At 46.8% G+C, this 114649-nt stretch carries 102 protein-coding genes, 1 rRNA gene, 1 pseudogene, 2 riboswitches and 1 other annotated feature; of the genes and pseudogenes, 28 read left to right on the forward strand and 76 right to left on the reverse strand.

Annotation, left to right across the window (positions count from 1 at the left end; translation table 11 throughout):
• Window positions 1-799: 799 nt before the first annotated feature.
• The 7 genes from J2X75_RS28405 to J2X75_RS28435 form a co-directional block, all read right to left on the reverse strand.
• Window positions 800-2176, reverse strand: coding sequence for an NCS2 family permease (locus J2X75_RS28405; RefSeq protein WP_047841443.1), 1377 nt, complete (start codon window positions 2174-2176; stop codon window positions 800-802).
• A gap of 171 nt (window positions 2177-2347) precedes the next feature.
• Window positions 2348-2447: riboswitch (purine riboswitch) on the reverse strand.
• Window positions 2448-2849: 402 nt separating this feature from the next.
• Window positions 2850-3101 carry a hypothetical protein gene (locus J2X75_RS28410; RefSeq protein ID WP_307539971.1) on the reverse strand — a complete coding sequence of 84 codons (252 nt, stop codon included), beginning with the start codon at window positions 3099-3101 and terminating at the stop codon, window positions 2850-2852.
• Between the two features lie 243 nt (window positions 3102-3344).
• Window positions 3345-4883 (reverse strand): glutamine-hydrolyzing GMP synthase, encoded by a 1539-nt coding sequence (gene guaA, locus J2X75_RS28415; protein WP_091018677.1) that lies wholly within the window; start codon window positions 4881-4883, stop codon window positions 3345-3347.
• 362 nt (window positions 4884-5245) lie between these two features.
• On the reverse strand, window positions 5246-7609 hold the full coding sequence (locus tag J2X75_RS28420) for a transglutaminase-like domain-containing protein (protein WP_310342725.1): 2364 nt from the start codon (window positions 7607-7609) through the stop codon (window positions 5246-5248).
• Window positions 7596-8861, reverse strand: a complete 1266-nt coding sequence (locus J2X75_RS28425) for a DUF58 domain-containing protein (RefSeq protein WP_310342728.1) — start codon at window positions 8859-8861, stop codon at window positions 7596-7598. Before J2X75_RS28425 ends, J2X75_RS28420 begins: the two co-directional genes overlap by 14 nt.
• Window positions 8858-9847 (reverse strand): AAA family ATPase, encoded by a 990-nt coding sequence (locus J2X75_RS28430; RefSeq protein ID WP_310342732.1) that lies wholly within the window; start codon window positions 9845-9847, stop codon window positions 8858-8860. Before J2X75_RS28430 ends, J2X75_RS28425 begins: the two co-directional genes overlap by 4 nt.
• A gap of 103 nt (window positions 9848-9950) precedes the next feature.
• On the reverse strand, window positions 9951-11252 hold the full coding sequence (locus J2X75_RS28435) for a polysaccharide deacetylase family protein (protein ID WP_310342735.1): 1302 nt from the start codon (window positions 11250-11252) through the stop codon (window positions 9951-9953).
• Window positions 11253-11492: 240 nt separating this feature from the next.
• On the opposite strand from J2X75_RS28435, the gene J2X75_RS28440 reads away from it, so the two are divergent.
• From J2X75_RS28440 to J2X75_RS28465, 6 genes are all read left to right on the forward strand, one after another.
• A complete protein-coding gene (locus tag J2X75_RS28440) occupies window positions 11493-12140 on the forward strand; it encodes a DedA family protein (protein WP_017690726.1) in 648 nt (215 codons plus the stop codon).
• A 173-nt stretch (window positions 12141-12313) separates the two neighbouring features.
• A complete protein-coding gene (locus tag J2X75_RS28445; protein ID WP_310342738.1) occupies window positions 12314-13828 on the forward strand; it encodes a spore germination protein in 1515 nt (504 codons plus the stop codon).
• A 24-nt stretch (window positions 13829-13852) separates the two neighbouring features.
• Complete coding sequence (locus tag J2X75_RS28450; protein ID WP_310342740.1) at window positions 13853-15055, forward strand: Ger(x)C family spore germination protein; 1203 nt, start codon at window positions 13853-13855, stop codon at window positions 15053-15055.
• A 7-nt stretch (window positions 15056-15062) separates the two neighbouring features.
• On the forward strand, window positions 15063-15299 hold the full coding sequence (locus J2X75_RS28455) for a hypothetical protein (RefSeq protein WP_091018692.1): 237 nt from the start codon (window positions 15063-15065) through the stop codon (window positions 15297-15299).
• A 20-nt stretch (window positions 15300-15319) separates the two neighbouring features.
• A complete protein-coding gene (locus tag J2X75_RS28460; RefSeq protein ID WP_310342743.1) occupies window positions 15320-16444 on the forward strand; it encodes a GerAB/ArcD/ProY family transporter in 1125 nt (374 codons plus the stop codon).
• Window positions 16445-16490: 46 nt separating this feature from the next.
• A complete protein-coding gene (locus tag J2X75_RS28465) occupies window positions 16491-17597 on the forward strand; it encodes a GerAB/ArcD/ProY family transporter (RefSeq protein WP_310342745.1) in 1107 nt (368 codons plus the stop codon).
• Window positions 17598-17735: 138 nt separating this feature from the next.
• On the opposite strand, the gene bcp is transcribed toward J2X75_RS28465, so the two are convergent.
• From bcp to J2X75_RS28485, 4 genes are read right to left on the reverse strand one after another with little or no spacing between them, the layout of a single operon-like run.
• On the reverse strand, window positions 17736-18200 hold the full coding sequence (gene bcp, locus J2X75_RS28470) for a thioredoxin-dependent thiol peroxidase (RefSeq protein ID WP_310342748.1): 465 nt from the start codon (window positions 18198-18200) through the stop codon (window positions 17736-17738).
• 44 nt (window positions 18201-18244) lie between these two features.
• Window positions 18245-19030: an ABC transporter permease gene (locus tag J2X75_RS28475; protein WP_091018699.1), complete on the reverse strand. Its 786-nt coding sequence runs from the start codon at window positions 19028-19030 to the stop codon at window positions 18245-18247.
• 5 nt (window positions 19031-19035) lie between these two features.
• Window positions 19036-19830 carry an ABC transporter permease gene (locus J2X75_RS28480; RefSeq protein WP_062837592.1) on the reverse strand — a complete coding sequence of 265 codons (795 nt, stop codon included), beginning with the start codon at window positions 19828-19830 and terminating at the stop codon, window positions 19036-19038.
• A gap of 1 nt (window position 19831) precedes the next feature.
• Window positions 19832-20878 carry an ABC transporter ATP-binding protein gene (locus tag J2X75_RS28485; protein WP_036614079.1) on the reverse strand — a complete coding sequence of 349 codons (1047 nt, stop codon included), beginning with the start codon at window positions 20876-20878 and terminating at the stop codon, window positions 19832-19834.
• Window positions 20879-21090: 212 nt separating this feature from the next.
• Here J2X75_RS28485 and J2X75_RS28490 point away from each other — a divergent pair, with 212 nt between their 5' ends.
• Both J2X75_RS28490 and J2X75_RS28495 read left to right on the forward strand, forming a co-directional pair.
• The gene (locus J2X75_RS28490; RefSeq protein ID WP_091018703.1) at window positions 21091-22134 is read left to right on the forward strand and encodes an LCP family protein; all 1044 of its coding nucleotides are present in this window, start codon (window positions 21091-21093) and stop codon (window positions 22132-22134) included.
• A gap of 131 nt (window positions 22135-22265) precedes the next feature.
• Complete coding sequence (locus J2X75_RS28495; RefSeq protein WP_150364256.1) at window positions 22266-23585, forward strand: glutamate-1-semialdehyde 2,1-aminomutase; 1320 nt, start codon at window positions 22266-22268, stop codon at window positions 23583-23585.
• A gap of 171 nt (window positions 23586-23756) precedes the next feature.
• Here J2X75_RS28495 and J2X75_RS28500 read toward each other — a convergent pair whose 3' ends face one another.
• A complete protein-coding gene (locus J2X75_RS28500) occupies window positions 23757-25088 on the reverse strand; it encodes an aminotransferase-like domain-containing protein (protein WP_397384468.1) in 1332 nt (443 codons plus the stop codon).
• A gap of 222 nt (window positions 25089-25310) precedes the next feature.
• Here J2X75_RS28500 and J2X75_RS28505 point away from each other — a divergent pair, with 222 nt between their 5' ends.
• The 5 genes from J2X75_RS28505 (at window position 25311) to J2X75_RS28525 (ending at window position 31561) form a co-directional block, all read left to right on the forward strand.
• A complete protein-coding gene (locus J2X75_RS28505) occupies window positions 25311-26246 on the forward strand; it encodes a DMT family transporter (protein ID WP_310342764.1) in 936 nt (311 codons plus the stop codon).
• Between the two features lie 27 nt (window positions 26247-26273).
• Window positions 26274-26587, forward strand: a binding site (T-box leader).
• A 140-nt stretch (window positions 26588-26727) separates the two neighbouring features.
• Window positions 26728-27723: a tryptophan--tRNA ligase gene (gene trpS, locus J2X75_RS28510; protein ID WP_310342767.1), complete on the forward strand. Its 996-nt coding sequence runs from the start codon at window positions 26728-26730 to the stop codon at window positions 27721-27723.
• 127 nt (window positions 27724-27850) lie between these two features.
• Entirely contained in the window at window positions 27851-28957 is a 1107-nt protein-coding gene (locus J2X75_RS28515; RefSeq protein WP_310342770.1) for a GerAB/ArcD/ProY family transporter, read from the forward strand.
• Window positions 28938-30407 (forward strand): spore germination protein, encoded by a 1470-nt coding sequence (locus tag J2X75_RS28520; RefSeq protein WP_310342773.1) that lies wholly within the window; start codon window positions 28938-28940, stop codon window positions 30405-30407. Before J2X75_RS28515 ends, J2X75_RS28520 begins: the two co-directional genes overlap by 20 nt.
• On the forward strand, window positions 30404-31561 hold the full coding sequence (locus J2X75_RS28525) for a Ger(x)C family spore germination protein (RefSeq protein ID WP_310342776.1): 1158 nt from the start codon (window positions 30404-30406) through the stop codon (window positions 31559-31561). The genes J2X75_RS28520 and J2X75_RS28525 overlap by 4 nt, the downstream gene beginning before the upstream one ends.
• A 90-nt stretch (window positions 31562-31651) precedes the next feature.
• On the opposite strand, the gene J2X75_RS28530 is transcribed toward J2X75_RS28525, so the two are convergent.
• From J2X75_RS28530 to J2X75_RS28595, 14 genes are all read right to left on the reverse strand, one after another.
• A complete protein-coding gene (locus J2X75_RS28530; RefSeq protein WP_310342781.1) occupies window positions 31652-32068 on the reverse strand; it encodes a sensory rhodopsin transducer in 417 nt (138 codons plus the stop codon).
• A gap of 302 nt (window positions 32069-32370) precedes the next feature.
• Window positions 32371-33579 (reverse strand): rhamnogalacturonan acetylesterase, encoded by a 1209-nt coding sequence (locus J2X75_RS28535; RefSeq protein ID WP_397384470.1) that lies wholly within the window; start codon window positions 33577-33579, stop codon window positions 32371-32373.
• 97 nt (window positions 33580-33676) lie between these two features.
• Window positions 33677-34516, reverse strand: coding sequence for a carbohydrate ABC transporter permease (locus tag J2X75_RS28540; RefSeq protein ID WP_091039044.1), 840 nt, complete (start codon window positions 34514-34516; stop codon window positions 33677-33679).
• 2 nt (window positions 34517-34518) lie between these two features.
• A complete protein-coding gene (locus J2X75_RS28545; protein ID WP_091039042.1) occupies window positions 34519-35421 on the reverse strand; it encodes a carbohydrate ABC transporter permease in 903 nt (300 codons plus the stop codon).
• Between the two features lie 139 nt (window positions 35422-35560).
• Entirely contained in the window at window positions 35561-36844 is a 1284-nt protein-coding gene (locus J2X75_RS28550) for an ABC transporter substrate-binding protein (protein ID WP_249913786.1), read from the reverse strand.
• A 221-nt stretch (window positions 36845-37065) separates the two neighbouring features.
• Entirely contained in the window at window positions 37066-38619 is a 1554-nt protein-coding gene (locus J2X75_RS28555; RefSeq protein WP_310342798.1) for a response regulator, read from the reverse strand.
• The gene (locus J2X75_RS28560) at window positions 38594-40381 is read right to left on the reverse strand and encodes a sensor histidine kinase (protein ID WP_310342800.1); all 1788 of its coding nucleotides are present in this window, start codon (window positions 40379-40381) and stop codon (window positions 38594-38596) included. The genes J2X75_RS28555 and J2X75_RS28560 overlap by 26 nt, the downstream gene beginning before the upstream one ends.
• Before the next feature lie 251 nt (window positions 40382-40632).
• Window positions 40633-41955: an SGNH/GDSL hydrolase family protein gene (locus J2X75_RS28565; RefSeq protein WP_310342803.1), complete on the reverse strand. Its 1323-nt coding sequence runs from the start codon at window positions 41953-41955 to the stop codon at window positions 40633-40635.
• 303 nt (window positions 41956-42258) lie between these two features.
• Window positions 42259-42549 carry a hypothetical protein gene (locus tag J2X75_RS28570; RefSeq protein WP_124118739.1) on the reverse strand — a complete coding sequence of 97 codons (291 nt, stop codon included), beginning with the start codon at window positions 42547-42549 and terminating at the stop codon, window positions 42259-42261.
• 229 nt (window positions 42550-42778) lie between these two features.
• Window positions 42779-43642, reverse strand: a complete 864-nt coding sequence (locus J2X75_RS28575) for an inositol monophosphatase family protein (protein ID WP_197997992.1) — start codon at window positions 43640-43642, stop codon at window positions 42779-42781.
• Between the two features lie 107 nt (window positions 43643-43749).
• Window positions 43750-44751 (reverse strand): UV DNA damage repair endonuclease UvsE, encoded by a 1002-nt coding sequence (uvsE, locus tag J2X75_RS28580; protein ID WP_310342810.1) that lies wholly within the window; start codon window positions 44749-44751, stop codon window positions 43750-43752.
• 155 nt (window positions 44752-44906) lie between these two features.
• The gene (locus tag J2X75_RS28585; protein ID WP_036614107.1) at window positions 44907-45230 is read right to left on the reverse strand and encodes a hypothetical protein; all 324 of its coding nucleotides are present in this window, start codon (window positions 45228-45230) and stop codon (window positions 44907-44909) included.
• Between the two features lie 30 nt (window positions 45231-45260).
• The gene (locus J2X75_RS28590; RefSeq protein WP_310342815.1) at window positions 45261-46361 is read right to left on the reverse strand and encodes a D-alanine--D-alanine ligase; all 1101 of its coding nucleotides are present in this window, start codon (window positions 46359-46361) and stop codon (window positions 45261-45263) included.
• A gap of 137 nt (window positions 46362-46498) precedes the next feature.
• Window positions 46499-47497, reverse strand: coding sequence for an amidase domain-containing protein (locus J2X75_RS28595; RefSeq protein WP_370511462.1), 999 nt, complete (start codon window positions 47495-47497; stop codon window positions 46499-46501).
• 383 nt (window positions 47498-47880) lie between these two features.
• Between J2X75_RS28595 and acnA the strand changes: the two genes are divergently transcribed.
• Window positions 47881-50595 (forward strand): aconitate hydratase AcnA, encoded by a 2715-nt coding sequence (gene acnA, locus J2X75_RS28600; RefSeq protein WP_310342817.1) that lies wholly within the window; start codon window positions 47881-47883, stop codon window positions 50593-50595.
• 140 nt (window positions 50596-50735) lie between these two features.
• Here the strand turns inward: acnA and J2X75_RS28605 are convergent, their stop codons facing one another.
• From J2X75_RS28605 to J2X75_RS28625, 5 genes are all read right to left on the reverse strand, one after another.
• Entirely contained in the window at window positions 50736-50945 is a 210-nt protein-coding gene (locus tag J2X75_RS28605; RefSeq protein WP_074093413.1) for a hypothetical protein, read from the reverse strand.
• Between the two features lie 13 nt (window positions 50946-50958).
• Complete coding sequence (locus tag J2X75_RS28610) at window positions 50959-51519, reverse strand: VanZ family protein (RefSeq protein WP_310342819.1); 561 nt, start codon at window positions 51517-51519, stop codon at window positions 50959-50961.
• A gap of 27 nt (window positions 51520-51546) precedes the next feature.
• Window positions 51547-52410, reverse strand: coding sequence for a M15 family metallopeptidase (locus J2X75_RS28615; RefSeq protein ID WP_310342821.1), 864 nt, complete (start codon window positions 52408-52410; stop codon window positions 51547-51549).
• 99 nt (window positions 52411-52509) lie between these two features.
• Window positions 52510-53598 carry a HAMP domain-containing sensor histidine kinase gene (locus J2X75_RS28620; RefSeq protein ID WP_310342825.1) on the reverse strand — a complete coding sequence of 363 codons (1089 nt, stop codon included), beginning with the start codon at window positions 53596-53598 and terminating at the stop codon, window positions 52510-52512.
• Window positions 53591-54286, reverse strand: a complete 696-nt coding sequence (locus tag J2X75_RS28625; protein ID WP_150364265.1) for a response regulator transcription factor — start codon at window positions 54284-54286, stop codon at window positions 53591-53593. Before J2X75_RS28625 ends, J2X75_RS28620 begins: the two co-directional genes overlap by 8 nt.
• An 84-nt stretch (window positions 54287-54370) precedes the next feature.
• Between J2X75_RS28625 and J2X75_RS28630 the strand changes: the two genes are divergently transcribed.
• The 4 genes from J2X75_RS28630 (at window position 54371) to J2X75_RS28645 (ending at window position 57713) form a co-directional block, all read left to right on the forward strand.
• Window positions 54371-55321 (forward strand): helix-turn-helix transcriptional regulator, encoded by a 951-nt coding sequence (locus J2X75_RS28630; RefSeq protein ID WP_310342834.1) that lies wholly within the window; start codon window positions 54371-54373, stop codon window positions 55319-55321.
• Window positions 55322-55394: 73 nt separating this feature from the next.
• Window positions 55395-56213: a zinc ribbon domain-containing protein gene (locus tag J2X75_RS28635; RefSeq protein ID WP_310342836.1), complete on the forward strand. Its 819-nt coding sequence runs from the start codon at window positions 55395-55397 to the stop codon at window positions 56211-56213.
• 465 nt (window positions 56214-56678) lie between these two features.
• Window positions 56679-56846: a hypothetical protein gene (locus tag J2X75_RS28640; RefSeq protein ID WP_167483866.1), complete on the forward strand. Its 168-nt coding sequence runs from the start codon at window positions 56679-56681 to the stop codon at window positions 56844-56846.
• 177 nt (window positions 56847-57023) lie between these two features.
• Window positions 57024-57713, forward strand: a complete 690-nt coding sequence (locus J2X75_RS28645; RefSeq protein ID WP_310342839.1) for a hypothetical protein — start codon at window positions 57024-57026, stop codon at window positions 57711-57713.
• Between the two features lie 530 nt (window positions 57714-58243).
• Here the strand turns inward: J2X75_RS28645 and thiC are convergent.
• The gene (thiC, locus tag J2X75_RS28650) at window positions 58244-60028 is read right to left on the reverse strand and encodes a phosphomethylpyrimidine synthase ThiC (protein WP_310342943.1); all 1785 of its coding nucleotides are present in this window, start codon (window positions 60026-60028) and stop codon (window positions 58244-58246) included.
• A 421-nt stretch (window positions 60029-60449) separates the two neighbouring features.
• A riboswitch (TPP riboswitch) is annotated at window positions 60450-60563 on the reverse strand.
• A 148-nt stretch (window positions 60564-60711) separates the two neighbouring features.
• Complete coding sequence (locus J2X75_RS28655; protein WP_017690772.1) at window positions 60712-61455, reverse strand: IclR family transcriptional regulator; 744 nt, start codon at window positions 61453-61455, stop codon at window positions 60712-60714.
• A 359-nt stretch (window positions 61456-61814) separates the two neighbouring features.
• On the opposite strand from J2X75_RS28655, the gene J2X75_RS28660 reads away from it, so the two are divergent.
• Both J2X75_RS28660 and J2X75_RS28665 read left to right on the forward strand, forming a co-directional pair.
• A complete protein-coding gene (locus J2X75_RS28660) occupies window positions 61815-62840 on the forward strand; it encodes an alpha/beta hydrolase (RefSeq protein ID WP_310342844.1) in 1026 nt (341 codons plus the stop codon).
• 148 nt (window positions 62841-62988) lie between these two features.
• Complete coding sequence (locus J2X75_RS28665; RefSeq protein WP_310342847.1) at window positions 62989-64269, forward strand: Fe-Mn family superoxide dismutase; 1281 nt, start codon at window positions 62989-62991, stop codon at window positions 64267-64269.
• Window positions 64270-64418: 149 nt separating this feature from the next.
• Here J2X75_RS28665 and J2X75_RS28670 read toward each other — a convergent pair whose 3' ends face one another.
• The 8 genes from J2X75_RS28670 to J2X75_RS28705 form a co-directional block, all read right to left on the reverse strand.
• Window positions 64419-64643, reverse strand: a complete 225-nt coding sequence (locus J2X75_RS28670; protein WP_091039003.1) for a hypothetical protein — start codon at window positions 64641-64643, stop codon at window positions 64419-64421.
• Between the two features lie 71 nt (window positions 64644-64714).
• On the reverse strand, window positions 64715-65569 hold the full coding sequence (locus tag J2X75_RS28675; protein ID WP_310342849.1) for a lipoate--protein ligase family protein: 855 nt from the start codon (window positions 65567-65569) through the stop codon (window positions 64715-64717).
• A gap of 189 nt (window positions 65570-65758) precedes the next feature.
• Window positions 65759-66352 (reverse strand): GTP cyclohydrolase I FolE, encoded by a 594-nt coding sequence (gene folE / locus J2X75_RS28680; RefSeq protein WP_036668229.1) that lies wholly within the window; start codon window positions 66350-66352, stop codon window positions 65759-65761.
• A 57-nt stretch (window positions 66353-66409) separates the two neighbouring features.
• Entirely contained in the window at window positions 66410-66673 is a 264-nt protein-coding gene (locus J2X75_RS28685; RefSeq protein ID WP_017690778.1) for a YneF family protein, read from the reverse strand.
• A gap of 165 nt (window positions 66674-66838) precedes the next feature.
• A complete protein-coding gene (locus J2X75_RS28690) occupies window positions 66839-67870 on the reverse strand; it encodes an HD-GYP domain-containing protein (protein ID WP_307540045.1) in 1032 nt (343 codons plus the stop codon).
• A 15-nt stretch (window positions 67871-67885) separates the two neighbouring features.
• Complete coding sequence (queG, locus tag J2X75_RS28695) at window positions 67886-69766, reverse strand: tRNA epoxyqueuosine(34) reductase QueG (protein WP_310342853.1); 1881 nt, start codon at window positions 69764-69766, stop codon at window positions 67886-67888.
• A 171-nt stretch (window positions 69767-69937) separates the two neighbouring features.
• On the reverse strand, window positions 69938-70522 hold the full coding sequence (lepB, locus tag J2X75_RS28700; RefSeq protein WP_074096722.1) for a signal peptidase I: 585 nt from the start codon (window positions 70520-70522) through the stop codon (window positions 69938-69940).
• A 345-nt stretch (window positions 70523-70867) separates the two neighbouring features.
• The gene (locus J2X75_RS28705; RefSeq protein WP_017690782.1) at window positions 70868-71293 is read right to left on the reverse strand and encodes a GNAT family N-acetyltransferase; all 426 of its coding nucleotides are present in this window, start codon (window positions 71291-71293) and stop codon (window positions 70868-70870) included.
• Window positions 71294-71713: 420 nt separating this feature from the next.
• Between J2X75_RS28705 and J2X75_RS28710 the strand changes: the two genes are divergently transcribed.
• On the forward strand, window positions 71714-72325 hold the full coding sequence (locus tag J2X75_RS28710) for a superoxide dismutase (RefSeq protein WP_150364015.1): 612 nt from the start codon (window positions 71714-71716) through the stop codon (window positions 72323-72325).
• A gap of 127 nt (window positions 72326-72452) precedes the next feature.
• Here J2X75_RS28710 and J2X75_RS28715 read toward each other — a convergent pair whose 3' ends face one another.
• The 5 genes from J2X75_RS28715 to acpS all read right to left on the reverse strand — a co-directional run bounded on the left by J2X75_RS28715 (window position 72453) and on the right by acpS (window position 77405).
• Complete coding sequence (locus tag J2X75_RS28715) at window positions 72453-74180, reverse strand: DUF2326 domain-containing protein (RefSeq protein ID WP_310342859.1); 1728 nt, start codon at window positions 74178-74180, stop codon at window positions 72453-72455.
• A complete protein-coding gene (locus J2X75_RS28720; RefSeq protein ID WP_310342862.1) occupies window positions 74171-74446 on the reverse strand; it encodes an ABC-three component system middle component 6 in 276 nt (91 codons plus the stop codon). Before J2X75_RS28720 ends, J2X75_RS28715 begins: the two co-directional genes overlap by 10 nt.
• Entirely contained in the window at window positions 74385-75365 is a 981-nt protein-coding gene (locus J2X75_RS28725; RefSeq protein WP_310342866.1) for an ABC-three component system protein, read from the reverse strand. Before J2X75_RS28725 ends, J2X75_RS28720 begins: the two co-directional genes overlap by 62 nt.
• Window positions 75366-75618: 253 nt before the next feature.
• On the reverse strand, window positions 75619-76977 hold the full coding sequence (mutY, locus tag J2X75_RS28730) for an A/G-specific adenine glycosylase (RefSeq protein ID WP_310342869.1): 1359 nt from the start codon (window positions 76975-76977) through the stop codon (window positions 75619-75621).
• Window positions 76978-77006: 29 nt separating this feature from the next.
• Window positions 77007-77405, reverse strand: coding sequence for a holo-ACP synthase (gene acpS, locus J2X75_RS28735; RefSeq protein WP_076216711.1), 399 nt, complete (start codon window positions 77403-77405; stop codon window positions 77007-77009).
• A gap of 249 nt (window positions 77406-77654) precedes the next feature.
• Between acpS and J2X75_RS28740 the strand changes: the two genes are divergently transcribed.
• On the forward strand, window positions 77655-78470 hold the full coding sequence (locus tag J2X75_RS28740) for an alpha/beta hydrolase family protein (protein WP_310342873.1): 816 nt from the start codon (window positions 77655-77657) through the stop codon (window positions 78468-78470).
• Window positions 78471-78631: 161 nt separating this feature from the next.
• On the opposite strand, the gene nadE is transcribed toward J2X75_RS28740, so the two are convergent.
• The 3 genes from nadE to J2X75_RS28755 form a co-directional block, all read right to left on the reverse strand.
• Entirely contained in the window at window positions 78632-79441 is an 810-nt protein-coding gene (nadE, locus tag J2X75_RS28745; RefSeq protein ID WP_047841401.1) for an ammonia-dependent NAD(+) synthetase, read from the reverse strand.
• 138 nt (window positions 79442-79579) lie between these two features.
• Window positions 79580-80014: a BrxA/BrxB family bacilliredoxin gene (locus J2X75_RS28750; RefSeq protein ID WP_091038991.1), complete on the reverse strand. Its 435-nt coding sequence runs from the start codon at window positions 80012-80014 to the stop codon at window positions 79580-79582.
• A gap of 221 nt (window positions 80015-80235) precedes the next feature.
• The gene (locus tag J2X75_RS28755) at window positions 80236-81930 is read right to left on the reverse strand and encodes a two-component system sensor histidine kinase NtrB (protein WP_310342878.1); all 1695 of its coding nucleotides are present in this window, start codon (window positions 81928-81930) and stop codon (window positions 80236-80238) included.
• A gap of 195 nt (window positions 81931-82125) precedes the next feature.
• Between J2X75_RS28755 and J2X75_RS28760 the strand changes: the two genes are divergently transcribed.
• Window positions 82126-83394: a BaiN/RdsA family NAD(P)/FAD-dependent oxidoreductase gene (locus J2X75_RS28760; RefSeq protein WP_307540062.1), complete on the forward strand. Its 1269-nt coding sequence runs from the start codon at window positions 82126-82128 to the stop codon at window positions 83392-83394.
• 176 nt (window positions 83395-83570) lie between these two features.
• Here J2X75_RS28760 and J2X75_RS28765 read toward each other — a convergent pair whose 3' ends face one another.
• From J2X75_RS28765 to J2X75_RS28785, 5 genes are all read right to left on the reverse strand, one after another.
• The gene (locus J2X75_RS28765) at window positions 83571-83954 is read right to left on the reverse strand and encodes a hypothetical protein (protein WP_150363991.1); all 384 of its coding nucleotides are present in this window, start codon (window positions 83952-83954) and stop codon (window positions 83571-83573) included.
• 112 nt (window positions 83955-84066) lie between these two features.
• Window positions 84067-85314: an ABC transporter permease gene (locus tag J2X75_RS28770; protein ID WP_310342882.1), complete on the reverse strand. Its 1248-nt coding sequence runs from the start codon at window positions 85312-85314 to the stop codon at window positions 84067-84069.
• Window positions 85315-85335: 21 nt separating this feature from the next.
• On the reverse strand, window positions 85336-86067 hold the full coding sequence (locus tag J2X75_RS28775; RefSeq protein ID WP_310342885.1) for an ABC transporter ATP-binding protein: 732 nt from the start codon (window positions 86065-86067) through the stop codon (window positions 85336-85338).
• 160 nt (window positions 86068-86227) lie between these two features.
• Complete coding sequence (locus tag J2X75_RS28780; protein ID WP_310342945.1) at window positions 86228-86551, reverse strand: type II toxin-antitoxin system death-on-curing family toxin; 324 nt, start codon at window positions 86549-86551, stop codon at window positions 86228-86230.
• A gap of 124 nt (window positions 86552-86675) precedes the next feature.
• Window positions 86676-88007: an MFS transporter gene (locus J2X75_RS28785; protein ID WP_310342888.1), complete on the reverse strand. Its 1332-nt coding sequence runs from the start codon at window positions 88005-88007 to the stop codon at window positions 86676-86678.
• Window positions 88008-88352: 345 nt separating this feature from the next.
• Between J2X75_RS28785 and J2X75_RS28790 the strand changes: the two genes are divergently transcribed.
• Window positions 88353-88814, forward strand: coding sequence for a MarR family winged helix-turn-helix transcriptional regulator (locus J2X75_RS28790; RefSeq protein ID WP_017690799.1), 462 nt, complete (start codon window positions 88353-88355; stop codon window positions 88812-88814).
• A gap of 100 nt (window positions 88815-88914) precedes the next feature.
• Here the strand turns inward: J2X75_RS28790 and J2X75_RS28795 are convergent, their stop codons facing one another.
• The 3 genes from J2X75_RS28795 to J2X75_RS28805 form a co-directional block, all read right to left on the reverse strand.
• Window positions 88915-90420, reverse strand: a complete 1506-nt coding sequence (locus tag J2X75_RS28795; protein ID WP_310342948.1) for an MDR family MFS transporter — start codon at window positions 90418-90420, stop codon at window positions 88915-88917.
• Between the two features lie 121 nt (window positions 90421-90541).
• Entirely contained in the window at window positions 90542-91114 is a 573-nt protein-coding gene (locus tag J2X75_RS28800; RefSeq protein ID WP_036614167.1) for a GNAT family N-acetyltransferase, read from the reverse strand.
• A gap of 199 nt (window positions 91115-91313) precedes the next feature.
• Window positions 91314-91610 (reverse strand): hypothetical protein, encoded by a 297-nt coding sequence (locus tag J2X75_RS28805; RefSeq protein WP_036614170.1) that lies wholly within the window; start codon window positions 91608-91610, stop codon window positions 91314-91316.
• A gap of 185 nt (window positions 91611-91795) precedes the next feature.
• Here J2X75_RS28805 and J2X75_RS28810 point away from each other — a divergent pair, with 185 nt between their 5' ends.
• Window positions 91796-92293 (forward strand): GAF domain-containing protein, encoded by a 498-nt coding sequence (locus J2X75_RS28810; protein WP_210110374.1) that lies wholly within the window; start codon window positions 91796-91798, stop codon window positions 92291-92293.
• Window positions 92294-92441: 148 nt separating this feature from the next.
• Here J2X75_RS28810 and J2X75_RS28815 read toward each other — a convergent pair whose 3' ends face one another.
• From J2X75_RS28815 to J2X75_RS28845, 7 genes are all read right to left on the reverse strand, one after another.
• Window positions 92442-93218 carry a MerR family transcriptional regulator gene (locus tag J2X75_RS28815; RefSeq protein ID WP_307540075.1) on the reverse strand — a complete coding sequence of 259 codons (777 nt, stop codon included), beginning with the start codon at window positions 93216-93218 and terminating at the stop codon, window positions 92442-92444.
• Between the two features lie 367 nt (window positions 93219-93585).
• Window positions 93586-95010, reverse strand: a complete 1425-nt coding sequence (locus J2X75_RS28820; RefSeq protein WP_310342897.1) for an aldehyde dehydrogenase family protein — start codon at window positions 95008-95010, stop codon at window positions 93586-93588.
• Between the two features lie 241 nt (window positions 95011-95251).
• Window positions 95252-95674 carry a universal stress protein gene (locus tag J2X75_RS28825; protein WP_310342900.1) on the reverse strand — a complete coding sequence of 141 codons (423 nt, stop codon included), beginning with the start codon at window positions 95672-95674 and terminating at the stop codon, window positions 95252-95254.
• Window positions 95675-95692: 18 nt separating this feature from the next.
• A complete protein-coding gene (locus J2X75_RS28830) occupies window positions 95693-96913 on the reverse strand; it encodes an MFS transporter (protein WP_310342903.1) in 1221 nt (406 codons plus the stop codon).
• A 228-nt stretch (window positions 96914-97141) separates the two neighbouring features.
• Window positions 97142-97594: a helix-turn-helix domain-containing protein gene (locus tag J2X75_RS28835; protein ID WP_310342906.1), complete on the reverse strand. Its 453-nt coding sequence runs from the start codon at window positions 97592-97594 to the stop codon at window positions 97142-97144.
• 191 nt (window positions 97595-97785) lie between these two features.
• Entirely contained in the window at window positions 97786-98142 is a 357-nt protein-coding gene (locus J2X75_RS28840; RefSeq protein ID WP_310342909.1) for an SdpI family protein, read from the reverse strand.
• A 208-nt stretch (window positions 98143-98350) separates the two neighbouring features.
• Entirely contained in the window at window positions 98351-100705 is a 2355-nt protein-coding gene (locus tag J2X75_RS28845) for a heavy metal translocating P-type ATPase (protein ID WP_310342912.1), read from the reverse strand.
• A 227-nt stretch (window positions 100706-100932) separates the two neighbouring features.
• On the opposite strand from J2X75_RS28845, the gene J2X75_RS28850 reads away from it, so the two are divergent.
• Window positions 100933-101304, forward strand: coding sequence for an ArsR/SmtB family transcription factor (locus J2X75_RS28850; protein ID WP_310342915.1), 372 nt, complete (start codon window positions 100933-100935; stop codon window positions 101302-101304).
• 153 nt (window positions 101305-101457) lie between these two features.
• Here J2X75_RS28850 and J2X75_RS28855 read toward each other — a convergent pair whose 3' ends face one another.
• From J2X75_RS28855 to J2X75_RS28905, 11 genes and pseudogenes are all read right to left on the reverse strand, one after another.
• Window positions 101458-102618 carry an AI-2E family transporter gene (locus J2X75_RS28855; RefSeq protein WP_036614215.1) on the reverse strand — a complete coding sequence of 387 codons (1161 nt, stop codon included), beginning with the start codon at window positions 102616-102618 and terminating at the stop codon, window positions 101458-101460.
• A gap of 312 nt (window positions 102619-102930) precedes the next feature.
• Window positions 102931-103965, reverse strand: coding sequence for an LLM class flavin-dependent oxidoreductase (locus J2X75_RS28860; RefSeq protein WP_091018801.1), 1035 nt, complete (start codon window positions 103963-103965; stop codon window positions 102931-102933).
• 159 nt (window positions 103966-104124) lie between these two features.
• Complete coding sequence (locus J2X75_RS28865) at window positions 104125-104436, reverse strand: ArsR/SmtB family transcription factor (RefSeq protein WP_017690814.1); 312 nt, start codon at window positions 104434-104436, stop codon at window positions 104125-104127.
• A 114-nt stretch (window positions 104437-104550) separates the two neighbouring features.
• Window positions 104551-105132 carry an NAD(P)H-dependent oxidoreductase gene (locus tag J2X75_RS28870; RefSeq protein ID WP_310342921.1) on the reverse strand — a complete coding sequence of 194 codons (582 nt, stop codon included), beginning with the start codon at window positions 105130-105132 and terminating at the stop codon, window positions 104551-104553.
• Between the two features lie 166 nt (window positions 105133-105298).
• Window positions 105299-105721 carry a MarR family winged helix-turn-helix transcriptional regulator gene (locus J2X75_RS28875; protein ID WP_310342924.1) on the reverse strand — a complete coding sequence of 141 codons (423 nt, stop codon included), beginning with the start codon at window positions 105719-105721 and terminating at the stop codon, window positions 105299-105301.
• 188 nt (window positions 105722-105909) lie between these two features.
• On the reverse strand, window positions 105910-106587 hold the full coding sequence (locus J2X75_RS28880) for an NAD(P)H-dependent oxidoreductase (RefSeq protein ID WP_310342927.1): 678 nt from the start codon (window positions 106585-106587) through the stop codon (window positions 105910-105912).
• A gap of 212 nt (window positions 106588-106799) precedes the next feature.
• A complete protein-coding gene (locus tag J2X75_RS28885) occupies window positions 106800-108545 on the reverse strand; it encodes a methyl-accepting chemotaxis protein (protein ID WP_310342931.1) in 1746 nt (581 codons plus the stop codon).
• 195 nt (window positions 108546-108740) lie between these two features.
• Complete coding sequence (locus tag J2X75_RS28890) at window positions 108741-109199, reverse strand: 2-thiouracil desulfurase family protein (protein ID WP_192136472.1); 459 nt, start codon at window positions 109197-109199, stop codon at window positions 108741-108743.
• A 59-nt stretch (window positions 109200-109258) separates the two neighbouring features.
• Window positions 109259-110542: a hypothetical protein gene (locus J2X75_RS28895; RefSeq protein WP_310342934.1), complete on the reverse strand. Its 1284-nt coding sequence runs from the start codon at window positions 110540-110542 to the stop codon at window positions 109259-109261.
• On the reverse strand, window positions 110539-111117 hold the full coding sequence (locus tag J2X75_RS28900; protein ID WP_310342937.1) for an RNA polymerase sigma factor: 579 nt from the start codon (window positions 111115-111117) through the stop codon (window positions 110539-110541). The genes J2X75_RS28895 and J2X75_RS28900 overlap by 4 nt, the downstream gene beginning before the upstream one ends.
• A gap of 223 nt (window positions 111118-111340) precedes the next feature.
• Window positions 111341-112080: pseudogene (locus J2X75_RS28905) on the reverse strand (class I SAM-dependent methyltransferase).
• 162 nt (window positions 112081-112242) lie between these two features.
• On the opposite strand from J2X75_RS28905, the gene J2X75_RS28910 reads away from it, so the two are divergent.
• Together J2X75_RS28910 and J2X75_RS28915 are read left to right on the forward strand one after the other, a co-directional pair.
• Window positions 112243-113601 carry an MATE family efflux transporter gene (locus tag J2X75_RS28910; RefSeq protein ID WP_310342939.1) on the forward strand — a complete coding sequence of 453 codons (1359 nt, stop codon included), beginning with the start codon at window positions 112243-112245 and terminating at the stop codon, window positions 113599-113601.
• Between the two features lie 380 nt (window positions 113602-113981).
• A complete protein-coding gene (locus J2X75_RS28915; RefSeq protein ID WP_307540107.1) occupies window positions 113982-114404 on the forward strand; it encodes a hypothetical protein in 423 nt (140 codons plus the stop codon).
• Window positions 114405-114564: 160 nt separating this feature from the next.
• Here the strand turns inward: J2X75_RS28915 and rrf are convergent.
• A 5S ribosomal RNA gene (rrf, locus tag J2X75_RS28920) occupies window positions 114565-114649 on the reverse strand; the annotation flags it as partial.

Here is a 114649-nt window from a genome sequence, read left to right on the forward strand (position 1 = left end):
TCCTGAGCCAGGATCAAACTCTCCAATAAAGTATTGAAAAGAGCGATAAGCTCATTTTGAATCTGACGAGATTAAAAATCTCATTTGTGCTCCAGCCGATTCAAGCCAAGGCTTGTTTTCAACTTTCGCGTTCATTCTGCAAGCAGAATGTTTACTCACTCGTTGTTCAGTTTTCAAAGATCAAACTTGTTTTGTTACCGAATTTCGTTCTCTTCAGCAACTCTTATATAATACCATGTCCGAACCAACTTTGCAAGCTCTTTTTTTCAAGGTTCTTTCGAAGCTTATTTCATTTGCTTGCCGCACCGTGTATCTCGTGTTTTTTTGGCCGGAAATAGAATATACCATGTACAGTTATGGAATGCAAGTCTTTTTTCGATAAACAATAAATTCTTATAAATGAGTACTCTGTAGACCTTTTACAAGTATCTCCTTATAGCCGGCCAAATGATACATCTGCGCACTAACTTTAATGATCGGAGTGATTAACTTACATACGCAAAAAGTTTTTCACATGATCCCTAATTCAATTATAGAGAAACACATGTTGTATACAGTACAGACTCATCACGTTATAGAAACTTATTAACCGATGATTTCATTGGATAAACAACCAACAAATCATAGATCTTTATATTCATTCCTTCTATATAGAAGAAAAACATTTCTGAGATTCATTTTTCCCAAGAAAAGAATACAAAAAAAGCGAAAGCTCAGGGGCTAATCCCGTGGCTTCCGCTTTTTTCATATATAAGGTAACAAACTTATCTCCGTATTCTTCATTAAACCTAATGTACGCTTACTCCCCGCCAATAAATACATATCGGCAGACTACAATGAGCGCCAAGATCCACATAAGCCAGTGAATTTTCACTTTACGCTCTGTAACCAAGTTACTGAACACCGCCAGAATCACATAAGATACAATACCTGCGGAGATCCCGTTTGCGATTCCGCCTGTGAAAGGCATCAATACAATCGTAAGGAACGCGGGGAAAGCTTGTAGGAAATCATCCCACTCGATGCTACGCACTTGACTCATCATAAGCACACCCACGATGATCAATGCCGGAGCCGTCGCAGCGGATGGAACAACCAGCGCAAGCGGAGCGATAAACAGAGCCAAAATGAACAACAAACCTGTCGTTACCGAAGTCAGTCCTGTACGTCCACCTGCCTCAACACCTGAAGCACTTTCAACGTATGCCGTAATGGTACTTGTGCCGAGTGCAGCACCTGCGCTGACACCAACTGCATCGACGAGCATCGCTTTGCCGATCGTTTTCTCGCCTTTTTTCTTATCCTTCATAATCCCCATACGTGTTGCAGTACCTACCATGGTACCAAACGTGTCGAACAATTCAACGAAGGTAAAGATGAAGATGATCTCGAACAATCCGAGACTGATAGCACCTTTCAAATCTAGCTGTCCAACCGCCAGATCACTGAAATTAGGCAACCAGCTTGCGCCTGAAAGACCACTCAGATTCGTAACGCCCATCGGAATACCAATCAGCGTTGTTGCTACGATCCCGATCAGCAGAGCGCCTTTGACGCGCATAACCATCAGTATAGCAATAAGGAGCAAACCAATCAGAGCCAGCAATGCATCGTGATGTGTTACAAAGTTGCCCAATGACAGGTTAAAACTGCTACCTGGAATCGGCTGACTCAGATCTGCGTCTGGTGCAACATTAACTGTTACAGCCACGAGATTAGCAAGTTTGAAACCGATAATGGTAATAAAGAGACCGATACCAACCGTTATGGCCATTTTGATCGACTGCGGAACTGCAACAAGCAGCATTTGCCGAATCTTCGTCACAGTCAAAATAATGAACACGATACCGGAAAGGAAAACCGCTCCGAGAGCTGCTTGCCAAGTAATTGCTCCATTCGAACTTAGAACGACAGTCATGAAGTATGCATTCAATCCCATACCTGGTGCAAGCGCGATCGGAATATTCACGAACAATCCCATAATAATAGTCATTAATCCGGCGCCGACGGCTGTTGCAAAGAATACTGCATTATCCGACATCCCCGCACCGGCTTGTCCCAAGAACAACGTATTCACAAAAAGAATGTAAGCCATTGTCATAAACGTAGTGAGACCCGCAACAATCTCCGTTCTAACATTTGTTCCGTTTTCTTTTAATTTAAAGAAACGATCCATAATTACTAACTCCCCCTTAGAGATGTTGAAGCCATATTGAAAAACGACAAATGACCCTGATGAAGATTCTTCACCCAGGGTTCAGCTGACAAGGAGTGGCATGATGCCTTTACTAAGAACAAAAAAAATTCTAATGTGCGTGATGTCCCCGCAATCATGTAGAATTCATGTGCTTAGCCTTCTCCTCTTCGTAGCCAGATCATTAGGGTGATCTCGTAGAGACTCCCAGGCCAATCCCCAGGATTATACGAATAAGTATGCGCTATTTGTTTGTTTCCCATCACTATTTTAGGAGGGCAGTATGTTTTTGTCAATGAGAAAAACGAATATTAATCTCACCCTTGTATAATATCGTTCGTATTATTTAACAGATTGAACCAGTTCAGCGGTTTACAACCCAATTGAATGCGCTTTTTTCGGTGAATTCTCAATGGGATATGTCCATTCTTTCAGGCTGAAAGTTCCACAGGATAACATAAAAAGCTAACCTGATCAAAGAGCAGAAGCGCTCTAATCAGGCTAGCTTATGTTTCTGATGCGTTTTTAGCAATCAGGTGAATGATGATCTAGGAATAACGATGTCTCGTATTCCGAAGGCATATACTCATTAGGTGTATGGAGCAATTTGCGACATGTTCCAGAGCATTTTTTTGCCGGATCAGTCCTATGTTAATTATATCTCTGTCTGCGGAGTATCCTGTATCTCTTGTTGTTCCTGATTCGCGTTCGTTGTTGAGTCAGAGGATAACTCCTGGTTTCTGGTCTGATCGGAAGAAGCATCCGCTGCCTCTAAGTTCACAAATGGAAAGTCTCCAGAACCGGAAGCTAGGTCTTGCATACCTGAACCGCATCCTGCCAGCATCACCATCAGAAACGCACTTCCAATGCCCATCTTCCATTTGCTCATATAGTCGGTTTTACGCATACATTCAATTCTCCTTTCAGTAGCCATATAGCTCTTAGTATGTACTTATTGTACAGGCTGGACCTGAAAGGATCATGAAGCGAGCTTTAAAATGGGATTAATTTTGAGAGTGTACTATTTGTAAAAAAGTACCCTAATGAAAACTTGATCACAATATTCATCTTATAAAAAAAACGCCCTTTTATTTGCGAAATACCGCAGATAAAAGAGCATTTTTTTAATCTATCGTTCAGAGTCTATACCCTACTCCCACTCGATCGTTGCAGGTGGTTTGGATGTTACATCATAGACGATACGGTTTACGTTATCAACTTCGTTAACGATCCGTACGGAGATTTTCTCCAGCACATCCCAAGGAATACGTGCCCAGTCCGCAGTCATACCGTCGATGGATGTTACTGCACGGATACCTACAGTGTAGGAATACGTACGCGCATCACCCATAACGCCAACACTCTTCATGTTAGGCAGGGCTGTGAAGTACTGCCAGATTTCACGGTCGAGACCGGCTTTGGCAATCTCTTCACGCAGGATGTAGTCTGAGTCACGAACAATTTTAAGTTTCTCTTCGGTAACCTCACCGAGAACACGGATCGCAAGACCTGGACCAGGGAACGGCTGACGGTGTACAATTTCGTCCGGCAGGCCACACTCGGTACCGACTTTACGTACTTCATCCTTGAACAACGTGCTCAGCGGTTCGATCAGTTTGAAATTCATGTCTTCAGGCAGACCGCCCACGTTGTGGTGGGATTTGATCGTTTGTGCAGTCGCTGTACCACTTTCCACGATGTCCGTGTACAGTGTACCTTGCGCCAGGAATGCAAAATCATCGAACTGCTTGGATTCTTCATCAAATACGTAAATAAACTCGTTACCGATGATTTTACGTTTTTGTTCTGGATCATCCACGCCAGCCAGTTTGGACATGAAGCGCTCTTGTGCATCAATTTTGACAACTTTCATGTCGAATTTGCCGACAAACGTCTCCATTACACTTTCTGCTTCACCTTTACGCAACAGACCGTGGTCGATAAACATACATGTCAGTTGATCACCAATGGCTTTGTGAAGCAATGCAGCTACAACGGAAGAATCCACACCGCCGCTAAGCGCACACAGTACTTTACTGTCGCCCACTTTTTCACGAATGTCTTTGATGGTGTCATCGATGAATGTCTCCATCGTCCAGTTACCTTCGCAACCACAGATTTCGAACAGGAAGTTACGAATCATGTCGTTACCGCGAACAGAGTGACGTACCTCAGGGTGGAACTGAACAGCATACAATTTACGCTCATCGTCACTCATGGCAGCGATTGGCGCACTTTCCGTGCCTGCATCCAGTTTGAAACCTGGAGGAAGTGTAACCACATGGTCACCGTGACTCATCCATACCGTATGTTCGCCTTCAATACCTTTTGCCAGTGTAGATCCAGCAGCAAACTCAAGGTCTGCTTTACCGTACTCTCGCTTCTCGGAACGTTCTACTTTACCTTCGAGCTGTTGGGCCATAAGCTGCATTCCGTAGCAGATACCAAAGATTGGCAAGCCTAGGTCATAGACACCTGGGTCCACGTGGGGAGCATTCTCAGCGTATACGCTGGACGGCCCACCTGAAAATACGATTCCTTTTGGTGCCATTTCTGCGATCTTTTCCGCCGGTGTGTTATACGGCAAAAGCTCGCTGTATACGCCAAGATCCCGGATTCTTCTGGCGATTAACTGATTGTATTGGCCCCCAAAGTCAAGGACAACCACAATCTCATTCTGCTTATTCATAACCGTGCCTCCCTCAATTCAATGAAACTAATTATACGCAACGACAAAACATACCGTCAAGGAAAGGCGAAACTCCTTTTTTCGACATATCAAAACAGGATTACCAAATGCCTTTAGATATGAAATTCCGAATACAAAAACTTGGCAGCAAGATGCTGGTTCAAGTGTATGATCGTGGAAAGACGCCTCGTTCGCAGCGCAGCGCGAAAGGCGTCTTATGTATGGCATGCGGCGATGAACCAAACGCTGCATTTAAAACAGTGCGCCAGCAATGGCGATCTTCATCTGCCCACAAGCGGCCAAGCTTTATTGGAAATTGATAGCGATTGTATGCTTTGGTGTAACGTTGTAACATCCTTGTGTTACAACGCCTGCAACCGCCGGGCCAAACGAAGTGCCCGGCGCAGGAAGTCCAGACTGTCCGCGCGCAGCGGACGGTCAGGCCCATACAGCAGCCGTTCCCAGTCGGCTGCAAACCGCGCGATGTCCGCGCCGTCCGCGCCTGCGGCCAAAGCTGGTGACGCTGCATATTCACGCAGCGTCATACCCGGCGGCCGCGGGCCGTACCGGCGCGCGAGCGCGGCCCAGACCGGAGCGGCGGCACCCAGCAGCCGCTCGCGGTCCGGAAAGCTGCTGCGCGGCCACGCCAGCAGCAGCCCTAACTGCAGCGCGGGGCGTAGCCGCCGCATGCGGACCAGAGCAACGGCGCCCAACAGGGCCGCTGCCACAAGGGCTGCCGCGAGCCATGGCTCCGCGGCAATGGCCCGTGTGCGGGCGAGCAGCCATGCGCCCGCGTTAGCCAATCCGCCGCTCATATACGGCGGATTCTCCGCAACAGGCTGTGGTTCGGCGAGCGCTGCGACACTTTCGCCCGTGCCTTGAGCCATGGTGAAGCCTGGCGTGGCCTCAAACGGCATCCAGCCTGCACCCGGAAAATACACTTCTACCCAGGAATGTGCATCTCCCTGTGAAATCACATACTGACTGGGCACATCCGGGTCAGCAACTCCAGGACCAAAACCTTTAACCCAGCGTGCGGGGATACCTTCCGAACGAAGTAACACAATCATAGCTGTGGAGAAATGATTGCAATACCCCTGCCGGGTGACGAATAAAAAATCGTCCACAAAATCTGTTCCTCGCGGTGGCATACGGGTATCCAACGTATACTCGGCATGAGCAGCCAGATAAGTCTTTACAGCTTGCACAGCGTCATACCGGGTCTCACTGCCTTGAATGATTTCCTTGGCAAGCGTCTGCACTCGACCGGGGAGTGATGCAGGCAATTGCAGATAGGTCCTCCGAATGGCTGCCGGATCTTTCCCTTTATTCGTTTCCTCAAGCAGACGTAACTGTTCAGCTGTTGCGACAGGAACCATGACGTCTGCCGAATAATGTTTAACCATCTTATCGTTTCCGGAGCCTGCGAGCCACAATGTTGCCGAATCGCGATTAGACAGCAAAGAAAACATGTTTTCCTGATTATCCTTGTTCTTATCCTGGAACGATACGTTGACCGGTATGCCCCCGGTAAAGAGTGGATTTGGTCCTTTCCACTCTCGCTGCATCGAGACGGTTTGGCGAATGCGACTCCAATAGGTTGGATTCTCCCAACCATCAGCACGCAGCATTCCGGATGGACTTGCCGTTTCAAAGCTCTGACCCGGGTCACTCCAAGTACTACCGTTATAATATGAACGGGTCTCCCCTCGCCAATACGTCACTTCCGGACTCTTTGCTATAAAAAAGATGGAATTCCCCGGCACCAACGGCGCTCCCATAGGCGCGTCCGCTGTACTATATCCCGTGACCGCTGTTGCAGCAGGGATACTACTGTGCTGTGTATAACCTGCCCAGCGAGCTATGCGTTCACCCATCTGTTCCAGAGATATGCGTTCCGGTTGAGGAATGGAAGCAAACTGGCCAGGTACCGCTGAGAAAAGCACCATACCTGCAGAAGCAACGATAGTTACTGCACTCCAGCGGCCATAGGGGCTGCCGCGATAACTCGGAGTAGTGACTCCTGCATTGAGACGTAATAGCTGGAGCAGAGCCTGAATAAGAAAAGTCCATAGGACAGACCGTATTACAGAAGCATACACATCCAGCCCCGCAAAAGATTCAAGCAAAAGCAAATAGAGCAGTGTTGCACTGCCAAACAGCATAACGCTTCGACGTAAGAATACGAGGGATTGCACAGAAGCCATGAGCATGCTCCAGCCGCACATCATGAACAACCCTCTCGTTTCTGTACTAATCGAGTGGAATCGCCAGTTATTTATAAAAGTGTCCATATCCGCTGAAAATATTCCCGGATAAGCGACAGCCCAACGGGCAGGATCACTTCCTCCGTACATCAGACATAAAGCAGCGAGTGCAATGAATAATCGGATCAGTACCCCGGTGATCCATCCTGTACGAATTAACCCCGCGAGCAACAATGCTCCCGTTAATCCCGTCATTACGGACAAGAACCGTTCACTGCCCTGCTGATCTGATGATGTAACAGGATATATCCACTCCAGAGACAGTATAAGTAAAATGGCCGAAATAAAAATTTTGTACAGGACAGGTACGCTAACATATCCCTCATCCTTTATATCCGTCACAGAACTCTGGTTCGCAGCTTGATGTACAGCATAGGCCAATTCCATTCTCGTACGGGCCGTTGACTCTAAGTCGGCCTTAGTGGAATTGGGTTGCTGGTTACCATTACGCTCCCACATCCGTTACCTCCACCTTTCCCAATGAAGATAACGCAACGTCTGTAACCGTGTGGATCGGCACCCCACTGTGACGAAGCCGCTCCAAACTTAAGCTGTCATATCCCAATCCATTCATCAATCTATCCGTTGATCCTAATTGGTCCTGGTTCGCTTCAGTCAATTGCACCTCTACACGATAACCCGACCCTATTGCAGTTATGATCCATTCGGCCAGAACCGGGTCCATCTTGCCTGTGAGAACCACAATTCGTGACCCGCTCGCCAGTCCATCCAGCATCTCCGTTCGGAGCGAAACAGAGCCTGATTGTGCTTTGGATATTCGCGCTCCCGCTAGCTTGTCCAGTCCATGATTCTCATCATCTGCATGGAACGGCCCATGTTGCCATTGATGTTGTTCATCATAGCTCTTATCGCCGCCTTCCATCCACAGATGATAAGGAATGTCATCCTGCTCAGCGGTATGAATCCAGCGGGCAGCTGCACGAACCACTCGTTCAAAAGCAGGTGCATCCATGTTCTCCCGTTGTTTTACGTCATACCCCGACGCGCCCTCATACACAAGGATACCCAGTGTGGCAAGATCCGTGGTATCGGGCAGAAAGGTCTGAAGTTTCCCCGTTTTGGCTGTACTTTTCCAATGAACTCGTCCCAGTGGGTCACCCTGCTGATATTCACGAAACTCAGGGCTACGGTTTCCCTGGCTATTTCTTCGATCCGACAGAGTCCCTTCGATCATCGCTGCGAATTCTATCGAATCACCCTTCCCCCAAGCCGTTGCTTGAGGAACAACAATCAGGGGTGTACCTCCTGCGGTCTCTGCGGAGAGGGTATTCCAGCCAAACATATCCCCCCAGTACAATCTGCCCGTATCCCATCTGTAGACTCCTCTGCGTAACCCAGAACATTCATATTGATAGGAAAATTGTCGCCGTGTTCCCGGAAAAATCAATTTGCGATGTACACCTGCAGGTGTGTTCTCACACAGAATGATCCATAACAATGGAATACGGCAATTGAATTCCAGCTCCACCAGAACCCGTACCTGCTCGCCTGCCTCAATCCGGTTCGCGTGTATTTTCCGACGGATGTGAATACGCCGTGGTCTGAACCAATGGAGAAGCAGACCTCCTGTGAACATCAAGAAAGCTATAACGGATAGAAACAACGCCGCTTTGCCCCCATGCCACTGATACAAGGAAGCAAAAGCCACCACCAAGACAGCACTCACAATCCGTTGTCCAAGCGCAGTCATTGCCTCCGTCCCCTTCCCTGTGATGCCATTTGTACAGGTACCGGGACCGATGACAATGCTTCTTCAATGACTTGTACTTGCCCCCAAACCTCCGCTCTGTTCTGGGCCTTCAATTGAATACGGTGGGAAAGGACAGGCACAGCTACCTCTTTCACATCATCCGGAATGACATAACTGCGTCCTTGAAGATAGGCAAATGACTGCGCCGAAGCCATCCAGGCCAGTGTTCCACGCGGACTGATGCCCAGTCTGACCGCCGGAAGGCTGCGAGAGGCTACAGCAACGGCCACCAGATACTGTTTGACGACGGGATCAACATGTACCTGTTTGACTTCACGCTGCATGGCTATGACCTCTTCAGCAAGCAGGACAGGGCGAAGTTCATCAAGCGCTTCTCTACCTTGCATGCGGGTTAACAATTCCAATTCCTGTTCCGGATCGGGATACCCCAGTCCAATTCTCATGATAAATCGATCCAGTTGCGCTTCAGGCAGACGGTACGTACCCTCAAACTGTAACGGGTTCTGTGTCGCCAGCAGAAAGAACGGGCGTGGCAAGGCGTAGGTTGTGCCATCAACCGTAATACGTCGTTCCTCCATTGCCTCCAGCAGGGCAGACTGAGTGCGTGGTGAAGCGCGATTTATTTCATCAGCCAGGACAACGTTGGACATGACAGGTCCGGGCCGAAACTTGAATTCAGCTGTATGTGGATTATAGATTGAAGTGCCCGTAACATCTGCCGGCATGACATCGGACGTGAATTGAATCCGGCCCATGGAGCAGTCCAGTGCAGAAGCAACGGCACGAACCAGCATCGTTTTCCCGGTACCCGGCACATCTTCCAGAAGTACATGCCCCCCACTGAGCATTGCAGTGAGGACATAACGAATCTCTGTTTTTTTGCCAATAATCACACTCTCAACACGCTTCATGACCCTGTTTAACAATTCAACAGCATGTTCATGTTCCATTCGGATATAAGACATTTCTCCTGATCTCCTTCCGTTCATCAGCATTCCTGAACCATAGTAATCTATGATTCAGTGTTGCCCGGAAGTAGAGAGAATAGTCCTGCAAGAATGACTTTCTTCAGATCATTTTATACTTAAATATGTTATTCATTGCCGAAATGGATCTGGAAGCGCCCGCCTTTACCGTCCACTCTGCTTCATTACTGGTTAAGGAATTCACCCTCAACCCCATCTGCTCCAGTAACTCACGTAATGGAACCCAGATGGTTCCACCATGACTCTGTACTGCCCCCGTTTCAATTGCCCCTGTTGTTGTCAGTGTTCCGCTCACACTGTCTGCATGAATCGTTCTTTCTTTCCATACTGCTATGGCTGTCCTTGTTTCAGAGTCCCAGCGAGTGCTGCCCCCGAATTTTTTCATAAAAGTACGCAAAGGCACCATGATTCGCTGACCCTCCATGCGGAACTCACCCGGTTGCAAGGTAGCCGCAGCCAATCCCACCTCTACCTTCAGCTTCTTGTTTGCAAGCCATAACGTCGCGTTCGCTTCTACATGCTCTGCGATCCAGGCCTTTCCCGGCGCCTTGCGGGCCTTATACTTACCATCTGGATGTACACGGAATTGAACTGGTTGATCTGTACTCTTTATGGTGTCAAAACGATATCCATGATCACGATAATATTTGATAATACCCGGAAGTGCTTTTACCGTTTCAGCATGTGCACCACCGTCATGCATCAGGACAATGACCGAACGTGCTCCCGCAGGTACTTTGGTCGAATTGCTGAGGATCTCTTTGGCCGGAACACCTTTACGCTTGGAATCCCCACTGTCGACGTTCCAGTCCATGACGGTGTATCCACCCAGTTGGAGCAAATCAAAATAACTCTGGTCAAAATGCCCGTAGGTACCGCCTGGTGCCCGCACCAGATTCGGGCGGAAACCGGTTATACGCTCCAGCACTTCCTCTGTCTGCTTGATCTGTTTCCAGAACACTTTAAAATCACTGTACAATTGTTCGTATTGATGGTTAAACGTATGATTGCCCAAAGCATGTCCATCCTCCACTAGCCCCCGGATTAACTCGGGATAACGCTCTGCCTGCTCACCCAGCACAAAAAATGTAGCCAACACCTTCTCCTTACGCAAAATATCCAATACTTCACGGGTATGGTTACCCGGTCCATCGTCAAAACTCAGATAGACTACCTTGTCTTGAGTATTCTTATCTTCCGAGATTGGATCACCTGAGCCGGAAGCAGAAGATGCATAAGCCGTGCCTGCATATACAGCAAATGCACATAACAATATCGTAATTCGCACGAGAATGACATACCATTGTCCAGATAAAAACGTATGTATGGTTGTTGCAGAATTTCCCCCTAATTCCTTGATTCTGAATTCCGGTCTCTGTACCATTTACGAATCGACCTCCACCGTCTCTAGTAATTTGCTGATAGACTTCAGCAGATTTGTTAGAATTATATGGAGGCTACATTGAAAAAAGACGTGATTTTGTTTAATATTTTTTCACAATTTGCTATCTAGCCTGATTGATTCTTCGCTTCAGATTAGGTAGCATAATGGACAGGCAGAACACATTAAAACACCTTGGAGAGTATTCATGCTCCCACCCCGTATTCAGGAGAGTGAAATCTATTGGAATTGCTTGAGAAGATCCAACATCTGTTTGGGTCCTACGGATACAGCGTATTGTTTTTTGGCTTGTTGCTTGAATTCATCGCACTTCCCTTTCCTGGTGAAACAACGATGGCTTACGCAGGGTTTCTCTCCTACAAGGGGCATCTCGACTTTGGAATCCTCACCATACTGGCTTTTCTGGGAACAACGATTGGCATGACAATCACTTATTTTATTGGAGCCAAAGCAGGACTTCCCTTTATAACACGATACGGAAAATGGTTTCTGCTGAAGCAGGACAAGCTCGATAAAACGCAAAAGTGGTTTGCCAAGTATGGTAATGCCTTAATCTTCATCGGTTATTTCATTCCGGGTGTAAGGCATTTCACCGGATATTTTGCGGGCATAGCCGCTGTTCCCTTTCGCAAATTCGCTCTCTACGCCTATTCAGGCGCACTGTTCTGGGTTGTACTGTTTCTGGGCATTGGCAAAATATTTGGCCCTCAGTGGAACGCCGTATTCCATCTGGCTCATCAATATGCAGCATATATCGTGGGAGGAATCGGCCTATTGCTTATCGTAGCCGTGCTCTATCGTTACCGCAAAGCATGGACAGCAAGATCCACCGTATCCAAGCCAGCCCCTGTTCGACAAAGACAAAAGTAAATTCGGACAAACGTCCACCTATAAAAGTAAGGAGCTGCGAGTCTTCGCAGCTCCTTTTTTTTCGTTTATACGAACAGTGTAAGAACGAATCATTCTTTTATTTTTTTGTGATAATCCGAATTCATCCCGGTCATACTAACTTGAAAATATAGGGTATATAGGGAGGCGAAGGCATGAGTGCATCGGTGCAGAACCATCAAGACCAGAAAAAGATCTCTCCGAATCTGAACGACAATACCGAATATTGCAAACAAGTGATGGGGAACAGCAACGACTTGATGATCCGACCTCTGCAATGTTTGCACAAATGGCCTGCTGTCATGTTGTACATCGATGGATTGGTGGATGTGAACATTCTGAATCACTCCATCATGGAATCGTTGTTGCAAAAGCGTGATCTCCCTGAATTCTCCGCAGACGATGAACATCTCAGCTACCTTCAGAATGATATTCTGATCGCCAGTGATGTATTGCTGGTGAACGATATGGAGGAGGTAATGAATGCACTTCTTTCGGGATCGGCTATCCTACTGCTTGAAGGATCTGTACGTGGACTAAAGATTGGCGCAGCAGGCTGGGAAGATCGTTCCGTTGGAGAACCAGTCTCCCAAACCGTCGTTCGCGGACCAATGGAGGGATTCAACGAAAACCTGCGGACCAATACCTCATTAATTCGCAAACGAATCCGCAACCCTCATCTCTGGATTGAAGAAAGAGAAATCGGCAGGGTTACCAAGACCCGTGTTGCCGTGCTCTATCTGGAGCATATCGTGGATCAGGAAATTGTAAAAGAACTGCGTCGAAGACTCGATGAAATCGATATCGATAGCATCCTTGAGAGTGGTTATATCGAGGAACTGGTACAAGACAAGACGGGGACGATCTTTCCCACGGTCTACAACAGTGAAAGACCTGATACCGTGTCTGCCGCTTTGCTTGAAGGGCGTGTTGCAATCATTGTGGACGGGACACCTTTTGTACTGCTCGTTCCTGCCTTGTTTGTTCATTTCTTTCAGTCTCCAGAAGACTATTATCAACGAGCCGATATCAGTACGCTGATTCGAATGATCCGATATCTAGCCTTTTTTATCGCCCTGCTTGCCCCATCCTTTTATATTGCCATTACCACGTTCCATCAGGAGATGTTGCCTACCAATCTTCTCATCAGTCTGGCAGCACAGCGAGAAGGCGTACCTTTCCCCGCTTTTATTGAAGCCTTACTTATGGAGCTAACCTATGAGATTTTGCGGGAAGCAGGCATACGGATTCCCAAGACGGTGGGTCAAGCCGTATCCATTGTCGGTACGCTTGTCATTGGTCAGGCAGCGGTAGATGCTGGGGTTGTATCCGCTGCGATGGTCATCATCGTATCCATCACTGCGATCTCCAGTTATGTAATTCCGGAAAATGGACTGTCCATCTCTGTACGTATTCTACGATTTGTATTAATGATCCTGGCCGCTGCCTTTGGCTTCTATGGCATCCTGATCGTGCTGTTAATTACCGTAACTCACCTCTGCAGCTTGCGTTCTTTCGGGGTGTCCTACATGTCTCCATTTGCACCTTTTATTCAGAAAGATCTTAAAGACACGATCTTTCGTGTGCCTTGGTCCCATATGAAAACTCGCCCACTCTCTACTCATGCAACTAATGAAGTCAGACAGTCCACCAAAAAAACGAAGCGGTAGAAATTCGGTAAGGAGTGCACATCCATGAACAGATGCTTACGCTTAATTTTATCCTTTGCCCTTCTGCTTCCTCTCCTTACCGGATGCTGGGATCGCCAGGAACTGAATGAACTTGGCATTATGCTGGGTCTCGGTGTGGACAAAGATGGCGATATGATCAAAGTGAGTGCTCAGGTCGTTGTTCCGAATGAGGTATCTTCCAAGGCAGGAGGAGGCAAAGGTACGCCGGTTACGCAGTATCAAGCATCTGCCGCCACTTTGTTCGAAGCGATTCAGAAATTAACGGAGACCAGTCCACGCCGCATATTCATGGCGCATATCCGAGTGCTGGTATTTGGCGAGGAATATGCGCGCAAAGATGGAATATACGACGTTATCGAAGCGCTAATGCGCGAACCTACGGCTCGACCTGATTATTACGTTATGGTGGCAAAGAATACAACGGCCTCCCATGTCCTTGATGTGCTTACACCTTTAGAGAATATTCCTGCGGAAAAATTGTTTAATTCCCTGGATGTATCCGCCAAGACCTGGTCCCCCACTACCACGGTAACCGGGGATGAATTAATGGATTTCATGATATCTCCCGGCATCCAGCCTGTCATTACGGGTGTAGAGATCCTCGGTAACAAAGAACAAAGTGGTTATAAAGAGAATATATCCACCATCCGGTCACCAGCCCGCCTCAATACAACGGGACTAAGTGTATTCCGGAAAGACAAGCTGATTGGATGGTTAACGGAGGATGAATCCAAAGGCTACAATTACATTCGTGATAATGTAGAATCTACTGTCAGCCACATGCCTTGCCGCAAGAAGGGCAACGTGACATTTAAGGCACTCCGCACCACAACGAAGAGAAAAGCCAAAATCGTAAATGGCAAGCCTGTCATCAATATTGATATCAAGAATGTCTCCTCCATAGGTGCAGTTGAATGTGGAATACGGATCGGTTCAATGAAAGTTCTCAAAGAACTGGAATCCGATAGTGAAGAACGGTTAATTGAACTGATGCAGGAATCTGTGCATTCAGTAAAACGCAAGTTTCATGTCGATATATTTGGTTTTGGACAGGAAGTGTACCATGCAGATCCCAAGTTTTTCAAGAAGATAGAGAATGACTGGGATAAATACTTCGAAGAACTGGATATCAAGTACAAAGCCAATGTGCAGATTAAACGTGTCGGTACACTGGATGATTCATTCAAAAATGAACTGAAGGAGTGAGGGAAGCATGTTGCTTACATTGGCGGTTATCTTCGTAGCAGTAATTATTGGCTGGGTTGATCTGCCTGGCCTCATTCGCCGGAAGGAGTGGAGAGAAACGGCTGTATACAGTGCAATGCTTCTTACAGCTACATTCTTCGGTGTTATTGCGTCCAATTTGTGGGAGTTCCCCAGTCCTCTGTATATCATTATGTGGATCTATGATCCCGTGAACCATTTATTAGCACGCTTGACTGGAACCTAGGTGAAGAGGGAGGGTATATCATGCTCGAAAAGGGACGGATCGGTACACGACAATTGTCCACCCTTACATTTATGTTAGTGGTAGGGGATATGATGCTGATCTATCCTTCCGTCATCACATCCTATGCCAAACAAGATGCGTGGATATGTGCTCTTATTGGCGTTCCGCTCGGAATGGCTCTCATGGCATTGATACTGAAATTGGGCACGATGCATCCAGGGAAAAACCTGGTGCAAATCTCCCGAAGTATTCTGGGGTTTTGGCCAGGTACCCTTTTTTCGTGCTTTTACTTGTTCTTTTTCATGATTGGCACATCCACACATACCCGGGAAGTCGGCGACTTCATGACGTCCCAAATATTTCAGTACACCCCTATTCGCGTCATCATCCTCATTTTTGTGATTGCCATTGGATGGGGGGTATATCACGGCTTGGAGACCATTGCGAGAACAAGTGAACTGCTCATGCCCCTCGTTGTACTGTTTATCGTGATACTCGCCTTCTGTCTTTTGCCACAGTTAGATACCAGTAAACTGGAGCCCATATCGGATACTGGTGTTGTCTCCATATCGCAAGGGATCCTTGTGAGTATCATATATCCTGTCGGAGAAACCATTCCCATTTTGATGGTTCTTCCCCATGTCGCAAACAGTCGCCATCGTATGCGTGACATCATCATCACAGCAGGATTCGGTAATTTGATCCTTGCCATTCTTGTTAGCATATCCATGCTCGTACTCGGCCCCTTTCTTACCCAACACAATATATATGCTTCATTTATTTTGTCTCAGAAGATTAGCATTGGCGGTTTCTTCGAACGAATCGAGGTCATCATGGCTTGCTCGTGGCTTATTTCTACCTATTTCAAAGCGATGATCTACTTATACGCCTTTATTGTCGGGTGTGCGGAACTCTTCAAGTTAAAGCAATTTAAAATGCTTATTTTGCCATCAACATTGCTCGTTTATGGAATGGCCAATCTCGTTGCGCCCAGCCTGACATTTATTATCATCACCATTGTTCCGTACTGGGTGGATTGGGACACCACGCTAGGTATCATTCTTCCGGGTATGCTGGTTCTCATAACGTTAGTAAAGTCGCGCAGAAAATCCAGTTCACACCCCCAGCCCTCGACTGAAAGATAATTCGGAAAGAGCTTTAGTATTAATCCACGAGAAGGAGCAGAAGAACATGTTGATGCAAGAAAAACTCACGATTCGGCAGTTCACCCTGCTCACTTTCCTGGTTATGATTGGAGATATGGTTCTGATCTACCCTTCACTCGTTACCGCAGTAGGCGAGCAAGACGCCTGGTTCTGTTCTCTTATTGGTCTGCCGATTGGTGTTGGCATCATGTGGGTTCTGTACAAACTACATCGAACACATCCTCAAATGTCTCTTTTTGAAATCTGTAACCAATTACTTGGGACCTGGGTAGGTTCCATGCTATCAGTTGCCTATTTATTTTATTTTGCCATAGGTGCAGCCATATGTGTCCGTGAAGTCGGTGACTTCATGACGACGCAAATATATCTGAAAACTCCCATTCGGGTCATTATTCTGATGATCATTTGCTCCCTGGCCTGGGGTCTTATCCATGGTTTTCGTACGATGGGGCTAAGCGCGGAACTATTAACTCCAATCGTTGTGGTATTTATTCTTTTTCTCTTTTTGGGGCTCCTGCCTCAAGCCAAAAGTGCAAATCTGCAGCCATACTTCAGTACGCCCTGGATACATCTTGTAGAGTCTAGCATACGCGCAGCGTTCACTTCCTTTGGCGAACTTATCATTCTCTCCGTGTTTCTCCCGTATGTGAACTCCGGGCCTCATTTCAAACGGGACTTCCTACTAGCGACCTTCTGTGGAGGGTTACTGTTAAGTTTGCTGCTACTCATCTCACTTATGGTGATGGGACCCACACTTACGCAGCACAGCATCTATATCTCATACGCCCTTTCACAGAAAATTAATATAGGTAATTTCTTTGAACGAATTGAGGCCTTCATGGCTATCGCCTGGTTAATTTCCACCTATTTCAAAAGTCTGTTATACCTCTTTGCCTTTGTGTTGGGAACAGCACAATTATTTCGATTAAACACATATAAGCCGCTCATTTTGCCTTCGTCCTTGTTGTTATTCGCCTTAGGTGTGCTGATCGCTCCAAATGTTATTTTCTATACAGATACGATCATGCCTGCTTGGGTAGACTGGGATATTACTGTCAGCTTCATCATCCCACTGTTCCTCTTGCTGGTTTATCGCATTCGTTCCCGGAAGAGTAAACCCATCCCCTCATGAAGCGGGTAACATCTGAAGCAGACGAACAAATTGTATTATAAATGGATAATAAAAAGGCCGCGTTCATGGCAATTTCCATGAACGCGGCCTTTTTATTATGAAATATATGCTTGGGTACATATAATGTGGAAGCAGTTACTATATAGCCTTCACAGCCTCAAGAGCAGCCTCAATATGTCCTTTGACCCGAACTTTGGACCAGTCCTTGATCAATTTCCCCTCTTCATCAATCAGAAAAGTGGAGCGAACCATACCCATGTATTCCTTGCCATACATTTTCTTCAGCTGCCATACACCGTATTGCTCGGCTACAAGGTGTTCTTCATCCGATAACAAGGTGAACGGCAGTCCATATTTGGCGATAAACTTGTCATGCTGTTTCATGGGATCGGTACTGATCCCGAGAATGACTGTGTTCAGCCCTTCAAATTCAGCATGTCGATCCCGGAAATCACAAGCCTGTTGCGTACAGGACGAAGTCATATCCTTGGGGTAAAAATAAAGCAGTACCCGCTGTCCGCGGTAATCCGAAAGCTTTACCGATTCTCCCGTACTGGACGGAAGCTCAAAATCCGGTGCCAATTCGCCTACATTTAACGTCATGTCAGTTCCTCCCTAATTTCCCCATGAATTGCTATAGGGCGTTATTATGAGCCTGCTCCGCGATACCGCTTCACGCCAAAATTCCACAAAAGCAAGCCCATGGAACCAAACACCAATCCCATCACAGGTGTAAGCAGCGCCATGCGATGCATCTCGGACCTTTCCAGGAACAAGGCTGCGGGATAGATGCCGACAAAGGCAAACGGAATGATCCAGGTTAACAGCACCTGAATGGCACGGTTATAGATCGTTACCGGGTATCGTCCATATCCTTGAATGTTATACATCAACGGCAGGATACCTGTTGGCGCGTCCGAATAAAAGGACAATGAAGTCAGGGTGGTGTAGATGCCGGCATAGATCATTACTGAGCTAAGTGCCAAAATAATCAAGGCAGGAATATGCCACCACTCCAGCACCAGGCCCATCTCTGCTCCGCTAAAGATCATGATGATCAAGCCGATAAACGAGCCCACCAGTGCAGGCGGGTCTACATTTTCAAGCAAGATCTGGAACAGATTATGTGCAGGGCGTGTCAGGATCCGATCCATCTCACCTTTGACGATGTACCGCTCACTGAATCCCCACAGATTGATAAAACAACTGAAGATGCCATAGGGCACCATAAAATATCCATAAACAAAGAGCACTTCACTCTCACTCCAGCCGCCCAGGTTATCCGTGTGGCGAAAGACCACAAAAATAAAGATCAGGTTGGTTGCCTGGAACAGCAGATCCGATAGGATCTCCACCCAGAAATCGGCACGGTACGTGAGTCGTGTTTTCATGTAATTCTTCAAATATTCCCAGATCAGACCCATATAGTACATATCTGTTATCCCCCTTGCACGAACAGACGCTTGCGCGCCTTACGCCAGATCAATACCATCGGAAGCAGTAACACGGCAAACCAGAACACCTGAATACCGAGTACATTCCAGATGGCGGTACCTTCCACTCTTCCAGTGAACACGGAACCGGGCAGATACGTAATGGCCTGAAAAGGCAATACTTTCATCACCGCGGACATCCAGCCTGGATACAGGCTGATCGGGATGATTAGACCGGAGAACAAATCAACCACGACGCGTTTCATACGCATCATGCCTTCATTGTTTTCCACAAAGAATGCCGCCAGTCCCGTTATCACATTAATCTGGGAGTTAATGAGGAAACTGAAGAACAGCATGACGAGAAAGCCAATCCAGGCCGATGGCGCCGTAGGCAATTCAACCGGGAACAGCAGAATGGCGATGAGCATCCCCGGAATCATGAGGAGCAGGAAGCGGAAGATACCTTCCCCAAGCCCTTGCATCATTTTGACCATAACGTAATTGATCGGCCTGATGAATTGAATCGCAATGGAGCCATCCCGTATATCTGCGGCAATCTCCCGGTCCAGGTTGTTAAAGTAAAACGCACGTGCCATCCAGGATACAGCGATGTAAGTGGTCATCTGCGCTGCCGTGAAGCCGCCCAGTTCACCACTGCTACCGTAAATGGCTTGCCAGGTAAAGTAATACACGCCGATATTCAGCGTATATATCAAAATGCCGGAGTAATAATTCACCCGGTATGCCAGCATCGTTAGAAAACGGATGCGCATAAAATCAATAAATGCACTATTCATCTCAGGATACACCCACCGCTTCTTTCCCTGCTCCCACAATCTCGGGACGCTCGGCGGAACCGGATTGGTAAATACTGCGCACAATCTCATCCGTGTTGATCTCAATAATCTGAATATCGGTAATATCCGCTTGTCCAACGACACGTCCGAGTACATCCGAAACGTTCAGTTCCAGCGGAATCCATACGGATGCGGACAATTCATTCTCAACCGTCCAACGTACAGGCAACGCAGCAGTCCACTCCTGCATCTGACTGATGTTGTGAGCTGAACCGAACTTGAAGCGGATCTCGCGCTCCTTACCCCACTGGGACTTGAGATGATCCAGACCTCCATCATAGATGATGTTGCCTGCATCAAGCATGATCACCCGGGAACACAGTGCCTCAATGTCCTGCAAATCGTGGGTTGTGAGCAGAATGGTCGTTCCATGCTCCTTGTTCATGTCTTTCAAAAAATCCCGAATTTCCGACTTCACCACAATATCCAAACCAATGGTTGGCTCATCCAGGAAAACAATACTCGGATTATGCAACAAGGCTGCCACTAACTCGCAGCGCATACGCTGACCAAGACTGAGCTTCCGCACCGGACGACTTAGCAGGTCCTGAAGCTGTAATCGCTCAACCAGTTCATCCAGCCGTTTACGGAAATCGACCTCTCCTACACGATATACTTTGCGCAATAAATGGAAGGATTCGATAACGCCAATATCCCACCACAATTGACTGCGCTGACCAAAAACAACACCAATATTCTGTACAAACTTCTCCCGTTCCTGATACGGAACATATCCACCAACCGATATTTGCCCTGAAGTAGGCACCAAAATGCCGGTTAACATCTTGATCGTTGTTGATTTACCGGCACCGTTCTCCCCAATATATCCGCATATTTCGCCCTGGGGAATCTGAAATGAAATATCATTTACAGCCAATACCTCTTGGTATTGACGTGCAAACAGGTCCTGGAACGCGCCCTTCAGCCCACCTCGGCTTTTCTGGACGCTAAACGACTTGCGCAAATCTTTGACATCAATCGCCAGCATGATTATACCTCACTTGGATTTTGTTGAAATTGCTTGTAGCCCAAAAAGAAATTATAATGGTATCAGTCAAAATTCAGCAAGCTTTAAAATAGTCTGGAGCCGCGTCATGCCCTTATGTTAGGAAAAGACGTGTACGGAAAGCTCCGACTAGATCTTACTTGAATACTCGAACTCGTTTTTTTATTTCATCTCAAATACAAAGGAGAGCTAGCATGACCAGAAAGACGAAGAGAACCATATGGATTTCTCTTGCCGCCTTCGTGTTAATTATTGGAGGAGCAGCGGCATATTATTTCGGTTCTATTCTCAATCAGTTGGACGGTTTGGCAAAAGACGGTGACGAATCACCATTCGCAGGTATCGAGAATGTGGAGAAAGTAAATACTCCTGACCCACCCAAATGGGAAGGTACAGAAACGGTAAATATTCTCGTTATGGGTGTCGATGCGCGCGGATTGAAAAAAGGTGAAGTTCCCCGCTCCGACAGCATGATGGTTGTATCGCTCGACCCACTTACCAAAAAAATCAATCTGTTCTCCATTCTGCGCGACACTTACGTCAATATTGACGGATATGGCAAGGAACGGATCAACACTGCCATCACCCATGGTCCTAATGCAGCGATGCAAGCTGCCGGCGACCTGCTCGGCATTCCTGTACAGTATTATGTGTATACGGATTTCCAGGGATTCATCAAATTGGTGGATGCCGTTGGCGGTGTTGATTTTGATGTGGAGAAAGACATGCACTATACAAGTAAAGCAGACAATAACGAATACGATATTGATCTCAAAAAAGGATATCAGCATCTGGATGGCGAGACAGCGCTCATGTACGTTCGTTTCCGTCATGATGCAATGTCTGATTTCGCTCGGTCCGAGCGTCAGCGTGAGTTGCTGAAAGCTGTAACAGCGAAAATGCAGTCAACAACTACCATTGCCAAACTGCCTTCCATACTGGAACAGGTTAATCCTTATGTGGATACGAATCTGACACTCTCCGATATGTGGAAGCTGGGTGGCCTCGGTTACCAGAGCAGCATGAACGGCAGTGAGCAGATTCCGCCAATGAACCTGCTGAAAGAAGAACGTACAGCAGGCGGTGCGCAAGTATTGACGGTTACCAATGAAGAGAAATTGAAGCAGCATATTCAGGATATTATTCACCCGCCTGCTACAACGGATGATAGTACGACCAGTACCGAAGATAAAACAGCCAGTGGTGACGATCAAAAGTCAGAACAACCGGCTCAGTAATCTAAACATGCAGAGGGCAGCCATTACGCTGCCCTCTCGTTGTGCCCGGCTATACTATTATGAGAAAATCATCATATCTTTCTGTGGCTTGTTAATTTATCATATTTTGAATTACGAAAGGAAGTTATCTTATGAATACATCACGTTCCCGTTCCGAACTTCTATACGCAGAAGCACTTGAGCATATTGTAGGAGGTGTTAACAGCCCTTCACGCTCGTTCAAAGCCGTTGGTGGCGGTGCACCTGTATTTATGAAAAAAGCCCAAGGCGCCCACTTCTGGGATGTCGATGACAACCGTTATATTGATTATCTGGCCGCTTACGGTCCGATTGTTACAGGACATGCCCACCCGCATATTACGCAGGCCATTACGGAAGCAGCAGCAAATGGTGTACTGTACGGTACCCCAACAGAACTTGAGATCAAGCTCGCCAAAATGCTGAAGGAAGCTATTCCTTCCATGGATAAAGTGCGTTTTGTAAACTCCGGTACGGAAGCAGTCATGACCACGATTCGGGTAGCTCGTGCCTACACCAAACGCAACAAGATCGTAAAATTCGCCGGATGTTACCACGGTCACTCGGATCTGGTGCTTGTGGCTGCCGGTTCTGGCCCTTCTACGCTAGGTATCCCGGATAGTGCAGGCATTCCAACCAGTATTGCGCAAGAGGTCATCACCGTGCCCTACAATGATCTGGACAGCCTCAAAGCTGCACTGGAGCGTTGGGGTGACGATGTTGCCGCGGTCATGGTTGAACCGATTGTGGGTAACTTTGGTATGGTTATGCCGGAGCCTGGCTTCCTGGAAGGCCTCTGTGCCATGACACGTGCTAACGGCTCACTGGTTATCTATGACGAGGTCATAACGGCTTTCCGTTTCCATTACGGTTCTACTCAAACGTATGCCGGACTCGAAAACCATGCGGAGATTGAACCCGATCTGACGGCTCTTGGTAAAATTATTGGTGGCGGCCTGCCAATCGGTGCTTACGGCGGACGCAAACATGTTATGGAGCAGGTTGCTCCACTCGGCCCGGCTTATCAAGCCGGAACGATGGCTGGTAACCCTGCATCCATCTCGGCTGGTATCGCATGTCTGGAGGTCCTGCAAGGCGCGGGTGTATACGAAGAGATGGAACGCCTTGCTATTGATCTGACGGCAGGTCTGCAAGCTTCTGCTGACCGTCATGGCATTGCACTAACGATCAACCGGATTCGTGGTGCATTCTCCACCCATTTCTGTGATCATCCGGTGACGAACTATGATCATGCCCAAGACACGGACGGAGAGCTGTTTGCTTCCTTCTTCCGTCACATGCTGGATCGTGGCATTAACCTCGCTCCATCCAAATATGAGGCCTGGTTCCTGACCACGGCTCATACAGATGAAGATGTTCAGGCTACATTGGAAGCCGCAGAAGCTTCCTTCAAAGCGATGGCTCAGGAATAAATTAGATTATTTCCATCTACAATATAGCGTACAAGCTGTATTGTAGATGGATAACAACTCAAGGAAAAGGCGTCCAACAAGTGATTAACTTGTGTGGACGCCTTTTGGTGTTTACGGACATCACTCTGATCGTTGTTTCCTGTGAATCAATTATGCTTCCGATTCTTCTAGTTATTTCTGCCTGATCTGAAGTTTCAAAATTTCCTCCCGGATCTTCTGTATCCCTTCCTCGATTCGCTGCTTCGGCACATTGGAGATGTTCAATCGCAGCATTTGATCCTCATGCGCCTGATATGTTCCCTCCGGATAATACCGTTCTGTCGTATCAACGATGACTCCGCGCTTTTGAAGCCGGGACAGTAGAACACGAAGCGGCATATCACCCGCCAAAGGTAATACGGTATGCTCCCCTCCTGTTCGAGGAGCCTCCATAAATGGAGCAAAGTCTGGATATGTGTCCAGTTGCTCATGCACCGTGTTCATCCGGGCAGCATAGCGGTTACGAATCACTTTCCTGTGATGAGCAAACATTCCGCTGTGGACATAGATCTCCAGAGCAGCTTGAGACAGAACGGAAGTGTCGATATCGAGCATTTTTTTGTAAGCCCCAAAAGATTGAATTAGTGGTGAGGGCAGAACAGCTACACCAATGCGGAGACCTGGAAACAAAATTTTGGAGTAACTCTTCAGATAGATGACCCGGCCTTCGGTATCATAGGACCATAGCGGGTCCTGTTTCGTATTGTCCTCCAGATCAGCCAGATAATCGTCCTCTACCAGATAGACATCGTACCGCTGTGCAAGCCGGATCAGTTTCTTTTTCTCAGCAGCAGTCAACGATGTGCCAATCGGATTGTGAAAGCGCGGCATGACATAGAAAAACTTGATATCTTCCTCAGCGAACTGACGTTCAAGCGATGCCCAGTCCAGCCCATTCAGGGCACGTCTCACACCGGCAATCGGCACATTCAATCCACTCAGTAGCGAGGGCATATTGTGATAGGTCGGTAGTTCAAGCAATACTTTTCTCTTTCCATTGGGAAAAGGCATCAATGCAAGTACAGCCAGTGCCTGTTGCACACCTGATGTGATAAAGAACTGCTCTGTTCTCGCAAACACCTGATAATCCGCAAACTGCTTCTGCAACAGCAGAATAAGCGAAGGTAATCCCTGATCCGTGCCATACATAAATAACTCTGCTTGCTTCTTCTCCATCGCCTGATCTACACAGTGACGAAAGTCTGCATAAGGGAACACCCTTGGATCGGGTGCAGCTGAAGCAAAGTCCAACGCTCCCTGCCAGTCCATGTCCTGAGCACCTGTCCCGTTCTGTACGGCATAATAACCGGATTGAGGTATGGCATACACCAAATGCCGCTGTTCCAGCCACTCATATGCACGAATAGCCGTGCTTACACTGCATTGATATTGTTCTGCTACAACTCGAACGGCTGGAAGACGGATGCCCTTATCTGCCCACTGGTGACGATCCTGCTGTTGCATCTGTTCCTGAATCCACTGCTTTAATGCTTCGGCAATCACTTCGTATTTCCTCACTGCACCCACCCCTCTCCCACAATTGTACCGCTACAGTTCATGCTTTTATCTATTGTAGCACGATGCACCTGGCAGTATATTGAATAAGGCCAGCACGTGCCTCGAACCTGACATATTTCAGGATAATGAAAGATAAAGCACTATGACTACTGTATTGGAGGAGCTTTTATGAACACAACACACACTCGGGGGTACGCTTATATCGCAGCTGTATTGTACGCGGCTATTATCGGTTTATCTTTTCTATTTGTTAAAATGACTGTCACTGTTGCACATCCCATTGATGTGCTTGCCCACCGATTCGCCCTGTCGCTGATCGTTGTCAGCATTCCTGTCATTTTTGGTTGGATCAAAATCCGACTTAGCCTTCGTGATCTGTGGAGAATCATTCCACTGGGGCTGTTATCTCCCGTCTTATTTTTTGCCTTTCAAGCCTTTGGACTCGTATCTTCCAACTCATCGGAAGCCGGTATTATTCAGGCTATGGCCCCTGTATTCACACTCGTTCTCGCTTCAGTTTTCCTGAAGGAGCGCACATCCACCACACAAAAGCTGTTCCTGCTTCTGTCTGTCGCTGGAGTCGTTTTTATTTTCATGATGCAAGGAAATGGCGTGTCAGTGGGTAACCTGAAGGGCATTGCATTATTGCTGTTATCCACGGTCTGTTTTGCAGGTTATGGTGTACTTGCGAGACCATTAACCCAGAAGTATAAACCCATGGAATTAACATGGGTCACGCTGATGGTTGGTTGTATTGTGTTTAACGCCGCTTCACTGATCCGACACGCTTCCAGCGGTTCCATGATGGACTACATCAAACCACTTGGAGATACATCCTATCTGGGTGCCCTTGCTTATCTGGCGATCCTCTCCACCATGATCTCCACCCTGCTCGCGAGTTATGCCCTGACTCATCTGGAGGCTTCCCAAATGAGTGTATTCAGCAACCTGTCCACACTCATCTCCATCGTAGGAGGTGCATGGATACTGCATGAACCAGTGGGTAGCTACCACTATATTGGTGCATTGTTGATTATCGCTGGTGTGCTTGGCACCAATATGAGCGGTCGCAAACATAGGCTGGTCAGTGGAATCAAAGCGTGATATAATTCTGGAAATTGTAAACATTTGTTATCCGCGATGATGAAGAGAAGTACATATGTCAGGATGCTACAGAGAGCCGGCGGCTGGTGGGAGTCGGTGCATCGGATATGTGGAAATGGGCTTCGGAGTTCCAAGTTGAACAAAGTCTGTATCCTTTCCTAGGAATACACACTTTCAGTAGGCGAGGCGGCATGTCCAGCCGTTATCCATGGACAGGATATCGATAGGCATGGAAGCTCATAAAAGAGCTCCTGGTAGATACCTCATCCGTATCCCTCAAGTGGGCCGCAACAGAGTGGCCAATGAAGGTGGCACCGCGAGGCACAAGCTTCGTCCTTTATTCTGTTCCCAACCGGGGAATGGGATAAAAGACGAAGCTTTTTTGATTTTTTTGCAGGCTGAAAGGAGGTGATGGTCGTGGAAGACGGCTGGTGGCGACAGCTCAATGTTGAAAAATCACAAAACCAAAGGAGAATAAACCATGAACAAAAACAAGGATATTATTTTGACAGGAGATCGGACTACCGGACAACTTCATCTCGGCCATTACGTAGGCAGCCTGCGCAGTCGGGTACAATTGCAGGAAGAGTACAAAACCTATATTTTACTGGCAGATGTTCAGGCACTCACCACCCACTATGATCAACCTGGCCTGATTGCAGATAGTGTTCATCAAGTCACGCTTGATTACCTCGCCGTAGGCATTGATCCGAACAAAGCTACCCTGTTCATTCAATCCATGATTCCGGAAATTGCGGAATTGACTGTGATCTTCTCCATGTTTGTTACCGTCAATACACTCCGGCATAATCCGACCATCAAGAGCGAAGCACGTGATCGCGGATATACCGACCTGTACTACGGATTTCTTGGATATCCGGTCAGTCAGGCTGCTGATATTGCATTCTGTAAAGCCACCCTTGTTCCGGCAGGGGAAGATCAGATTCCTCACATTGAGACAGCACGAAAATTGGTTCGCCGGTTCAACGAGTTATACGCTCCCATTCTCCCCGAACCCCGCATTTTGACCGGAGAGCGGCTTGGAGGACTGGATGGCGTTGGTAAGATGAGCAAAAGCATGGGGAATGCGATCTCATTAAATGCAAGTCCTGAAGATGTAAAAGCCAAATTGATCAAGGCCAAGACTGATCCTGCCCGCATCCATCGTTCTGATCCAGGACACCCGGATATCTGCCCTGTTTTTGCCTATCATCAGCTTTTCCGCAAGGAGAATGTAGACGAAATACATGCCAGTTGCAGTCAGGGTTCGATCGGATGTAAAGACTGCAAACAGATCGCAGGCAGTGCGATTAACGATCTGCTTACTCCTTTTCGTGAACGGCGAAATCAATATGAACAGCGAGTAGACGAGGTGAAAGAGATTCTTGTCGAAGGTACCCGCCAGGCTCGCAAAGTCGCGCGGGAAACGATGCTTGAAGTGCGAGAAGCCATGGGTATTCGTTATTTTGATCTCTAAACACAGAGATGGAGTCCGAATTACAGGATGGGACGCACCACATGATCTGCAGGCTTGCCTGTATGAAGCGCACAAATCACGTTAACACTGCTGAGGACAGTCTATCGCGAAAAGGGGCCTCCTCAGCATGAAACCTAGACAACCTTCTTTTTTGCAAGCCATGATGTTAATTATGTTATCCGTCGGCCTGATTAGCCACGTGCTGATCATTCCCGCCCTATTGAGTGCAGCCAAAAGGGATTCATGGATCTCGGTCCTGCTATCCGTAGGTCCCTACCTTGTATTTTCCCTAATGCTTGCCTATGTATCTCGTTTTCTCCAGCATCAAACCCTGCATGAATGGCTGACTTCACATCTGGGCAAGCCCCTCGGCTTTCTTTTCCGGATTGGGAACAGCCTCTTTTTCTTGTCCGTGATTTACTTCACCCTGCATGACACGACCACATGGGCCAAAACCAGTTACCTGACGGAGACACCCGTATTTTTTACAAGCATTGCGCTCATGTCGCTCTGTGCCTATGCAGCCTATAAAGGTATTCGTTCGCTGGCTTTTACAGCAGGACTGGTCCTCCCTCTCGTTGTACTGCTTGGCTTCTATGTTGCGATCGTCAATACCCAATACAAGGATTACAGTCGTCTGCTTCCTGTACTTGAACATGGCTGGCCTCCCGTGCTTCATGGCATGGTTTACAGCCTTGCAGGCATGTTCGAGCTGCTGCTCTTGTGGTACATACAACCTCATCTCTCCAAAAGGATTCGTCCATGGCAATACGTGATGCTCGCACTCGTCATTGCAGGTCTGACACTGGGGCCACTCATTGGTGCTATCGTGGAATTTAATCCTTTTGAGGCTGCCAAAATGCGTTATCCCGCTTTTGAAGAGTGGCGGATAGCCTCCTTGGGCAAATACATCGCGCAAACTGACTTCTTTTCCATCTACCAATGGCTCGCCGGCTCGTTTACCCGGATTAGTCTTGCCATGTATATTGTGGTGGAAATTTGGGATATTAAGAGCACCTCTAAAAGGAGGATCAGTTGTGTCTCTTTAGCCGTTCTATTTATACTCTCCATGCTGTACCGTCTAGACGATATCACATTCGAAAAGCTGCTTGTCGATTACATATTCCCGTTCAATCTCATCTATCTTAGCGGACTTGCTATAATCGCAACAACGGTTGCACTCATCAGCTCACGCCATCAGAGGAGGAAACATCATGGAGTACCCAACGATTGACAACACGTCCCATGAAACACTGCTTGCCTCTTTGAAAGAGCAATTCAACCCCTGCGCGGATGTTGTCATTCAAACTTTTCCAGCAAAAGATGAAGCTGATATGCCGATCATTATGCTATATTGCGATGGTCTGACGGATGCCAAACAAATCAATCAGTTTATCATTCCCCGGCTCGAGGAACATTCCCTGCTTGAAGAAGATGTGTATCCGAAAGAACTGGGCTTAACATTAAATCCAATAGAAGACCTTCAAGATACGGATCAATTAAATCTATTGCTTTTTAGTGGACAACTGCTGTTGATCTTCGGCAACGGCGATCAATCCTGCAGTTTGGATATTGCGAGCATTCCTGGACGCAACCCTGAAGAATCAGCCATTGAGTCTTCCATTAAGGGGCCTCGTGATGGATTTACCGAAGAGCTGAGTGTAAATATCGCACTCATTCGTAAACGGATGAAAACCTCTTCCATGTGCTATGAAAAATATGTTAAAGGTGGGCGAACTCAAACCTCTATTGGCCTATTGTATGTAAAAGACATTATAAATCCGGAGATCCTAAAAGAAGCACGTGAAAATATAGATAAAATTGAAGTTGATGGTATTATTGGGACTTCTGTTATGGAAGGAGCAGTTATGGGAGGCATTCGCAGTATCTTTCCTCTCACTGATAATACAGAGCGACCTGACTATGTCGTGGACTCGCTCTTAAATGGGCGTTTTGCTGTTCTGATTGAAGGTTCACCTGTTGCGATCATCGCTCCAACTACACTATTCAATCAATTGAAATCACCGGAAGATGAGAACACTCCTTTCTTCATTGTGACTTTTGAACGCATCCTGCGGATTTCCGGTTTGCTGATTGCTTGCTTTTTTCCTGGATTCTATATCGGCCTCACCAGTTTTAATGTGGAGCAGATCCCTCTCCCGCTTCTGGCAACGATTGCTGGTACTCGTATGGGGCTGCCCATGCCTGTAACACTGGAAGCCTTTTTAATGATTTTTATGTTCGAGTTATTCAATGAAGCTGGCCGCAGACTTCCTCGTGCTTTGGGCCAAACTGTCAGTGTGGTAGGCGGACTCATTATTGGAGATGCAGCTATTCGTGCCGGGATTACTTCTCCTACCATCATTGTAACGGTAGCGATTTCAGTTATCTCCAGCTATATTCTAGTCAATACGGTACTCAGTGGGGCTACTGCTCATGTGCGAATCGGGATGCTTATTGTTTCTTCCCTCCTTGGATTATTCGGTTTCATGCTTGGACTATTTGCCCTGTTGGTACACCTTGTATCCTTGGAGTGTTATGGCGTCTCCTATCTGTCCCCCGTCTCTCCCTATATTCCCGGCGACTTCACCCAAGCCGTATCCATGTACCCTTCCATGAAGAGAACCAAGCGTCCGGCCGCACTCCATACTCAGGATTCTACCCGTCGGAGGAAACGTCCGTGAGCAGATGGATTCAATTGGTGTGCTTGCTTATGAGCAGTCTGATCATGCTGACGGGGTGCTGGGATTCCAAAGAGGTCCAGAGCATTAACTTTATTACGGGAATAGGGATAGATTATAAGGATGACAAGTATATTGCTTACGCCCAACTAATCGATTTCTCCAGTATCGCCAAGCAAGAAGGTCCGACTTCGCGGGAAGAAAGCGATATCTGGATTGGGCGAGGCGAAGGCAAAACCTTAAGTATGGCTATTAATGACCTCTATCAAACTTCACAGCAACAAACACTGTGGACCCATGTAAAGGCGATTGTTATATCGAAAAATGCCCTGAGCGGGCGGCTGGGGGATATTTTTAACACACTGCTGCATTCGGGTCAGCTGAGATATACACCATGGATCTACGGCACGGAACAAAGCATACCCGATGTGCTTGCCCCCTCTGCCCTGCTGAACCAATCTACCCAGACCATTGAGCTATTTGAACCGATTAAGCTGTACAAGCAGCATTCTGCCTTCGAACCCATCCGTCTTCATCAGCTTCTTGACGGTATTCGTGAGCCTGCTTCGGTTATCCTATTACCCTCGATCACCAACAAGAACCAAACCTGGTTCAATGGAGATGAAGCTCCCCCCTTGGTTAAAACGGATGGATTTTTTGTCATTTCAAATGGCAGAAGTGAAGGGAAAGTGGCAGGGGAGGACGCAGATGGTACTCGATTCGTAAATTATAATCGTGTCTACCAGTACCCACTGTACGTTTATAAGAACGGGGGCCAAACTCCTGATCTCACACTTCGCCTCCATAACCCGCATACGAAAATTTCATCAAGGAAAGAAGGAAATGGGGTCATTTTCGACCTGATCACTTCGGTAAAAGGTGTCATTGTCGAGGATAACGGCTCCCACCAATCTCCTCGCACAATGGAGAAATCAGCCGAGAAACAGATCGAATCCGAAATTCGGACAACATTCGAAAAAAACAAATCACGGAAAATTGATTCCTATGGCCTAGCTGAACATCTGTATCGTCATGACCTTGCAGTGTGGAAAGAACAGGTTCAGCAACGGGCTGATCCCATCAAACGATTCAAACTTGGCAAAGTGGAGGTTCGTGTAAAAATCCTTAATGCCAGCACGTACAAATACACTGAGTAATACACAAAGAGGGCCAGTCACCTGCAGTGTGAATGCAAGGTTACTGGCCATTTTCTCTTCTACCTCTTGCTGGTTATCTTGCATTTCGTATCACGTCAGCGGATACGCCATAACACTCATCAAAGCCAATTCAGGCTGAGTCGTATCCAAACGGCTGTACTGGATGATGACGGGGATGTTGCTCGAAACCGTAATCGCATAAGGTACGCCCGGCGGAATTGACTGCTCTCCGGAGCGAAGCGATGCAGTGCGAATATGCTTTGTCCTTCTCGCTGGCACTTCAGCGACCACACCTTCGAGTGGTTCTCTGTCTTCAAAGTAAATCGTGATGTGCAGCTCCGCATCCGTGCTACTAGTGTTCAGTACACAGATACTCTCATGACTCTCAAGTGTACCTCGGCTCTCCGGGGGAATGTAACCATCCGGAATGACCCAGTAGGTGTGACCTGTAGCTGCTGAAACATTCTTACGGGCAGATGTGCCTGATTCTGTCTGGTCAGGTGTCATTGAAATACATCCTCCTTTTTTTGCGATTGCAATATAGGTTAAAAATCTGGTGGGCTCGCGGGGCAGTCGCTTCGGCGGACGGATCGGCTGTAGGCCGCTGTTGGCTCGGGATTTCTATTCCTTTCCCCTCAGCAGGGGAAATCCCGCTCCAAAGGCGGACGCTTCGCTCCCTCTACCCGATTCCGCCCTCCTCCGCTGCTACGCTCACCTGTTTTTTTAAAAGTTTATTGCCTTCGCTACTCGCTGGGCAACTTTGCTGGCTCGTTATTTAATTAACTCGCTTAATTATTAAAGGCATGAACCTACCGCAGATACATCTGCAGCGGTTGCAATTGCAACTCACGGATGGCTTGTGCCACCTGTTGGGCAAGGCGACGGGCGCCTCGTTCCTGAAAATGCGTGTTATCCTCCACGCCTGAGGGGAAGTTCACATACTCGCCTGGCAGCACCCACATAAAGTCGTCCTTGGTGCCTTCTACGCCTGCCTGCTCGAATAGAAGACGGCTGCGCTCAGCCAGATCGATCAGCGGAACATCTTCCTCTTCCGCCAACTCACTCACGGCGATGATATAATCGCCGTGGGTATCGGTCAATGTGCCATCATCCGCAAAATAGCGACGATGCACCGGGGTTATGAGCACTGGACGAGCCTTGGCTTCGCGTGCAGCATCGATATACTTTTTTAAATATTCCTTATATGTTGTGAATGGGTCCGTCCCACGTTCAGGGTCCGGCTTCTCATCGTTATGTCCAAATTGAATAAACAGAAAATCTTCAGGCTTGATTCGCTCCAGAATGGCGCTTAATCTGCCTTCATTAATAAAGCTGCGGGAACTGCGCCCTGACTGAGCGTGATTATCTACTGCCACATCATGTTTGAACTGTGCTGGCAATAACTGGCCCCAACCGCAATACGGATATCCACTTTCCGGCTGATCTGTTACGGTTGAATCCCCGGCAAGAAATACGGTCATGGTCTGATTCGCAAGAGTAATCTCCAAAGCATTAATTCTCGGTGCAGGACCGGAGAATGACAGACGAAGTCTGCCGCCGCGAACAACAACCGAGAATCTAACCTCTGCGCATTGTCCGGGAAGTGTGCGAATGGTTGGCAGTACAAGCCTGCCTTCACCAGCTTTCACGCGGGTCACTGTCTCAGCCAACTCATCACCTGCAACAAGTAATACTTGGTAGGTTCCGTCGGGAACATCCACGATGAACGATGCTTTGAGCGGAATACAGAAGCCTGAACGCAATCGGGCAGACATGGTTGTCTGCCCCGAATTGTTATGATGTTGTTTCGTGGGATCCGGCACATCGTCATCTCCGATGCGTTGTTTCTCATACACCAGAGATCCTGCCTCGAATCCGTATCCTCCCCGTTCCTCATATGCGGTTGTTGCAGTTACTTTCAGATAATCCTCTGTCTCATCTGCTCTTCCCGAGTCCGGTCCAAAGTTAAACTTCCAGCTGGTCACGGAAACTGCCTGGCCCTCTGCCGCTGCCCCCATGGCAACGGCCTGACTACCCTGAGCTTTATTCAAAAGCGATAACCTCCTTGGTTAACTTTCGTAAACGTTCATTCGGGCGAAGATACAGTAATCTGGCTTATCCTTTCAATCCGCTGGTGCTCATCCCTTGAACAATTTGTTTTTGGAAGATGAAGAACACAGCTACAACCGGAACCAGACTGACGATGGACATCGCGAACATTGCGCCCCAGTTGGAAGCAGATTCACTATCCAGGAACATTTTCAGCGCCATCGACACGGTGTATTTATCAGGCGAGTTCAGGTACAATACCGGACCGAGCAGATCCTCCCATCTCCAGTAGAAGGAGAAGATGGCTGCAGTCGCCAGAGAAGACTTGATCAGCGGCATAATAATCTGGATATACAGTCTGAATTTGTTACATCCATCGATGGTTGCAGCCTCATCCAACTCCTTCGGAATCGTTCGAATGAACTGTACCATCAGGAAGATGAAAAACGGCATTCCGAAGAATGTAGGTACAACGATTGGCAAGATAGTATTCAGCCAGCCGAGCTTCGTGAAAATGATGTACTGAGGAACCAATACCACGTCATGTGGCAACATCAGTGTTAACATCATCAAGGAGAACCAGAATGTACGTCCCTTGAAGTTAAGTCTGGCAAAACCAAAAGCGATCAGCGATGACGATATTACGGCACCGATCGTGGAAATAACCACGATTACAAGTGAGTTGGTGATGTAATCCATAAACGGTCTTCCAGCTGTGCCTTTCCAGCCATCCACATAGTTGCTCCAGATCCACTCCGCAGGAAACAGGGTATCCGCTGTGACGAAAATCGTACGGCTTTCCTTGAATGAACTGAATAGCATCCATAGGACGGGATAGAGCATCAGGAGGGCAAGAGCTGCAACGAACAGGTGATAAACGGGCCATTTTACATTTCTCCAAACCATCGTTACTTCCCTCCTTCAGATTCGTAGAACACCCAGTACTTGGATGTCAGGAACACAGCTACCGTGAGTATACCAATCATGATGAGCATGACCCAAGCCATGGCCGAAGCATAACCCATGTTGTTAAACATAAACGCCTGACGGAACAGATACAGGGAGTACAACATCGTACCGTCCATTGGACCGCCTTCTCCTTTGGAGATAATATAGGCAGGTACAAACGTCATGAATGCTCCAATCGTCTGCATAATCATATTGAACAGGACGATCGGGCTAAGCAGTGGCAAGGTGATGCTGAAAAATTTCCGTATAGGATTCGCACCATCCACACCTGCTGCCTCGTACATCTCAGTAGGGATATTTTTGAGACCAGCCAGGAAGATCAGCATGGACGAACCAAACTGCCACACAGACAGTGAGATGAGCATAACCAGGGACGCATTCGGGTCACCAAACCAGCTTATTGGCCCGATCCCGATTGCCGTTAGAGCACTGTTGATAACACCCTCATTACTGAAGAGGTTACGCCACATAATGGATACGGCCACACTACCACCGATAATGGATGGCAGGTAATACAGCGTCCGGTACGTTCCAATCATACGAGAGCCAGTGTTTAGGACCATCGCTACGAAGAGGGCAAAGATCAACCTTAACGGTACCCCAATGAATACATACAGAAACGTCACTTTGACCGAGTTCCAATATTTCGGGTCATCAAAAAACATTTTGGTGTAGTTATCAAGCCCAATCCACCGCGGAGAAGTGAATAAGTTATAACTCGTGAACGACATATATAAGGACACAAACATGGGGATGAGTGTGAAGCCCAGGAATCCAATAATAAACGGGCTTATAAACGCATATCCAGTTAAGTTTCTACGTAACGACGAATACTGCCTCAATGGAACGAACCTCCTTCATGGATCAGCTTGCTCCCTCATCCTTGCTTCGGTCATCTGGACGGGGAAAGGCCCTCGCATTCGCGAGTAGCCTTATTCCCGACCATCCCTGAAGTGGGACGAGCAAGCCATCATTCAACTGTTATTTATTGTTCGCAAGTACAGATTCGGCGTTCTTGCGGAATGTTTCTGCTGCCTGTTCAGGTGTAATTTTGCCAAAGTTCAACTCTTCAACCACATCTGCCAGAGCAGAGATTACTTCAGGTGAACCAACCGGTGGCGGAGAACTCATTGGTGAAGCTTTTGGCTCCATGGCTGCTACGAATTCAAAGACTTGTTTCGTTGCGTCACTCAGCTCAGGTGCGATAGCTTCTTTGATTGCTCCTGAAATTGGCACACCGCGCTCACCTTTGATCAGTTTATTGGCTTCCACGTCATTCACCCAGAAATCAATGAATTTAGCCGCTTCTTCCTTCACTTTGGAGTTGGACGTTACACCCCAATACATACTTGGTTGCATATAAAGTCCTTTTTCCATATCTGGTCCTGGCATTGGAGCGATTTCGAGTGGACGGTTCGCTACCTGTTGCAAGGCTACAAACTGGTTGGACCATTGCCATACGCCGATTCCTTTTTCCTTCACGAGATCTGATTCCTCTATAATGCCTTTAGTTTGGTTGGCTACATCCGGCGTAGGTGCTGCACCTTGCTCGATCATGCGGCGCATAAGTCCGAAGAACTCCACAAACAATTGGTCATCATCATAACCAAGGCCAGTTCCTTCTGCATTGTAAAGCGAATGTCCTTTGGTACGCAGGAAGTAATGGAAGAAGATATCAGGAGCTACCCCTCCATCCAAATACAGGCCTTTCTCTGCGGCTTGTTTACCCAGTGCTTCGTATGATTCCCATGTCATATTTTCAGGCATAGCTTCCGCTCCCGCTTTTTGAAGCAATGCAGGGTCATATTGGAAGCCCAGAACGTTAACACCGGCAGGTACACCGTATTGTTTACCGTTAATTACACCTGTGCTAATAACGTTCTCGGACACATCGTCCACTTTGATCTGATTGCCCAGATAAGGCGCTAGATCCTCAAGCTGACCATTCTGTGCATATTGGCTGATGTAGGAAATATCCATCTGAACGATGTCAGGCAACTGATTTGCCGCTGCTTGTGGTGCGAGCTTTTTCCAGTAGTCATCAAATGAAGCATATTCCACGTCGATTTTGACATTCGGGTTTTTCGATTTGTACAGGTCGATGACCTTCTGTGTATATTCATGCCGTGCATCCGAACCCCACCAAGCGATCCGCAGGGTAACCGATCCATCCGATGATCCCTGTTCGCTACCTCCACCTGAACTACACGCCGCTGTAAAAACGAGCAATGCAGCCATCATCAGGAATATTGCCTTTTTCACCATGCCAATCTCCCCTTTTATGTTGATATGGTTATGTGAAACGAGTTATCCTTTTATTTCTGATAACGCTTTCACAAACTTGTTAATGTCATTTTCGCAAATGTACGACCAGAGTTGAATACACAAAACCGTCTTGTTGGTTCAAAAAACAGAGGAGGACAACAGCCTCCTCTCGGCGCTGTTCGTCCTCCCCAGACATGAATTACATGATTGGTAGTCCATTGTTATATGCCGATCCTGCGGAATTCCGTAGGTGTCATACCGGTCCACTTTTTGAACACCTGACTGAAATATTGTGAATTCCCGCCGAATCCGAACAATTCAGCAAGCTCGAATACTTTCACATCCCCGCCTCTGCGAATATGGTCACATGCGCGTTCAATGCGCAGACGATTCACGTAATTGGAGAAATTCTCGCCTGTGACTTTTTTGAAAATTTTGCCCAAATAATCTGGATTCATATACAACATCTGATGGGCGACTCCATTGAGAGAGAGATCCGCCTCTCCATAATGACGATCCACGATATCCATCATCTTCTCCACGGCAGAAGACTGACGACTGATATGGTTTTTGTAATACCCGGAAGTTAATCGGGCCGCACTGCTTGCAACAAAAGACTTCAAACCAGATAACGTATCGATATGCGGCAGTTCTGCCATACGCTGGGTGAATTCCGTTGCCTCCTCTGGCGGACAGACATGAACCATCGCAGAATATAGCTGCACTACGTAAGAGCGAGTCACTTCAATTTCCAGCTGCTGACGCGATAATAGATCAAACAGACGATCCACCTCTACCGCTGTTTCCTCGGTATTGCCCGATTTGATCAACTGACACAGTTGCTCCGCATCCTGTTCTACATGTACGCCGTCGCATTCTCCGGCTAGAACCAGATCATTCTTCGTAATCAGCTTGCCTTCACCGATAAAAAAGCGATGGTTCAGATACTGCAATGCCTCACGAAACAAACGCCTGGACTGAATCATTCGATCTGCTTCACTCAGCGCAGCGGTCACTTCTAATTTGTATAGTCTGGTGAACGCGGCCCGAACCTCCTCAATGCTCTCCTTCAGTCCGGCCTGATCAGCTGAATCCGCAAGCAGGATGAGGAGTTTGCCTTCAATGGTTGTGCTTAACAGGACATGTGGGAGCAGGTCACTGGCAATGTTTTTGATCGCAAATAAATGACTGTAATCATGTTCATCTACAATTCGGAACAGCAGTAACCGAACTGTGTTCTCTTCAAGCTCCAGATCAAACAGCTCCTGATAATACTCCAGATCAACCGGCCCATAGGTTCGGTTGGTCATGAACTCCAGCAGAAATTGCTCCTTCACATGTGGAAGGACACGCTGCAATCGCTGTTTCATCTCACCGGCAACATGCTCCTTCACCTGAGCATCCTGATGTTCCTGCAACAGTTCAGTTAATGCATCATGGATCTGATTCTCGTTGCAGGGTTTGAGCAAATAATGCTTCACACCGTATTGCATCGCTCTGCGAGCATATTCGAACTCCTTGTAGCCGGATAACATGATGAAACGTACACCCGGATATGCTTCAGATGCCTTCTCTATGAGTCCGAGACCATCAAGACCTGGCATGGAAATATCCGTAATAATAATATCGGGTCTCGACTGCCCAATTTTGTCCAATGCTTCAATCCCGTTCCTCGCCGTACCCACCAATTCCGTTCCTGCTGCGGCCCAATCGACCACTTGGGAAATCCCCTCCAGAATGACACGTTCATCATCTACGAGCATCACTTTGTACATCGTCATCGTCCTCTCTGATCCAAGGTATGCTGATCGATACTACAGTTCCTGATCCGGGCTTGCTGCTCATCACCATTCCACCTTCATCACCGAAGGTCAGTCTGATTCGTTCCTGGATGTTAGATAACCCAATGCCCTGTCCTCTTGTCTGAATACGTCCTTCGTGTAGTTGTTCCAGGAATTCCGGTGTCATCCCCGGACCGTCGTCCTCGACTTCAATAATCACCTTATCTCCATCTGCTCTCGCCCGAATACGAATCCGGCAAGGGTCAATGCTTGGTTCGAGTGCATAATGTATGGCGTTCTCCACCAAAGGCTGTAATGTTAACTTTGGTATCCGCGCCGTTCCTACCTCTGGGGCAATTTCCATGTCGAAATCCAATCTTTCCTCAAAACGCGTACGCTGAATTGTCACGTAACTTCGGACAATGTCCAGCTCTCTTTCCAGCGTGATCCACTTCTCGGACATATTCACAGAGCTACGCAGCAGAAATCCGAGAGCCTCAACCATTTCCGAGATCTGTCGTTGCTTCTGTACTTTAGCCAGCCAGTTAATCGATTCCAGCGTGTTGTATAGAAAATGTGGATTAATCTGCGCCTGAAGCGCTTTCAACTCAGTCTCACGAATCACCAGTTGCTTGGCATAATTCTCATCAATTAATTCACGTATCCGTTGAAGCATCATCTTGAATGTGCGATGCAGCAGTCCAACCTCATTCTGTGGAGACATCGGAACATTGCCAAGTGCTGCCTCCTCCAACTTATCCAGATCTCCTTTTTCGATATTACGCATCTTTTTGATCAACTGCGCAATTGGATGGGTAATACTGCGAGAGAATCTCGCTCCAATGATAAGCGCCGCCAGAAAAATCATAATGAAGATCACCGTGACCAACTGTTTGACAAACTGGATCTTTTTAAACATCTGGTCAAACGGGGTTGTGTACAAATAGGTCCAATCCGTATAGGAAGAATGAGCACGAGCTACAAAGTGCCTCCCCTGCTCCAACATGGCAATTCCATAGGGCTGGGTGCGCTTCAGTTCAGATTCAATCTCGGCTTCACTGACGGCTGATTCTGTTGGATAGATCACTTCTCTTCCATCAGTAATCAGTAATTGGGAGTCCTCAGCCGGTTCTTGCATCTGGTCCTGTACAATTCGGTCCAGCCGGACGCGGATGATCAGTGTGCCGAGGTCCTCCAATGTAAATGCTCCGCCAATAAAGGATTTCACCTGTCGGACCGACAAGAGCCGGGACTGTTTATCCCCACTGGTATGCCAGGCATTGGATCCCGAGTATTGCTGTCCCAGTGCAACCAGTTCCTTTTGCTTCGACTCCGAAATTCCCTCCCGATTGCCTGCGGCCATAACGTTATTATCATTATCGATAAATAACATGGAATAGACGTATTTTTCGGAACCGGCATAGGCGACTAACCTGTTGGTAATTTTTTTACGTAATCCATTTTTCTCGTAACCCGTTTCGACCTTTTTCAGTTGGAGCAGATACTGCTGAAGCGGCTCGTCCGACATGACCTTGAAGGAGAGATTAGAAATTTCACGAAGTTGATTCTCAATACCTACCGAAGACATATTGAGGACCTGCGAGGATTTCTCATAGATCTGACGGTCATAGATACTGAACACATATCGGAGTACGGACGCATAAAACGTAAAGCTGATTAACATCAAAATTCCGATGAGAAGAATCGTTTTGTGATGAATCGGCAGTGTTGTGAAAGCGTTCTTAATTTTGTTCATCCTAAGCGCTCCTTTGGCTTGCGAGGGGTGCCTGTCATGCTATAGGTTAGTGGTTTTATTGTAAGTTATTTTCATATTTACACATCCATTGGTCATCTGACAAGATATATTTATGCAACATTTCAGGTCATTAGAGAAGGTATACATCTGTGTCAGCAACGCAAAAAGAACACAAAACAGCCAGAATACCTTGAACAGATCAAGGTATTCTGGCTGTTTGAATAACATCATGTTAAAACATGAAATACAATTTACGGATTAACAAAAACAGTTTTCAGCTTCGCTACATATTGCACATCAAAGCCAAGACCTTCAGCCACCATGGCAAGTGGTACATATGTTTTGGACTCTTTGCCTACCTTATTCAGGAATGCAGGTGTATCCACAGTAACCGATGCTCCATTTACCTTCACAGCATTGGCACCAATCTTCACAGCAACCTTTCGGTCTCCATATGTAATGGTTGCGGTTGAAGTTTTGTTATCCCACACCGTAGTAGCACCCACAGCGTTTACGATGTCTTGAATCGCCACAAAGTTTTTGCCGTTACGGATAATCGGTTTGTACGGAGTATTTAATGTTTTGCCACTCACAATAATATTCATTGGCTCACCTGTCGCAGGTGCAGTCAGCTTGGTGTAATCTCCCCAAATCGTTTTGGCAAATACTTCGGCAATGGCCGCATATCCAAATTGGTTCGGGTGGAAATCACGATCTTTGATCATATGTGTCATCGTACCTTCACCACCAACAAACTCCTTGGCCACGTGTGCGACTTTGACATCGGTACCTTGAGCAGTGAATTGTGCTGCAATGCCATCAATGGTCTGTGTGAAACCTTGGGATGCCTCCATCAGTTTGGCATACAGTGCCTTGCCTGCTACTTCTGGCATCGGTTGATACTGGTCAGCGATGACAATTTTAGCTGTCGGATTAATTTCATGGATATCATTAATCGTTGCACTAACATTGGCTGTATATGTTGCGAGTAATTCTTTTACCTTGGCTTGCAGATCCTGATCGCTCAGTTTGTCTGCTGTACCGAGAAGCTCAGATACATCATTTCCCCCAATGGTAATTGCAACCAGATTGGCCTGTGCTACACTCTCACGGATTGCAGCAGTATTGGCTCCGATCTGTCCCGCTCTTGGATCAGGAAGACTTGGTTGAATAGCTTCAGAAGTCAGCGTTTTGCCATCCTTAATTGCAGTAGTGAAGTTTTTCAGGCCACTGGTTTTCAATCCGGCAATCCCGTAGTTGTCCACTTGTGTACGTCCATGCAGCAAACCTTGCTCATGCAGACGTTCTACATAACCATAAGGCAATTCTTTTGTGTTGGGCTCATAACCTACCGTTATGGAATCTCCCAATGTGACAATGCGGAACTCCTTGGTTACGGCTACTGCATCTTTCTTCGCAGTCAGCGAAGCCTCGTTAGTACCTGCTGGTAATACACCGGTTTTGGTATCAGCCGCGTGTGCAGGCAATGCGGATGATGTAAAGAGCAGCATTCCTGCCAACATGCTTACCGTTAAACCGGCAGCAGTATTTTCCCATATACGTTTACGCTTCATTCAGGGTAACACTCCTTCTCGTGAATCTATAATTACACTAAATGTACGTGTTCAAAAAGGTCGGTTTTCAGTACCGAGAAGATGGGATGAAGCTAGGCATCCTTCGTAATCAAAAGCGGACTTTTTGAACAACCTCACTATTGTATAGTACATTGGTCATTCCAATGACATCAGTTGGTGTTACTCTATTCTATCATTTTAAAGTAGGTGTTGTCCTCTCTGCTGAGAGCACACATGAAATAACAGACTCCCTGATGGGGAGCCTGTTATTGGTTAAGCTCAGCTATGACGTTCAGTGATTAGTTAAGATTGCGGCTTATTCGAGTCCTCAGAATTTGAATGACCCTTGTCGCTCTCCGGTTTGTTCCCGATAGTTCGCTCCAGATATCGATCATAACGATCATCCACTTCGCGTGCCATCTTCCGGTACTTTAACGTTTCCTCGACAATTGGATCACGTTCTGTCTGGATTCGCACTTCATACTTGGGAGGAATCAGCTGGCGTTCACGCTGATCGGTGTCGCCGGACTCTTCCATGTCCCCTTCCGTCAGCATATCACTGAGCCGTCGTTCCAGTTCTTTGGATTCATCCATTGTTTTCGCTCCTTTAATCAAAGTCATACATGCGTTACCTATACTATTGGACGTCCACTTCGTGTACAGAATCATCTTCCGATCGCTGTTATCCCCAGATTTCTTTGATTCCCTTTTCCAAGGAAGAAATCAGGTGATAAAGGCGAGCACTTCGTTTCTTCAAATGCTTTCTGTCCCCTCCGTTAATGTACAATTACAGGTTATTAAAGCATCAATGAGTTGAACTAACTCACTCCAACCCGGTAGCCTTCGCTTCCTTCAGCACATCCGTCAGTGCATCATGGATTTTGCCATTGCTGGCAACGACATGGTTCACAGACAGTTGGTAAGGCGTTCCGATGGTATCGGTCACCTTGCCGCCGGATTCTTCAACCAGCAGCGCACCTGCGGCAATATCCCACGGTTTCAATCCAACTTCGGTGTAGGCGCTGAGGCGTCCTGCGGCAACATATGCCAGATGAAGGGCGGCAGATCCGCCTGCACGCAAGTTACGAACTTGCGGAGCAAGCGCCTGCACAGCGGCCATATTCAGTGGCAACGCAAAGGTTGTGTCTGCCGGGAATCCAACCGCAATCAGGCTCTGAGCCAGTTCTTGTTCACCAGATACAAGCATCCGGTTTCCGTGAACATATGCTCCTTTCCCTTTTTCCGCAACAAACATTTCATCACGGGAAGGGTCGTAGATCACGCCAACAATGACTTCACCATTGTGAGCCAATGCGATGGACACCGAATAAAACGGGAATCCGTGTACAAAGTTCGTCGTTCCGTCCACAGGATCAACAATCCACAGGAACTCTTCTTCCTCGGCCTCTTTCAGTGCTTTTGCCGAAGCTTCCGGTCCCGGTTCTACGCCTTCTTCACCCAGAATGGCATGGTGGGGAAAATGCGTAAGAATCAGGCGGCGGATCATCTGTTCCGCTCCTTTATCCACTTCGGTCACCAGATCTTGGGGTGAATATTTGGTGCCAAGTTCAGCTACCGTCCCAAGACGGCTTTTGATCCATTCGCCAGCTTTGGAAGCTGCATTAATGGCAACGGCAGTATAGCTTTTGCTTGTCACGACATAAGGTGTCTTTTCCTTCTCATTCAAAGCGTTCACTCTACTTTCTATATCAATCTACGAAAAGTTGAAATACTTGTTAAAAGTATACGCCCCACAGGTCGTAAAGTTTCTCGTTGCCCAGGCCCCTTTTGGCACTACGGATGAATGATGACGGTAGACTCGTCCACCCACTCCACACCCTCTTCGTGATAGAATGCCAGCTTCTGCATCAGTTGTACAAGTGCCTCATCTTTGCGTTTAGCCTCGATCATCACGTCAATCCTTGGGGTATCTGCTGCGATATGACGCAAGAAGTCGAGCACAGGCTCTACCTCTACACCATCGGCGTGACCTCGCAGATCCTTCTCACTCTTTGGACTGGAGACATGGATTTTGGGTGGCAATGGCTGATCAGCCGGTGAATCTGCCTGGGCAAGCGGTGACTGCCAGGTCTTTAGAATATCAGGCCACAGATCCCATGCCTGTTCTCCTTCGTTGTTCACCCAATGGTGATGGATATCCAGTACCATGGGCAATCCCAAGCGCTGGCACACGGCAAGTGTCTCAGGCGCATTGAACGTTTTGTCATCATTTTCGAGTGTGAGCCGCTCCTGAATGTCCCGATCCAGCTTCAAAAAGTTTTCTTCAAAACGAAGCGCCGCCGAAGGCTTGTCCCCGTATGCACCACCAATATGTATATTGTTCTTGGCAGTGGCATTCAGCCCCATGGCATCCAGCATCCGAACATGATGACGAAGGTCGCGAATCGAGTTGTGCAGAACTTGCTCGCGGGGGGTACTAAGTACGGTAAAATGATCCGGATGAAAGGACACACGCATATGATTTTCCTTCACAAAATCACCAATGACCGCAAAGTCCTGCTTCAGTGCCGGGAACGGGTCCCAGTCATTCAGGTCCTCGTGTGTTGCCAGTGGAATCAATTTGGAAGAGAAGCGATATACATGAATATGGCTACCCTTGTTGTGCCTGAGCAAACGTAATGTATTGTGCAGGTTCTCGGCTGCAATCCGTTCGAGCTTTCGGATCGCTGCTTCCCTGTCATCGATTTTGTTAAAACTCGACATGGTCATGGTCCGGGAAGGCGAGGCATTCTCTATAAGCACGGACATTGCCACGTAACCAAAGCGTACGAGCATGAATCTCTTCCTCTCTATTAGGGCGGGAAACCCGCACGGCATATTCAGCCATCAGGATGTACCGTCACTGTATATAACCAAGTTTTACCCTAAAAGAGTGACCATAATCGTATTCTGACAAATCAGTCTATCCGACCCGCACTTACAGTCAACAACTACTCCTGTGCTTGCTCTCCAAAGAACATCTCATCTGCAAGGGCAGTCTGAATGCGTGATTCTTCCTCAGTCAATTTGCGGATGAGTTGCATCTCCACCTCGGTTACCTCTTGCCCCTGGAAGTTGATCTCTGCAATGGAAACCACGATCTTGACGATGGCTACAGCCACGTTATCCGGTGTGTATGCAATCACTTTCTGGCCGGTAGGAAATACCCGGAAGCCCTGTTTGACCATTTTGCCGCGTCCGTATTCAAGCAGTTCGAACAGCTCCTGCTCATTCTTGAACTTGCATACGGAATTGAATTCAGTCTGAAATCCCATGCATATCCCTCCTGATCTTGTGGTCGCAGGCTACGCCTGTACGCCGTTCTCGTAATTCAGTGCCTGCTTACGGTTGTAACGCTCCAGTGCCAGCTCAATCATGCGATCCAACAGTTCGGCATACGATACACCTGTCTCACGCCAAAGAAGTGGATACATGCTGTATGGTGTGAAACCAGGCATGGTGTTGACTTCATTAATAAGCAATGCGCCGTCATTTTTCCGAATGAAGAAGTCCGCACGTGAAATGCCGTTACCTTCAATCGCACGGAACGCCTGCAAAGCTGCCTCGCGAATGCGATCTGCGGCCTCTGGGTCCAGTGGAGCTGGAATCAGCATCTGTGATTGACCATCAATATACTTGGCTGCATAGTCATAATACTCACCGGAGGATACGATCTCACCTGGAACGGAAGCCATCGGCTCATCATTGCCGAGGACGCTGACCTCAACTTCGCGGGCTTCAACGAACTCCTCAATGACAACCTTCGTATCATACCGAAGTGCGAACTCAACAGCTGTCTTCAGTTCATCGCGGTTACGTGCTTTGGAGATGCCTACACTGGAGCCCAAATTTGCCGGTTTGATAAAACAAGGATACCCCAGCTGATCTTCGACCTGTACGATCATTTCGTGCTCTGTCTGCTTCCATTGTGTCGCGTTAAAATACGTAAAAGCACATTGGTCAATGCCAGCCTGTGCAAACAGCTTTTTCATGACCACTTTGTCCATGCCGCCAGCCGAAGCGAGTACACCCGCACCTACATATGGCATATCCGCCATCTCGAACATGCCCTGAATGGTGCCATCCTCTCCAAACGTACCATGCAGCAGAGGGAACATCACGTCCAGCGCTTCTGCTCCGCCATACAAACGGCCAAACAGGGCGTTCAGCGCATCCTGCGTTCCACCCGCCGATTGATCCAGCTTCAGATCTTCAATCTGCGCGAACGGCGCATGCATGACAGGTCCTTTTTTCCACGTCCCCTGCTTGGAGATATAAAAAGGAACCAGTTCATACTTTTCATAATCAAATGCGTTTGTTACAGCAAACGCCGTTTGCAGCGACACCTCATGCTCGCCCGATTTTCCGCCGTACACGACGCCTACTTTTAATTTATCCATACTCATGTGTACCCTCCGATTATCTGTGCCTGATGCTGTCATGTTTGCATGCTCAGCACCCTTGTTATTCTGCTTGTGTTATCTGGTCTTATTTTACACGGAACTGGATGTCTGCGTCACCGCATCCCGAAAATCTTTCGTCATCAAAACTCATCTGCAATATGAAAAAGCCGGTATACCGTCCGCTCCGTCCAAGCGTAAGAATCCCGGTAATCCCAAAAGCGGTGACGGCTGCTAACCGTATGTGCGTTAACAAGCGGCATACCGCCCGCATCAAACGCGGTCACAACGGTGCTGTGCTGAAATCGTCCATCTCCATCCCAATCGTAGAGAATAACATCGCCGAGCATCAGCTGCTCAGGACGCTCCACTTCTGTCGCGGTCAGACCCCAGCTGCTGCCTGACAAATAACGCTCCAGACTGTTGGAAACTGCCCAACTGTAACTCCACATTTCAGAGCCGTTCACATACCCTTTATACCACCAGCCGGCTTCTCTTCTACCAGTATAGTGGATGGGTGCGCCCCCTGCAAAGAGACATTGGGACACGTAATTGGTACAATCCACATCAAATTCCTCAAATGCCGGATTGCCCGCATTCCACCACCGATCTGCATAGGCAACTGCCAGATCTCTGCGATATGACTGTTGCCGTGAGCTTCTTCCTTGACCCAACACTTCCCGATTCAGCAGCGGCCGATTCATCGCCTGTACAAAATCAGCTTGTTGAAACGGACGCCCTTCCCCAGCAGGGCGACGCTCCGGCACTTCTCGCTCGACCCGTCCAATGATCCATCCACCACTCTGCCGCAGAAAGGTTAACCGCTCCCGCTCAATCCGGTCCTCCCGGTGGGTGATCCCGCTCTTCTCGTAGAACAGTCTGCTGTACAATTGTACATCCACCACCGCTTCTTCCTGGCCATCCATAAGCGTGCGCACAAGCTTGGCGCTGGTCTCGCTGCGAAGAGGCACGGCGCGCCGCTTACGATACCATTCGTCCAGCCTTGCCATACGCTCTCCCCGTTCCACCACGAAGTCAGGATCGGTAACGATCCGTTCGCTGGTCTGTGGACGGTAGTCGATCTCACAGCGATTGTACTGGTTCACGTAAGTATATAAGGCACTCTTCCATTCCCGTTCCAAGCCTATGTCCCCCTTTGGCATGAGTTCTGTCTGGAATATTGCATTGCGTATATAAACTCCTACTATTCATATGAAAGGGTCTTCGGTTGTATGTGCACGGCTCAGGAGAGAGATCCGAAATTCGGCAAATACAGGTACACAAGATATCTTATTCCTGCTCGCTTCACGAAAACGCCTTCATCGCTCCAAAAGCTTGCTTGATCAGGCAAAAAGACCTTTACGTACGGAGGTGAAAACGGTATACTTAAAACTAAAGTTATGATTATGAAATTACGTTTCATCTGATGAAACTAACAATCAAGAACACGGAACGATGAAGGCCTGTTCTTCACCTAAATGAACGTTTTCTTCATCTCACCGACACATCCCAAGGAGGTACATGTATGTCAGCAAAGAATCATTTCTCCGCCGCTCGCAGTCTTGAGGTTGGAGGCAAGTCTTACCGCTACTACAGTCTCGATGCTCTTCAGGAAAACGGCCACGGCGATCTTTCCAGGCTTCCTTTCTCCATTAAAGTGTTGCTTGAAGCAGCAATTCGTCAATTCGACGGACGTGCCATCACCGAAGAACACGTAAAACAACTGACCGGCTGGGCAGATGGCCGTGATAATAACAAGGAAATTCCATTCATCCCTGCACGTATCGTTCTGCAGGATTTCACCGGTGTACCGGTTGTCGTTGACCTCGCTGCAATGCGTGATACTGTGAAAAAAGCAGGCGGCGATCCAAAACAGATCAACCCGCTCGTACCGGTCGATCTCGTTATTGACCACTCCGTCATGGTTGATGCTTTTGGTACCAACGATGCACTTGATTACAATATCAAAGTCGAGTTCGAGCGTAATGAAGAGCGTTACCGCTTCTTGCGTTGGGCGCAAACGGCATTCAACAACTTCCGTGCAGTTCCACCATCCACAGGGATCGTTCACCAGGTTAACCTGGAGTATCTGGCTTCCGTGGCAGCAACCAAAACCGTGGACGGCGAAACCGTTGTATTCCCGGATTCCCTCGTAGGTACAGACTCCCACACCACCATGATCAACGGACTTGGCGTTGTTGGTTGGGGTGTTGGTGGTATTGAGGCTGAAGCAGGTATGCTGGGCCAACCGCTTTATTTTGTAACACCGGACGTTATCGGTTTCAAACTGACTGGCAGCCTGAGCGAAGGCGCAACAGCAACGGATCTGGCACTCACTGTTACCCAATTGCTTCGTAAAAAAGGCGTTGTTGGTAAATTCGTTGAGTTCTACGGTCCAGGTCTTGCCAACATCGGTCTGGCTGACCGTGCAACAGTAGCCAACATGGCACCAGAATATGGCGCTACCATCGGTTTCTTCCCTGTTGATAGTGAAACGTTGAACTATCTGCGTAACACTGGCCGTCCTGACGAACAGGTAGAATTGGTTGAAGCTTATTACAAAGCTCAAGGCATGTTCCGTACTTCCAGCACCGTTGATCCTGAATTCACAGATGTCATTGAACTGGATCTCGGCTCTGTTGTACCAAGTCTTGCAGGACCAAAACGTCCACAGGATCGCATCGAGCTGACACAAATGAAAGAAAGCTTCAACAGCATCATTCGCACACCTGTAGATAAAGGCGGCTACGGTCTGAGCGATGAGAAAATCGAACAATCCGTACCTGTGAAGCACCCGAACGGTTCCACCAGTGAACTGAAAGCAGGCGCTGTTGTGATCGCGGCGATCACAAGTTGTACGAACACTTCGAATCCAAGTGTTATGGTTGGAGCGGGACTACTGGCGAAAAAAGCAGTTGAACGCGGCCTGACCAAACCAGGATATGTGAAAAGCAGTCTGACACCAGGTTCCCTTGTTGTTACCGAGTACCTGGAAAAAGCAGGTCTGATCACGTATCTAGACAAACTCGGATTCAACGTTGCCGGCTACGGTTGTGCAACATGCATCGGTAACTCCGGCCCACTGCCGGACGAAGTGAGCGAAGCTATTGCTGAGAACGATATGACCGTAGCGGCTGTATTGTCCGGTAACCGTAACTTCGAAGGCCGTGTGCATGCACAGGTTAAAGCCAACTATCTGGCATCACCACCACTCGTTGTGGCATACGCACTTGCGGGTACAGTGAATATTGACTTTGAAACCGATCCAATCGGTTATGATACGAACAATGAGCCTGTATTCCTGAAAGACCTCTGGCCTACCTCCGAGGAAATCAAGGATACCATCGCTAGTTCCCTGAACGCTCAGATGTTCCGCAACAAGTACGAGAATGTATTTACAGCCAATGAGCGTTGGAATTCAATTTCTGTACCGGAAGGTGAATTGTACGAGTGGGATCCGAACTCCACGTACATTCAGAATCCTCCGTTCTTCCAAGAGCTTGGCGACAAGTTGAACGATATCGCAGATATCCGTTCTGCACGCGTTATGGCATTGCTTGCGGATTCCGTAACAACGGATCACATCTCGCCAGCAGGTAATATTGCCGTATCCAGCCCGGCTGGACTGTATCTGAAAGAGCATGGCGTAGAGCGCAAAGACTTCAACTCCTACGGTTCACGTCGTGGTAACCATGAAGTCATGATGCGTGGTACGTTTGCCAACATTCGTATTCGTAACCAGGTAGCTCCTGGTACAGAAGGCGGTATCACGAAGTACCTGCCAACGGACGAAGAAATGTCCATCTACGATGCTTCCATGAAGTATCAGGATGAAGGACAGAACCTGATCGTTATCGCTGGTAAAGAGTATGGTACAGGAAGCTCCCGTGACTGGGCGGCAAAAGGAACATTCCTGCTCGGCGTCAAAGCCGTTATCGCAGAAAGCTTCGAGCGGATTCACCGTAGTAACTTGGTCGGCATGGGCGTAATGCCATTGCAATTCCAGGAAGGTCACGGCTGGTCCAGCCTTGGTCTGAACGGACGTGAAACGTATGACATTACTGGCCTCAGCAATGACGTGAAGCCAGGACAAGAGTTGAAAGTTACCGTAACTCGTGAAGACGGTACACAGTTCGAATTCCCTGTCATCGCTCGTCTGGACAGCATGGTTGACGTGGATTACTACCATAACGGCGGTATCCTGCAAACCGTATTGCGTCAAATGATGAAAAAAGCTTAATGATATAAATCATTAATGCGATGAAGTTATACAAAAAAGCCCCCCATTACGTGCAATCAGCACGTGGCGGGGAGCTTTTTTGGCTTTGCTTTTTATAATCGGGATATGGTTAAAAATCAATCTTCAAGGCCAACTGCCTTTTAATGCCCAATGTGATGTGAGGCTTGATCTAACAGTTGAATCGTGCCCATGATCAGAAACAAACACGACAGAGCAATTAACGAGCCTCCAACCCATCTAGACATGATCACTCGCTCCGTAATCTGTTTTTCCGAAGCATCCGTTACCTTGTGTGGATACACGAGAAACATTAGCCCTGCGCTAATGAACAGTACAGCCATTATAATCAAGTTCTTTCCCTCCTTACACATGACTTTCCTTAGAATTTAACTTTTTCGTCGTCACGCGGGATTCTCCTCCCGACAACACCTTTTTCAGACCCATAGCCATGGTATAAATGATATATCCAATCAAGCCGCCGAGTGTATTAAGCATCAGATCATCCACATCAAATATGCCCATGCCGGTCACTAACTGTGTCACTTCATAGCCCAGACTGAGCAGCAGAGACAGTATGAGTACCTTTACTCCAGAGAATAACTTGTTGCCCGTCAACACAGGGATGAAGATGCCCAGAGGGATAAAGGCCAGTATATTGCCTACCAGATGGATTGCGGTGCCAGGACGATGTAACGACAGACTGTTCCAGTCTCGTGAGATTTCCTGAAATGGTGTCAGGTTGACGGTTCGGGTATGGACCAGATCCGGTTGTTGCAAGAACGCCATCAGTCGATCCTTCACGATGCCAAAATCCACCGGGCTTCCTTTGAACAGGATCAGCTTAGTCAGCAGATATAAATAGATAATGAAAACAGCAGTCCAAAGGATGTAATGTTTGGTTTTCTTCTGGTTGTTCTGCTTCATGCTGCTCTTCCCCCCTTGTGTTGCCTGCTATTTCTTTACGGTGACGATGATGCCATCCATGTTATCACCCGATATTTCAGTTTGGCCGTGCTCAGGTATGTAAACGGGCGTATCTTGGGTGGCCTGGTAATAACGGATATGATACTCCTCACCCTCTACTTCAACAGTAATGTTCTCTTTGTCTTTTAACAAATCAAGATACTCCTCCAGCACCAAATTATTCTTATGCATGATAGCACTATGCGGCAGCCCTACATATCGAAAGTGCCATGGTTCATACTGAATACCCGTGATACGTACTTTATCCTTCGGGTATCGCAAAATAAATCCGTATTTCCATGCATTCTTCTCCAGCCAGGCACCCTCTGGTGCTTCATTCATGGCAGCCAGGCTGGAGCCGATATCCAGGGATAACCCGAGATTGTGCTCACTGTGACCCGCAGGAAGTGCATAGTCTGAACCCTTTTCCTGATATAGCTCGTCCTGCTTTTCAAAGTCCCTGTACCCGCTGCTGACGAGAAAATATCGAACTCCCTCTTCGCCTGCTGCTTCCACCATCTTCTGAAACTCCTGCGCCACCTGCCGGGATAACATGATTTTCCGATCCATGATTCCATATCCACGAAGCAGCTCATCCTCATCCGCTATATATACAATATCGGATTTAACCCCTTCCGCGCCAATGGGGTATTGCTTATTAACCAGTAACAAGTTCCCCTTATATACCTGATCCTGAATATTTCCCGTGACGGATACCGTATAACCTGCCGGATTTTCGCGCGTATTCTGAATCTCGATGGGCAACTCCTCCTTCTGCTGAAGCCATCCTGGTGATTGTGTAACGATATATCCGATCAAAATAATACATATCAAAAAGGCCCACTTCTTCATGCTTGTTCCTCCTTTTACCTCATACATCAAGGATAGACAACACAAGTTAAAGAAAAAGCAGGGCAATTTTAAAGTTTTTCTTAAATTTTGACGTCAACCTTATTGGAACACGGGCAAACGAACTTCGAACTGCGTCCGTACCACATCGCTCTGGGCCGAGATTGTACCGTCATGCTGCTCCACAATATTGCGAGCGATAAACAGTCCGAGGCCTGTCCCACCCTCCTGAGGAGTCCTGGCACGATCTCCGGTGTAATACATATCGAAGATATGTGGCAATTCTTCCGGACGAATATGTCCACCATAGTTAATTACCTGAATGATGACCTGTTCTGCATCCCGATATCCATTAATATCTACGTACATGCCATCCTTGCCATGCCGTGCAGCGTTAATTAGCAGATTCTCGAACACACGGGCCAGCAGCTCGCCATCACCGGAGACCATAAGGTCAGTGTCTATTTTTAGTCGGGCAACTAGTTGGTTCTTTTCAAATACAGGATAGAGTTCTTCGTTCATCTGCTTCAGCAGTTCGCTAAGATCCAGCTGTGTCTTGTTTATAGGCAGCATGCCATAATTCATACGGGTAATTTCGAACAAATCATCAATCAGCTTCTCCAGACGCTGTGATTTGGTGAATGCAATCGACGTAAAGTGCCGTACCTGCTCCTCCGTTAGCTGATCATCTTTCATGAGCAGATCCAAATATCCAAGCACCGAGGTCAGCGGTGTTCGCAGATCATGCGCCAGATTGACGACAAGCTGGTCCTTACTATTTTCAGCAAAATCCCCTCGTTCCACCGCTTCCCTTAACTTCTCACTTGCCAGGTTCACATCCTCCGCAATCGTACCTAACTCGTCCTTCGAGGAGATCTGCACACGATGCTGAAAGTCGCCATTGGCCAAATGCCTGATCCCTGTAGAAATGTCCTTGAAATACGTCGCGTAGGGCTTGGTAAACCAGAAGAAAAATAGAATGGCCAGTGGAATAAATAAGATCAGGAAGAAATAGATATCTCCGATACTTTTCATAAAATGACGATATTCAGCGAGCTGATCCTCTGCACGGACACCCGAATAATAGGCTTGTAAAAGCTTGTAAATCCCATAAGTGATTGCGCCAGAGGCAAGCATGCTTAACCCTAACAACATAATCATGGTTGTACGAAAACTTCTTCGTTTAGTCATTAAACGTGTACCCCACGCCCCAGATCGTTTTGATAAACTTGTTCTTGTTCACATCTTCCCCCAGCTTTTTGCGCAGGGTCCGAATGTGGACCATCACGGTATTCCCGCTCTCGTAATAGGCTTCTCCCCAGACCTGTTCAAAAATACTTTCTGCACTGAACACCTGCTTGGGGTGGCTCGCGAGCAGATACAAAATGTCGAACTCCTTCGGTGTTAGTTCCACTGGTTTGCCGTAAAGTGTAACGCGATGTTGATCTGGCGTGATGATGAGCCCGCCCTTCTCCAGAATGGACCTCTGAACAGGCGCAGACTGGCTGAATTGCAGAGAACGACGCAACTGGGAGTTCACCCGGGCAACAAGCTCCATCGGATTGAACGGTTTGGTCATATAATCGTCCGCGCCCATCACGAGTCCCGTAATTTTGTCCATATCTGACGTTTTGGCACTCAGGAAAATGATCGGTAAATGATGCTGTTCCCGAATTTTACGGGTCACCTCATAACCATCCATGCCAGGCATCATAATGTCCAGAATCGCCAAATCGATCGCTTGGGTCTGAACAACTTGAACCGCCGCCTTCCCGTCAAAGGCCTTGATGGTGTGATATCCTTCTTTTTGTAAATGTAAAGCAACCAGATCAGCGATCTCAACTTCATCGTCTGCGATCAGAATCGTAATTCGCTTCATTGCTTATTCCACTCCTATGTGTGATGCTCAACAATATAACATATTTGAATCCAACAGATAAACCAATGAAAGGAATCCATAGATATGAAACTGGAGCGATTATTAGCCATCGTAGTGCTGCTAATCAATCGTGGACGGGTACAAGCCAAAGACTTGGCAGATATGTTCGAAGTATCGATCCGGACCATCTATCGGGACATCGATACATTAGGTCAAGCAGGCATCCCTGTAGTGACGTATCAGGGGGCAAGCGGCGGGATTGGTCTGGCAGAGGGTTACCGTCTGGATCGAAACGTATTAACAGACAAGGACCTCGCTTCCATCGTCACTGCACTGCGCAGTGTATCCACTTCCCATGCTAATGCGGCGCGTGAGCTTCTGGTCGAAAAACTCAGCAGTATCGTACCTGAATCCAAAAATGACGATTTTCAGGCCAATACCAATCGATTCATCGTTGATTATTCAACCTGGACGCATCCCGAAGCGCTGAAAATCAAGCTTGAACTTATCGAACAGGGTATGGATCAACTCCGTCCCGTAACCTTTACCTACTGCAGTGCGGAAGGTATCCAGACTCACCGAACTGCCGACCCTCATACCATCGTACTCAAGAAACATTCCTGGTATCTGTATGCTTTTTGTCACGAGCGGAATCAATTTCGCATGTTCAAGCTTGTGCGTATGCAAGATGTCACGCTTGCTAATGAGCACTTCAAGCGTAAAGTCATCAACCCACAGGACAGACCCTGGCAACAGGAATGGAGCCGTCCGGACAATCAAGCTAGGTTAACCTTGAAATTCCATGCTCGCGTCCGTCATATTGCGGAAGAATGGTTTGGGATCGAGAACGTCATGCCTGATGGGACTGGGTATTATATTAGCCAGGTTGCTTTTCCCGAGGATAACTGGTTATATGGGTTCATTCTGGGCTTCGGCGCGGACATTGAAGTATTGGAACCGCAGCATATTCGAGACGAGATCTGCCGTATAGCCGAACAAATTGTTCAAAATTATATACCTCCGACTCAAACCTGACAGACAGCTGTCCAGTTCCTCCCCGTATACTTCAGATATATACAATCTGTACATATTTGAGGAGGAACTAATCATGAACGTCACTGTATGTCAAAGCTGCGGCATGCCGCTCACAGCACCTGCCCACTTCGGAACGGAAGCAGATGGAAGCACAACCCGTGAGTACTGTATTTATTGTTACAAAGAGGGTAAGTTCGAGCAGCCCGGTATTTCACTCGAAGGCATGACGGAGATGTGCACTGCCATTCTGAAGGAAGAGGGCATGGATGAGGAATCCGCTCGTTCGATGCTGCGTAACCAGCTTCCTTTTTTGAAGCGTTGGCGCACAAATACAACGGATCAACATGCAGAATCTCTCGCTGAAAACTCTACTGCTTCTGCTAATCCTGGTCAGGCAACAACAGATCATTCGTTCTCTGCCCAGCCCGTTCGTTATGTCACGCTCCCAGGCAAACGTCTTGCCGGCGTATCCGCCCGCACAACCAACGCCATTGAGATCAGTGGCAAAGGCTGTATTCAGGGACTCTGGAACAATTATTTTGCCTCAGAGCACCTCCCTGCACCTGAAGTTGTTCGCTATGGCTGTTACACGGATTACACCGATGGCATAACCGGAGAATACACCATACTGGTAGGGCATGAGGTCAGTCAGAACGAATCATTGCCTGAAGGATTGGATGACATTCTACTCCCTCCTGCAACTTACGCCGTATTCACTTCCAGAAAAGGACCGATGGCAGAGGTTGTTGGCGAAGCTTGGGGAGCCGTGTGGGCATGGGACAAACAAAGTGATCGTACGTTCACCGGGGATTTTGAATTGTATGATGAACGCAGCCTGAATCCCGAAAGTGTACAAGTGGATATATACATCGCTGTTCGCCAAAGTAGATAAAACCAACACGATACCACCTCAGAAAGGATCAAAATTTCCTCGCATCCTTCTTCATATCACGCAAGCTGCCGAGTACACTCGGCAGTTTTTTTGTTATATCCGTAACTACATTACCCCTAAACAACCCGACCATGGTACCAAGTTAGTTAGCATGCTTTGCATCATTTAACCAGATAATATGCCTCATAAGCGGGTACCATTGACTTCCTTAAAATTGGGACTATTCACATAACAACAGATTCGTTTCTCCCATATCAATCCTTTCAAATCAGGTCCTTTACTCCTGAATTTCCCTAAAAACGTTTACATCTCCTTAAAACCGGGTAAAATCACTACAATCCAATTGGAATTACGCTTTAAACTCTTTTATTTCGTCTAACAAGTCACATGTACCTATATGCCCACCTGGCATGGTAAACAGTCGAAATACATAATTTAAAAAAATGCATTAAAGGAGGAACCAAGATGATCCGCATGCCTATTCAGCAAATGATCCCGTACCACCACCAATATCCGCGCAACACGGCGACCACTGCTCCTAAAAAGGAGAATGAGAACACTCAAGGTCTATCCTTTCATGAAATTCTGCAGCAAAAAATGGCGAAGAAGAGTACTTCTCCTTCCCTTCGATAAAATGGACACCGGACCCTATTCAAGTAGGTTATCAACCGTCTTTCCGCAGCTTGGCGGAAGGGCGGTTATTGGCGTTGAGTAGCAAACACCTGTACAGTTCTCAGGCATGTTTCTATAATGGTTTAAATATCTACGATTTCCATCACATTATACGAACTGTAAAAGGGGACTTAGCCTATGATCACCATTGGTTGTTTTCACGCACACTATTCCAACATCGCCTTAATTGAAGAAACGCTTGCTCCTTATGAAGTTGAATTGGTCCATTACGTCGATCCAGGTCTGGACCGCCTTAAACATGACGCTGACTTTTCCGAGGTCGTCATTCACGAGAAGGTAGCCCAGACGCTCCAATGGATCGCTGAGTGTCATGCCGATGCCATTCTGGTCACGTGTACCCTGTTTGCGACAGTACTGGAGCAGGAAGCCACACAGGTCCCTGTGCCTGTGATCGGCATAGATGATCCGTTATTGCAGGAGATGCGGCGAGTACCGGGAGATTACATAATCGCATTCACCAACCCGGCAACCGTTGATGGGACGATGGCACGGGTGAATCAGGCATTACAGCAAGAGGATGAGAATGGGCAACTACACGTTGCCAAGACATCTCAGACGGAAGCGGTGTGCATCCCTGGGACATTTGAGTTGATTATGCGTGGAGATCGGCAAGGGTATATCGAAGCGGTACGTGAAGGCTTACAGCAGATTGCTGAGCAGTATCCGGGTAAAAGGGTAGTTGCAGCCCAACTATCTATGGCTCCCGCAGCTGCACAAGTTACAATAGACAGAGGTATTCCGATCCATAGTCCGCTGGCATTGCTTGCGGAGTATTTGGAGAAGAATTTGGGTGTGGTTCGACAGTAGTAGCGGATTTGGAGTGACATATTACACTCACTAAAAAAATGTGAACCTACTATATTGGCTCCTTTTGCAAAATAAAAACGCTCTCGAAGAAGGGCATTTCAAATGGTATAATCACTATGTACAGCCAATTTGTGGTGGGGAATAGGCTTGCCTCCAGTGGGAGGTGATCCTATGAACTTCTCTTTTAACGACGTAATCGTGTTCGCAATGTTAATTATTGCGCTCCTGACATACATCGATCGTAAAAAGAAGTGACCCGCCACAGGTTGACGGCCTGACGGGTCACTTCATCTGAACTTGCTGCACTCGGAGGAATACCCACCGCAAATGCTGTGCAGGAGTAGCCATTGGCCTGGCTACTCTTATTGGTGTTTACTTACATTCATTTTATTAAACATCTGCTAGACAATCAACCATAATGCTGATAAAAAGTATCAGGAAGCTGATCAATAAGATGAAGAAGACGACATGATAGCAGTATTCTCACCTTCAAACGATGTCAGACTGCCCAGCTTGCGCTGTAACGGCGCCTAGGACCGTGTCCGATATTCCTCGGCCTTTTCCTGCATGCCCGCTGCTACAGCCTCATTCTCGGACAATCCCTTATCCGCCGCAAAGGCCCGAATGTCCTGCGTGATGCGCATACTACAGAACTTTGGTCCGCACATGGAGCAGAAATGAGCTTCTTTGGCTCCTTCTGCTGGCAGCGTCTCATCATGGTAGGACAGCGCACGTTCAGGGTCCAATGACAGGTTGAACTGGTCACGCCAGCGGAACTCGAAGCGAGCCTTGGACAATGCGTCATCCCGGCGTTGAGCACGTGGATGGCCTTTCGCCAGATCGGCGGCGTGGGCCGCGATCTTGTAGGCGATGACCCCTTCCCGCACATCATCCTTGTTGGGCAGGCCCAAATGTTCTTTTGGCGTAACATAACAGAGCATCGACGTGCCAAACCAGCCAATCATGGCCGCACCAATGGCAGATGTGATGTGATCATATCCTGGCGCAATGTCGGTCGTTAGCGGCCCAAGTGTGTAGAACGGTGCCTCTTTACAGATCTCCATCTGTAGATCCACATTCTCTTTGATCTTGTGCATCGGCACATGACCCGGGCCTTCGATCATCACCTGCACATCATGTTTCCATGCGATCTGCGTCAGTTCCCCAAGCGTAGCCAGTTCTGCCATCTGAGCTTCGTCATTGGCATCGTAGATACTGCCTGGACGAAGTCCATCTCCCAGCGAAAACGCCACATCATACCTTTTCATAATCTCGCAGATTTCTTCAAAATGGGTGTACAAAAAATTCTCCCGATGATGCGCCAGGCACCATGCTGCCATAATGGAACCGCCCCGGGACACAATGCCTGTCATCCGCTTGGCGGTCATGGGGATATAACGCAGCAGCACGCCTGCATGAATCGTAAAGTAGTCCACGCCCTGCTCTGCCTGCTCAATGAGCGTGTCACGGTATAACTCCCAGGTCAGCGCTTCAGCCTCGCCATTCACCTTCTCCAGCGCCTGATACAGCGGCACCGTACCAATCGGCACAGGTGAATTGCGGATAATCCATTCCCGGGTGGTATGAATGTTTTTGCCTGTGGATAGATCCATCACGGTGTCCGATCCCCAGCGTACCGCCCAAGTCATCTTCTCGACCTCTTCCTCAATGGAGGAAGATACCGCAGAGTTGCCGATGTTGGCATTGATCTTTACGTGAAAATGACGACCGATCAACATCGGCTCACTCTCCGGGTGATTGATGTTGGATGGCAGAATGGCCCGTCCACTCGCCAGCTCCTGACGTACAAATTCCGGTTCCACGCCCTCACGAATGGCGGCGAATTCCATCTCTGCCGTAATGACTCCCTGTCTCGCGTAGTGCATCTGGGTCACACAGCGTCCTGGCTGTGCCCGCAAGGGTTTGCCACGTAATCCGGGGTACTCTTCGGCGCCGGCTCTCTTCCCTCCAGGCTTCAGTCCGTTATCCTCCGGTTTAACCGTACGGCCCTGATAAGCTTCGACATCGCCACGCTCTGTGATCCAACGGGTGCGCAGGGCTGGCAGACCAGCACGGATATCCGCATGAAATGCGGGATCGGTCATGGGGCCGCTCGTATCGTAGACACGCAGCGGTTCGTTATGCTCCACCCCGTGGGGAGTATTCGTGTCATGAAGGGCTATCTCACGCTCCGGTACAGCAATGTCCGGCCGTGAGCCCTGAATGTAGACTTTGCGGCTGCCCGGAAAGGGCTGAACCCGTCCGGCCGCTCCTGTTTCTTTTTCCACCTGCTGATCGTTATGTTCCTGTTCCATCGCTTGTTGTCCCGTTTGATTTCCTGTACTCATGTTCGCTTGTCTCCTCCTCAGTGTTCATCGCTTGTTTGGTTGGTATCGTCATTAGCTCACTTACGTACCTGTCCCAAATCATGCAGAGCGCAGAGAAGAAAGAGCGATCCTACGTCAGACCAGGAGAGACACTTTTTATGTACAGTTAACAACAGACCGGAAGTCAGCACAGATCATGGATCTATGGTGACTTCTCTCTCATCATCCAAGCCCACTTTCGCAGGTTATTGAAAAAGAAGTCGATGGAGTACGTGCTATATCGCCCGTTCACTGTATATAAAAAAGCCGGTCCCCGAAGGAACCGACTTTTATGTCCATCACCAATAATGCACCTTCATGCGGCTCCTTAACGGAGCCCTACAAGGGTCACATCATGTGGTGGTTGTGGTCATATCGCCGATTACTTCCCTACGCTGGTATGATCCAGATCAGGTGCAAAGGGTCCGGAATCTCATGCGATTCCGTCTCAGTCCGGACAGTTCGGACTCCCCCAGTAACGTTAACAAGTTGCGGCACACACATGCCGCCGTTCATATTCAATGAAGCTGGCCCCGCTGGGCCGTCCATTACAGAGTAGCGCAACCGGAACATAAAAACAACCTTTATATTCCAGAACACCAACTCATTTGGAGAAAAACCTTACATCAGCCTCAGGATAACATGAGTCCCATCTGCGTAGCAGCATCCTTCAACACAGGTGCGTATTCATGCAATGTCTCCTGCGAAAGTCGGCTGACAGGTCCTGAGACCGAGAGCGCAGCTGCAATATTGCCTCTGCGATCCATAATCGGCACCGATACCGCCGCAGCTCCCGGCTCACGTTCCTCGTAACTCGTGGCATATCCGTTATCCCGGATGTCTCCCATCTGTGCCAAATACACTGCTGGATCGATAAACACCGGCCATTCCGGCCCGTTCATCAGTTCTTCACGATCCTCGTCCGTGGCAAACGCCATCAAGACTTTGCTGGAAGCGCCGACAGACAGCGGGAGTCTAACACCGACGGGAGCGACTCGACGAATCGCCTGATCACTTTGCACAGCCTGAATCCGTATCCGTTCACTGCCATCACGCAGGTACAGACTCACGGTCTCCCCCAATCGATCTCTTAGTCGCTCCATCGCAGGCAACAGTAGAATAGCGGGATCATCACTGCGGGACATATGAGCCGACAGTTCCCAGATTCGGATGCCAAGTCGGTACTTCTCTGTTGCTGCATCGCGGATCACGAACCCTCGATCCTCCAGCGTAGCCATCAAACGATGTACTGTACTTTTGTGCAGGCCGATCTGACTGGCAATTTCGGTGAGTCCCAGATCACTGCGCGTGGTAAAACATAATAATATATCCAGCGCCCGTTCTACAGCCCGGACGGTTAACTTGCGATCTTCCATGGCATGATGCCCTCCTCATGTTTCATCACATGAAACTTGGTTACATAAATTATATGAGAAACGGTCTCATCTGTAAACCAAAAAGAGCCAAAATCGAAATAGGCCAACGTGTAAATTTTTCCTTTTTATAAGACTTAATCCCCTGTAATTTACACACTAAGGTAATGTTACCCATATATCTTAAGAACTATATAACAATTGCGTAACAAATGCCCTCAATCAATTGACTTTGACTATACTGGAACATACGATAAAGATATATTACATTAGGATATCGCTCTGAAGCAGGCTCTGAAATCGACGCAATTCTCTTTTCATGTCGTTGTTATCTTCAACTGAACTTCAAAGGAGGGGCATTCATGTATCAAACATCCCAGAGCGAAGCCCCGCTGCAAACAAAAGTGTCCGATCTGCCCTCTTCCCTATCACCGAGGCTGATTCGGTTCAAACATATTATCGTAGCGTTGCTGCTCTCCGTTGTATTTTTTCTACTGTTTTGTTTTATTGCACTGCATGGTTACATCGCATGGGTATTATCCAATCCAACGGTAGCACCGGTCTTCTCCAATCCGATGCAGGCCAAGAACATGAAGTACGAAGACATCACGTTCCCGGCAGCAGATGGCAGCCGGACGATGCAGGGTTGGTATATACCTGCTGACAATGCTGCAAGCAAAACGATTATTTTCAGTCACGGCTATGGTGCCAATCGTGAAGAAACATGGGTACCCATGTATGACCTGGCACACTATGCCCATCAACTTGGGTTTAACGTGGTCATGTTCGATTATGGCTTCGCCTCACAGGTGAACAAAGCTGTAGCCACAGGTGGCAAAGCTGAGTCACAGCAATTGCTGGGTGCCATCCAGTTCGCCAAGCAGCGCGGTGCGCAGGAACTGGTTGTCTGGGGTTTCTCCATGGGTGCCGGTACGGCGCTACAAACTGGACTTATTACGAAGGAAGTGGATGCAATGATTCTGGACAGTGCGTTCCTGCTGGAGCCAGATACGCTGTACCACAACATTCACAACCAGATCGATCTCCCGCGTCAGCCTACACTGGAGATCATGAAGCTGTTGTTCCCTGTTCTGAATGGTACCGGATTGCAACAGATCCCGTATCAGGAAGTGAAAAGGGAAGATTATCCGTTCCCGATTTTCTTCATCCATGGTACAGAGGACGAGAAGGCGCCTTATCCAATTGCGGAGCAACTCGCCGCCAACCAGACCAATCCGTACTCCGATGTATGGATTGTCCAGGATGCGCATCATGAGTTGATCTTCCGGGAGCATCCAAAGGAATATCTGCGCCGTGTCTCAACTTTCCTGAGTCATGTAACGAAGACAAGCAGTGACGATGTACAGAACACGAATAATGGAGAATAACCAAATTTCAATCATCGAATTTTTTCCAGAGCCCTCAGGGGCTCTTTTTTTGCACTCATAGGACAACAAGCTCGCGGAATATACTCTTGAGACGCATGAACAGACAGTCTGCATGCAATGAATTTCATCTGAAGGAGGTTCAACATAGATGAACTGGTATGGATATGGTCACCTGCTGCCTCTGCGGACATTGGAGGAAATCCGTTTCTGGAAAGAGCAGGAGAAAGAACATACACTCGTCATTCGTGCCCTGGTTCCTGATCTGGAGCCCCCATACGTCAAGCTACTGGAGGAATGGGAGGCTACCTTTGCAAACAGTGAGCGAGTAGCCAATCAGCTTTTAAAACAACTATTGCCCGCAACCCATCCACCTGCTCCCTACATCGTTCGTTGTATCGATCAACTTGTGTTGGCAGCTCGGCAGCAATCGAGAGAGTTCATCAAACAGCTGTATGTTCTTCTGGAGCAAAGTGCTGCGGTGCAAGCTGTTCCGCTTGCCAAAGTACTTATTTTGCATTTTATCCGCGAATCAGAATATTTTCTGGGCGTATTGGATACGCTTGGCCAACCTGGCATCTTGCGCGAAACGGATTCGGAGCCATCACTTTTTCTGGAAAATGCGCTGCATACGTCGGGGTCAGGAAACATCCATCGCCAAGCTTCAGAAGCTCCAACTTCTCCAGAGGGGAATGTAAATGCACCTGCCGCTTCAACTCAGATCCAATCCGCAACCGTTCAACCGCCTTCTACCGGAACAACACAAGCCACGCCCAGTTCTACAACACCTCCTGTAAAAGAAAAGCCGGTTCCCATTGGAGGACACACACTGCCTCCCCTTCCCTATGCGTACAATGCGCTGGAGCCACATATTGATGAGCTGACAATGCGTATCCATCATGACAAACACCATCAATCTTATGTGGACGGACTAAATGTAGCAGAGAAGAAGCTGGCGGAATCGCGAAAAAAGAATAACTTCGAACTCATCAAACATTGGGAACGTGAACTCGCCTTCAACGGCGCAGGCCACTACCTGCATACGATCTTCTGGACAATTATGAATCCTGCTGGCGGCGGCAAACCTTCCGGTATGCTGGCGGAGCAGATCAAGCGGGATTTTGGAAGTTATGAAGCGTTTAAGAATCAGTTCACAGAAGCTGCGAACAAAGTGGAAGGCAGTGGCTGGGCGATGCTTGTCTGGAGCCCGAGAGCACACCGTTTGGAGATTTTGCAGGCGGAAAAACACCAGAACCTGTCCCAGTCCGATATCGTACCGCTCCTGCCCCTAGATGTGTGGGAACACGCCTACTATCTGAAACATCAAAACGAACGCAAAAAGTATATCGAGGATTGGTGGAACGTTGTCTACTGGCCCGCTGTTGCCGAGCGTTACGAAACGGCACGCAAGTTGTTGTGGCCGCCTTATTAAGCTTGGGGTTAGATGGATTAGAGAAAAAAAGAGATATCTCCAGCCGAATGACTGAAAGATATCTCTTATGGTGTAGACAAAAAAGCAAGCCTCTTTTAAAAAGAGACTTGCTTGTATTTTGAGAGACTTCCTATTGCAAAAATGTTCACTTAAGAAGCACAGCCCTCGCACGCCACATAGTTGTCGCCAACCTGTTTGCTAATGGCAATCAGATCGCCCAACTTGATATCAGCCTCATCGGTAAACTCCAGATCGGCAATACGAGCAACGATCAGTGCAGCAGCCTCTTCCTTGCTTGTTGCCATTTGGCTGAACTCAGACTTTTCGCCTGTAGATACAACCTCATATAAGTACGTATATCTCAACGTTTCCATCCTAACACTCTCCTTCCGAAATCACATCATATCATCTCTATTACCCAATTCCAAGTCCAATTATCAAGAACTCAATCATAGCGCAGTTTCATCTGCTCAGCTGTCAGACGTACTTCTTCAGAGCCAACGCTAAGCACCCTGCTGGCTTCCGCCTGTGGATAGCGATCACGCAGAGTTCGAACCAAAGAGGCGGTATATGCTGCTGCCGAAGGGACACCTGCCAACTCCTTCAGACTTGCCATCGTGCCAGGTTGAACATCCGGATACCCTTCACTCGCCCCACCTGCTGCATGCTGATAAAATTGACGCACGTCCGCTGCCAGTTGATCTCCCTGACCTTCCACGATGATAAAAGCAGTAATAATATACGCCTTTGCCTGCCTGCGCTGGGCAATACCACAGAATTTCAGCCCACCTACACTGACATCATAGTCTCCCGGGCAAAAAGCACCCTGAACCTCACCAGTTTGCGCCTGATTCGACCACGGCGTTAGCGACTCGGCAATAATCGAAGCCATCTCCCGGAAATCATCATGAATATTGATGGCATGTCCGGGATTAGGCAGAATCAGCGACACATTAACTATCCCTGGGTTCAAGGGTACTGCCGCTCCACCGGAAGGCCGAACACAGACCGCTGTCCCTTGGCTTCTTATCCGTTCCATCGCTTCTACAGCCTGTGGCAACCTGCGGTCACGCAGACCCGCTACAAAGGCATCTGGGTGTCTCCATATATGTGCAACAGGCAGATGCCCTGCCCCAACCCGCCTGCACATGACTTCTTCCCAAGCAAAAGCTTCGAGTACACTACTGCCTTGTCGCATGAGTGGTGTCTCCCAGATTTGCAGACGCAATGAAGCCTGCTTATCTGCCTGTAGTCCCTTTTCCGGCTGAACCGGTTGATCTGAATGGGAAGGTACACTCATCGTTCAATTACCTCCGGCTTAACGAATTCATATGTATCCAGTATATAGGATTGACAACGCATATATAAATAAGCCGGTTCCCAGGGAACACGGCTTATTTATATCACATCCTATGGCTTAGAAACTGCTGCTTCCAAAACCAGAGGAACTTACTCACCCGGCTTGTCCAGCGAGTGGACATACCTGATCTTAATCTTTCACCAAAGACAAGAACTCCGCACGTTGTGCCGGATTCTCACGGAAAGAACCACGTACAGCAGACGTTACCGTCTTGCTTCCCGGTTTCTTCACACCGCGGGAACACATGCACAAGTGCTCGCCTTCCACAACGACCATAACTCCATGAGGTTCAACGGCCTCTGTCAGAATGTCAGCGATCTGTGAAGTAATACGTTCCTGAACCTGCAGGCGACGTGTTACTGCTTCGACCAGACGAGCCATTTTGCTCAGACCAACGATCTTGCCGCTTGGTACATATCCAATGTGCACCTTACCGAAGAACGGTGCCATATGGTGCTCACATTGACTGTAATAGACAATATCCTTAACGATAACCAGTTCTTCATGGTTCTCGTCAAACGTGACACCGAGCACATCGCGCGGGTCCACTTCATATCCACCAAAAATTTCTTCATACATTCGGGTCACACGTGCAGGCGTTTCAAGCAGCCCTTCACGTGTACTATCTTCTCCGATCAATTTCAGGATCTGCTCTACATGATACTCGATCTTTTCCCGATTGTCGGATACTTTTGAATTCAAATAATCTTTAACGCCAGCCACTGCCAAACGCCTCCTTTCGAACCACAATAAGGTAAGCAGTTATTCACTTCACTGCTATTATTTTCGGCGGCCCGAACTTTTACGCGCAGGATGCTGTTGCGGCTGAGGCATTTTCGCTCCTGGCTGCTGATTCTTCATCATCTGCTGGGCACGCTGCATTTGCTTGCCATTCAGGTTGTAGCCCATTTGCTTCGCCATTTTCTGAAGCATGTCCGGATTGCTTTGCATTTTCTCAAGTTGTTTACGCAAGTAGAACACCCCGATGAAAAATCCCCCGACCAGACCAACAATCAATGTGATAATCGGTATAACAATATCCATCTCTTAGACACCTCTGTATGCATTCTAAAAAGCCTGATAATCCGTGTCACTTCATGATGTTCAACACACATGCTGTAAACCTGACACAGACCGGATTTCCTGAAAGTATCATAGCATTTCCGCACGCCTTGAGCAAACGGATTTTCCAGTTGAACCGCACACAAGCTACGTCATGACAGCTTCAATGAAAACGGTTGTATGCTGAGCCAGATCGATTTCAACCACATCCAGAGAATAACGCGTACTCCCGCGCGCCACCCTGATTACAGGTCTGCCGGGCAATCCCCGATGTTGACGCACAATGACTCCAGTCTCTTTGGTGGATAGTCGTACCGCTGTACCATTGGGATACACGGATACACTCTTGTTGAACTCAATCAGAATGTCCCGGTCCAGCTTTGTACCAGACAACGCCATCATCTCTTCACAGGCCTCATGTGGCATCAAACTGTCCTTGGATAAACCATTAATGAGATTATCATAGATATTAGCCACACTAACGATTCTCGCAAACAGATGAATGTCACTCCCCTTGATCCCTCTCGGCATGCCTGTACCATCTACATGCTCATGATGTTGCAGGGCTGTATGGGCGACCAACAGACTGAACTCCCGTTTGTTCTTAATCACTTCGAATCCACGCCATGTATGGTGCAGCGAAGAATTCGCAGCAGAGCCACTGCCCGGAGGTTCCCCCACTTTGCCAATATCATGCAATAATGCCCCCACAGCAAGGTCCTTCAGTTGATTATAATTGAGTCCCATATTCAGTCCGATGACCGAAGACAACAAACATACATTCATCGCATGAACATACTGTGCATTGTCTTTGGTACGAATATCGGTGAGCTGCACTAACAGTTCACGCCCGTTCAGTACATCATTCAGCAACTTCTCTATACTAAGGGCAACCTTTTTCGGACTCCAGTCTTTCCCGGAGCGAATGGACTCGAGTGTGACACTCATTTCGTTAATTATTGCCCGTTTTGTGGTTTCATCCAGAATGTCTTCTGTATCCACATCTTTATACGCTTCATCCTGGATGTATAACATGGTCACGCCAATACGCTTCAGCGTATTGACCATGTATACGGTGAGCTGGACTCCGGCAGACAGCAATACCGTGCCGTTACTGGAATATACCGTCTTGCCCAGAAGCTCCCCCGCTTCCACGCTCTCCACGTTTACATACTTCATGAACGTCCCCCGCTCTTACGATAGCTGCTCCAATGCGAGCAATTGCTCCTTGGTTTGCAGACCGCCTACATAACCCACCAGGGTACCGTCTTTACCACTGATACGGTGACAGGGAATAATAATCGGAATCGGATTCTTGCTAATGGCGTCCAGAACTGCACGAACAGCCTTGGGTCTGCCGATGATTTCCGCAACCTGTTGGTGTGATGAGGCCTCTCCATAAGATATATCGGACAGAACTTGCCATACTTGTAGCTGGAATGGTGTTCCAAGCCGATCAAGCTGCAAGTCGAACGTTTTTCTCTCCCCTGCAAAATACTCCTTTATCTGCTTTGCAGCTTCGCTGAGCTTCTCTTCATTCTTCTCATATCGATACTCGCCAATCCAGATGCGGGCCCATTGTTGCAGATGAGCTTCCCGTACGTGAAAGGCGCCAAAATCTATATGACACAGCCCTTCATCCGTCGCGCATATCGTAAGAGTACCAATCGGTGTTAGTACCTCATCGTAGTATACGGGCTTGCCATGAAGACCCGTAACGGCTGAAGGTTTCCACGCTGCGGCTTCCGGTTTGGCAGGCTGTGCAGACTGCTCACTACCCGGTTCAATCCCAGCTTCCATTTTCAAATCCTGTTGTAACGCACGTAAGGCATTGTGCTCGTTGTTCTGTTCCTCTGGCTGCTTCTCACTCACTTGCCCAGCCTGTGGCTGTTTGGGTAAGGTCTCGGACGAACTCAGTCGCTCCTCGGCCTTCTGCAGCATGCTTAGTACGTTCCCATCTTGTTCGTTAGCGGCAGCTTCCCCAATTGCTCTCATGGCGTCTTCTCCTCCAATTCTGCTTAACGCCCAAGCTGCGGTTCCCCGCAACTCGGGGCGTGGATCACGTTTTAATACTTCTGTAAGTTTGGGTACAGCACTTTTGTCTTTGAAATTGCCCAGGGCAATAACGGCGTTGCGTTGAATCGGCTTCTTGCCCCGCCAAGCGGCGGAACTCTGACCGAAACGTTCCTTGAATTCCCGGTTACCGATGTCCAGTAGTGGTAGCAACAACGGCTTCACAATCTCCGGATCAGGGTGAAATTCGGGATGGTGATCCCAGTTCTTGCCCCGGTTCTTCGGACAAACAATCTGACACGTGTCACAACCGTACAGACGGTTGCCTATTTTCAGCATAAATTCTTCATCCACGAACCCTTTCGTCTGGGTTACAAAAGAAATACAACGCTGTGCATTCAGCTGTCCCGGCCCCACCAATGCTCCTGTAGGGCAGGCATCAATACATTTTGTACATTCACCGCAGTCCTCGGTCACAGGTGTGTCTGGTTGAAAAGGAATATTCGTTACCAGTTCCCCGAGAAAAATCCATGAACCGAATTTGGGTGATATAATGGCACAGTTTTTGGCGCTAAAACCAATCCCCGCACGCTGGGACACCGCACGATCCACCAATGCTCCGGTGTCTACCATACTTTCGATCATGGCCTCAGGTACACGTTCACGTATAAAGTTTACCAGCTTGTCCATCGCTGCACGCAGGACCTGATGATAGTCCTGACCCCAAGCCGAACGGGCAAAAATCCCCCGGTAGGCCCCTGGCTCCGACTTCGGTGGATTTACCATCTTGGATGGGTATGCCACAGCTATAGCGATAAGTGAAGCGGGCTCGCCATCCTTTAAGGCGGGGTGCACCCTTTTTTCAATATCCGGCTCTTCAAAGCCTGAAGCATACCCCTTATCCCGCGACTGCTCCAGCAGCGACTTCAGGGAAACAAAGGGATCAGCAGAAGCAAATCCGATATCATCAATGCCCAGTCCGGGGCCAGCTGCCTTGATCTCCTGTTTTAACTTCTCCCATACGGAGGCATCCTGTGCTGCCCCGGTCTGTACGCTCGTCATTTCTCTTCCCTCCCTTCTTCCGACACTTATTCCGTAAATAGTGAACGCCCGCCTCACGGTAAGAGGACAGGCGTTAATTTCTATATATGCCTTGCATACTTGAATTCAAACGGAACGAGTCTATATGGTTTAACGCAAAATGCAGTCTGAAGTTGTTGTCCTGTCAGCATTTTACAATTTCTTCAATTCAGAAAACGGCCAGAAAATAAATTCAGCCTTACCTACAATCTGGTCGGATGTAATACTGCCAAACACGCGGCTATCCTTACTTTTGCCTTCATGACGATTATCCCCCATCACGAAGAAATGATCCGGCTCCAGTGTGATTGGGCCAAAATCAGGGTCCTGCACCTCAATATCGGTGTACGTTTCCGCTTGTTGCTCGCCGTTCACATATAGATGGTGATCCCTAACTTCAATTGTATCTCCCGGAAGTCCAACGATCCGTTTCACCAGAAAATCCTTCTTCTCTACACCTTCACTTGGATCACGAAGTACGATCACATCTGATCGGGAAGGAGTACCCAGATGGTATACGATTTTGTTGACGAAAAGGCGATCTCGCTCAACCAGTGTCGGCTGCATGGACTGTCCCTTGACCATTGACAGATTAAACACAAACAGGTTCAGCAGCATCATGATTACAAAAGCAACAACAATCGTTTTGACCCAGTCCCACAGCTCGACAACCCATGATTTCCCCGGTTGTTCAGGCTTTGACGGTTCATTACGTTGCTCGGAAGTCACATGTTCCATTGAATGATTATTGGAATTCAAAGGGACACCTCATTTATTAAATAGTTGAATTAAACTTGTAACATGGTAACCATACTCCCTTTCAGTCTACTTCATTTGGGAGAGTGAAACAATTGGTTATGAGCACCAATACCTTCGTTATCGTGAATACAGCCGGGATAATCGCGTTAATTTAAATAGAATTCGGAGACTCCGAAGTATGTTAGAAAATGAGGAAACCAGAGGAATATGACGTGAAGAACACTCATATAAATAGAAAGGCACATCCCTCACGTTCTTACACGTTAAAGAGATATGCCTAATATGAAATGAACATCTTTTTTTATTTCTTTTTAAACATGCAAACTAAGCTTTGGACAAAATACTAAGAGTCTGGAAAGCGCTCATAATCTGATTGGCACCGTACCCCATTGCTTCATATAGAGGCATGGCTACTTTGTTGTGCTCATCACCCGCCACCCATACCTGGCTGACTTTACGCTGCTGGAACCGCTGTTCCATAGCCTCGACAAGTGTTTTGCCGACTCCACGGCGACGATAGTCTGGATGTACCGCAATACGGTAGATACAACCCTGGTTGTGATCAATCGTACCGATCAAAGCGCCTACGAGGTCTCCCTCTTCTTCCGCAACCATGATCAGGTCAGAATCCCATGACAATTGACGGGCAAACGGGCCCATCGTATTCTCATAACACTCTTCCGATAGTGCAACCTGGAGAAGCTCCGTCATCTGGCTTGCATCACTCAACTGAAAGGAACGAACGTGCATGTCTTAAATCTCCCTTTTCGTTAGCTTAGATGAGGTTTTTTACAAAAAGGGAATCCCTTTTTACCAAAAACCCAATGTTCATATAATGACAAAAAACGAGAAAATACCGCTTCTTCGTCAATTAAACCATACTTTTCTCCATAAAACACGCATTTTCTTTTGAAAGCGCTTAATTGTAACCGTTTACATACGAATATTAAACTTCACATCCATTTTAACGCCTGAAAACACATAAATAGTTGCATAAAGGGTAAAATATGTTTGTTATCTCTGGCCCATCATTAGATCAACGCCTCGGGGGACTTAATAAACAAAAATGTTGCTTAATTAGCCCGAATGCGGTTTAATAATAGTGGCAAGGGTATTATTACATATGTACCTGATTTCAAAAAAACCTAAAATCTCAGGAGGTATTTCATTATGGCTTTTCAATTACCGGCACTTCCTTACGCTAACGACGCACTGGAACCACATATCGATGCACAAACGATGGAAATCCACCACGATCGCCATCACAATACTTATGTAACCAACTTGAACGCAGCTCTGGAAAGTGCTCCTGAACTGCAAGAAAAAAGTTTGGAAGATCTGATTGCTAACCTTGACAGCGTACCTGAAGGCATCCGCACAGCGGTTCGCAACAATGGTGGCGGACATGCTAACCACAGCTTGTTCTGGGAAATCATTGGACCTAACGGCGGCGGCGCTCCTACAGGTGATATCGCAGCAGCAATCGATAGCGAACTGGGTGGCTTTGATAAATTCAAAGAAGATTTCGCTAAAGCAGCTACAACTCGCTTCGGTTCCGGCTGGGCTTGGCTCGTAGTTGGCAAAGATGGTAAGTTGTCCATCACTAGCACACCTAACCAAGACAGCCCTCTCTTCGAAGGTCTGACTCCGGTTCTGGGCCTGGATGTATGGGAGCACGCTTACTACCTGAAATATCAAAACAAACGTCCTGATTACATCGGCGCTTTCTGGAATGTAATCAACTGGGATGAAGTGAACAAACGTTACGCTTCTGCAAAATAAGACTGTTTGCATAGATTTTAAATAAGCCCAACATGGTATATTTACCATGTTGGGCTTATTTACTGCCTAATATCCATTAGTCCATGAATCTCACAGTAATAAAAAATAAACTGGATATTTAAACCACTTATGTTTTCTCTTTCTCTATTTTGAAGAGTTTTTCACTCTGTGACAACTGAACCACGAAATATCGTTCATCCTTAAGTGCTGGTGGTAGTTTATCTTTAAGAATTGAAGTAACCATCTGCATATTTTTATCCTCAATATATTTAGAAACATTTAATAACTGATTATCATGCATAAGTTCTTTTTTATCATTGAGTAAAAAATGTAAAGTTGGTATGCTCTCTGAGTCAGCAAACATTATATAAGCTAAGTCAAAACATAGTATCTCACCTTGCTTTTTCCCAGAACTCAAATTGGCATTAAAAGCAGTGAATTTATATAGTGGTTGATTGTTCTTATTATTAACAATGTCATGTTTTAATGCATATTTTTCTCCATACAATTCATTCGAAATTGCAGCAAAGAATTTGTTAAACTTATTCATTTGATTTTTTACAAACTTCTCAAAATCTTGAGAGAATATCATTCCATCAAGAGATTTTAATCTAGTATTATAATTTTCTATATTAGATTCCACTTCCTCAATTTGTGAAATTATGCTTTCGTACTCACCTTTCCTTCTATACATTTCATTAAGTTCATTAAGTAATTTCTCCAATTCTGAAAACGAATCACTTTTCGCAACAACCTCAGTTAGTTTTTGCTCCTTTGTTAGTAAATCCTGCATTTTTTTTGTTTCTTGATCAATTTTCAACTGAAGATCCGGAAGTTCTTTTGTTACAAATTTTTTCTTTTCAAATATCATCTTATTATGATAAGTTAGTAACTCTTCAAATGACCTTTGAATTGGACCAATAAGATCGGTGGCCTGATCATAAATAAATTTGAGCTGTTGAACATCAATTTTTGAAACATCTGTATCAAGTTCCTCGATTGTTTCTATAATTAATTCTTTCCGAATTTTATGATTTCCCAGGATAGAACTTGTTCGATTAATCCGATATTTTATATTATTAAGTTCCTCGAAATCCCTCTCATAATTCTCATTAATATTAAACTTTTTTTTAGCATCATTTAAATCATTAATCTCAGAGTCAATTAAAGAAAGAGCTGCCTCGTAAGCATTTTTAGTTTGAAATTTTTCTAGCCGGTTCTTATAAGTCTCTTCTTGCTTAAGCTTATGAAGGAGTAATTGTTTATCCTCTCCCCCTTCAAAATCACAACCTAATAAGAACAGATATAGAGTTTCGTATTCAGCATCTGTTGTATAGCGGTCTAACGTCTTAGTGGTGTTATTAATGCTATGGTCACTATATCTAATATTATGAGAAATAATCTGTCTAAACGTCGGTTTACTATGTTTGTGATGTGGGAATAAAAGTTCCATTAATTTATTAAAAAATTCATCTTCTGTTAATTGTTTTCCATCTATCCGGCGTATAAGTTTGTTTCTTTGCAGAAAATTCCTCTCAATTTTTATTTCTTTTGAATTTTTTTTATTTAAGTCTTCTTTTAAAACCAGCGTTACTATCACTTCATTGTCAACTAAAAAGTCTTTAACGACTGCGTAGGTATCCTTCTTAGACTCGGTATCAGAATAAACAATAGCCGGTTTTGCTCCTAAACAAACATCAATTAGTTTTAGAACCGTTGTCTTACCAACGTTATTTCCAGTGCTTTTCGAGTCATCACTCGGTGTCTCATCCACAATTAAATTGAGTCCCATATGAAATTCAATATTACGTATAATCTCACCAAAAGAAGAGATTATCAATGTCTTTAAGAACATAACTGTACATCTCCCCTACTGTTTAGCTCCGCTACTCCTATTAGATATAGCCAATCCAAACATAAAATATAGACTGGAAAAGATATTTTTTTACGATTAATTACATTCTCATATAAATCAAGAATACTTTGAGTTGAGTTTTTGTGTAACTGTTCTAATAAAAAGGAAGAGATATAATATATGCTATGGTCAGGATGAATGTTGTCAGGAAGTAACATAAAAATATCCCTCCGGATTCTTAAAAATTTTACAACGAACGAATGCATCCACTACCAAAATATTTATACAAACGTCTAATTCCTCATATGGTATGTCATTACACTCATTGTTGCTTTTTAAATACTTATGGATTTCATCAATTACACCAAAAAAAATTTGATCTGAGCTATATTTCCCCTCGTTACACAATCTCATATATCTACCTCGAATAAATTGAAGAACAGATAAACTCTTGTTTTTACCTTCCAGATCATACTGCTTGTATTTGGTATCTAATTTCACGTGATGAATAACATAATCATGGATAATCATACCAGCAGTATTAAGCTCATTAAATTGGATCTTACTTTCGACATCAAAGCTTTTCTTCACAGAAATATCGGTACTATTGAGGTCTTCCTTTGACAATACATTAATTATGGTCGCCAAATTCGAATCTAACTTAATAATGCTGGGCTCCTGTCCTAATTCTTTTTTTATAAATTCATATACATGAGCCTGTTCATCAATATCAATTGAAGAAAAGTATTTTAAGATACTTACAATATCTAGAATATCTTTTGTTGGAGAAAATTCAAGACCATACGGATTATCAAATGTCTGTTTTCTTAAATTAGATGCATCTTTAGAAATAGAAATAAACTTAAAACGATAAGATGAATGATTTTTCAAGTACTCTTTATTTAGTGAATTTCTAACTTTCGCGGGAGTACATGTTGCAGAGACTTGAACTACAATTTTATTATCTTCATCGAGTAAATCAATCCCTTCAACATTTTGTTCAGAAACATTCAAATTTTTCAGTTTCCAACCAAAAAGTAAATTTACAAAATGCATGTAGAAATCTTCAGAGTGCAAATGAAGATCCAAAATATTCAATCTCCCTCTCACACTGATTCTTGTTGCTAAATGAGACAATTTATCTTCTATGTAATCAAAATGCTGAGACCTATTCACCAAAACCATCCTTTCTTGCTAGTGCTATAAAAGATTTAGATATCTCTCCCTATTCTTATTATAGCATTTGCATCCAGTTCAGTTCCTAGCATAATGTCAAATGATCGTAATGAAACATATTATTCAAAGTTTATAAAAAAAGTAACTTTTATACAAAAGGAAACACCATCCAATAAATGGTGAGGATGGTGTTATTGATCCTTTATAGGTAGTATGAAACTTTACTTAGGTCTTCAATTTGCTATAACTGACATTAAATCTTTCAATTTTTATCATATGCACCGGCAAAATAACTGCTGATCAACTTCAGAAATATGTTGGGGAATGCCATCTTGTCCATATCTTCCGGACCGATCCAGCGGTAGGTCAAGCCATCGCCTTTACCTGTCAGTGTCAGCGTGCTCAGCGCTAGGTCACTAACATCAGATGGTGCCAACATCTCTCCATCGTTAAGCGATGTTGATATGTTCTGAGCATTAGGCGTGCCTGGCTCCGATGAATGCGTTATGTCTGACTCAGGTGACACAGCTGATAATGAGGCTGTGCCCTCCCTTGTTGCCGCCTGTGCATCGTAGGCGGCTCTGGCTTCCGCTGCGATCAGCGGAAGCTCACTGCTCTGGTCCTGCTCGGTACACTTGTACACCTGCAGGCTCCAGACAATGTGGCTGAACACATGCTCCGCATGGGTAGCCAGCCCTTCCGGGCGGGCAGCGAAGCCTTCCGCCCACAGACTGCCGGCCAGCAATGCCATGGCCGGCTCATCCGCCAGCGGCGCCGCCTTCTTGCTGGCTGCGGCGGGCGCCGCGAGCACATGCGGCAGCTCCCACATGCGGGCCAATAGGCCCGTGTCTGGGCGCTGGCGCACAAGCACTTGGCCGCGGTGATCCCCGCGGCCCTCCACAATCGCGACCAGCCGCTGCTCAGGGCGCGGCGGCTTCGCCTTGGTCTTGACCGGCAGCGTAAGCTCTCTTCCGGCGATGCGGCCGGAACATTGCTCCATGACCGGGCAAGTCAGGCATTGCGGCGCTTTGGGTGTACACACCAGCGCGCCAAGTTCCATCAGCGCCTGGTTGAAATCACGCGCTCGTCCTTCCGGAATGAGCTCTCCTGCGAGCTCTTCCATCAACACCCGGGTGCTGCCCTTCATAATGTCCTCATCGATGAGGAAGTATCGGGACAGGACCCGCATGACATTGCCATCTACCGCAGGCTGCGGCTGGTTGAAGGCAATGCTGAGAATGGCCCCGGCAGTATACGGGCCCACCCCTTTTAATGCGAAGACAGCCTGCTTGTCCTGCGGCATCTCGCCTCCGTGCAGCTCCATGACTTGTCTCGCGGCTGCCTGAAGATTACGTGCACGGGAGTAATAACCGAGTCCCTCCCAATTTTTCAGAACATCTTCCTCCGGTGCTTCCGCCAGTGCCTGCACGGTCGGGAAGTTCCCGATAAAACGATTGAAATACGGAATTACCGTATCTACCCGCGTCTGCTGAAGCATAATCTCTGATACCCATGTAAAATACGGATTGTTGTGGCGCCGCCACGGTAAATCCCGTCGGTTGATCATATACCAATCCAGCAAATTCACGCTGAAATGTTGTTTCTGTTCCTGTAAACCCATATTTCCGTCCTCTCCTATTGCCAAGCTAGCTACTTTTCCATCTGTTCTACGATCGCAAAGGCCGCTGCCAGTTCCGTCTGATGTGTAATACTCAAATGAATGTCATATTGTTTATCATATGGCAGCTGTAGACGTTCCCAGGCTTGACTGGACAGCGAGGCCACGGGACGTCCTGTCCCATCAGGCAGCACCTCAATGTCAGTGAAGCCCATGACACCACCAATACCGCAGCCAAATGCCTTGGACACCGCTTCTTTCGCTGCAAATCGACCGGATACAAACTCCGTCATCCGCTTCCCTCGACGAACCGCGATCTCCCGCTCTGCTGGCGTTAAAATTCGTTTCAGAAATGCTTCCGCATGGCGACCGGACAGCAGCTTCCGCATACGTCCAATCTCCAGCACATCATTGCCTATGCCATATATCATCAACGCTTCACCCGCTTAATCTTTTATACTGTAAGAGGTTGTTCAAAAGTTCCATCTTCTTGGTACTGAAAACCGCTCTTTTTGAACATGCATTGTAAAATATCTCCATTCAATCACATGATCCGTAACTCTCCGAACACGTATTCTATTGTAGCAGGAGGGGCGATCAGAAGCGAGTACCTATCCGCATTACCATATATGCTAAAATATGAATCAGGAATCGTCTGAAATTCTTAGGAGGTCTGAATAATGCCCATAACTTTTGAGTTGCCCACTGACGTAGATGCGATCATTCGCGGGGACTTTTTCCCTGCACAACAACCTGCTCAAGGCGTCATCATTCTGGCTCACGGATACAAAGGCTTCAAAGACTGGGGCATGTTCCCTTACGCAGCTTCACAGCTAAGCCAGACACATCATGTGCTGACCTTTAATTTCTCTCACAACGGTATCGGTGAATATCTGGAGCAATTCTCTGAACTTGAAAAGTTCGCAGTGAATACCTACAGCCGGGAGCTTGCCGATCTGGCCCTGGTACTGGAACATGTGGCTACACAACCTGAACTCACTGGACTTCCTGTATACCTGGTTGGCCATAGCCGCGGTGCGGGCGTAAGTCTCGTCTATGCACTCGATCATCCCGAGCAGGTGGCAGGTGTCATCTCCTGGAATGGCGTAACCAATCTGGATCTCTTCACAGCGGAGCAAAAAGAAGAAATGCGTACGCATGGCCGCAGCCATGTCGTTAACGGACGAACAGGCCAGCAGATGCCACTGGACATGGCTATTCTGGAAGACCTGGACAAGCATAGCAAACGTTACGCTATCATTGATCGCTTGGCTTCTTCAACTTTGCGAGTTGCACTCATTCAGGGAACAGAAGATCCCCAACGTCTGCGTGACGGTTCTGCCGCACTTGTTCAAGCACGCCCTGATATCTCATGGCACCAGATACCTGAAGGGAACCACACCTTTAATACGGTACATCCATTTAAAGAAACCACTCCGCAACTGGAGCAAGCCATCACCCAAACCCTGCAACAGATCAAAGACTGGAGTAGCTAACTCATCTTTAATATAGTAGTCACCTGGATTTTTGCGGTTTCTCGTTCCACATAACAAAAAGAGTCACTGTGTGAGCAGTGACTCTTTTTGCATTCCCTAAGAGGGACGGTATTTCAATGTTGGTGTTAACAGCCTATAACGATTATGCACATCCACCCGTATTAGATACCAGGAATGGCATTGCGTTTGTGATGTGTGCGCGTATAGAACGCTTCGAGGCGCTCTTGTGCAGCCGGATCGATCTGTTTGCCTTCGAGATAGTCGCTGTTCGCTTCATACGAAATTCCCAGCTCATCTTCGTCCGTCTGACCTTCCCACAGCCCTGCCGATGGTGCTTTGTCCAAAATAGCCTGTGGCACGTTCAGATATGCTGCCAGCTGGCGTACCTGACGTTTGTTCAGGGTGCTCAATGGTGTGATATCCACAGCACCGTCGCCCCATTTGGTATAGAAGCCTGTGATGGCTTCGGACGCATGATCCGTACCTACAACGAGCAGGTTTTCTTCAAACGAAAGCGCATATTGCATAACCATACGAGTTCTCGCCTTAACATTACCTTTGCCTTGGTGAGTCATATGGCGTGGGCTGCCCAAAGATTTGAAACCTTGCTCTACTTCCAGCGCAATCTCGTTAACTGCATCTTCGATATTGGTTTCCACGACATGCTTCAGATCGTATGCTTTGGCTACCGCGTAGCTGTGATCGATATCGGATTGTTCACCATAAGGTTGGAACACACCAAGCGTTTTGTACTCTTGGTTGTTCTCTTGCGTGAGCTCGTCCGTCGCTTTTTTGCAAAGCGCCGTAGCCACTGCACTGTCAATACCGCCACTGATCGCAATCAGCAAACCCTTGGCACCCGCATTTTTCACATACGTCTTCAGAAAATCAACACGCTTGCGTACTTCCTCTTCCTCATTAATGCTTGGTTTAACCTTCAATTCAGCGATGATCTGTTGTTGCAAACTCATCGTTCACACACCCCGTTTCTAAATGAATGAAATTTGATGTCCAGCTTGAAAGGTCCGAATGGTTCAATAACCTTATCTATCCAAAATGAAACGCCCCGGCATCGGTGATCCGAAGGGCGGGGCGTTCTATGGAGCGAATTAACGGCAGTAACGGTCAAATGCACTTTTGAGATCAGCCGCAATATCCTCTGCAGAACGGTCTTCCACTTGATGACGCTCGATAAAGTGAACGAGTTCTCCGTCTTTCATCAGAGCGATGGACGGTGAAGATGGAGGATACGGTGCAAAGAATTCACGTGCTTTTGCAGTTGCTTCTTTGTCCTGACCAGCAAATACAGTGTACAGGTGATCCGGTGTAATATCGTGCTGAAGTGCTTGGGACACACCTGGGCGACATTGACCTGCGGCACATCCGCAGACAGAGTTAATGACAACCAGCGCTGTTCCTTTTGCATCCGGAAGACTTGCTTCCACTTCTTCAGGAGTACGCAACTCCTGGATTCCTAGACGAGTTAACTCATCCCGCATGGGTTGAACCATATCTTTCATGTATTGATCAAATGACATCGACATTCGGTTTCACTCCTTATAAATGGTTGTTCTATGATCTCGATAGAATTAAAGGCGAATAACTCTCCAAAACAACGTTACATTCATATCGAACATTATGGATGTAATGATGTGCTATTCCTATTATACATCCATAAGCAATGAAAGCAAGATTCAGAAACCGCCTGCGGAAAGGCCTCTTCCATAATATTATGTCTCAATGTCTGGCAAAATATGCTGAATGACTAACGTTCAAATGCCACCTTGAAGGTCGTGCCCTGGCCTTCCTCCGATTCCACAGTAATGGTTCCATTATGTCGTTCCACAATACTTAAGCACATGGACAATCCAAGTCCGGTTCCCTTGGCTTTTGTCGTATAGAAAGGTTCAAACAGCTTTTCCTTCTTCACTCTGGGTAGACCAGGTCCTGTGTCACGTACACACAGTTCCACTTTATCATCCACTATCCGTGTCTCCAGCGTAAGCACGCCCTTCTCATTCATGGCTTCCATCCCGTTACGGGCCAGGTTCAACACCACCTGTTTGATTTCCTTAGAATTGAGATGCAGCTTCGGCACATTATGGGCCAACATGAGTTCAATACTCTGACCACGCAGGTTCGCATCCGCCCATAACAACGGACTCAGTTCATGTATGATATCGTGCAACTGGGATTCTTCTTTCTCGGCAATACGATTCTGAGCCAAAGACAAGAAATCATTAATGATACTGTTGGCCCGGTCCAGCTCTTCCAGAACGATCCGGTAATAGTGATCGAGGGAGTCAGGACTCTTTTCCTGCATAAGTTGAAGAAAACCCCGCACAACCGCCATTGGATTACGCACCTCATGCGTAATGCTTGCAGCCATCTGCCCCACCAGACTGAGACGATCCACATTATCCAGTTCACTTCGCAACATCTCAAGCTCCGTGATATCCTGAATGATCAGCATGGCTCCTGTAACTTCTCTCGCAGACTCTGTTGAAAAGGCATACATCGGTACGGTTCGGGACTGAAATACGTATGCACCGTAACGAACGGTCAACCCACTAATCTCACCATGAACGATGGCTCTGCGAATGCTTTTATCCATCTTTTCCGCCTGACCTTGTTCAACAAATTGACTGGCAGGCTGTCCAATGAGATCAGGCGTGGAGGTACAAGGTAGCTGCTCCCTTGCGGTCTGCTCCATCATCTCATTGACAAACATGACTGTGCCTTGTTTATCTACGGTGGCAATGGAGAGAGGCACTGCATTCAGAATCTGATGAAGTTTCTCCGTTTCAGCTATGTATCGGTGGTGGACTTCCGAGAGATGCTGCTCCAGCCCGCGATATTGCTTCATCCTTTCCAGCCATAGCAGACTCAGACTGCCCGCAACAATGGCTCCAGCGGTATATCCAAGTGCTGTAAGTATCATGTAGGTCGCAGAGTATGTGGATTCATTCTGGAGGGATGCGAACCATAACAGACTCGTTACAATCAGTTCCATTGTAATCAGGATGATGAGGATCGCCATTTTGCGTGAAGGTGTATTATGCTTGAATCGTTTGGCAGACAACCATACAATGGGATAGAGAAGAATGCCCGTATGAAGGAGAAATCCGTACAGATTATAGGGATGCGCAATAAGAAAATAGAAGAGAATATGTAGAATGGACAGCGTTACGCCTATAGCGGACTTACAATACAAAATAACAAGTATCACAGGTACGATGCTTAATGATATGGATACGGCCACCGGGCTTGCATAGAGCGCAAACAGCAGACACAATAACATGCTCAGGGCACTTGTCACAGCAAAACTGGTATGAACGGTTCCTGCATGTTCCATTCTGGCAATAGCCCGCTTGGAGAGTACCAGACGGAATAAGGGAATCAGAAATACCGCCGACCCTGCCAGCAGTACTTGTAAAAGCATGTCCTTTAACGCAACCACAATGCCATCTCCTCCTCTGCCTGCACATTCCCTCATGTATTTCTGATTAAAACATAGGCGACAGTATATTACAATATACCCCTTAAGACTGCACAATAGAACTGCTCATAACTCCATTATATTTCAGAAAAAGCCAGGAGTAGACACATTTTACGTAAAACAGACAAAATCAATGAAAAAAGAGGGTAATAACATATGTATGATGTCATTGTAATTGGTGGTGGATCTGCGGGCCTGATGGCTTGCGTTGCTGCTGCCGAGCATGGAGCCTCCGTGCTTCTGCTGGATAAAGGAGATCAACTGGGTCGTAAACTAGGCATCTCTGGCGGAGGTCGATGCAATGTAACCAATGCCAAGGAAACGGATGAACTCATCCGACATATTCCGGGCAATGGACGCTTTTTATATAGTTCGTTTCAGAATCTGGACAACCAGGGAATCATGCGTTTCTTCGAGAATCTCGGAATTGCCCTGAAAGAAGAAGACAACGGCAGAATGTTCCCTGTAACCGATAAAGCGAAAACAGTTGTGGATGCGCTGGTAGGCAAGATTGTCTCCCTCGGCGTTGAGATTCGCACCAAAGAACCAGTCAAGGAAATTATTCAGAATGGTCAGCAGGTACAGGGTGTTAAATTGATATCCGGTAAAACTATTCTTGGGCGCTCTGTCATCATCGCTACCGGCGGCAAGTCCGTACCCCAAACCGGATCTACCGGAGACGGTTATCCTTGGGCTGAGGCTGCGGGCCACACGATAACGGAGTTATATCCGACCGAAGTGCCCATTGTGTCTGGAGAGAGTTGGATTCAGTCCAAAGAACTGCAAGGTTTGTCTTTGAGGGATATTGCTCTATCCGTAGTGGATGCCAAAGGAAAAACAGTCATCTCTCATCGCGGGGATATGATCTTCACGCATTTTGGAGTGTCCGGACCCGTCGCACTGCGTTGCAGCCAATTTATCCGCAAGGTTCAGATGAAGTCTGGAAACCCACAGGTCATTATGAGCATTGATCTGTTCCCGGAGCTGTCCCTAGGTGCATTGGAAGCACAGGTGCAACAGGTATTGGAACAAGAATCCCGCAAGGCTGTCAAAAACATTTTAAAAACATGGGTTCCTGAACGCATGATTCCCTTAATGATGAAACGGGCAGAGATCAGCGATGACCTTACGTTCCACCATTTTCCCAAAGGTATGTTAAGCAACTTGTGCGGGCTAATGAAGGCTTTTACCTTCCGTGCAGACGGAACGAGATCGCTCAAAGAAGCCTTTGTTACTGGGGGAGGAATCCACTTAAAGGAGATATACCCAAAAACAATGGAATCCAAGCTGCTGCCTGGACTATTCTTTTGCGGTGAAGTTTTGGATATTCACGGCTACACCGGAGGGTATAATATCACCGCTGCATTCTCCACAGGATATACGGCTGGTATGCATGCGGCAGAATATAAACACGCTAAACTATAATAGAGGTTGTTCAAAAAGTTCGCTTTTGATTACGAATCATGCCTACTGGCATCATCAGCGATGAATTGCTTCAGATGCCAAAAACCCCGATATCCACATCTGTGGACGATCGGGGTTTTTGGGCATTGTTCCATTTTAGAAAAATTGGCTCGAACTGCTCTTAGCTTGTGATACTTCTATGCTTTCACACTGCCTGAAAATCCATCAGCCGAATCATCGTATGTCGGGTCATCGCTATAGTTATGTCTGCCTTGCTCCGTCTGGCTTCCTTGGTTTCCGCTCGCATAACCCTCATTCCAGTCCTCATTCACGAGATGAGCAGGAATCGATATATTCTGAAACTGATCCAGCTCTTCCGTTTGCGAGGCAAATACGGCACTTCCTCCATGAGATTGTACAATCTCTACGGCAGACTGAGGATCTTGGCGATCTGTGGGGATGTACAATTCCAGCGGGCCGGACTGATACGGCTTATATCCCAATTCCTCCAAGGTTGCCCTTGCGGCATTCAACGCTGAATCGTCTGAAAAATGCACCTGTAGTTCGCTATTATCCATCATCGTTTCTTCCTCCTTGCTACAGCTAATCTCTCATCATCCATGGATGAGATTCTTCTTCTATAGCATGGGCAGATATAGCGCACGATATGCTCCGAATTAGAAAGGAATTCCTTTAGGCCCTGGTCAGCCGAACCCATCCGGCAATAGATAACACACAGAGTCCAAAGGCTACCGCACCTGCAGCTGTCAGAATACCGACGATCCAGCCGAGCCAGGCCAATCCCAGCGTGAATCCCATAAGAATGCCAATCGGGATGAACAACATCCGAACCATCATTGAACCTGCAAGATGCAGCGCCTCCGAGTCATACGTTATAAGCTGAACATAGTCGGACGTGGCAAAAACATCCCAGGAACGATAAAACATCACCGTCAACATGATGATTAATAACGCACACACAATGACATTGACCGGAAAAGGTGGTAATGCAACTGCTGCGATGGATAGTCCGCCAAGCTGCAGATATAATTTCATCGTGGCCGAGTTCCTGAAAAATGCCTTGAATGCAATCTCCGCTGTCCGATTCGCAATGGAACGATTGCGTAACAGTTTACGCGGTTTGCGGAAGATGATGGACCGTGTTCGTGGGGCTTTCGGCTTGCTCACCGCCCGGCTTAACATTATAGCTGTAAGCTGCAGCCTGCTCCGCAGATCCTCCCGCACATCACCTTCAAACGTTCCCTTCATCAATAGCCTCATCTGTCCAACTGTAATTAGAAGAAGCATGATAATTACGATTCCAAATATGATTTTCCACGTCTGTCCATACATCCATGATGTCGCATGAATGGTCATGTAACCTATGCCAATGACGAGAGGGATCATCTGAATCCAGCGCCGCCATCCTGTATGTCGAACCTTCGTCATATGTAGTGTTATGGCTTGGAATGAAGCTACTGCACCAAACCAGACAGCCATAAGTGCAATCTGGAGATTCGACATCTCATAGACACGGGACCACAGGGGTGCGGTCAGCGCTGTAATCAGGATCATTTTGCCCAGATGTTGCAGACAGGATCGGTAGAGCCCATGCCTCATTAACGTTCGTATCCATAACGGCCTTGATTTCAGAAACAATACATCCGCTTCCTCCACAAATATCAACACACCACCGGTAAGCATAACCACGTCGATCAGCCCAGTCAGTACGGGGAGAGGTAATCCTGTCGCCCATACAGGCAGTGGTTTGGTCCACAGACTCGTGTACCATCCAACCAGATAGAGCAGACCCGGAACAAGCAGGTATACCCACACCGTCCAATCCACGACGAGTCTGAGATTTTTCATCTGTTCCCTGAAGTGCTCTTTGCGTCTTCGCCTGTATAAACGAAGTGGTGTATAACGCTGGGAAGTTTCCATTCTCTCTCACCCTCTCTCTATCTAAGACGTCAGTATATCAAAACAGTCAAACAAAGAGGCTTCCGGCAATCCTGCCACTTCACGGATCTCATCCAATGTTCCCTCGGCAGCAGATCTGCCCGAAGCAATCAGAATAAACCGGTCGCAGATTCGTTCAGCGGTATCCAGTACATGCGTAGACATGAGCACACCCGCACCGCGGCGACGTTCATCATCAAGTAATTTTAGAAAATCCTTGGTTGCACGAGGGTCCAGTCCGATGAATGGCTCGTCCACAATATAGATATCCGGTGAAGACAGAAATCCGATCATCAACATCATTTTCTGCCGCATGCCCTTTGAGAAACTGGCTGGAAGATCATTTCGAACGTGGTCCATACCGAAACGAACCAACAGTTCCTCCGCTCGGGCAACAAAAGCTTCTTCCTCCATTTCATACGCCGCTGCAGCCAGATCAAGATGTTCCCATAGCGTCATATATTCATAAAAAACCGGTTGTTCCGGGATATAGGCATAACGACCATCTCCCCCAATCGTCACTTCATAGTTCGCATGTTCCAGCAGACCAAGAAGCGTTTTGATTGTGGTACTTTTGCCCGCACCATTTGGTCCGATAATACCTACCAGCTCTCCTCGCGCCACATTCATTCGAATATTGCGTATTGTCGATTGTCCTGGCTCGTATCCTGCCTCTGTAATATGTACGTCCAATATGGACTCGTGTACTTCCTTACTGTTATATTCCGTTCCCATATCATTCACTCCCTGTTCTGATCAGGCGTTTATTTCATTCTTTATGTTTTATTGTAATCGAGTTGCGGGTTGTATGTTTGATCATTTTAAGCATTTCTATATAGATGGCAAATAAACAAAGCAATAAATCATAGTAATGTATGATTTATTGCTTTGTTTATTATTCTTCGTTTTCGGTAACACAGTATGTACGAATAATCGAGACTAGTTCTTCAAATGTGAACTTGTGGTTCCCCATATCAACAGTAAAGTCCTCAGCAAACGTTTGATCCATCTTAAGATACACATTGTTATAACGCAGAAAGATTACCAATGCGGTAAAAGCCGTTCTTTTATTAGCATTATGAAAAGGATGGTTTTGACCCAAAGATTGAAAGATCGCAGCAGATTTTTCATATATAGATGGGTAGGCTTCGTTACCAAAAGCTGATGATTGTGCTCTTACAACCGCAGACTCAAGCAGACCAGAATCTTTAACTCCAATCTTCTCTCCAGGACATTAAACGTGAAGGCGTTTACTCAAACGCTTTCCAATCAAAAACTTAAAATTTGAAGTAAATTCAAACCTTCATTTCAAATGTTCTAACCTGAGCTGATCCGGCATGTTTTCAGTCGCCTGCAATCATGGTCTTGGCTGCAATGGAGCCATTCAGATCGGTTTTTTCCCCGCTACGTTTCATCAAATAAATTAACCCAAGCAGGGTCAGCAATATGCCTGAACAGACAAAAGCCGGCACTACACCAAATGAGGTGACCATGAACCCGCCTACCACCGGTCCCATAATATTACTGGCAGTCATCACGCTGCCTACCGTTCCAAATACCCTGCCTGTCATCGCCTCAGGTGTCTGTTCCTGCAACAGGATCTGAAAGGGTACAATCGCAAACCCAATTCCTACACCTGCCAAGGCAAAGAGGGATACTAACAACAGATTGGCACCTAGCCCGGCGTGCGGCCAAATCCCAACAATAACTCCGGCTCCGCCGATAACCAGACCCATGAGTATGGTACCCAGACCCATTTTCAAAACATGTCCTGCATGCTTCCACTTCCGTACACTCATCGCTGCAATTAATGTGCCTACACCACTTGCTGCCACGCACCATCCCAGCAGATCACTTGAAACTCCGGGAAGCTGTCTGAATAACACCACAGTCTGTGAATCGGCAAATTGCAGAAAAAGTATGGCTGAAGCAAGCAAAATCAGAGACGTTCCTACATAAGGGAGAGATGCGAGCATTCGGATACCCTCCAGTGTTTCTTTCCAAAAAGAGCCTTTTGAGCGGTTATGAACACCCCCAGCTGTCTCTTCCTCTACTTCTGTTACGTTATGAATTGCAGATTGGATCACCCGAGTTCCAGGAATCCACAATAAAATGATGCCGGAGATCAGAAAAGACGCTGAATCGAGAACAAAACACCAGGTAATGCCAAAAGCGGCTACCAGCAGTCCACCAAGTGCTGGACCAATAATTTTGGACATCTGTTCGATCACCGAGCTGATGGATACAGCTTGCGCAAGTTGTTCTCGAGGTACAATTTCCTTCAGCTTTCCGTTTTTGGCCGGAGAGAATATGACATCGAACAGGGATTTGAGGACAAGCAGTATGTAGACGTGCCAGATCTGGTCAGCAAAAATTAACGCACCCACGATGATAATTCTTGCACCATCAGCTACAATCATCAGCCATTTACGGTTCAGGCGATCTGCAAGCGTGCCTGCGAATGGCCCTGTCAACAGAATGGGGAGTGCTGCCGAAAGTGTGACAAATGTAATCTCCCAAGGCGTTGCATTCCAGCGGATACCTACGAGGGTCAGGATTGCGAGCAGATGCAGCCAATCACCCAGATTGGAAATGGCCTGTGCCACCATCAATGTTACAAAAGAACGGTTATTCTTCAGCGGTCGTTGTCCTTCAAACGTTAAATCACTTGTCATCCTTCTTCTCCTCCATTACTTTCCGAATTCATAATATGAACTCATTATATAGAGCAGCCCTTGACTCAACCTCCTGCCAGAGGAGGAGAAGAAGCGACATCTGAAGGATGATTTTTCGGTATGATGAATGATCAAATTTTAAATGCTAAAAATGCAAATCTTGTGACATATCGCATGTTTTTCGTAGAAATAGAAGTTTACAATTAAACCATGGCGACAACCTGAATCGTCAACATAACTAACCAACTCATATAAGTTGAAATACTCTTTTACATGAACAGCATATCGGAGAGGACCCCTCTCATCATTTCAACTTATAAACTAATCTGAAAAGGCGGGATCAGCATGCTGGAATTACAAGAAATCGGAACCGAACGTTCACTTCATCTGTACCGCACCTTGGCCCAGACATTCAAGAGCGTGAATGAACACGCTGTATCCGGAAGCAAAGTGCATGGCTTCAACCCCACCGCATATGGGGTGCTCGAAGTGTTATATATGAAAGGAGCTCAGCCGATTCAACAGGTTGGTGCACAACTTCTGCTGCAAAGTGGTAATGTGACCTATGTGATTGATAAGTTGGAGCAAAAAGGATTGTTACACCGCAAACATTGTCCGCAAGACAGACGTATCATCTTTGTGGAACTGACCGAAGAAGGACAGCGCACCATGGATGACATCTATCCAGGCTATGCGTTGAAGATTGATCGGGCTGTAAGTGGACTAAGTGAGGAAGACAAGGAATTGCTGTCCGAACTCTTGGGAAGGCTTGCACATTCTGCAGACCGTTTATCTGCAAGCAGCTAGACCATTCTTTGCATGGGTGCCATCAACAAAAATAACCGGATTTGCCTGACATCGGCGAATCCGGTTTTTCATATGTTTGTAATATATATATATCTTCTTTTTACTTTGAGCCTTGTGGCTGCGGTGGAGCATCTGCATCTTCGGGTACGATTAAACGTTTGCGTAGAGCAAGCGTGGTTACCCACGAGACCAGTGCAATGACAAACATAATGACAAACAAGGAATGCAAGCTTCCTTCCAGCACGTTACGCAGCAGCGCCCATTTATCATCTGATAGGGCTACATCCGTATGTGGTGCAAGCAGTTCGTTCAGATCACTCTCCGATATTCCAGCCTCAGCCAGATTCTGCTCACTGGATAACGTCGAGATTCGATAGTTCAACCAAGTGCCAAAGGCCGCTGCACCAATCGTCTGTCCCAATGTACGCATGAATGTATGCAGTGCCGTAGAGGAGCCACGTTCCTTATACCCTACAGACGACTGCGCAATAATGGTGAAGATCGTGAATGCAAACCCGAAGCCGAGACCATAAATAAAGGTCAATATAAATAGCACAGCCTGCGGGGATGTCCCGCCCACCAGAAAGAGTCCACCCGATCCAATCGCAATTCCGGTTAATCCAATCAATGCGGTCATACGTGACCCAATTTTCATCAACAGGCGGCCTGCCAACACACTACCAATGAGCCAACCCACCGACATCGGCGCGAGCAGCAGCCCGGATTCCGTCGCATTACCTCCCCGAACCCCCTGCACCCAGAGCGGCAAATAACTGGTTAGGCCGATCATCAGAGTACTGGTCAGCAGTCCGGCGATATTCGCCACACGGATGTCTCGAATTCGGAACAAATGTAGTGGAACCATAGGGGCCTGAGCTCTTTTTTCCACCACAAAAAATAAAATAATAAACAGAGCGGCGACCACACTCAGTACAACAATCAACGGAGAACTCCAGGCATAATACTGCCCACCCGCCGACAGGACAAACAACAATGCGGTAATACCCACCGTGAAGGTCAGTGCACCGACATAATCAATCTTGGCCGTACGTGGAGAGATATCTTCCTTCAGATAACGAAATACAAACCACATCGCAAGCAGACCAAACGGCACATTAAAACCAAAGATCCACTGCCAGCCGAGATTATCTACAAAATAACCGCCAAGCAGCGGTCCCGCCAGAGAGGAAATGCCCCACACGGAGCTAATCCATCCCTGGATTTTGCCACGTTCTTCAATAGCGTAGATGTCCCCAATAATCGTAAATGTAACAGGAACTACCGCACCCGCACCAATCCCTTGAATAGCACGGAAAATAATCAATTGCTCCATGTTCTGCGACAGACAGCACAGGAGTGAACCCAGTAAAAATAACGCACAGCCAATCAGAAATACAGGCTTTCGTCCATACAAGTCACTGATTTTACCGAAAATGGGCGTACTCACTGCCATCGTCAACAGGTATGCGGTGAAAATCCAGCTCAGCAGCTGTACACTCCCCAGCTCACTGACAATGGTCGGTCCCGCCGGACCAATTACGGTGCCTTCAATCGCTGACAGAAATGTCGCGAGCAACAGCCCCGTCAAGATGAAACTGCGCTTCAAACCTCCAGTTGCATTCACACAAACCCTTCTCTCTTTGTTCTCTATATAATTGGTGCTTCTCCAGCTTTGTTCTGTTTCTTCGTTTACGTGTAAATTTAAAAAAAATCATATATTGTCTCTTTTATTTACCTCGCTTGCGAAGGAACTCATCATACAACATGGAATACATCACCATATCCTTGTATCCGGTGGACGTATGTTGCACCTGTCGCAGCAATCCTTCACGCGTGAAGCCGCGGTTCGTCAGGAACTCGCCAGACGCCAGATTACGCGGATCAACCAGCGCTTCGATTCGATTAAGACCCATGGTCTCATACCCAAAGGGCAGCAATGCAGAGAATGCCTCCGTCATATAACCGTGGCGCCAATAATCACGTCCCAGCTCATAACCGATCTCACCCCGGAATGCGCCTTCAAGCTGCCATGTGTTAAAGCCACAACTGCCGATGAGCTTGCCTGTTTCTTTGAGTTCGATCCCCCACCGGATCGCATCCTCTTCTCCTGCCATTTGGTTAAGCAGTCCAATCATGTCCGCCGCTTCGCTTGTCCCAATCATCGGTGCAAGATTCATGTAACGGGTCACCTCGCGATCTGACCAGCATGCGAACATCTGGGCCGCATCCCGGCGACGCATTTTACGCAGACGAAGCCGCGCAGTCTCCATTTCGGGAATTCTTCCTTTGCATTTATACATATAAAGACACTCCGATCCGATCTATCTCCGCAGACCATAATATTCACTAGTCATCTAATCATAACCTGCGCCGAATGGCAACTGTTCAGTCATGGATACACGTCAAAAAACCGGGCCAATTTCGCTCCCGGTCTTGTTGTACGTATGGATCAATTCAAGTTTGAGTGAATTACGGAATCATGGCTTGTCCAAATGAAATTTAAGCTTTGGACGTTTTCTTGCCCTTCCCCAGTAATTCATCGCTAACCCGGCCAAACACAGCCGTGATTTCCTTGAATTCTTCGATGCCAGTCCCGGTTAGGCTCCATTGGTCCCCGTGGGCGGTCAGGAAATTCTCCTGTGTCAGGTGTTCAAGCTCCTGCTTGATCTCCCGCTCTCCAACGCGATATCCCCGTTCTTCCAATAGGGGCAGTGCCTCGCTAACGTTCAAATCCTGATTTTGCGCGAAATATAGTAGATGAATCCGTACAAAAAGATTCTGTACCTCTGCATGCATAAGCCAAGCTCCTTCCCGGGTTATAGCCCTCCGTGGTTGCTAAGTAATTACCCCACGTAAGAAGCTGAGAAACAGGAGGATTCTTCAGGTATTCCCTTCCCTTTCCGAAATCCTCCGCTTGACTAACCGCATCCTCTGCACTATCTTGAAAATAAGTACCATTTTGCTCGGGAGGGTGATTTACCATGTTTCAAGCTGTTTCCTATGAAGGAACACGAAGTGAGCAGCACACCGCCGTCCTGGGACAGTTAAGTGCTCTGATCCGCGATGAACCTAGTGCGATTGCCAATCTGGCGAACGCTGCTGCGCTGCTCAATGTATTTATGACCGACACCAATTGGGTTGGCTTCTATCTGTATGATGGAAAAGAACTGGTCCTCGGGCCATTCCAAGGACTGCCTGCCTGTATCCGAATTCCACTGGGACGTGGTGTATGCGGCACATCTGCTGCGGAAAAACGTACCCTGGTCGTTGACGATGTTCATGCCTTCCCAGGCCACATTGCCTGTGATGCAGCATCGAACAGCGAGATTGTCGTACCTATTATCATAAACGGCGAACTGTACGGCGTGCTGGATATCGACAGCCCGATCAAAAACCGTTTTGACGACGAAGACCGCGTCTTCCTGGAGAAAGCCGTAAACCTGCTCACAGAGCAGTTGGAGGCAACCATACCCCTATAGGAAATGATGATTAAGGTGATCGGAGTCTCATCACACACGATGAAGAAACCGTAATAACAAAGAGCGCAGTCCTCTCAGAGGTCTGTGCTCTTTGTTATCCATTATGATTCACACCCATGTTCTTGCTCGCCCATGTTACTTTATGCATCTAGGATAAATCATGTTCCGCTTTAATCATCATCCCGTCCCGCAGGAATTCAGCCAGCCTCGGGTGGTAACCATCATACATCTGACGGAAATTTTTATGCTCTACATACAGATTGGCCAAATCCCGATAGATCTCAGCGGTGGGTGTATAATAACCTTTGATCCATTCAAGATGCCTGCCAATAATCCGTTGTACTTTCGCACTACCGGGTTCCAATCCATCCTCAATGGCCTGTTGCAAGTCCAGATGAACCTGATCAATTTTCGCCTGGGAATCCAGATAATCTTCTTTCGACTTCATCTCCTGGTCAGACTTCTGAACACCCTCTGTCTGCACATGGTTCATATTTTTATTGACTACAGGGTCAAAACCCGATTCATTCAGCAACTGGTGACGCCCCTTATTTACAAAACCGTTATACAGCTCATGTTCATCAAGTTCCTGTTCACCTTGCAAATGAGAGATCGTTTTGTCCAGTGTCTGAATCAATCCATGCAGACGGAGTGCCTTCTCCAGAATATCAATGCGATGCTGTTTCATGATGCGGATGACATCCTGAGGATCATCTCTTAGCATAGGGCCAATCTCATTTTCCTCCATACCTACTTCCTTACAGAAAAGGATTTGCTGGAGTCTCAGTAATTCCTGCTTTTCATAATAGATAGCTTCATCCAAATCCCCAAAGGCCGGATTCAGAAGACCTGTCTCTGCATACTGGCTCAGTTCGTTCAGGCTTACGCCTGACATCCCCGATACGTCAACCATGGAATATGCCATTTGAATACACCTCCTGCCTGTCCTGCAACTCCAAAGTTCAGGCTTATTTCATACTGCATTTTATTTGAATAATGAGAGAATATAAGACTTTCGGCAGTGCTGTACCGCTTCATTCCGCTCGTGCTATGGATGGGTACATCATGCTTCGGTGATATGAGCGGCGTTTAGACAGTTAAGTTACGGTTTGTTAAGTATGTTATACCCGTCTCATCAGATGTGAACCCGCAGTCAGTGAAGAATCCGTATGTATTTTTTAAAGTTTTTCCATGATCTTCAATTAAAAATCCTGTGCCATTATTCCGGCACAGGAGCGTGTAGTTATATTTCCATTCGCATACGGTATATTGAGTAAAAGAATGGAAGAGACTCACCCTTTGTTAAACATAACAAACTTCAATTCCGTCATTTCCTCTACAGCATATTTTACACCTTCACGCCCAATCCCACTTTGTTTCACTCCACCATAGGGCATGTGATCAACTCGGAACGTCGGAATATCATTAATCATAACTCCGCCTGCTTCGATCTGATCCACAGCATGGAGGGCGGTATGAATATCATTTGTAAATACGCCTGCCTGAAGCCCGTATATGGAATCGTTAACATGTTCAATACCCTCTTCAACGGAATCTACCGTATTGATCACAACGATGGGTGCAAACACTTCCTGACAGGATACCTTGGCATCACGCGGAACGTTAATCAGTACCGTTGGACGCAGAGCGCCTCCTTCAGCTTGACCGCCTGCTTCCACTTCAGCCCCGGCCTGTTTGGCTTCTTCAATCCAGTCGAGTGTACGCTGTACATCCTTGGAGGTAATCAGCGCAGATACCACCGTATCCGGGCTCAGCGGGTCTCCGACCACCACTTGTTTGGCCGCTTCAGCGAAACGCCGGATGAATTCTTCCGAGATGTCACGATGTACGTAGATTCGCTGCAGCGAGATACATACCTGTCCCTGATACGTGAAAGCACCGGTCACACATCGAGGAACCACTTTGTCCAGGTCTGCGTCCTTATCCACGATAACCGCTGCATTCGATCCAAGCTCCAGTGTCACGCGTTTGAGTCCTGCTTTGCTACGAATGCTCGTGCCTACCGCTGGACTGCCTGTAAACGTAATATGAGCAACATGGGGGTGCTCCACAAGCAAATCACCAATCGTTTTGCCATCACCGCTCACCACGTTCAGTGCACCATCCGGCAGTCCGGCTTCCTGAAGCAGATTAGCGATGTAATAGGAAGACAGAGGCGTCTGCTCTGCAGGTTTGAGCACAATCGTATTGCCTGCTGCCAGCGCTGGGCCTACCTTGTGGGCTACCAGGTTCATTGGAAAATTAAACGGCGTTATCGCACCGATGACACCTAGAGGTTGCCGCATCGTATATCCGATGCGCCCTTCTCCACCTTTGGCTGCATCCATCGGAACCGTCTCTCCGGTCAGCCGTTTGGCTTCTTCGGCGGCAAAACGATACGTTTCCACCGTCCGGTCAACCTCTGCCAGTGCTGCGGTAATTGGCTTCGCCGCTTCAAGAGCTATGATTCGCGCTGCTTCTTCCTTGCGTTCTTCAAGCATGGAGGACAACTTGTACAGAATATCTGCACGCTGATGTGCAGGCATCTGGCGCATTTCCTTCCCAGCTTGAACCGCAGCTGCAACAGCAGCCTCCGCTTCCTCGGCTGAAGCCGACGAGACTTCTGCCAGCGTTTCCCCGGAGTATGGTGCTTGAAGTGTTTTATAATCTACAGATTCGGTCGGTTTGCCCCCGATAAACAGATGTTGTTTTTTCATATGCTGCATCCTCCATCCTTTTAGAACCTATTGAACTTAAGAATGTTACACTGCCACTTCGATGACAGAACAACCATTCAATCGCTGTCTCATGTAAAAGTTCAGTTCAATTTATATAATCTATTAATACACTATTTCCATGCTATCAACCCACTACGGTATTTGGCAATCATAGCTTGTAACGTACCTGATGAGCCATTGTGGCGATCTTTAGCTATTGCATTATAAAGGATTTCACAACCTATTTAACCGTCAGGACGGGGCACTCTGCATGTTTTAACACGCCATGGCTGACACTGCCCACGATCATCTCTGCGAGCATGCCTTTCCCGCCTGTACCCATCACAATCATTCCACAATCTCGTTCACGCGCCACACGGCAGATCTCATTAACGCGATCACCTGCAATCAGCAGTGTCTCATATGCAATGTCCCGTCCGGACAACTGTCTGGTCACCGGTTCTATAATATGTTGCCCTTCTTCGGCAATCCGAGCTTCCAGATCAACACCCAATGCAGGTTCATTGATAGAGATAGCCGGATTAACATGCACGATCAACAGACTTGCGGGATGTTTCATATCTTCAGCCAGAATCAATGCTTGCTCCAAAGCTTTATGCGCATGTTCTGAACCATCAACAGCAACCAATATATGTTTCAGCATTGCAATCCCTCCTGTGAATTAATGAGATGTAATAGCGGAATCAATATCCCGCAGATGATGACGGCGTACCAGCAGTACCACGACACCAATCAGAACCATTAATGCGCCAAAATAAAACGGCGTTTCCGGCAGGAACCACTCGGACAATTTACCTGCAAGCCATGGAGCAAGTGCACCACCCAGGAAACGAACGAAGCTGTATGCAGCAGAAGCAACAGAACGCTCCACAGGTGCGGCTTCCATAACAGCCGTTGTAATCAACGTGTTGTTAATTCCAAGGAAAATCCCCGCTACAATGACTGCAACAATAACGGTAGTTGGTGAACCCATCACGGTACCTACTGCCATAACAACCAAATCAATCGCGAACAATGTAAGCATGACACTCATGGACGGCACCGATCCAAATCGGCGTTGTAATCTTGGTGCGACGAATACCGACGTAATCGCCAGCATCAGTCCCCAGCCAAAGAATACATAACCCAGGCCGTGCTCATCCAGATTCATGACATATGGTGAATAAGCCATCAAGGTAAAGAAACCAAAGTTGTACAGGAAGGCGGTAATCGCCAATGTTTTCAGTGAAGGATAACTTAATGCTTTGAACGGATCGGACAAAGAACTGCGTGTTTTCGGTTTGGCCATCTTGGGCAACATAAATGTAATGCTGATAAAGGCAATCGCCATTAGGACAGCCACCCCATAGAACGGGCCACGCCAAGAGATGGAACCTAGCTCACCGCCAAGCAGCGGTCCAACCGCAATCCCGAGACCAAGCGCTGCTTCGTACAAAATAATCGCTTTGGCTGTCCCCGACGTGGAAAGTCCCACAATGGCGGATAACGCCGTTGCGATGAACAAGGCATTACCCAGTCCCCAACCGCCACGGTAACCGACCAGTGCACCTACCGTGTCTGAGGTACCGCCAAGGAACGAGAAGATAATAATCAGCAATATCCCGCTGAGCAACGTCCACTTCACACCAATGCGGCTGGATACAACACCTGTAATCAGCATCGCTACCCCGGTTACAGCGTTATAACTGGTAAATAGCAGTGACACCTGGCTTTTCGAAGCATGCAGCTGATCGGCAATTGCGGGCAGAATCGGGTCAACCAGACCCAGACCCATAAAGGATATGATACATGCAAAGGCGACCGCCCATACCGCTCGCGGTTGGGATAGCAGGCTCCCACGTGATGACGGCAATTCGTCCGGTAATGATGGCTCTCTTTTCATACGTAATTCCCCCTGTGAATAATTTATGTGGTAAAGCTTTATATTTGAAAATGACGTGAAAAACCATGAAAATTTCTATGCATTTTCAGAATTAGAGGTAACAAAACGGCACAAATGACACCGAAACATCCGGTGTTTGTACAGGATCGCCACAGGTACTATGGTGCTCACTCCATGTAGCGATTATGTGTATACAGTTTTGTTTATTAAACAATAGATGTAATTCGGTTAGCCGTCTTCATCACTCTTCGGATCATGTGCCTGTAACTTCTGAATACCGCTCCGAACGCGTTCACGCAGCTCTTCCAGTTCAGTCTGTACGGCATGTATGCTCTGAAGTTTCTGCTCAATCAGTTGCAACTGCCCATCCAGCGTTGTTTCCATCGTGGTGAGCTTCTCGATCCGTTCTCTCACTTCGGTCGTCTGCTGGTAGTCAAAACGTTGTTCGTTCAAGGCATCTGCCGTTGCCACATAGGTATGTAGCTCCTGAAGAGAGAATCCAAGTACCTCTTTGGCGCGAACCACCTTCTTCAGATAATCGATATCCTCCCGAGTGTACAACCGCGTCCCGCCATCTGTCCGCTGAGGTGAAGGCATGACACCAATCTCTTCATAATACCGAATGGTTCGCTTGGTCAAACCGCATTCCTTGGCTACGTCGTCGATTTTATATAAACTCATTTCCCCCACCTCTTCCATATGTCTATTATGTTATGTACATAATTATATATAATATTAACGTTAACGTCAACGTTAGATTTTAAACATAAAGCCTTAGCGAGTTCAACATCGCCTTCCATTCTCTATCTTCAACAAAAAAAGACCCGCTTCACACGCGAGTCTTCCTCTGTAAACTATTCATTCATTTTACCTTAAACGTTCTGCTCATTCTGTTGCTGTTGAGCACGCTGCATTTGCTTCAACCGACCTTCAACTCTGGTAAACAGTCTGAACGTATAAAATCCTGTAGCAACCAAACTCAGCACCAAAGCTCGTACATCTGTTAGCCAAAAACCGATAATGCCGAATATCGTGATAATCACACCAAATTGCATCATCAGATTTGCGCTATAACTTTGCGCTTCGTCCCACAACTCGGAATTACTCATTGCACGCGGGGTCCGATAACCATATATTCCGTTAATCATTTTCGGTGGTTTTTTAAACACCATTAACCCCAGAATGAAATAACACACTCCAATGATGATCCCAACTATTGCTCCTGTCAAAACGTTCTCCCCTTCACTGTTGTCTTCCATAGACCTGCTTACACTGAGACTCCTCCGATAATAGAATAACCTGCCGATGTAGCTTCACTTCTTCAGGTTATCTCTGACCTCTCCGTTCTCGTGTAAATGTCTAGTTAGACTTATCTACATAAAAATATAAAAACGGCTCTACGTATATACGAAGAGCCGCCTGGATCGTTTCGTAAACTTAGATATTCTTCACACGAAGTACACGCATGGCGTTCAGGACAGCCAGTACTGTGACACCGACATCCGAGAATACCGCTTCCCACATGGTGGCAATGCCGAACACACCCAGTAGCAGGAAAATCGCTTTAACCCCCAGAGCAAACGCGATATTTTGCCACACAATCATGCGTGTACGCTTAGCAATGCGGATTGCACTCGCTAGTTTCGACGGTTCATCGGTCATAATGACCACATCAGCCGCTTCAATCGCGGCATCGGAGCCGAGCCCACCCATGGCCACGCCCACATCGGCGCGCGCCAGTACAGGTGTATCGTTGATGCCGTCACCAACAAACACCATTTTTTCCTTCGGAGATTTGGCCGCTTCCAATTGCTCCAGTCGTTCGACTTTATCCTGTGGCAACAATTCAGCATAGACCTCATCCACACCCAGCTCGCGTCCTACCGCTTCACCCACGGCTTTGGCATCTCCTGTCAGCATGACCGTTTTGCGAATGCCAAGCTTCTTCAGCGCCTGAATAGCAGCGGCTGCATCATCCTTTACTTCATCGGCAATGATCAGATGACCAACATACGTGCCAGCTTCAGCAACGTGCACTATCGTTCCGGCCGTCTCTGGTGTGGTATAGGATATACCAGCCTGCTTCATTAATTTAGCGTTGCCTGCCAGCACTTCCCGACCATCCACACTCACCTTGATCCCGTGTCCGGCAACTTCATCATAACCTTCCACACCTTGCGTGGGAATGGCCTTGGCCCAGGCTGAGCGAATGGATTCGGCAATCGGATGATTGGAATTTGCTTCGGCAATGGCTGCCAGCTTCATTAGTTCTTCTTCCGTGCGTCCGCCTTGTGGACGAATGGCTGTTACTTTGAAAACACCTTTGGTTAGTGTACCTGTTTTATCAAAAACAACGACTTTCACATCGTTTAATGCTTCAAGATAATTACTGCCTTTGACAAGAATCCCATTACGTGAAGCCGCTCCGATACCACCGAAGAATCCAAGTGGAATAGAGACCACCAGCGCACAAGGGCATGAGATAACCAGGAAGACCAATGCACGATAGATCCAGTCCGCAAAGGTTGCACCACTAAGTATCAACGGTGGAACAAATGCAATCAGGGCTGCAAGGATCACAACAACTGGGGTGTAATAACGGGCGAATTTACTAATAAAATGCTCTGTTTTTGCCTTCCGACTGCTTGCATTCTGCACCAGATCCAAAATTTTGGATACCGTTGATTCACCAAACGTTTTGGTCACTTCAATCGTCAACATACCATTTTTGTTCACAAATCCACTCAGTACATCACTTCCGGACTCCAGCTCACGAGGTACGGATTCACCTGTCAGAGCAGAAGTGTCCACCATGGAACGCCCAGCTTGAACGATACCATCCAGTGGTACTCGCTCTCCTGCCTTCACGATAATACGATCACCGATCCGTACGTCTTCCGGAGATACACGCCGTGTCTCGTCACCCGAACCCGTCAGAATATTCGCGTAGTCCGGGCGAATGTCCATCAGTGACTGAATCGACTTGCGTGACCGATTAACCGCCATGCCCTGAAACAGCTCTCCGAGCTGATAGAAGAGCATGACCGCTACCCCTTCCGGATACTCTCCAATGGCAAAGGCACCCAAGGTAGCGACGGACATGAGGAAGTATTCATCGAACACCTGACCGCGGATGATGTTTTTGGACGCCTGGAGCACGATATCTCCCCCGGCAATCAGATAAGCGAGTGCATATAAAGTAAACTGTGCCCAACCCTCCGGCGGCGACCAGATCGCAGCTGCGAGCAATACAGAACCGGCAGCAAGACGAGCAAGCAATACTTTGGTCTGGCCTGCACCATGTTCATGCGAATGGCCTGCATGAGCATCGTGATCATGGGTATGGCTGTGATCATGCCCAGCATGACCCCCGTGCTCATGTGTATGATCATGGTCATGTGCGTGACCATGTTGATGTTGATCATGCGTATGCGAGTGTTTGCCATGTGAATGTGAATGTCCATGATCATGTCCGGTATGGTCATGACTGTGGTTATGCGCACCAACTGCACTCCCTGTATGGGTATGCACATGTCCGTTCACGTGTTTTCCTTTTTCCGAAATGCGAATATGAGGCTCCAGCCGAAGCACTTTGCGCTTTGCTTCTTCCACTACCTGTTCATCCATATCGGAAGTGGTGTGCAGCGATAATGTTTTGGTAACAAAATTTACAGAGCATTCGTTAATGCCCTTAATTTTTTTGACGCCATTTTCAATCTTCAATGCGCAGTTCGCACAATCCAGTCCATCAAGCACCAGTTCCCTTTTCACCTGTTCCTGTCCGGTTCCCATGTGAATTCTCCCCTTTGCAGTACAAAAACGATGTTATATTTCAATTGTATTCAATATATGAGCACTCATTCATATGTTTGGTTACCCCTATTATATGCACGCCTAAACATGAGTGTCAACAATCGTTGTTGATTTTTCATACAGATTATGCTAATAGTAATCATTTCGCTTTAGGCGGGTTTTGGATATAATAGAGCTATAGTTGTTAACATAGGCGGTGATAGGAAATGGAACAACCGGTTAAAGCACCAAGCGAATGTGATGCAGCCTGCTCGGGTACTGAAGCCGACGTGCAGAAGATTCGCACTTCACTCATGGATCGGGAGACGTCTTCCGAGATGGCAGATTGGTTCAAGGCATTCAGCGACCCCACACGTCTACGTATTATTGATGCGCTGTTACAGAAGGAATTATGTGTTCATGACCTGACGGTTCTGCTCGACATGGGACAGTCGGCCATTTCACACCAGCTACGTTCACTCCGCAACATGCGGATCGTCAAACGGCGTAAGGAAGGCAAGACCGTGTACTACTCTCTGGATGATGCTCATATTGAGCAGATTTTCCTGCAAACGCTCCAACATATTAAACACAGCTAGGGCAGCAGCCAAGCTTGTTCATGCAGAAGAACCCCCGCCTCTCGGCTGTATGCCGATGGACGGGGGTTCTTCTTGGTAAGGGTACCGTTTTATACAGGATACAAAGTGACTAAATCGTCTGATTAAACTATCCATTGGAGCTTGCCACTTTGGTTATAAAAGATTGTTCTTGTTAGGATCATACAGGCCGGATCTGTCCTTGAACCAGTTGAAGATATGCGATACACATACTTTCAGCACCGCGTATCCTGGAACAGCAAGCAGAATGCCCACGACTCCAAACAGATTACCCGAAGTCAGAATGACAAAGATAATCGTGATCGGATGAATCTTCAGCGTTTTACCCATGATCTGTGGCGAGATGAATTTACCTTCGATTAACTGTACGATCGTCCATACGGCAACCATCTTCAACAGCATCACCGGCGAAGTGACGAGTGCCACGATTAACGCAGGTGTAATGGCAATTGCAGGTCCCAAATACGGAACAACACTTGTAAACGAGGCGATAATTGCAAGAATCAGTGCATAATCCAGACCAATGACCATATAACCGATGTAGAGCAGAATACCGATGCAGAAGCTGACGATAATCTGTCCACGAATGAATGAACTGATCTGGTGATTGATGTCTTCCAGTACATGCATTGCGCCCGTACGGCTCTTGATTGGCAGGAAAGACAGAATTTTCGCTGGAAGCTTCTTGCCGTCTTTCAGCAGATAGAACAGGATGAACGGAACCGTTACGATAGACAGCACGGTCTCCGTGAAGGCTCCAAGGAATCCGCCCAATTTGGTCCAGGTCGAGTTCAGAATTTCAGTAGCCTTTTGAGAGATTGTTCCCCACCAGTCCTGCGAATTCAGGTTCACCGTTTCCTGGAACTGACCGAACAATTTACTGCCCGTAAGCTCCTCAAACTGCTGTTTTACCGTCTCACTGTACGTTGGAAAGTTTTCAATTAGTCCTACAATCTGGTTACGCACAACTGGAATGACTGCCAGCACAACGACCGTCAGAATGCCCCCAATTGCAAGATAAAGAATCAGAATGGACCAGCCACGCTTGATTTTCCACCTCTCCATCACATCCACAATGGGATTCAGCAGATAGTAGAGTATGCCTGACAGAATGATCGGTAACACAATCGTCTTGATGAGTACTGCGAGCGGATGAAGAACAAAGGATACTTTGGTCAGAACCATCACGTTCAGTCCCACCAACAGCAGAATCAGCAGAAATAGCACAAACTTGTTGTTAAGAAAAAATCGCTTGAACCGCTCCGGCCAAACGCGGGGTTGCTCAGGTTGCTCCATAGGCGTGTCGTCCTCTCTTATGACCCTTAATCAAAACTTAACTATAAAGCTAGATAAATGCCCCACACACGAATAAAAAAGTACCTTGTACAAGCCAACATATGTATAACACTCTGGATTTATACGTATGGTGCTGATTAACCGTTTCAAATTAAACCGATAAAGTCATTTTACCCCAAAATGAATCTTCTGCCCCATACAAATCATTTGCAAATTTTCCCTACTCAAAAACGGCTCGCCTCACTGGGAGACGAACCGTAAATTTATAGCTCTACCCTTCCATTAAGCCAGCTTTAATGCTGAAAATGAAGATTAGGCTCTTCCCGCCAATTGCGCGATTAACTCATAGGAATGCAGACGTGCCTTATGATCATAGATCATCGACGTAATAATCAGCTCATCTGCCTGCGTCTGCCGAATGAAGGATTCCAACTGTCCACGTACTGTTTCTGGCGAACCGTTAACAGCTGCTTTCAGTGTCTGCTCAACACCAGCTTTCTCACGATCCGTCCATTTGCCTTCCATCTCTGCCGGAGGCTGTACCAATCCCGTTGTGCCACGAATAATGTTCAGGAACTGCTGTTGCATCGTTGTACCCAGCCATGCTGCTTCTTCGTCTGTATCCGCAACAACAGCGTTGACACCAACAATCACATGTGGCTCCTTCAAGCTTTCAGATGGTTGGAAGTTGTTTCGATACGTCTCTAATGCAATCCGGGTGTAATCGGGCGAGAAGTGGCTGGCAAAAGCAAACGGCAATCCCAGCTGACCTGCCAAACGTGCGCTGAAATCACTGGACCCCAAGAGGTAAATTGGAATATTCAATCCTTCTCCAGGAACTGCGCGAACAGGCGCATGATAAGATGTCGCCGAAGCATCAAAGTATGCTCTTAGTTCTGCCAACAGCTCAGGGAAATCTTCCCCACTGTTCAGATCTTTGCGCAGTGCAAGCGATGTACGGCGGTCACTACCTGGTGCGCGACCCAGTCCCAGATCAATTCTGCCAGGATACAAGGATTCCAGTGTGCCGAACTGCTCAGCGATGACAAGCGGTGCATGGTTAGGCAACATGATGCCTCCTGAACCCAGACGAATCGTTTTGGTTCCACCAGCCAGATATCCAATAACAACCGAAGTTGCGGATGAAGCAATACCCGGCATGTTGTGATGTTCAGCTACCCAGTAACGGTGATATCCCCAACGCTCAGCATGCTGTGCCAGATCCAGGCTGTTGCGCAAAGCATCAGCAGGTGTTGCACCCACTACGACAGGAGCCAGATCCAGGATGGAAAGCTTAACGTCATTGATGTGTTCTTTATGGGATGAAGCCGTATTTTCTGTAGTCATTATCGTTTAATCTCCTCGATGATTATATTTTTGTATATCCAGATATATAGATTAATTAAATCACAACTGGATATGGTGATGTGATACTGAACTAGCCGTTTACATCCGGACGGAATCCCTGCCTGCATGTGCATCCTAGCTTCCGTTCCGGCATCCGGCTTATAACTCGTTCTGCACGTACTCGGCAAACTGACGGATCGTCTCCTCGTTGCGCCGATAATACGTCCATTGTCCTCTTCGCTCGGAGAGCAGCAACCCTGCCTTGAGCATGGTCAGCAAATAACTGGATATAACCGACTGAGCCAGTCCAGCCTTCAGTTGAATCGTGCCAACACAGATTCCGTTCTTGCCACCATCCGGATGCTGAGATAGTTCCAGCGGTGGAAAGTGTTGCTCCGGGTTTTTGAGCCACAACAGGATTTGTCTACGTGTCTCGTTCGATAACGCTTTGAATATAAGTATAGGTTCCATGGGTACGATTATACCCCCTTTCATCCATTTTGCAAACACATGAACAAACAAACCGACTCATGATTGAGTCGGTCTGGAATCATATGGAATCCAAATTTAGAATCAACATCCATATTAGAATTTGGTTGTAACCGTTTGTTTAACCTGATCCAACATGGCTTGATATGCGGGTGCATCCAGATATCCAATACTTCCAAAGAGCAGATGATCTACGGCTTCAATGCCTACAAAATCGAAGATACCTACGTCTGAAGTTATTTTCAATCCAGCAGTCATGCCAATCTGATCATAAATTTCACTTGGTGTACCATGTGTGTTGATGATGAGTCCTTTTTTGCCTGTCAGCAATTTCTCAATTCCCGCTTCACCCGCTGCATATGCAAAACCATAGGCGAATACACGGTCAACATATCCTTTCATAATGGCAGGAAGACCTGTCCACCAGATTGGATAGATGAATGTAATAGCTTCTGCATCCGTAACAAACTGCTGCTCTGTAGCGATATCCTGTGGTGTCTGCCCTGCGCGCATGGAAGCTGTATCAGCTTCAGTCAGTACGGGTTGGAATCCAAGCTTATATAAATCACGAACAACCACTTCATGACCTTGAGCTTCGAGAGCTTCTACAGCAGTATTGAGGATTGCGTTATTCAAGCTGTCTGTGTGCGGGTGAGCATATACGATAAGATGTTTCATAGTGTGAATCCCTCCAGGTTTGGTTTGAGTTAGGTTGCGAAAATGGGGTTACATTGATACGTTCCACATACATAGATATCTATGTATATGGGTAAAAAAATATTTGGGCTCCTCTGCCTCCATCCCAGTTAAATCTGGAAGGGTTGCAGACAGAAGAGTTCATTCATTATAACTTTCGAACAATAATGGACAGCAAGCTCTCCAATTGCTCCGACTGTTCATCGGACAGGCCACTATAGATGATGTCATTAATCTGCTCTGATACCTGATGAAAGATCGGTTCGAGTCGCTTCCCCTGTTCGGTTAGGCAAATCATCGTCACCCGGCTATCTTCGGCACTCTTGCTGCGTTCAACATATCCGAGCTTCTCCAGCTTGTTGACCAGTACCGTTACCGTTGGTTGCGTGCGTTGAATACGTTCAGCCAACATCTTGATCGACAGCGTCTCTTCCCGGTACAAGAACATTAATACATCTCCATGAGAAGGTACAATGCCTGTCACTTCATGCTGTTCCAATTCGTGTACAATCCGTTTGTTGACATGATCCCTGATTCTTGCAATCAGTGCAATTGCGTTGTATTTTGGCATGACCTCATTATACATAGACATCTATGTATTTTCAAGTTCTTTTTTATAAAAAAAACAGCCCTTTCCATCCTTTTAACATGTGGAAAATATCGGGCTGTTTCGATTCTGTTATGATCCTGTCCTATAATGTAAATTAGATTTTAGATCTTAGATCATCATTTTTGATTCATATTGAGTTCATGCTGTATTCAGTTAATCCATTGGGTAATTTTCTCAACGGATTGTCTGGACTTCTCACGTTGGGGCTCCTCTACCCGATAACCGAAGGCTGCCATCACCGAGACGTCCCATGCACCATCCTCCAGCAAACCCTCATCTTCCATAATCCGATGGACATCCTCACGGCTGAAACCTTCGATTGGACAAGAATCAATCTCGATCTGAGCTGCCGCCGTCATCATGTTGCCAAGTGCAATATAAGTCTGTTTGGATGCCCAATCGAATAATGATCGTGGATTATCCAGAATTTTCTGGTTATTTTGGAACTTTCCATAAGCCTCACTTGTTAGCTCAAATAAGTTATTTGGCATTCCCTTTGTTTCCTTCAACATGTACTCCGCATAGGGAGAATTATAACTGGCATCTGATCGGGCCAAAATAACAACAAAATGGCTTGCTGTAGCCAATTGCTTTTGAGCGCCGGAAGAGACTTCGGACAGACGCTTACGCAGGTCCGGATTTTGTACAATCAGAAACTTCCACGGTTCAAGACCAATGGAACTTGGAGATAATCTGCCTGTTTCCAATATAAATTGGAAATCCCCATCCGAGATTTTACGGGTATCATCAAATATCTTTGTTGCATGTCGGAAATGATAAGCCTTTAAAATGTCTTCCTTTGTCTTTGACTTTGCTGTAACTTCCATGGAGCTCCACGTCCTTTTTATATATTTTTTATGTTGAACAATAATGTTTAAGTTGTATCATCTCAAGTATTAGTTTAGGTTCTATACGCATAAATTAAAAGTACGCACATTATTGTTTCTTGGTTTATAAAAGTAAGTATTGGATGAGAGGCAGCGATAATCCACTAGGACGCTTACATGGCCCTAGTAGATTATCTACGACTCTTTTCCTTTTAAATCTTGAAATCTTGAACCAGCTTATTCAGATTTAATGCACTATCCTTGACTTGATCAGATTGTTTAACTACTTCCACAGATTGCGCAGCAGAGGCGACCATGTGTCCTGCGATTTCCTGACTGGATGCGGCTGATTGTTCACTGGCTGATGCAATCTCGTGAATGGAGCCCACTAGTATTTTGATATTTGCAGTCACTTGTTGTGAAGTTGCATTGAGATCTTTAACTGCATTGGCATGATCAAGGGAATCGACATAATACTGTTCAGCTGTATCCTCCAATAATTTATAATCTTTGCCAACCTGATTGAACATAAAGGATAGCAACTCTTTGGCATTCGAGGACAGATTGGTTACAGACTGCATAACTTCTTCCGTGACCTGTTGGATTTGATCGGCAGCCTGTCTGGAATCATCAGCCAACTTTCGAATCTCACTTGCTACAACCGCAAAACCTCTCCCTGCTTCTCCAGCTCTTGCAGCTTCAATGGATGCATTGAGTGCAAGCAGATTAGTCTGCGCTGTAACATCCAAAATAGACTGGGATAATATACCAATCTGATCTACAGCTGTTGCACGTTCCAGCGCTTCTGACATTTTCTTACTCGTATGATCATACATGTCTATGGCTGCTCGGCTCGATTCGCGGGCTTCCTGCTTCAACTTTTCAGCCTTCGTGCTGGTCACATAGGCGGATTCTGCTTGTTTAGATGTCTGTTCCGATATATATTCAGCTCCCTGTTGCATCTCAGCAGCCGAATGATTCATATTTTCCGTATGGGCTGAAGCCTCTTCCATTGCAGCCGAGAGCTCTTCAACTGTAGCTGATACTTCACGAATCCGTTCATTCAGACCAGCCATGTTCTGGTTGGTAAGATCGCTAACCTGGTTGATATGATGTGATTCCTGAATTACACCACGAATGACATTTGTTGTGGAATCGGTCATTGTACGAATAGCTCGTGCGATGACACTTATCTCATTGTTTCCTTGTGTTAGATGCGGATCTAAGGATGCCGTTAAGTTGCCTTGTGTTATTTCTTCACAATAACGGGTGATTGCTTTCATTCGTTGACGTATACTGCGAATCATTACAAATGAAATAAGAATGAGTGCTGCAAGTGAAAGCAAAAGAACCGAACCAAGCACCAATGCTCGCTGCTGAATTACTTCCTGTGTATCCGCATAGAGCTTGGCTGACTCTTCTTCGTTATACGCACTCAAAAGGGTGATCGTCTCCACAATCGCTGTACTGCTTTTGTTAATTCTTCCTCTCTCTTCACTATCGTAGGTGCCCGACATCTTTTTGGTATCCATGATTTGCTCAATATCCTGATAATATGTATCCATCTTTGCTACCAAATCTGCAAATATCTCTTTTTCTTTGGTATCCAAGTTTCTTGCTGAAAATTCATTCATGCCATCCGTGATACTCTTCTTACCTTTCTGAACCTGATCGTACTGTTTGTCGGTATACTCTGCATTATCAAGAACCTTTGTATAATTGGCGCGCATATTATAGAAATTACTTTTCAATTCAAGAACATTGGTTTGATGCTGGAAGCGGTCATTGTAGAGGATACCTTGTCCCATTTTTGCTTCGTTCATTCCCAAAATCCCAATCAGAAAGACAGTAAACAAGCCGATTAGACTAATTACAGTCATGATGACCATCGTTGTTGTTAATTTTATATTTTTGAGTTTATTTCCTTTCTTATCTTTTGGCTTAGACTGAATTGACATGATTATTCCCCCACTTTAAATAGTAGATAGCCTTATATATCTTATATCTATATCGTATGTATCCATATTGTTTGTTAGCATTTCAGGAAAATCGACTTTATTCATTTAATGAGAAAAGTAATGGTAGACAACAGAAAAGCCGCCAGGATATAATCCAGCGGCTTTTCTGTGAATATGAAACGATATCTGTGCGACCTATAGTTGCTCCATCCATTCATTTTCAGAAATGACGGTATATCCTTCTTGTCGCAGCAATGCTGATGTGACACCTTCACCAGTTACCTTGTGATTGGCAAAATTCCCATCATAGATCATCTGTGTACCACAGGACGGACTAAACTCCTTCAGTACCACACACGATACATTCAATTCTCGCGCCCATTCGAGTGTCTGATAGGCTCCCTTGATATATAGGTCTGTGACATCCTTGCCACTTTTCTCGATCACTTTTGCAGTGCCTGCCAGCACATCCTTACCCGTGCCACCGATAATTTCAGCCGGTTCCCGTGGAGTGGAGAATCCGCCAAGCAGCTCCGGGCATACCATCTTAGCCTGCTCCTGCTCCACCAGCTCCTGAATCTTCTCATCCAGGCTCGCTGTTCCATTGTAACGGCAAGCTACCCCCGCCAGACATGAACTCACCAAATATTTCATCGATATCTCCTTATACTCATTCCATCTATGAAGTAAATTGTAACATATAAGATCAAGCCCTATAACTCGCCTCTGGTGATCATCTTGATCCGTCCATCTTCCCTGTATTCAACCTGAAAAATATCCGTGCTCGACTCCAGTTCAAATGTGACCATGCCTGGATGGTCAGGATTACGGTGAAGTTTATACGCTTGAAGATCCATTTTAAATATTTTTTTAATTATAGGTTCTACTTCTCGTCTAAGAAGAGACTCCTGTATGTTATATAGTTCCTGATAATAAGCCTCTATTTCTTCCCAGTCTGCAAAGTCTTGCTCATAATGATTGGCATCCCCAACCGTATAACCCAAGCCCTCTTTTCCGTCGGTCATTTGGACAAAGTAGTTATCTTTAAAGGAAAAGGAGACTGTATCCTTGCCGAGTTCATCATCTTTGCTTCGGCTTGCTCTTACCAGATCAAGATTGGCTTTACCAGACAGAGCCTCAATCGCGTTTCTGGCATCCGCCAGTGCTGCCTGTGATATTTGATCAGGTCTAAGGTCGCCTGTGATCGAAACAGCCTTATCCTGCTGCCATACAATCTCCCCATAACCATCGCCAGTCTCATTCTCTAACGCTAATGTCGTATGTGATATCGGCTCCAATTCCCCTTGCTTCATACTCACATAACGTTGTACTGCTACAGGTTTAAGCGTTGGCGTACTGCCTATACTTTGCAAAAGCGATGGAACTTGACGCAGATAACGGTGTTCCAACTCGCTCGGCTGCATCTCACGTCTCATTCCCACTTCACGCAGATTTCCTGTTGTTGCATCGAGCCATATCTGTGCATACTCCTTCTCGCTTTCATTTCCAGCCTCTACATATATTCTGCCGGACACAGGCAGGTCTTCCACTTTCGTAATCTTCAGCTGTTTACCCAGATCGTCTCGCATGGTAGTCGCAACATTTCTTTTCATTTTGTCGGTTAGCAAATTCGTGTTCAAATCATCGGATAACTGTAATGCTGCTGTCGGATAGACCTGCTCGATCACGGGTTTCACCAGCTGTCCATCATCCCAGATCCATAGGAACAATCCAGCAGCAATAACCAACGCACCCGTGCCGGCAACAAGAGGCCCTCTTCTAGGGCGACGCTTGTGGGACACGTTGTTCACTTGCGGTCTAAACGGCCTGGACAACCTGGACCTGCTCTCTGGCTTATCTCCTTTGCTTCCCTCTTCCGACTTCTTCATCCACTCCACCTGTTGAAGCACCTTTTGCTTGTGATCCTCTGTAAAAGGAGACGAAGCAAACGGTCCCTTCCGGATTTCCTTTTCCCATTGCTCATCCTTTTGTCTCATTTGCTTCGCTCCTCCCAATGTTTTCGTACCTTATCCTTACCTCGGGATAGTCTGGATTTTACTGTGCCTGAGCTGATTTTCAACATCTCAGCAATCTCACTCGTCGTAAGCTCATATTTCAGATTCAGCAAAAGAATTTCCCGGAACTTCTTTGGCAACGCCAGAACAATATCCCAGATTTCATGGATATGCTCCTTACGCATCACTTCCATCTCGGCCGAAGGATGTGCAGGCTGCTCTGCAATCATGACTCTATGGCTCGAACCCTCACGCTCTGTCTCAATGGGTAACGTCTCTCCCCACAGACTGCTACGAAAAAATCTGGATTTTCGATATGTAAAAGTGGTGTTTCTAGTAATCGTCAACAGCCATGTTTTCAATGAGCAATCTCCACGATATTGAGCGATCCCTGAGTACGCCCGAATAAATACCTCCTGTGACAATTCATCTGCCTGTTCGGCACTTTTGGTCAGAAAATAAGCGTAATTCCACACGTCATTTCCGTAGTCATCCATTATGCTGCTAAGTGTGTAATTGTCTATAGTCTGAGCCTGTGCCAGTAATTGATCATCCAACTGTTGTTCACCTCACTTAATATGACTGAGTCTAATGTGGTTTGGTTCCCTCTTTTGGACATTATTTTTTATTATTGTAGCAAAATAAAAAACAGCATGTTCAACATCACTGAACACGCTGATTCCTTCAAGTTTGCTTAGTTAGAAATTTCTATCAGAAAGCTTTTAGGCGAACGCTCCACTTCCTCAGTTTCTTTCTGCCCTCTAGTCTAACGTATCATTTTCATCGTGATACTTTGACCGCAGCAATCATCAGAAACATCGGTCTCCGATTCTCGTCTCTCATGCCAGGAAACTGTTCAATCATCTCAGGTGATGGTTTGGATTCGCCACCTTTTGAATAGCAAACCCCGCCTTAATCAGTTCATTGAGATGTGTTGCCAGTGTGCGATGATATTTGACCACATCCTGACTCAAAAAGTTCGCCACACGTCTGCCTTCATCGTGGTAATCATCCACGGGCCAGTGTAGGATCTCACCTTCGGGTCCGTAATGCCAATCCTGCGCAGCGCGAGCGGTGAAGATGGGATGTTCGGAGGATAGTACAAATGTGCCCCCTTCAATAAGACAATCATTGATCTTCGCGTACACCGTGTCTAACCGTTCAATATAATGCAAAGCAAGTGAACTGATCACAACATCAAATTGTCCCGGTGCAAAATCAATATCTTCAATCGCCAGCTGCTTGTACTGGATCTGCGGGTCGTCCGTCATTTCACGAGCACGCTGAAGCATATTTTCAGACAGATCTACACCGATCACTGAACTCGCTTTTTGTTCACGCGCATACCGGCAATGCCACCCAAAACCACATCCCAAATCCAGCACACGTTTGTCCTTCAAATCAGGCAAAAGAGTCTGCAATTCATGCCACTCCCCGGCTGCATCCAGCCCTTGAACGGAACGAGCCATCTTACTGTAGTTATTGAAAAATTCAGCTTCATCGTATTTATTTTGTTTCATCAAGAGATTCCTCCCGCCTTATAAATATCCACCTACTCTATCACATAAACGATATTTAAACGCAAAAGTTGCCAAGAGAATTCATGGCGTGTTATCATACAGAACGAACGTTCAGTATTATTAGACACAGAATGAACATTCAGTTTACTAACGGAGGTCATTATGAATACGAATTGGACGCATCCATTGGAAGGGCAATCTGTAGGCAAAGCTTTTATAAGCTACCTCGTGCCTTCTGTATTGGGGATGCTGGTAGTTGCTTTTAATTTTATTATCGACGGCATTATGGTTGGACACAAACTGGGTTCTACCGCGATGGCCGGGATCGGCATTGCCTCACCTGTCTACACGCTTTTTGTTGCCATGTCGCTATGGATTGGTATGGGCGGGGCAACTTTGTACTCTAACGCTATGGGTAGAAAAGATATCACATCAGCCAAACAAATTTTCACCAAATCCATTATGCTCATTATGCTAGTTACGTTGGCCATTGGATATACTGCATTTACGTTCAAAGACAAGCTGGTATACTCCCTCGGTGCTAATGCCGAGACCTTCCCGTTTGCTTCGGACTATATGAATATCATGTTATTGTTCGGGTTCGTTTTCACCATTGAGAATGCACTCTCTGTCTTTGTACGAAACGATGGGAATCCCAACACATCCATGTACGCTCAGATTACGTTTGCTGTGGCCAATATCATCATTAATTATGTAACATTGTATGTACTCGAATGGGGTGTACGCGGTGTGGCCCTCGGTACAATTGTATCGGCGTCTCTTGCGCTACTTGTCCTGTTCACTCATTTTTTCAAAAAAACAAATAATCTCACGTTCACCCGGTTCAAATGGAACAACAAACTGCTGGCTTCCCTGCTGCTTATTGGTTTCCCCAGCTTTCTGGCTGAACTTGGCATGTCGGTCTTCTCTGTCTCTCACAATATCTCCATGGACCGCATTGCGGGCACGGATGGTGTAGCATCCTTTACCGTGTTGAACTACATTCATGGTGTTGTATTGTTGGCTTTCCTAGGTCTGGCATCCGCTGCCCAACCTCTGATAAGCTATTATCACGGTGCAAGTCAGGTTAAACGTGTACAACAAACGATACGGTTAGCCACCAAAACGGCTCTCACATGCGGTCTATTGTTACTGGTTGTTGTTCAGATCGGTGCACCTTATTTCGTACAATTTTTTGGAAACTTCAGTAGTGGCGTAACGGATAATGCCGTTTACGGATTACGTATATTTACATTTGCCTATGTGTTTATGGGTGTTAACTTTGTCATGAGCACCTATTTCCAATCTGTAGGTAATGCCAAAATGGCCATCTGGATTACAGCTGCGCGTGAAATGATCATCATGATTGCGTTGATTGCAGTCCTGCCTTCATTCTTTGGTGTCACGGGTGTGTGGCTTGCCGTACCGCTGTCCGAAATGCTGGTTCTCGCAACCATAGCCGTGTACTATAGAAAACGATCCCTTACGGATCGAATAAACGCGTTGCATCCTGATGAGTAGTCATAATGGATTAAATGAACGTATAGAGAAAAGATATAGCCCTCCTCGGTCTACATAGATCGGGCAGGGCTTTGTTATGCTTAAAGCAAATATAATCAGAACCAAATATCGTATCGTCCATTGTGCTATTAACGGTTGCTTGAATAGTATAACTATAGAAAATGTGAATGATATATGAATAAAGTATATATTTAACAAAAATAGGATATAAAACTCTCTTTATATAATTGTATATATTTGTTAATTGGAGTATGGTTGTCTTGTCAAACTATATACGGCGCCAGACCTCCCCTCACTTTTATCCTAGGAAATGACTGTGAGGAAAGCTACTGCGAGTATCATCAATCTCGAATTTTTATATGAAAAGGAGATGTTCGATTGTGAAGAAATATCAAAAAACTGCAATTTCAACTCTCTCTTCCATGGCTTTGCTCCTAGCATCTGTTCCAGCGGTATTTGCTGATGATATGTCTATGCCTATAATCCCTTCACAAGATGCACAGATAAAACAGGAACAAGAAGCTACTATCTTTGCCCAAAACCTTTTAGTAGAGTATTTCGATGGAGGTTACTCAACGGATATCTATTTGAGTGGAAATGTCACGTTTTCTTTTCTTCCTCGTTCGACTGGGGAATATGTATTTAATGTTGTTGATATGAGTGGAAATTTGAAGGGAAGTGGACGAGTAATCGCATCAGACTTGAGAACGAAAACTATCACTTTAAGGAATCTATATGGTTACCATAAAATCGTAGGGTACTCACCTAATGGTGGGGGAGGAGATTACCAAATTCACTATTAAAATATACTAAATCGTAGGAATCACACTGTATTTGTTTACTTATGGAATGTCATACAGCGCGGGGGGAGACCTATCGGCTTTCACTCAATTCTTTATATGCAATGTATAACATATTAACAAAAAAAGACACACTCGATATAATCAAGTGTGTCTTCCTATTGCTTGGCGGCGTCCTACTCTCCCAGGACCCTGCGGTCCAAGTACCATCGGCGCTAGAGGGCTTAACGGTCGTGTTCGGGATGGGT

Origin of the sequence: Paenibacillus sp. 2003 (genome assembly GCF_031455635.1) — a bacterium.
GTDB classification, from domain to species: domain Bacteria; phylum Bacillota; class Bacilli; order Paenibacillales; family Paenibacillaceae; genus Paenibacillus; species Paenibacillus amylolyticus_B.

Excerpts from the sequence above, each read along its gene's own strand:
- J2X75_RS28720 (WP_310342862.1), bottom strand. The coding sequence starts at position 74,446 with ATGCATTCGTTCGTTGTAAAATTTTTAAGAATCCGGAGGGATATTTTT.
- J2X75_RS28665 (WP_310342847.1), top strand. The coding sequence starts at position 62,989 with ATGAACTGGTATGGATATGGTCACCTGCTGCCTCTGCGGACATTGGAG.
- J2X75_RS28420 (WP_310342725.1), bottom strand. The coding sequence starts at position 7,609 with ATGTGGGAGCGTAATGGTAACCAGCAACCCAATTCCACTAAGGCCGAC.
- guaA (WP_091018677.1), bottom strand. The coding sequence starts at position 4,883 with ATGAATAAGCAGAATGAGATTGTGGTTGTCCTTGACTTTGGGGGCCAA.
- J2X75_RS28785 (WP_310342888.1), bottom strand. The coding sequence starts at position 88,007 with ATGACAAGTGATTTAACGTTTGAAGGACAACGACCGCTGAAGAATAAC.
- J2X75_RS28500 (WP_397384468.1), bottom strand. The coding sequence starts at position 25,088 with ATGCAACAGCAGGATCGTCACCAGTGGGCAGATAAGGGCATCCGTCTT.
- J2X75_RS28835 (WP_310342906.1), bottom strand. The coding sequence starts at position 97,594 with ATGAGTTTATATAAAATCGACGACGTAGCCAAGGAATGCGGTTTGACC.
- J2X75_RS28815 (WP_307540075.1), bottom strand. The coding sequence starts at position 93,218 with ATGGCATATTCCATGGTTGACGTATCGGGGATGTCAGGCGTAAGCCTG.
- J2X75_RS28405 (WP_047841443.1), bottom strand. The coding sequence starts at position 2,176 with ATGGATCGTTTCTTTAAATTAAAAGAAAACGGAACAAATGTTAGAACG.
- acpS (WP_076216711.1), bottom strand. The coding sequence starts at position 77,405 with ATGATATATGGCATAGGCAATGATGTGCTGGAGATTGGACGTATGCGG.
- J2X75_RS28490 (WP_091018703.1), top strand. The coding sequence starts at position 21,091 with ATGACCAGAAAGACGAAGAGAACCATATGGATTTCTCTTGCCGCCTTC.
- J2X75_RS28750 (WP_091038991.1), bottom strand. The coding sequence starts at position 80,014 with ATGTCGATGTCATTTGATCAATACATGAAAGATATGGTTCAACCCATG.
- J2X75_RS28625 (WP_150364265.1), bottom strand. The coding sequence starts at position 54,286 with ATGAAGCGAATTACGATTCTGATCGCAGACGATGAAGTTGAGATCGCT.
- J2X75_RS28865 (WP_017690814.1), bottom strand. The coding sequence starts at position 104,436 with ATGGAACCTATACTTATATTCAAAGCGTTATCGAACGAGACACGTAGA.
- J2X75_RS28660 (WP_310342844.1), top strand. The coding sequence starts at position 61,815 with ATGTATCAAACATCCCAGAGCGAAGCCCCGCTGCAAACAAAAGTGTCC.
- J2X75_RS28705 (WP_017690782.1), bottom strand. The coding sequence starts at position 71,293 with ATGCACGTTCGTTCCTTTCAGTTGAGTGATGCAAGCCAGATGACGGAG.
- J2X75_RS28460 (WP_310342743.1), top strand. The coding sequence starts at position 15,320 with ATGCTCGAAAAGGGACGGATCGGTACACGACAATTGTCCACCCTTACA.
- J2X75_RS28555 (WP_310342798.1), bottom strand. The coding sequence starts at position 38,619 with ATGTACAAAGTGATGCTCGTAGATGATGAACGTGTCATTCTGGAGGGG.
- J2X75_RS28765 (WP_150363991.1), bottom strand. The coding sequence starts at position 83,954 with ATGATGGATAATAGCGAACTACAGGTGCATTTTTCAGACGATTCAGCG.
- J2X75_RS28480 (WP_062837592.1), bottom strand. The coding sequence starts at position 19,830 with ATGAATAGTGCATTTATTGATTTTATGCGCATCCGTTTTCTAACGATG.
- J2X75_RS28685 (WP_017690778.1), bottom strand. The coding sequence starts at position 66,673 with ATGGATATTGTTATACCGATTATCACATTGATTGTTGGTCTGGTCGGG.
- J2X75_RS28450 (WP_310342740.1), top strand. The coding sequence starts at position 13,853 with ATGAACAGATGCTTACGCTTAATTTTATCCTTTGCCCTTCTGCTTCCT.
- J2X75_RS28770 (WP_310342882.1), bottom strand. The coding sequence starts at position 85,314 with ATGGAAACTTCCCAGCGTTATACACCACTTCGTTTATACAGGCGAAGA.
- J2X75_RS28800 (WP_036614167.1), bottom strand. The coding sequence starts at position 91,114 with ATGTATAAATGCAAAGGAAGAATTCCCGAAATGGAGACTGCGCGGCTT.
- J2X75_RS28590 (WP_310342815.1), bottom strand. The coding sequence starts at position 46,361 with ATGAGTATGGATAAATTAAAAGTAGGCGTCGTGTACGGCGGAAAATCG.
- J2X75_RS28670 (WP_091039003.1), bottom strand. The coding sequence starts at position 64,643 with ATGGAAACGTTGAGATATACGTACTTATATGAGGTTGTATCTACAGGC.
- J2X75_RS28875 (WP_310342924.1), bottom strand. The coding sequence starts at position 105,721 with ATGCCAAAATACAACGCAATTGCACTGATTGCAAGAATCAGGGATCAT.
- J2X75_RS28530 (WP_310342781.1), bottom strand. The coding sequence starts at position 32,068 with ATGACACCTGACCAGACAGAATCAGGCACATCTGCCCGTAAGAATGTT.
- J2X75_RS28565 (WP_310342803.1), bottom strand. The coding sequence starts at position 41,955 with ATGAAGCGTAAACGTATATGGGAAAATACTGCTGCCGGTTTAACGGTA.
- J2X75_RS28505 (WP_310342764.1), top strand. The coding sequence starts at position 25,311 with ATGAACACAACACACACTCGGGGGTACGCTTATATCGCAGCTGTATTG.
- J2X75_RS28850 (WP_310342915.1), top strand. The coding sequence starts at position 100,933 with ATGGAACAACCGGTTAAAGCACCAAGCGAATGTGATGCAGCCTGCTCG.
- J2X75_RS28585 (WP_036614107.1), bottom strand. The coding sequence starts at position 45,230 with ATGGGATTTCAGACTGAATTCAATTCCGTATGCAAGTTCAAGAATGAG.
- J2X75_RS28515 (WP_310342770.1), top strand. The coding sequence starts at position 27,851 with ATGAAACCTAGACAACCTTCTTTTTTGCAAGCCATGATGTTAATTATG.
- J2X75_RS28645 (WP_310342839.1), top strand. The coding sequence starts at position 57,024 with ATGATCACCATTGGTTGTTTTCACGCACACTATTCCAACATCGCCTTA.
- J2X75_RS28540 (WP_091039044.1), bottom strand. The coding sequence starts at position 34,516 with ATGGTTTGGAGAAATGTAAAATGGCCCGTTTATCACCTGTTCGTTGCA.
- J2X75_RS28425 (WP_310342728.1), bottom strand. The coding sequence starts at position 8,861 with ATGACTGCGCTTGGACAACGGATTGTGAGTGCTGTCTTGGTGGTGGCT.
- J2X75_RS28690 (WP_307540045.1), bottom strand. The coding sequence starts at position 67,870 with ATGAAGTATGTAAACGTGGAGAGCGTGGAAGCGGGGGAGCTTCTGGGC.
- J2X75_RS28430 (WP_310342732.1), bottom strand. The coding sequence starts at position 9,847 with ATGTCTTATATCCGAATGGAACATGAACATGCTGTTGAATTGTTAAAC.
- J2X75_RS28560 (WP_310342800.1), bottom strand. The coding sequence starts at position 40,381 with ATGAACAAAATTAAGAACGCTTTCACAACACTGCCGATTCATCACAAA.
- J2X75_RS28740 (WP_310342873.1), top strand. The coding sequence starts at position 77,655 with ATGCCCATAACTTTTGAGTTGCCCACTGACGTAGATGCGATCATTCGC.
- J2X75_RS28890 (WP_192136472.1), bottom strand. The coding sequence starts at position 109,199 with ATGAAATATTTGGTGAGTTCATGTCTGGCGGGGGTAGCTTGCCGTTAC.
- J2X75_RS28570 (WP_124118739.1), bottom strand. The coding sequence starts at position 42,549 with ATGGATGAATCCAAAGAACTGGAACGACGGCTCAGTGATATGCTGACG.
- thiC (WP_310342943.1), bottom strand. The coding sequence starts at position 60,028 with ATGGAACAGGAACATAACGATCAGCAGGTGGAAAAAGAAACAGGAGCG.
- J2X75_RS28615 (WP_310342821.1), bottom strand. The coding sequence starts at position 52,410 with ATGAAGAAGTGGGCCTTTTTGATATGTATTATTTTGATCGGATATATC.
- lepB (WP_074096722.1), bottom strand. The coding sequence starts at position 70,522 with ATGGAACATGTGACTTCCGAGCAACGTAATGAACCGTCAAAGCCTGAA.
- J2X75_RS28810 (WP_210110374.1), top strand. The coding sequence starts at position 91,796 with ATGTTTCAAGCTGTTTCCTATGAAGGAACACGAAGTGAGCAGCACACC.
- mutY (WP_310342869.1), bottom strand. The coding sequence starts at position 76,977 with ATGGGTTTACAGGAACAGAAACAACATTTCAGCGTGAATTTGCTGGAT.
- J2X75_RS28910 (WP_310342939.1), top strand. The coding sequence starts at position 112,243 with ATGAATACGAATTGGACGCATCCATTGGAAGGGCAATCTGTAGGCAAA.
- J2X75_RS28535 (WP_397384470.1), bottom strand. The coding sequence starts at position 33,579 with ATGGGGGCAGCGGCAGAGGGCCAGGCAGTTTCCGTGACCAGCTGGAAG.
- J2X75_RS28435 (WP_310342735.1), bottom strand. The coding sequence starts at position 11,252 with ATGGTACAGAGACCGGAATTCAGAATCAAGGAATTAGGGGGAAATTCT.
- J2X75_RS28820 (WP_310342897.1), bottom strand. The coding sequence starts at position 95,010 with ATGAAAAAACAACATCTGTTTATCGGGGGCAAACCGACCGAATCTGTA.
- J2X75_RS28760 (WP_307540062.1), top strand. The coding sequence starts at position 82,126 with ATGTATGATGTCATTGTAATTGGTGGTGGATCTGCGGGCCTGATGGCT.
- J2X75_RS28845 (WP_310342912.1), bottom strand. The coding sequence starts at position 100,705 with ATGGGAACCGGACAGGAACAGGTGAAAAGGGAACTGGTGCTTGATGGA.
- J2X75_RS28805 (WP_036614170.1), bottom strand. The coding sequence starts at position 91,610 with ATGCATGCAGAGGTACAGAATCTTTTTGTACGGATTCATCTACTATAT.
- J2X75_RS28725 (WP_310342866.1), bottom strand. The coding sequence starts at position 75,365 with ATGGTTTTGGTGAATAGGTCTCAGCATTTTGATTACATAGAAGATAAA.
- bcp (WP_310342748.1), bottom strand. The coding sequence starts at position 18,200 with ATGACGTTAAATGTAGGCGAATTGGCACCGGATTTTGAGCTTCCGTCC.
- trpS (WP_310342767.1), top strand. The coding sequence starts at position 26,728 with ATGAACAAAAACAAGGATATTATTTTGACAGGAGATCGGACTACCGGA.
- J2X75_RS28895 (WP_310342934.1), bottom strand. The coding sequence starts at position 110,542 with ATGAGACAAAAGGATGAGCAATGGGAAAAGGAAATCCGGAAGGGACCG.
- J2X75_RS28495 (WP_150364256.1), top strand. The coding sequence starts at position 22,266 with ATGAATACATCACGTTCCCGTTCCGAACTTCTATACGCAGAAGCACTT.
- J2X75_RS28520 (WP_310342773.1), top strand. The coding sequence starts at position 28,938 with ATGGAGTACCCAACGATTGACAACACGTCCCATGAAACACTGCTTGCC.
- J2X75_RS28675 (WP_310342849.1), bottom strand. The coding sequence starts at position 65,569 with ATGAGTGTACCTTCCCATTCAGATCAACCGGTTCAGCCGGAAAAGGGA.
- J2X75_RS28715 (WP_310342859.1), bottom strand. The coding sequence starts at position 74,180 with ATGTTCTTAAAGACATTGATAATCTCTTCTTTTGGTGAGATTATACGT.
- J2X75_RS28445 (WP_310342738.1), top strand. The coding sequence starts at position 12,314 with ATGAGTGCATCGGTGCAGAACCATCAAGACCAGAAAAAGATCTCTCCG.
- J2X75_RS28885 (WP_310342931.1), bottom strand. The coding sequence starts at position 108,545 with ATGTCAATTCAGTCTAAGCCAAAAGATAAGAAAGGAAATAAACTCAAA.
- J2X75_RS28790 (WP_017690799.1), top strand. The coding sequence starts at position 88,353 with ATGCTGGAATTACAAGAAATCGGAACCGAACGTTCACTTCATCTGTAC.
- J2X75_RS28880 (WP_310342927.1), bottom strand. The coding sequence starts at position 106,587 with ATGGAAGTTACAGCAAAGTCAAAGACAAAGGAAGACATTTTAAAGGCT.
- nadE (WP_047841401.1), bottom strand. The coding sequence starts at position 79,441 with ATGAGTTTGCAACAACAGATCATCGCTGAATTGAAGGTTAAACCAAGC.
- uvsE (WP_310342810.1), bottom strand. The coding sequence starts at position 44,751 with ATGCTCGTACGCTTTGGTTACGTGGCAATGTCCGTGCTTATAGAGAAT.
- J2X75_RS28455 (WP_091018692.1), top strand. The coding sequence starts at position 15,063 with ATGTTGCTTACATTGGCGGTTATCTTCGTAGCAGTAATTATTGGCTGG.
- J2X75_RS28830 (WP_310342903.1), bottom strand. The coding sequence starts at position 96,913 with ATGAAAAGAGAGCCATCATTACCGGACGAATTGCCGTCATCACGTGGG.
- J2X75_RS28410 (WP_307539971.1), bottom strand. The coding sequence starts at position 3,101 with ATGCGTAAAACCGACTATATGAGCAAATGGAAGATGGGCATTGGAAGT.
- J2X75_RS28620 (WP_310342825.1), bottom strand. The coding sequence starts at position 53,598 with ATGACTAAACGAAGAAGTTTTCGTACAACCATGATTATGTTGTTAGGG.
- J2X75_RS28630 (WP_310342834.1), top strand. The coding sequence starts at position 54,371 with ATGAAACTGGAGCGATTATTAGCCATCGTAGTGCTGCTAATCAATCGT.
- J2X75_RS28710 (WP_150364015.1), top strand. The coding sequence starts at position 71,714 with ATGGCTTTTCAATTACCGGCACTTCCTTACGCTAACGACGCACTGGAA.
- J2X75_RS28640 (WP_167483866.1), top strand. The coding sequence starts at position 56,679 with ATGATCCGCATGCCTATTCAGCAAATGATCCCGTACCACCACCAATAT.
- J2X75_RS28635 (WP_310342836.1), top strand. The coding sequence starts at position 55,395 with ATGAACGTCACTGTATGTCAAAGCTGCGGCATGCCGCTCACAGCACCT.
- J2X75_RS28860 (WP_091018801.1), bottom strand. The coding sequence starts at position 103,965 with ATGACTACAGAAAATACGGCTTCATCCCATAAAGAACACATCAATGAC.
- J2X75_RS28855 (WP_036614215.1), bottom strand. The coding sequence starts at position 102,618 with ATGGAGCAACCTGAGCAACCCCGCGTTTGGCCGGAGCGGTTCAAGCGA.
- J2X75_RS28655 (WP_017690772.1), bottom strand. The coding sequence starts at position 61,455 with ATGGAAGATCGCAAGTTAACCGTCCGGGCTGTAGAACGGGCGCTGGAT.
- J2X75_RS28870 (WP_310342921.1), bottom strand. The coding sequence starts at position 105,132 with ATGAAACATCTTATCGTATATGCTCACCCGCACACAGACAGCTTGAAT.
- queG (WP_310342853.1), bottom strand. The coding sequence starts at position 69,766 with ATGACGAGCGTACAGACCGGGGCAGCACAGGATGCCTCCGTATGGGAG.
- J2X75_RS28775 (WP_310342885.1), bottom strand. The coding sequence starts at position 86,067 with ATGGGAACGGAATATAACAGTAAGGAAGTACACGAGTCCATATTGGAC.
- J2X75_RS28485 (WP_036614079.1), bottom strand. The coding sequence starts at position 20,878 with ATGCTGGCGATTGATGTCAAAGATTTGCGCAAGTCGTTTAGCGTCCAG.
- J2X75_RS28465 (WP_310342745.1), top strand. The coding sequence starts at position 16,491 with ATGTTGATGCAAGAAAAACTCACGATTCGGCAGTTCACCCTGCTCACT.
- J2X75_RS28610 (WP_310342819.1), bottom strand. The coding sequence starts at position 51,519 with ATGAAGCAGAACAACCAGAAGAAAACCAAACATTACATCCTTTGGACT.
- J2X75_RS28550 (WP_249913786.1), bottom strand. The coding sequence starts at position 36,844 with ATGGTGAAAAAGGCAATATTCCTGATGATGGCTGCATTGCTCGTTTTT.
- J2X75_RS28825 (WP_310342900.1), bottom strand. The coding sequence starts at position 95,674 with ATGCTGAAACATATATTGGTTGCTGTTGATGGTTCAGAACATGCGCAT.
- acnA (WP_310342817.1), top strand. The coding sequence starts at position 47,881 with ATGTCAGCAAAGAATCATTTCTCCGCCGCTCGCAGTCTTGAGGTTGGA.
- J2X75_RS28475 (WP_091018699.1), bottom strand. The coding sequence starts at position 19,030 with ATGTACTATATGGGTCTGATCTGGGAATATTTGAAGAATTACATGAAA.